Origin of the sequence: Alicyclobacillus sp. TC, assembly GCF_016804365.1 — a bacterium.
GTDB lineage: Bacteria > Bacillota > Bacilli > Alicyclobacillales > Alicyclobacillaceae > Alicyclobacillus_I > Alicyclobacillus_I tolerans.
On sequence record NZ_CP044434.1, the window covers coordinates 1 to 115,343 of the forward strand.

Sequence of the window (115,343 nt, forward strand, 5' to 3'; positions counted from 1 at the left end):
ATGAGCACAGTATTGAAAACCGATTATTTTGACGATTTATGGTCTCAAGTTTTAACTGTCATTCAGGAAAGAACAACGACTCCAACATTTGAAACTTGGTTTTCAGGCACCCGAATTGCAGCTTATCGGGAATCAGACAATACAATTGTTATTCAAGCTTCTACTTTATTTACTAGAAATTGGTTAGAAAAACACTTCTATACGGTAATTCAAAATACAATAACTGCGTTAACAGATAAAGAATTCAATTTACAATTTATTCACGATCCGCTAACTGATCCTCGTGATCGAGAGAAAGATACCTCAAATTTCGCTGACCACAAAGATAAAAGTCAGTCAGTTATTGAAATTCAAACGACAATTCAGAATGGCGAGAGTCAACAATCTGAAGAAGTCTTTGAAACTACAAACTTTAATCCTCGTTATACTTTCGAAAATTTTGTGATAGGTGCTAGTAATCGTTTTGCACATGCAGCAAGCTTAGCTGTAGCAGAAAAACCAGCCAAAAACTATAATCCTCTATTTATTTATGGAGGAGTTGGACTAGGAAAAACGCACTTGATGCATGCCATTGGGCAACTTTCCAAAAAGCTAAGGCCTTATTCTAAAGTTTTATATTTATCTTCTGAACGTTTTACAAATGAATTTATTACCGCAATTCGAGAGAATAGTACCGGTAATTTTCGAAATCGATATCGCTCTATTGACGTTTTGTTAATTGATGACATTCAATTTTTAGCTAAAAAAGAACAAACACAAGAAGAATTTTTCCATACATTCAATACTTTACATGAAGAAGCTAAGCAAATTGTAATTTCCAGCGATCGTCCACCCAGGGAGATACCTACATTAGAAGATAGATTGAGATCGCGCTTTGAATGGGGACTGATTACAGATATTCAACCACCGGATTTAGAAACACGTATTGCTATCCTGCAGAGAAAAGCTAAATCAGAAGGAATCAGTATCCCTGAAGATGTTACATATTACATCGCCAATCAGGTAAATTCTAATATTCGAGAATTAGAAGGAGCTCTCATTCGAATCGTTGCTTATTCTTCATTGGTGAATTCAGATATTTCTCTCGGCCTGGCAGAAGAAGCATTGCAAGAACTCATTCAAAGAGGAAACAAGCAAACCATTAATGTATCCCATATCCAAAAAGTTGTAGGTGATCACTTCAGCTTAAAGCTAGAAGACTTAAAGGCAAAAAAACGAACAAGAAATATAGCTTTTCCAAGACAGATAGCCATGTATTTAACCAGAGAATTAACCGACCTATCTTTACCAAGAATAGGAGAAGCATTTGGTGGGCGAGATCATACAACCGTTCTGCACGCTTGTGAAAGAGTCACAGAAGAAATGACAAAAAATGATGAGATACGAGCGATTGTTGAGAGACTATCTGAGGCAATTCGTACTTTGTGATGATTTGTGATGAAATGTGGACAACTTTTAGTTTTTCTCACAAGAAAAAATAAGTTATGCACATATTATCCACAAGGAAAAACGCTAGTGATTACAGCGAATCTTTAAGTTATCCACAAAAAAACAGGCGTTATTACTATTACTTGTACTAGTAAAAAGATCTATATACTATCTATCTACTACTAGTTTGGTCATAGAAAATCAGATGTAAATTTTTGAAAGGAGTTTCATCTCCCATGCATTGTATCGTAAATAAAAATGCTCTTCTCAATCTCATAATTAATGTTTCAAGAGCTGTAGCTACAAGAACGACCAAACAAATTCTCTCAGGAATACTAATCAATCTTTCATCCAATACACTTATTGCAACAGCATATGATTTAGAACTCGGTATTCAAGATGAATTATCTGTTCAAACAGAAGATCCAACGTTTCTGCGAATATCAGAGCCTGGTAGTATAGTTTTACCAGCAAGATATTTTTTGGATGTCATTCGAAAATTACCAGATGAAAAGGTTCAAATACAGACTAATTCCAACTACATCACAAAAATTGTTTCAGGACATTCTGAGTTTCATCTACATGGTATTGATGCTTCAGAATTTCCTAAATTACCTTCTTTTTTATCCTCCAACGCATTTAAGGTATCATCCAAAAAATTACGTTCATTAATAGAATCAACAGTTTTTGCAACTTCCTCATCCGAAGTACGACCTATCTTAACTGGCCTGCATGTTGAATTAAATCGAGACTTTTTAAGTTTTACAGCGACAGATGGACTCCGATTAGCTACAAAAAAATATCCTTTCGAAGAAGTAAAGAATCATACAATTTCAGCAGTTCTTCCTGGAAAATCTTTAAATGAATTAGCCAAAATACTTCCTGATAGTGATGAAGAAGTTGTCTTGCAATTATCGGAGGGTCACTCTCTATTCATATTCGGTTCTATGCATGTTTATACCCGCTTATTGAGCGGAGCCTATCCAGACACAAGCAGATTGATTCCAAGTCAGTGGAAAACAGAATTGCTGATTAACAGATCTGAACTTTTATCTGCAGTTGATCGAGCAGTTCTTATCTTAAGAGACAAAGAAAATAACAAAGTAAAAATGGAAATTCAAAACAATGAAATGTCAATGTCTTCTAATTCACCTGAGATTGGAAATGTTCAAGAACAACTGTGGATTAATGAAAAATTAGGTGAAGATGTACAAATAACTTTTAATGGACGTTACGTTTTGGACGCTTTAAGAAATTTAGAATCTGAAACAGTAACCATTCGCTTAAATGGATCTAATCAACCGTTTGTGATATTGGAAAATCAGGAGAATGGGTCATTACAATTAATTTCTCCTGTTTTAACGAGGTAATTATACATATGGAAAAAATTATATTTTATAATGAATATATAACTTTGGGTCAATTACTAAAGAAATTAAATTATGTTTCTTCTGGAGGAGATGTAAAAATCTTTTTAGAAGAAAACCGAGTTCTTGTAAACGGAATGATAGAAACCAGAAGAGGTAAAAAATTAGTTTCTAATGATGTCTTAACGATTCAAAATAAGTCGTATTTACTTAAGGCTGATAAAGAATGATTGTTAAATGGGTTGATCTCGAAAATTATCGCAATTATAGACATGTATTCTTTGAATTATCTCCTACACTCAATGTTTTCGTTGGAGAAAATGGACAAGGAAAAACTAACGCGTTAGAAAGCATTTTTTATTTAGGTATTGGTAAATCTCATAGAACTGTGAGAGATTATGAACTTATCCAATTTGGAGAAACGAGATCGACACTTAAAACATTAGTTGAACATGAAATCAGGAATTATCAATTAGAAATTCAAATTGAAGAGAATGTAGGGAAAAAAGCTTGGATTAATCATGCTCCATATAAAAAAATGTCCGACTATATCGGACATTTGCAAGTTGTCTTATTTTCTCCTGAAGATTTACAACTTCTTAAAGGCAGTCCTGCCTTAAGAAGGAGATTTTTAGATATAGAGATAGGACAAAGCCAGCCTACCTATCTCTATCATTTAGCACTGTATAATAAAACTTTGCAGCAACGAAATCGATTTTTAAAATCTCACAACATTGATGAATCATTGTTAGATGTTCTTGATGAACAATTATCTATACATGGATCTTATATTTTATTAAAGAGAATCGATTTTTTTAAAGATTTGAACCATATTGCTTCATCCTTATATGAAAAAATAGCTTATCAAAAAGAAAAACTTAATATAAAATATGATTCTTCGCTACGTATAGATGATGCTTATTTATACTCCTTTACCATTTATGAATTTCAAGAAGCTCTATATACAGGTTTACAAAAACAAAGAAAACAAGATATCCATCAGTGCATAACCACTATAGGACCACATAGAGATGACTTGTTATTTTATTTAAATGAGAAAGATGCTAAAAAATATGGCAGTCAAGGACAACAAAGAACGATAGCTCTCTCTCTCAGGCTTGCCGAAATTGAGTTATTGTATAAATTATCTAGGGAATATCCTGTTCTTTTACTGGACGATGTACTATCAGAGTTAGATGATGATCGACAAAAAAATCTGCTTCTTTCAATGACAGAAAAAGTTCAAACTATCCTTACGACAACAAGTTGGTCATCTTTAGCTGACTATTTTCGCATGGCGCCAAAACTCTACAAAGTTGATTCTGGTATACTTACTTCGGAAGGATAGTGAATATCATGTATTTGCACATTGGCGGTGATGTAGCCATTCACGTAGACCAATTGGTAGGTATCTTTGATTGGCGCATTGGAGAGAGTGCAAATACAGAAAGCTTTTTTAAAAATGCCTATGCCGATTATTCTCTTGAGATGATTGATGCGGAAGATATTAAATCTGTAGTAGTGACTTTTCAAAAAATCTATTTATCTCCCGTATCTGTAATGACTCTAAAAAAACGAATGTTTATTCTAGAGGATCATCTACAAGATGTTTCATTACCAGATGAGTTTATACAAAATGACTCATGCGATTGTATTTGATTCGATGATCTCGGAGGGAATGTCATTGTCCGAAACAAACGCGACTGCGAAAGTATATGATGAAACGCAAATTCAGGTTCTTGAAGGATTGGAAGCTGTTCGAAAACGTCCTGGTATGTATATCGGATCAACCAGTTCAAGAGGTCTTCATCATCTGGTTTGGGAAATTGTAGATAATGCTGTGGATGAAGCGCTTGCTGGTCGCTGTGACCGTATTCTTGTCCAGATTCATCCTGATAATTCTGTGACTGTTGTGGATAATGGCGCCGGTTTTCCAGTTGGAATTCATCCAAAAACCGGAAGACCAGCTGTAGAAACAGCATTAACCGTTCTTCATGCAGGCGGTAAGTTTGGTGGAAGTGGTTATAAGGTATCAGGAGGTTTACATGGTGTTGGTGCATCTGTCGTCAATGCCCTTTCCACATGGCTGAGAGTGGAAGTTCATAGGGATGGAAAAATTTACGAACAGGAATATGAAAGAGGTACACCTCTCTACGATCTACGAGTAATTGGTAGCACAGATCATACAGGAACCAGTGTTTCTTTTAGACCAGATCCTGAAATTTTTACAGAAACAATAGTTTTTGATTCTGAAATTTTACAGAATCGACTTAGAGAACTTGCTTTTTTAAATGCTGGATTGGAAATCATTTTTCAAGATGAACGTGATGGCGGGAAAAAATTAAATTTCCATTATTCTGGCGGTGTTGCGGAATTTGTAGAATTTCTAAATAAATCTAAAGATGTGCTTCATGAAGATCCCGTTTTTGTGAGTGGGAAAAAAGATGATGTAACGGTTGAAATCGCTCTGCAATATAACGACGGTTATTCAGCAACGCTTTTTTCATTTGCTAATAATATTAATACTCATGAAGGTGGTACACACGAATCTGGATTTAAAAGTGCATTAACAAGAGTGATTAACGATTTTGCTCGCAAGTTAAACGCGATAAAAGAATCGGACAATAACTTGACAGGTGACGATGTCAGGGAAGGTTTAACTGCTATTGTTAGTGTTAAAGTGCCCGAACCGCAATTTGAAGGACAAACCAAAACAAAGCTTGGCAATTCAGAAGTTCGTGGAATTGTGGAAAGCTTATTTGGTGAAAAATTACAAACATTTTTAGATGAACATCCTTCTGTTGCAAAAAAAATTGTTGAAAAAGCAGTGATGGCTGCGCGGGCAAGAGAAGCTGCGCGTAAAGCAAGAGAGTTAACCAGGCGTAAAAATGCTTTGGAAGTCAGTTCATTGCCTGGAAAATTAGCTGATTGTTCTTCAAAAGACGCATCTATTTGCGAACTCTATATTGTCGAGGGTGATTCAGCAGGCGGATCGGCAAAATCGGGTAGAGATAGAACTTTTCAAGCTATACTTCCAATTCGCGGAAAAATTATCAATGTAGAAAAATCGCGCTTGGATAAGGTACTCTCCAATGAAGAAGTTCGATCTATTATCACAGCGAGTGGAACGGGCATTGGAGAAGATTTTGATATTACAAAAGCTAGATATCATAAAATTGTGATTATGACAGATGCCGATCACGATGGAAGCCACATCCGCATTCTTTTACTTACATTGTTGTATCGATTCATGAGACCACTTATTGATGCGGGTTATGTATATATTGCACAACCACCGCTTTATAAAATTACAAAAGGAAAAAATATTCAATACGCATACTCAGATCAACAACTTGAGCAAATTCTACAAGAAATAGGTCGACAGAATATCAATATTCAGCGCTATAAAGGTCTGGGTGAAATGAATCCGACACAGCTTTGGGAAACCACGATGGATCCGAGTACGCGCACACTATTAAGGGTAACTACAGAAGATGCGATGGCTGCTGAACAAACGTTCAGTATTTTAATGGGCGACAAAGTTGAACCACGCCGTGAATTTATAGAAGAACATGCGCGTTATGTTCGAAATTTGGATATTTAATCTTTCATCATGGAAGAAGAGAGATCTTAGGGGGATTTAGTTGTCTCAAGATTACATGGGCAAAGTTATACCCATTGATTTAGGTGATGAAGTACGTCAATCCTTTATGGATTACGCTATGAGCGTTATTATCAGTCGTGCGATTCCGGATGTCAGGGATGGATTAAAACCTGTACATCGTCGAATTTTATATGCGATGTACGAATCTGGAATGACACATGAAAAACCATATAAAAAATCAGCACGCATTGTGGGTGATGTACTTGGACGTTATCATCCGCACGGCGATGCTTCTGTTTATGATGCTCTCGTTAGACTGGCCCAAGAATTTTCAACACGCTATCTATTAGTGGATGGACATGGAAACTTTGGTTCTGTAGATGGAGATTCTGCGGCTGCCATGCGTTATACAGAGTCTCGCATGTCAGCTATTGCGATGGAATTATTAAGAGATATACAGAAAGAGACTGTTAATTTTGGTCCTAACTACGACGAAAATGAACAGGAGCCACTTGTATTACCTGCCCGTTTTCCAAATTTATTGGCAAACGGATCGTCTGGAATTGCAGTAGGAATGGCTACAAATATCCCTCCACACAATTTACGCGAAGTCATCAATGGTGTTGTTGCCATGATTGATCATCCAGATGTCACAGTATCGGAATTGATGAATTATATTAAGGGACCCGATTTTCCTACTGGTGGCATTATTCTGGGTAGAGATGGCATTCGCCGTGCTTATGAAACTGGTCGTGGCAGTATAACGGTCAGAGCAAAAACAGAATTTGAAGAAATGTCGGGTGGGAAAACTAGAATTGTAGTTACGGAAATTCCATATCAACAAAATAAAGCCAGATTAGTGGAGAAAATTGCAGAATTAGCAAGAGACAAAAAAATAGATGGTATTACTGATCTTCGAGACGAATCTGACCGAAACGGCATGAGAATGGTTATAGAATTGCGCCGGGACGTAAGGCCTCAAGTTGTATTAAATAATCTTTTTAAATTTACTGGTTTGCAAACAAATTTCGGCATCATCAATTTGGCGTTGGTTAATGGTGAGCCTAAAGTACTTAATTTGCGCCAAATGCTTTATCATTACTTGGAACATCAAAAAGAAGTAGTCACACGAAGAACGCAGTATGATTTAAGAAAAGCTGAAGCAAGGGCCCATATTCTTGAAGGGTTAAGAATCGCACTTGATCATTTAGATGCGGTTATAGCCTTAATACGCGCTTCTCAAACAGTTGATGAAGCAAGAGAGGGATTAATTCAACGATTTGGATTATCGCAAGAACAAGCCCAGGCAATATTGGATATGCGTCTTCAGCGTTTGACTGGTTTAGAAAGAGAAAAAATTGAAGCTGAGTATGCAGAATTGCAAAAATTAATCAGTGAGTTACGGGCTATTCTAGCCGATGAATCGAGATTAATGGGCGTCATTCGAGAAGAAATTATACAAATTCGCGATAAATTTGGTGATGAAAGACGTACAGAGATTGTAGCTGCAGAGGGAGATATCAATGAAGAGGATCTCATTCCTGTGCAAGACGTTGCGATTACCATAACGCATGCTGGTTATGTCAAGCGTATTCCATTGTCAACTTACCAAAGCCAGCGTCGTGGTGGCCGTGGTATGACCATGATGGGAACTCGAGAAGAAGATTTTGTTGAGCATTTGCACATCTGCTCTTCCCATAGCCCGGTTCTCTTTTTTACGAATCGTGGAAGAGTATACAATCTTAAGGCATATGAAATTCCTGAATTTAGTCGCCAGGCTAAAGGTGTGCCCATCATTAATTTGCTGAACATCGAACAGGGTGAAAAAATTACTGCAGTTATTCCGCTTGGAACCATAGCTGAAGAAGATATGGAACAACTAACCTTGTTCTTTGCTACAAGAATGGGCATTGTCAAGAAATCTGCTCTAAGTGAATACGCCAATATTCGAAAAACAGGCTTAATTGCACTTCATTTAAAAGAAGATGATGAGGTTATTTCGGTAAAATTAACAAACGGTAGTAAGGATATTATTATGGCGACACGCTGCGGGCTCTCCATCCGCTTTCCTGAATCCGATGTAAGAACTATGGGTAGAAATGCAACAGGTGTCAAAGGAATTGCTCTTAATCCGAATGATGAACTTATAGCTATGGATGTTATTGAGGAAGATCATGAAGTGCTGGTGGTTACCAGCCGAGGCTATGGTAAAAAAACACCCGCTGACGACTATCGTACTCAATCTCGTGGCGGAAAAGGCATTAAAACGTTAAACTGTACAAAGAAGAATGGTGTAGTTATTGCATTAAGAATGGTAACTTCACAAGATGATTTAATGATTATTACCAATGCAGGAGTAGCTATACGCATTCACGTTGCGGATATTTCTACACAAAGCCGAAATACTCAGGGTGTTAAATTGATTAATGTGCCAGATGGTGAGGAAGTTGCAACAGTAGCTCGTGTCATAACGACAGACGATACCGAAACAGAAGAAGATTCGATCTAAAAATCATATCTACGAGGAGTGGTCTAAATGTCTCCTTTAGAAATTTTTGCAATACATCAAGCTGCAGGATTTTTGGCGCTTGGGGTAATTGTGGGATTATCGTATCTTGTGTTTCATGCTATATTACCGCGTAAATAAAGTGTGCTAGTGTAGAATCTTTACTGAAACAATGCAGAAAATCCTGATGAAACAATGAATCCCTGTCTGATCACAGTAAGTGAACAGGCGGGGATTTCTTATGAATCGTAACAAAGAATAAAATCATAAAAATTTTTTTGAAAAAGGGGTTGCAAAAAAGTTTGGAGGGAGGTAAGATAGTCGCTGTCGCTGCAAGAGGGGACGCGAAAGAGAGCCTTGGCAGCGAGAGAACCTTGAAAACTAAACACGCACAAGAATCACCAAACGCCAGAGAAGAAGTGCCCGAGCTCGAGGGAGCGAGGGAGAAGGAATTAGACATTGAGAGTTTGATCCTGGCTCAGGACGAACGCTGGCGGCGTGCCTAATACATGCAAGTCGAGCGGGTATCGAAAGATACCAGCGGCGGACGGGTGAGGAACACGTGGGGAATCTGCCTAACAGACCGGAATAACGCCTGGAAACGGGTGCTAAGGCCGGATAGGCGCATGAGGCGCATGCCTGATGCGGGAAAGGATGCTACGGCATCGCTGAGAGAGGACCCCGCGGCGCATTAGCTAGTTGGTAGGGTAAAGGCCTACCAAGGCGACGATGCGTAGCCGACCTGAGAGGGTGACCGGCCACACTGGGACTGAGACACGGCCCAGACTCCTACGGGAGGCAGCAGTAGGGAATCTTCCGCAATGGGCGCAAGCCTGACGGAGCAACGCCGCGTGAGCGAGGAAGGCCTTCGGGTTGTAAAGCTCAGTCAAGGGGGAAGAGCGGCAAGGAGAGGGAATGCTCTTTGCGAGACGGTACCCCGAGAGGAAGCCCCGGCAAACTACGTGCCAGCAGCCGCGGTAATACGTAGGGGGCAAGCGTTGTCCGGAATCACTGGGCGTAAAGGGTGCGTAGGCGGTTCTGCAAGTCTGGGGTGAAAGGCCAGGGCTCAACCTTGGGAATGCCTTGGAAACTGTAGGACTTGAGTACTGGAGAGGCAAGGGGAATTCCACGTGTAGCGGTGAAATGCGTAGAGATGTGGAGGAATACCAGTGGCGAAGGCGCCTTGCTGGACAGTGACTGACGCTGAGGCACGAAAGCGTGGGGAGCAAACAGGATTAGATACCCTGGTAGTCCACGCCGTAAACGATGAGTGCTAGGTGTTGGGGGGTACCACCCTCAGTGCCGAAGGAAACCCAATAAGCACTCCGCCTGGGGAGTACGGTCGCAAGACTGAAACTCAAAGGAATTGACGGGGGCCCGCACAAGCAGTGGAGCATGTGGTTTAATTCGAAGCAACGCGAAGAACCTTACCAGGGCTTGACATCCCTCTGACGATACCAGAGATGGTAGGTCCCTTCGGGGCAGAGGAGACAGGTGGTGCATGGTTGTCGTCAGCTCGTGTCGTGAGATGTTGGGTTAAGTCCCGCAACGAGCGCAACCCTTGACCTGTGTTACCAGCACGTAGAGGTGGGGACTCACAGGTGACTGCCGGCGCAAGTCGGAGGAAGGCGGGGATGACGTCAAATCATCATGCCCCTGATGTCCTGGGCGACACACGTGCTACAATGGGCGGCACAACGGGAAGCGAGAGAGCGATCTGGAGCGAACCCCTGAAAACCGCTCGTAGTTCGGATTGCAGGCTGCAACTCGCCTGCATGAAGCCGGAATTGCTAGTAATCGCGGATCAGCATGCCGCGGTGAATCCGTTCCCGGGCCTTGTACACACCGCCCGTCACACCACGAGAGTTGGCAACACCCGAAGTCGGTGGGGTAACCCGAAAGGGGGCCAGCCGCCGAAGGTGGGGTCGATGATTGGGGTGAAGTCGTAACAAGGTAGCCGTATCGGAAGGTGCGGCTGGATCACCTCCTTTCTAGGAAGAGAGAGGGGTTTGGTGGAGAGGCGTGCGTGTTTAGTTTTGAGGGTTCTCGGGAGAGAACTTAGCGAAAGCTACTTATGCCTTGAGAGAGGGATAAGCTCGAAGGACCTTGAGAACTGAATCAGCAAGAGGGAAGAAAGGTGAAGGTAGAAAGGGCGCACGGAGGATGCCTAGGTGCCAGGAGCCGAAGAAGGACGGGGCGAACACCGAAATGCCTTGGGGAGCTGTACGCGAGCGAAGATCCAGGGATGTCCGAATGGGGGAACCCACCGGTCGTGATGGGCCGGTACCGCTATCTGAATGTATAGGATAGACGGAGGGAACCTGGGGAACTGAAACATCTCAGTACCTGGAGGAGAAGAAAACAAGAGTGATTCCGCAAGTAGTGGCGAGCGAACGCGGAAGAGCCTAAACCATGATGGTGGAGAAGGGGACCCCCGTTGCCATCATGGGGTAGAGGGGATGCGCAGCCAGGCAGGGTCTTGCCTGGGCCGAAGGAGACAAGGGAGCCAAACGACATGGGAAGGTCGGCCAGAGCGGGTGAGAGCCCCGTAGGCGAAGCTTGTCGAGGGAGGTAGCGCAGGCCCCAAGTACCGCGGGACACGAGGAACCCCGTGGGAATCAGGGAGGACCACCTCCTAAGGCTAAATACTCCCTGGCAACCGATAGCGGAGAGTACCGTGAGGGAAAGGTGAAAAGAACCGCGGGAGCGGAGTGAAAGAGAACCTGAAACCGTGTGCTTACAAGCAGTCGGAGTCCGAAAGGATGACGGCGTGCCTTTTGTAGAATGAACCGGCGAGTGATGGTGATGAGCGAGGTTAAGGCAGGGAAGCCGGAGCCGAAGCGAAAGCGAGTCTGAAGAGGGCGAGAAGTTGATTGCCATCGACCCGAAACCGGGTGAGCTACCCCTGGTCAGGGTGAAGTGCGGGTAACACCGCATGGAGGCCCGAACCCACCGGCGTTGAAAAGCCGGGGATGAACTGGGGGTAGGGGAGAAATTCCAATCGAACCCGGAGATAGCTGGTTCTCCCCGAAATAGCTTTAGGGCTAGCGTCACGGATGAGGGACGGAGGTAGAGCACCGATGGGGTGCGGGGCCCGACCAGGGTTACCAAGCTCCGTCGAACTCCGAATGCCGTTTCATTGAACCGTGGCAGTCAGACTGCGAGTGCTAAGATCCGTAGTCAAGAGGGAAACAGCCCAGACCAACAGCTAAGGTCCCCAAGGGTGGTTAAGTGGGAAACGATGTGGCGGTGCATAGACAACCAGGATGTTGGCTTAGAAGCAGCCATCATTGAAAGAGTGCGTAATAGCTCACTGGTCGAGTGACGCTGCGCGGAAAATGTAACGGGGCTAAACCACACACCGAAGCTATGGCTGTGGGAAGACCACAGGGTAGGGGAGCGTTCCATAAGCGGAGAAGCCTTCTTGAGAGGGAAGGTGGAGGTTATGGAAGTGAGAATGCCGGTATGAGTAGCGAAAAGAGGGGTGAGAATCCCCTCCGCCGAAAGCCCAAGGTTTCCTGGGGAAGGATCGTCCACCCAGGGTTAGTCGGGACCTAAGGCGAGGCCGAGAGGCGTAGTCGAAGGAGAACGGGTTGAGAATCCCGTACCAGATGGATTTGCATGACTGAAGGGGTGACGCAGGAGGCTAGAGCGAGCGGCCGGATGGAAGAGGCCGTCCAATCCGCAAGGGGGTCGCGCAGGGAAAACCGCGCGGCGAGAACTCTGAGCGGTGATGGGGAGGGAAGAAGAGTACCGAAGCGCTCGAGGTCACACTGCCAAGAAAAGCCTCTAGGGAGAATGCATCTGCCCGTACCGGAAACCGACACAGGTGGGCGCGTGGAGAACACGGAGGCGCGCGGGAGCACTCTCGTTAAGGAACTCGGCAAAATGGCCCCGTAACTTCGGGAGAAGGGGCGCTCTGAAGAAGAGCCGCAGTGAAAAGGCCCAAGCGACTGTTTAGCAAAAACACAGGTCTCTGCGAAGCCGAAAGGCGAAGTATAGGGGCTGACGCCTGCCCGGTGCTGGAAGGTTAAGAGGAGGGGTGAGGGCGAGAGCCCGAAGCTCTGAATTGAAGCCCCAGTAAACGGCGGCCGTAACTATAACGGTCCTAAGGTAGCGAAATTCCTTGTCAGGTAAGTTCTGACCCGCACGAAAGGCGTAACGACTTGGGCGCTGTCTCAACGAGAGACCCGGTGAAATTGTAATACCTGTGAAGATGCAGGTTACCCGCGGCTAGACGGAAAGACCCCGTGGAGCTTGACTGTAGCTTGATATGGGAGACGGGCATGTCATGTACAGGATAGGTGGGAGACACAGAAGCATGGGCGCCAGCCTGTGTGGAGTCGATGTTGGGATACCACCCTTGAGATGCTAGTCTTCTAACCTGGCACCCTGAATCGGGTGTGGGGACAGTGTCAGGCGGACAGTTTGACTGGGGCGGTCGCCTCCTAAAAGGTAACGGAGGCGCCCAAAGGTTCCCTCAGCGCGGATGGAAACCGCGCGGGGCGTGTAAAGGCACAAGGGAGCTTGACTGCGAGACGGACAGGTCGAGCAGGGACGAAAGTCGGGCTTAGTGACCCGGTGGCACTGCGTGGAAGGGCCATCGCTCAACGGATAAAAGCTACCCCGGGGATAACAGGCTGATCTCCCCCAAGAGTCCACATCGACGGGGAGGTTTGGCACCTCGATGTCGGCTCATCGCATCCTGGGGCTGAAGTCGGTCCCAAGGGTTGGGCTGTTCGCCCATGAAAGCGGTACGCGAGCTGGGTTCAGAACGTCGTGAGACAGTTCGGTCCCTATCTGCCGTGGGCGGAGGATACGTGAGAGGGTTCGTCCTTAGTACGAGAGGACCGGGATGAACCGACCGCTGGTGGACCAGTTGTCCTGCCAAGGGCACAGCTGGGTAGCCAAGTCGGGGAGGGATAAGCGCTGAAAGCATCTAAGCGCGAAGCCTGCCTCAAGATAACGTATCCCATTCCGTCAAGGAAGGAAGACCCCTTATAGACGATAAGGTAGATCGGTCCGGCGTGGAAGCGTCGTGAGGCGTGGAGCGGACGGATACGAATCGGTCGAGGCCTTCACCAAGGAAAATCCCTCTTGCTGAGACAGTTGGAAAGGAAAGAAGAGTCTGGTGACCATAGCGGAGGGGATACACGCGTACCCATCCCGAACACGACCGTGAAGACCTCCAGCGCCGAGCATACTTGGGGTGAAGACCCCTGGGAACCTAGGTCGTTGCCAGGCAACAGGAGTACAGGTGGCTGTTAAGTGTGGAGTTTCCCTCCTTGGGGACTCTGCCTTACAGCCACTTTTTTGTTTTATAAAAATGATTACAATAGAAATTATTAGATAACTAAATACCTAAGATTACGATGATTTTGTCTATAAGGCGATTTTGTGGCAAATGATATAGAAGTCTACTCATTTGCCTTTCCTTTTACTTTGTTGAATTGACACCTAAAATTCTTCACTGTTATAATCCACGCAATATTTATCCGATACGGCGCGGGAGGATAGAAATTCGGCGCATTTTAACTGATTCCAAGGGGGACTTAGGTTGTCTAACCAATGGGAAAATAAATTTATTAAAGAGGGATTGACGTTTGATGATGTATTGTTGATTCCTGCTTATTCAGAAGTACTTCCTAAAGATGTGGATGTAAAGACGAAAATTACGACTGACATCACGCTAAATGTCCCCATTGTAAGTGCCGCCATGGATACAGTTACTGATGGTTCATTGGCTATTGCTATGGCAAGAGAAGGCGGCATTGGCATTATACACAAAAATATGACGATAGATCAGCAAGCAGAAGAAGTGGATAAGGTAAAACGTTCTGAAAGTGGGGTAATCACTGATCCAATATACTTGACACCGGATCACCCTATTCAAGATGCAGAATCTTTGATGGCGAAATATCGGATATCCGGTGTGCCCATTGTTGAAGGAGAAAATCGTAAATTAGTTGGAATTATTACAAACCGTGATTTACGTTTTGAGAAAAATTATAATCGTCCGATTCGTGAAGTGATGACAAGCGGGAATTTAGTGACTGCGCCTGTTGGAACGACGTTATCTGATGCAAAAGAAATACTGCGTCAACATAAAGTCGAAAAATTGCCTCTGGTAGATGCGAATGGAATTTTACGAGGGCTAATTACGATTAAGGATATTGAAAAGGCTCGACAATACCCACAGGCTGCAAAAGATGGTCAAGGAAGATTGCTGGTTGGAGCCGCAGTGACAGTGTCAGCAGATTTGTATCGTCGAGCAGAAGCACTTGTTGCTTCGCAAGTGGATGTACTGGTTGTTGATACAGCACACGGCCATTCAAAAGGAGTTATAGAAGCCGTTAAAAATTTGCGCAAACAGTTTAGTCACGTACAGATTGTAGCTGGTAATGTAGCTACAGCTGAAGCAACAGAGGCTTTAATTGATGCGGGTGTCAATGCAGTAAAAGTGGGCATTGGACCGGGTTCTATTTGTACAACCCGAGTGGTGGCTGGCATTGGTGTCCCACAGATTACAGCTATCTATGATTGTGCTAGTGTAGGAAGGCGCAGAGGAGTGCCTATTATAGCTGATGGTGGGATTAAATATTCGGGTGATATTGTCAAAGCATTAGCTGCTGGCGCTCACACGGTCATGATTGGATCTTTGCTTGCTGGAACTGAGGAGAGCCCTGGTGAGATTGAGATATATCAAGGAAGACGTTTTAAAGTTTATCGGGGTATGGGTTCGATTGGTGCTATGAAAGCTGGCAGTGGAGACCGTTATTTTCAAGGAGAGGCAAAAAAATTAGTTCCAGAAGGCATAGAAGGTCGTGTTGCCTATCGTGGACCTTTGTCAGAAATCCTCTATCAATTAGTGGGTGGTTTAAGAGCAGGTATGGGTTACTGTGGGGCATCCACAATAGAAGATTTGCAAAATTATGCCCAATTTTTACGAATTACGTCAGCTGGATTGCGAGAAAGTCATCCGCATGATGTGCATATTACCAAAGAAGCACCAAATTATAGTATCTAAGAATCATTGCTAGATGGCTGGTCCTGAATACAGGCGGAATTGCCGTTGTGATATACTTATACACAGCAGAAGATTAGCTTGTGTATATTGTTGTGGATAACTTTTTGCTAACAGTATTAATGGCAGAAGATACATGGGGAGGAACTACAAGTGGCAACCAATGTGGGAACCGAACGAGTTAAACGTGGTATGGCAGAAATGCAAAAAGGCGGCGTCATTATGGACGTCATTAACGCGGAACAAGCAAAAATTGCAGAAGCAGCTGGTGCTTGCGCAGTTATGGCACTGGAACGGGTGCCTTCCGATATTCGAGCGGCTGGCGGAGTTGCCCGTATGGCCGATCCGACCATAATTGAAGAAGTAATGAAGGCTGTCTCTATTCCAGTCATGGCCAAATGCCGGATCGGCCATATTGTTGAAGCTAGAATTTTAGAGTCTCTCGGTGTGGATTATATTGATGAGAGTGAAGTTTTGACACCTGCAGACGATAAATACCATGTGGATAAAAGAAAGTTTACCGTGCCATTTGTCTGCGGCGCACGTGATTTGGGTGAGGCATTGCGGAGAATCGCTGAAGGAGCTTCTATGATTCGGACGAAAGGCGAACCGGGAACAGGCAATATTATTGAAGCGGTTAAGCATCAGAGAATGATGCAAGCGAAAATTCGTGAAGTGCAAAATATGTCCACTGATGAGTTGTACGCAGAAGCCAAAAACTTGGGCGCTCCTTTTGAACTGCTTCTTGAAGTACACAATACTGGTAAATTACCTGTAGTAAATTTTGCAGCTGGTGGAGTTGCTACTCCTGCTGATGCTGCCTTGATGATGGAATTAGGTTCAGATGGTGTTTTTGTGGGTTCAGGTATTTTTAAATCGGAGAATCCTGAAAAGTTTGCTCGTGCAGTTGTTCAGGCCACAACGCATTATCAAGATTATGAATTGATTGGTGAACTTTCCAAAGGTTTGGGCTCGCCAATGAAAGGAATTGACCTGAATACATTGCGAGATGAAGAGCGGATGGCTGTACGCGGCTGGTAAAGATCGAAACAATAGAGTGCAGCCCGTGCTTATTGTACGGGCTGTCGTTTTCAAGAAGGCAGGTGAACCATGATGAAAATTGGTGTCGTGGCCGTACAAGGGGCATTTCGGGAACATCAACGAATGCTCAATCAATTAGGAGTTGACACTATTGAAATTAAGCGCAGTCAACATCTAGAGAATCTGAATGGTATTGTATTGCCTGGTGGCGAGAGCACATCAATTGGAAAATTGATGAGGGAATATGGATTAATAGAACCCATTCGTGAAATGGTTCAGCAAGGTACTCCAATTTTTGGTACATGTGCGGGTATGATTGTTATGGCGAAAACAATCAGTAGTGGTGAGCAACCGCATTTGGCTGTTATGGATGTTACGGTCAGCCGAAACTCTTTTGGTCGACAAAAAGATTCTTTTGAAGCAGATTTGGATATGGATGTCATCGGATCGACACCTTTTCCAGCGGTTTTCATTCGTGCGCCACATATTGAAAGTGTAGGCGAAAATGTTCGCGTGCTTTCCAGGTATCAGGGACGTATAGTCGCGGTTCAGGAAAAACATTGTTTGGCTATTTCATTTCATCCAGAATTGACAGATGATAGCCGTATTCATCAATATTTTCTCGAGAAAATCGTACAACCTTCTCTACAAACTGTCCGCTAAGCTTTTACACTTTTTAAAAATATATAAACGAAGCAGGACAAAGTTTAAGACAGTTTATGCATTCTAAAACCTGACAAAAGATGGTGACCGAAACAATGCTCGATATCAAAGCTATTCGACAGGATCCAGAATTTTTTCGCCGGGGTATTGCACGCAAAAAAGCAGATCCAGAATTGATTCATCAATTGCTAACAATGGACGAGTCATGGCGTGCAGCATTGGCCGAAGTGGAACGTTTAAAAAATGATCGCAATCGAGCGAGTGAAGAGATTGCCAAAAAGAAAAAGTCAGGTGAAGATGCGTCCGAATCGATCCGTCTTATGAAAGATGTATCGGATCGGATTAAACTTTTAGATGAGACTGTGCGGGAACGCGAAGCGGCAGTCAAAGATTTGCTTTTGTCCATCCCTAATGTGGCGCATGAGTCTGTTCCGGATGGAGATTCGGAGGAAGACAATGTCACTCTTCGTCATTGGGGTGAAAAACCGCAATTTAGTTTTGAGCCTAAGCATCATTATGAGATTGCTTCACAATTGGATATTGTTGATTTTGAGAGGGCTGTAAAGATTACCGGCAGTCGTTTTATTTTATACAAAGGGCTAGGTGCACGTCTTGAAAGAGCATTAGCCAATTTTATGCTGGATTTTCAAACGGAGAAGAATGGCTATCAAGAAATGTTTCCTGCTTTTATTGCCAATGCGGATAGTTTAGTTGGCACAGGAAATTTACCTAAATTTGGAGAAGAAATGTTTCGTTTGGAAGGACTTCCGTATTACTTAATACCTACTGCTGAAGTTCCTTTAACAAATTATTATCGTGATGAAATTCTCAGCATTGAACAATTGCCAGTTAAATTTGCTGGATACAGTTCCTGTTTTCGAAGTGAAGCTGGTAGTGCTGGCAAAGATACCAGAGGCTTGATTCGCCTGCATCAATTCCAAAAAGTCGAGTTGGTTAAATTGGTGTTGCCAGAAAATTCGTATGCTGAGCTTGATAGCTTAATTGAGGATTGCGCAGATATTCTTGAAGCGTTAGAGCTTCCTTATCGAGTTGTAGAAATATGTACGGGCGATCTCGGTTCAAAAGAAACAAAAAAAATTGATCTAGAAGTGTGGTTTCCTGCTCAACAGACCTACCGGGAAATCAGTTCTTGTTCTAATTTTGAAGACTATCAGGCAAGACGTGCCAACTTGCGTTTTCGGCGAACTGAAACATCAAAACCGGAATTTGTGCATACATTGAATGGGTCGGGTCTTGCCATAGGGAGAACCTTGGCTGCTCTGTTAGAAAATGGCCAACAATCGGATGGCAGTGTACGCCTGCCTAAAGCGTTGGTTCCCTATATGGGCGGTATCGAGATCGTTAACTAAAGAAAATATAAAGAATCGAAGATAAAGTTTAACTTTGATGTTGAAATAAATGAGGGCATTGCGGGGGAGTCAGGAGGCTGTTTGTGAAAGTTTCTCATTTGGAATTGCGTCTTTCAAGCTCAGATCTCAATCAAATGCTTGCAGAGATTGCACCAGATGTAAAAGTTAAAATTTTGGATATAGGAGATAGTGGTATTCACGGGCAGGTTAAACTGCTCGTGTGGAATATTGATTTTATAGCAAAACCGTCTGCAGATTGGGCGAGTGATGCTGTAAACTTAGATATTTCTGCTCACAAATTGGTGAATATCCCATCCTCTATTGTTGAGCGTCAGCTCCGTGAAGCATTGAAAGATGGTCCGCCAGGAATCGAGGTTCTAAGGCAAAGTTTACGTGTTCATGTGCCTTCTTTGATACAGCCGCTTGGTGTGGAATTAAGAGTTAAGGACATCCATTGTCAACCTGGATATTTAGTCTTGGCTGTTGAACAACTTCAATTACCTCTCCCGCAAAATTTGTTCCAAAGCCATTTGTTGACTGCCGATCCGAAATCCAACTTAAAAACGAATATAGTGGATAAAGCATAGGAGATTGTATGAGATATGGGTGAACAAAGAGAAAGTGATTCAAGTGATAGAGAGAAACTAGTAAACGTGTGCGATATGATTTTTTGCCAGAATGGACTATAATGTTTGTATGCACCCGTAGCTCAGGTGGATAGAGCGGTGGTTTCCTAAACCACGTCTTGCGGGGGTTCGAGTCCCTCCGGGTGCGCCAGAGAAACCCTTATGTAGTGCGGATTCTCGAGGATTCGAGGATCACGCACTTTTGTTTATTAGAGGCTCGTGCCCATATCTTGCCCATATGGGTGTTCAAATGTGGGAACCGAGACGGACAAAATGGTATCAAACTTTTCGGCCGCCTCATCTTGCATTGACTCTAAGACGTGGCTGTAAATGTCCAGGGTTACGCTAATGCTTTCGTGACCGAGACGTTCCGAAACCACCTTCACGTTGACTCCCTGTTTCAGCAAAAGCGTGGCGTGTGTGTGCCGAAGGTCGTGAATCCTGATCCTTGGCAAACTGCTCTTTGCCAGCAGACGAAGGAACGTGGAACGGACATTGTGAGCCAACACGGCATTGCCGGTACACGTCGTGACAATTAAGTCTTGATCGTTCCAAAGGTCACCGGCCTGTTGCCGCTCAGCTTCTTGAACAGACCGGTGCTGATAAAGATCCCGCAACGTGGAGGGGGCCAATTTGATCGTCCGGTTACCCTTCTTTGTCTTAGGCTGTTGGAAAACGTATCCCCGCAGCCCGTGTGTGTATGACCTTTGAACGTGGATTTTCCCCGATACCCAGTCGACGTCCCTCCACTTCAGACCGAGTACCTCACCGAGCCGCATACCAGTTCCGAGTGCGAGGGCAAAGAAGATATAGTAGCGGCTGTTACGGGCCGCCTCCAGGAATGAAGCCACTTCGGATTCGCTCCAAGTCTGCATTTCAAGTTGTGGGGGCCTGGGAGGATTGACCGCCGATGCTGGGTTCACTGAAATTTTGCCTTTAATGCATGCTTGTTTCAAAATATGCTTGATCAAGACATGGATGTGCTTGACTGAGCGTAACGACAAGCCACACTTTTCACAATCGCCTGGCATTGCGAGACGAGTGTAAAGGTCTTGTAAGTGGTGCGGCCTCAATTTACGCAGTTCGATGTGGCCCAGCTCAGGAATGATATACTTGTTCACCAGCCAAGAGTACTTACGCAGTGTGCCTTCACGCACCTGGTACTCTTTTTCTTGGAGGAAAGTGCGGCAAAATTCCCTCAGAAACTCCTTTGATGGTTTGACGTAAGTCCCCTGCCGTTTCTCGAGGAGCTTTTTGGCCCGAAACTCTTGTGCTTCAGATAATGTGCAGAAAGCCTTCTCTTCATAAACAGGCTTTCCCCCTGCATCACGACCACAAAATACACGGGCGTAATATTTGTCCCCCCTTTTCCGGATACCCGGTTTATTGCCGACCCGACTCTTTTTCACTTTGCTGTTCATAACTATCACCTCCATTTTTCAGGAGCAGAACCTGTTTCCAACTGCTGCCTGTGCCCACATGATAGATCCAAGAAATCAAATCTGTCCAAATTTACGAGTGACCTCGTAAAACTTGACGTGACGAATTAAGACTCGATACTGTTGCGTTGCAAAGTAATAAACACTGAGGAGGGGATGCTAAATGCAGCAAGAGTATGCAAAAGCACTTACAGTTCCAGAGGTGGCTAAAATTCTTGGAATCGGCCTGAACAAGGCGTACCAGATGGCGAATCTCCCGGATTTTCCCTGCATGAGGCACGGCAATCGTATTATTATCCCGCCTAAACGGTTTTTTGAATGGTTGGATGAACAGGCGGCGGCACACCGGACGATTGCGGGATGACAAATTTTTCGGCGGTGCAATGCGCATCGTCGACTACATAGTGTAATTCAACGAAAGAGCATGCAACGGTATAATGGAGACAGAGTATTTGCAAACACACAGCGTGTTTTGACGCTACAAGTCGCAAACGTTCAAAGTTGATGACCACGATGGTTTATGGGACAGTTTTCGTTAAAGGCACTCGCTTGAATACTTTCGATCGAGGTGACATATCCGATGGTCGAGAAGAGGCCCGTGATCATACCGAAGGGCAAGTGCAGCGGAGCATTTACCATCAAAGGCATTAGCCCTCCTCCGGCGACGAACGGGATTGAAGTATTCTACGGGAAGAAGACCGCTGCAAAAAATGATGGCGCTGACGAGCATGAAATACTGCTCGTTGAGGTTCCCGAACTATGGTCCATACGTGTCCATCTGTCCAACAATCGTACATACCTATACGACGTGACTCCTCTGGCCAAGGCTGGAGGTCCCTGGCGCACCCTGCGGGCTGCCCCTGACTACTTTTTCAGCAGGATAGATACTCAACCACATCGGATCATCTGGCGGGTGTCAGAGGATGAGCAGGAGTGTCCGCAGGTGTCGGTAGAGGTCATCTTGCGTGAAGGTCGGATAGAAGTTGATGAGGGGTGAAAGCATGTGGAAGTGGCTTCGGCGACGAAAAGAGGATCGACGTTTGACCGGTGCTGACGAACACGCAGCCAAGTCCGTGCTACCACCAGCTCGCAAAGTTGTGGTTGGTGGCCAGATCTTCTTTGTGCGAGACTTACCTTTGAGTTGGAAGTACGCTCGGCTAAACGCAAAGCTGGCCAAAGAAGGCCGGCATGAGCGCTGGACCGAAGTGGTGCCTGGCGAGTGGTACTGCATAGGAACGGCGCACCTGGATGAGCCCTATCCCGCCGCTCGATCTTGATGATGACAAAGTGGTGCCGCTGCAGATCTATTTGGACGATATAGACGAGCGTTGATGGCTTTTTCGTTGATACGACTGTGGTAGAATAGGTATGTCCCAAAACTCAGGATGAGCTGTAGCGTATCCCGAAAGGCCCCCTGCCACCACATGGGCAGGAGGCTTTTTCGTTCCGTTACGTTCCTTTGGTTACGAGGTTTTGTTCCTTCGGTTACGAAGTTTTCAGGAATCGTCATGAGTGGCCGAGGTGTCTACGTCAATTTGAACTACGTGGATTTGTTGATTGAACTACGTGGTTTTGTTCCTTGGACTACGAGGCCTTTGCAACCAGTGCAGTAAAGGCTGTTTTGCCTGGGCCTGATTGTAGCGCTTTCCGCAAACATAGACTTGTTTTATCCCACCAACCCTTGGCACTATGTCTCCATCTTGATCATAGGAGGTGGTCATCATGGAGATGCAGAACCAAACTACAATTGGTCCGGAGGAGTTAATCAAGTGTCAACGCTGTCGGACTGACAAACCACGGAGCGCCTATCGTCAAGTTGCTAACCCGACGATTTGTCTGGAGTGCTATGCGGCAAAGCGGCGGGAGGCACGACAGGCCCAGGTCACGGAGACAGAGGGCTTGGCCAAACAGCGTGTTGGTGTGTATCTGTCACCTTTGGCTTATGCCACATTAAGGGCGATGTCGTTGAAGTACAAGAGTGACAGCGATGTGATCGATCAATTGCTGTTAAAGGCCTACGGCACCATGACTCCAGATGAAAAAGCGGTAGTAGCGTATGTGCAGAAGCCGATGTAAGAGGCCCTGGTAGGCCTCACAACCCTCATCATCCAGCGATGAGGGTTCTCTACATGCCCCTTCAGGACGCCGCCCCTTGCGGGGCGTAGGATCATCCAGTCCACCTAGCTCCTGACCTTGTGAAGTGGTGAACCGACGGTGTACGTGTCGAGTATTTGGTCACGATTATGCCCGATGGCTTGTGACGTGGCTCTCCTCGCATCTCGGATGTTATCGTACTTCTCTACGTTCTCCCCCAGTGTATTCTGCGTGTAGTGATGTCGGACCCCGTGGGCCGTCAGATTTGCTCGCTTTTCCCCTTTTCCTCGATCTTTGTCCTGAAAGGCATCTCGGTATCGGTACAGCCAGTTTTGGATGCTCTTGGATACGCTCTTCATGGTTTCTCTCTTGCGATGGTCTACTACAATATAGCCGTTTCGTACTCCATTGGCTGATGCCACCTTGAGCCAGCCTTCAAGAACCTGACGGGCTTCTGGAGTAAGGGGGATATCTCTCGGACGACCATGCTTTTCTTGGCCCCTCCTGACATGGAAAACCCCATCACGAAGAGCCTCCTTGACTTGTTCGACAGTTGTTCTGACGAAGCCGCCGATGCGAAAACCGAGGTGTTGGTCGACCTTGAGAAACTGTTCAACTTTCCACCAGTTCGCCTTTTGCACTGCCAGATTGAGGGCTCGTTCGAGTTCTGTTGGGGACCATGCCCGTTCCACGGCTTCGGTCTGTCGATTTTCCATGTGTTCTCCTTTTTCCGCCAGGTACTGCCGGATGTCATCAATTTCCGGAACGTGGCGATGTCCCGGAAGTTGGCGATCAAGGTATCGGATGGCATCTATCTCCTTATACATCGAGCTCGTTGAAAGGCCTCGTTCAACCATTCCATCGGCATAACTGAATACGTGTTTCGCATCAAAGTTTTTCAGGCTCTGCAACCGATAGTCGTCCGCCAGGTGGGCGCAGAAACGCCGGAGGCACGCTTCGTAACTCTCTCGTGTATTATGCCCGCCTTGGTTAGCGTGCCGAAACACACGGTCGAGTTGGTTGGTGAGGGACTTGAAGATCCCCTCGTTTTGCACCATTTCCACTTGCCCTGGATTTTTGATCTCACCCATTTGTATCACCTCCTGTTCTCCACGAAATGTAAATTCGAAAGGCCGGTCTTTCCATCACTTTTCTAGACCTTTTCCTCCCTTTTTCCCGGCCTTTTTTCTATTGGTAACGTTTTTCACCTTTTCATACCCTTTTCCCATAAGGGATATCCCGATTTTGTTCCTTTTTGTTCCCCTACGTTTCCTCCTGCGATAGCTCGCTTCAATCGCTGCATGGTCGACCTAGAGCGTCGACCATTTGCTCTCTCGCTTGCCATAGCAGGAGGAAACGTAGGGGTGTGAAAAGGGTTTGAACCGGTTTCAAAAGGGGTTGAAAACAAGTAAAGCAAAAGGTTAGAAAAAGGTGGTACAAGGGTTGAGCAGATTGCCTATACGGACTGTCATCCGTGTTGTGCAGCCATGCCCATGGCCGCTGCAACTAGGCTTGTCGGGCTTCTCGCTCGGTTTGGGTGAGCGATCTGGCGCACCAGGCGCTTGGTCCATGACCAGCCCTCCGTTATGGAGCTTTTGCGGCTTTGGGCACCGCCGGGGCTACAAGACCCGTTCGCATTTCTTGCAAGAGGCGTTTATTACCGAGGTGTTCCATCTCTATAAAACGAGGGTTCAATCTCATTTCCGGCCTGTAGACGTGATTCACTCATATGGGTGTGCGATTCACCTTTTCATCTCTCCCTTCATCTCTCCTTTGTTCAACGGTTGCGATCTTATAAACGGTTGCTCTTCTAATGCAAGGCCACCTTCAAACATTTTTTCGGTATCGAGTGACACTTGCAATTTTCGATCAAGGCTTAGTAGGTTTTCCGTCAAGAAGTGGGGCGCCGCTTATCACACAAAATCCGCCCCGGTGGTTGGAACACCGAGACGGATATCATGCCCCCCAGTCAGGCGACGACTGGAGTGATTGCTGAAGTCACTATGCGCAAAGTTATCGTGACTTTGCAAGTGTTAAAAGCACCTCCCTGGAAATCAAACCGATTTCTCAAGTCGCCCGGCTGAGAAGTCGGTTTTTTGTTTGACGAAAGGAGGGTGACGTATGGCCAAGACGGTCGACAACCATCAAAAGCTACGAATAGTAGCGAATCGAACAGCGCTTTGTGTTCGTTCCTCACAATCACTAAGCACACCAGGTCAAAATCCGTCGCTAGCTGAACAGTTGCGGCAGGAGATGGATGGAGCCAAACGTGCTGTGGATCACATCAAAAAACACCACGAGGGCACACAAGGCTGGATCGCATTTTTTCAAAAACTGAACTTCAACGGCAGTCAATCTTGGAGTAACCAGATTTTTGTGCGTCTGACACCAGCGTACGAGCGGGTAATATCGTGTGCTGTGTACGAGCTCACTGAGACCGAACAAAATCTCATGGAAGAACTTTCAGAGGAAGAAAAGGTGCAATACTTGGCTGATTTACGGACTATCAAAGCCGAAAAACGCCTTGAGAAACTACGCAAGGATGGCGGCAGCAAGCTCCTGATTCGACCGGTAAAACGCAGCAGACAGTACACCTATCAGCTCAATGAAATAACGGAGGAACTGCTTCTTCAATGGGGGATGAGGGACCTTTACTTCGTCCAAAACCCGAGTTTTGTCGTAGGACGACGGACGGAGAACACCGTGAAAGAGGTACGCTCGTTGTATGTGGATCTTGACATCTTGGAACTCACCAGCATGACCGTAGCGCAAGCCTGGACAAAGGTGCGAGAGTGCTTTGGTGATATGGTTCCAACGCCTAACGTAGTGGCCTTTACCGGTGGCGGTATCCACCTGGTGTGGTGGATCAATCCCGTTAGTCACTACAAGGTGGATCTTTGGAAGAAAATTGAGGCTCGGCTTATCGAGATTTTCCAGCCGTATGGCGTCGATACTGGAGTCAGCGATGTTGTGCGTGTTCTGCGGCCAGACGGAAGCTTTAACAGCAAACGTGGGAAGACTACAGAAGTTCTGTATCTTCGGGCAGAGAGATACGATCTCCGCCAATTTGGCGAGCGGGTGATGCCCGACTGGATTCCATTTGAGGAATGGCTGTCAAAACACGAGAATCAGTCCAAGCTGTCGGAGGAGCAGGAAAAGCCGGCTCGGGCGCCGTCCAACGTCGTTCCTTTTACACAGCGTTCGTCGAAAGCTAGTAAAAGGAGAAAAGCTTCAACGGTAAAGAACGAATCCCAGCCTGGTCATGCTGAGGAACCCAACAAAAATGTTGTTGTATCATTTGTTCCACAGGCAAAAAAACGGCTACAAGACCTCGAAACCCTGCGGGAAATGGGTGCCTTCGACGGAGATCGCCGTCGTAGGGCAGTTTTCCTGTACCGAGTCACTGCGCTGTGTGCCTATGAGTCCGAAAAGGCGCTTGAGATGACCCGTTCTTTTAACGAGCGTTTGAAGTCACCGCTAGACGATTACGTCGTCGAATGTGAGACCCGCTATGCAGAGATAAAGCGGTACTGGTACTCTACGGAGAAAATCGTGGACTGGCTGGAAATTACGCCACAGGAACAGTCCGGCTTGCAAGTTCTTCGTCTTGATTGTGTATCCAAGAGCACTCGTAAACAGAGCAGCATGACTCGTGAGGAGTATGTGGCCACTGCCCAAGAACGCCGCCGACGTATCGTGGAGCTAAAGGCACAAGGACTAAACAATTGCCAAATAGCTGTGAAATTAGGATGCACAGAAGGGGAGGTGCGCCGACTCCTGAAAACACAAGTGGCAGCGTCAGAAAAGGCGGGTACGAGCGGTACGGCAGGGGGTCGTAGGGTTGTTTCTATATGTGACGACGTGACTGTGCGGGGGGCTGCACGTGTGTGCGGTGCAAGCGTGTGCGACAGACATTGAGAGAGGCTGCCAGCTGGTGGTCAAGCTCTCCTCTGCCGGATGAATATGTGGCACCGCCACTCAACGAGGACGCTTATGCTGTTGCACACGGGACTGTTCCTTGTGACTCGGCAACGGTGTTCCTCGTTAGTAGACAGCTGCCACCTGGTGCATCTGTTGTATGTAAGAGGTACGTCGCAACAATGCTGTCGGATATTCCACACCAGCATTGGACGATGGAACAGATCAGAGACTTGTACCTGTCGGTGCTTGCTTATGTTACTCGGCACGCTGATTCTGATGAAGAGGCCACAGCAAGCTAGGCAGCTTGAGATTCGTATTGGGGGCATCCACTTCTTTATTCAACGTCTGGGATCGTCTGAATTGATGCCCTCTAGCACCACTCCCTCAGTTTTGAAGATATGTGGTGAGACCTCTAGAAAAAGAGTGGGCGGAGGAACGCCACCAAGGCTAGCCAGGAATCGAAAACGAGTCCGGTGTCCAACCGATCTTCATCGATGTTCTGAACAGGTTCTGGTGAGGCCTCACTGGAGCAGGAGTTTCTTGGATCAACGACGAATAAAAATGGGGGAGGCTTGTGCTGTTAATTAGGGAGTTGAACGATGAATGAATGTACTAGATACCATTTCAACGGAAAAATACAACCAAGCGATCACGGATACGTGGTCTGTTTGTTCTTTATTTGCTGGCTGCGGGGGCTTAGACCTTGGCTTTTGTGGTGGGTTTCAATATAAAGGCATCGAATTTGAAAAACTAGGATACTCCATCAGAGCTGCCTATGAAATAGATCCTCTAGCTGTGGATACATATAAAAGGAATATAGGGGACCATATTTTTGAACAGGACCTCACTCAACTCAATCCTTCGGATGTACCAAAGCACGATGTGCTAATTGGTGGTTTTCCCTGCCAAGACTTCAGTTCATGCGGCCCTAAGAAGGGTCTTTCGTCTCCACGTGGACAACTGTATAAAGTTTTTTTCGGCGTGATGAAGGAACATAAACCCAAGGTTGTTGTAGCTGAAAACGTTCCAAATATCACGAGGATGCAAGGCGGAGAGGTAATTCGGACCATTCTTGCCGATCTCGAGTCAGTTGGTTACCGCTTTCAGACATGGGTTCTATTCGCTCCGGACTATGGTGTACCGCAAAACCGTACGAGGGTTTTTCTAGTGGGGGTTCGTGAGGATTTGCCAGGCGCTCCTATTCAGCCTGCACCTACACACTTGCTTGGTTATAGAACAATAGACTGGGCGATCTCTGATTTAGAAGACATTGATGATGAATCCATTGCAAATCAAAGTCAATATTTTAAGGCTAGTCGTGCAAAGAGGGGGAACGGGCAGGGGGACGAGGTTAGCCGTGCGGGTGAACCCAGTTACACCGTTCGTGCAAACGCCAAATCTCGTGTTCAGTTTCACTACAAACTCCCACGGAGATTGACTATACGGGAGTGCGCACGTTTACAAACTTTCCCGGACGACTTTATCTTTCCGCATTCTGCAACAACGAACATTATGCAGATCGGAAATGCTGTCCCACCCATGCTTTCACATCATGTGGCTCGATCCGTGGCGGAATATCTGAAGACGTTATAGGGGGAAGCGAGAAATGTCGCAAGTGCAAAGTACGGAACATGTGGATATAACCCCGAATCCTCGTGTGCTTCGCACCCTGGGAGAAATTCCTTTTGAACCTTGGCAATGTTTTGCGGAATTGATCGACAACAGCATTGATTCCTTCCAGTCCGCCACCACTGCATCAGTACCGTTGTCCAAGAAACAGATCATTATATCGTGGACCTCTACAGCTGCCGCTGCCGGTGAAAGAAAGATTGAAATTCGTGACACCGGGCCTGGTATGACACTCGATTCTATAAGAAATGCCGTGCAAGCAGGCTACTCGTCGAAAACCTCAACGGATAGCTTGGGTATGTTCGGGATGGGGTTCAACATAGCCACTGCAAGACTTGGTGAACAAACCGTTGTGCTTTCAACACGCACGGGTGACCCGAATTGGGTCGGTGTTTTAATTGATTTTGAGGAAATGATTCGTAATCAAAACTACGAGGTTCCCGTAGTTCGCTTTGATAAAGCCAACTCTTCCGACCATGGCACTCGTATCATAATATCAAAACTGAAACCGGGGATATTTGACCGGATTCGGGGTACGGAATCCCAAATTCGAAACACACTGGCTGACGTGTACTCTCCAATCTTAAGATCAATGGACGATCTTGAGATTCTCGTTCAAATGAAAAAGTGCAAGGCGGTCCCATATTGTGTCTGGTCGGAATCTCGATATGTTGTTCGTGGTGGAGAGACAATTCACGCTATACAGAAAGTCGATGAAAATGTCGGTATAGCGTTGTTCGACGTGAATAAAAACAGATATTTGTCGATAGAAGAGGAAGACGAAGCGTATGAATTTCAGTCTGAGAACGGCGTTTTTCCCGATGGCATCATTGAGCGGGAAAAAAGGATCGTTGGTTGGATTGGTATTCAGAGGTTTGGCGACGCTTCGATGTTCGGAATCGATTTTGTAAGAAACGGAAGAAAAATTCTTCGAAAAGACAAGTCGCTCTTTAGCTATTGGATTAGTGAAACTGGTACGTCAAACCTCGAATATCCCAAGGAACTAGGGTCCACGTGGGGTGGTCGAATTGTTGGTGAAATTCACGTTGACCACTTGGTTCCCACGTACCAGAAGAACGACTTTGACCGTACCGACGCATCTTGGTACGAGATGGTAAACATTCTCAGAGGCGACGGGCCCATCTTGAAGGAACAGCGACAGGTTCTTAATTATCAGGGCCAGAACAATTCCCCTATAGGAAAGTTGGTCCGTGGTTTCCAACGTCAAGATCCCGGAACCAAGTGGTTGGCTATAAAGGGCGAAATAGCTCGGGAGTGGGCGAAAAAGTTCTTTCTCGGTGATCTCGACTATATGGAGGATACAAAATGGTTTGAAGCTGCTCAACGGGCAGATATGGACAAGGCAGACCGTGGTGCCGGGAGAAGCGGGAGAGTAAACCCTGGATCGTCCCCTTCCGACGACCCAGACGACTATGGACCTGATAGCGGAAACACAGGGGGTTCGTCACAACGGGAGGATCAAGGGAATTCAACTAATGGGGAAGGGCGTTCGAACGAGGGTCAAAATACTGGTGAGCCGGGGACTGGACAGGCTTCCAATGGTACAGCGGAGGATCAAGGACCAGATTTAATCGAAGACCTGTTGTCGAGATCCGTTAGGGATGATTCATTGTGTCGGGAGTATCGATACCGAAACTGTCCATCACCTTTGGCTGTTGAGGTACGAAGGTTGACCAGCGGCGTAATTGGCACAGGACCTGACGGGGTTCCGTTGTTGTGGGATAAGGCCAATTTTAGATCGTTGAAATTTTTCTACAATCCATTTCACCCGTTTTTTATGACTAGAAGAACACAGCCATACGAGATGCTGTTACTACATTTGGCCGATGTGTTTATTACCCGTGATCGACTGGATCGAGAGCTGACAGCGGTCTACATCGAACTGCTCGAGGAGATGTTTCCAGACGAACGAATTGATCTTGGGACTATTCAGGAAAGGTCCCAGGCTTTCTTCGATCGTATGCGTGGGGCTGCGATTGATTTGCTTTCCAGTCGTGAATCAGAAATTTTGGACACACTACACGAGCATCCAGGAGACTTGGAAGTCATAGTCCAAAATTTGATTGTTTCTAATCCGGAACTCCAAATGAAGGTACTACACCGGGAACCTGGTGGTATCAAAGCGCTTGCCGTTGCACCGGAACGGTTTTTGGTTACACTAATTTCAAGGTATCCAGAAGAGTTCTTTGATGGAAACTTCTTTAGAGTAAACTATTCTCTGATAAATTTTCCTTCTTCACAGGCAACGGAGCGAATAAGAGAAGAGGCAAAAGAACGAGTGATATCGTACATCAAAGACGCTCAGTGGGTTTTGAGTCCATCGGACATCACCCAACGGGGTGGCTCGAAAAAAGAAGAATTGCTCCGCTGTAGCCATAGCCTGGAATTGTTAGAAGAGATGATGGTGGAATAATGGACGATTCGTTTCTGACAGAAGCCGTTATGCAGGGGACCAACTGGAGGGCGATGGAAAGGGTAGTCGCTAGAACTATGTCGCACTGTGGTTGGTCTGATGTACGTATTATTGGTCGGCGTGGAGATGGAGGCGGAGACGTTCTCGGCAAGCGCACCGTCAACGGCAAAGAAAAAGTGTTTGTCGTTCAAGTAAAGGCGGTAACTGGTTCAAATTATGTCGGTCCATCAGCTGTTCAAGAGGCGCTTGACGCATTGGCGTTGTATGGCGGAGACATTGCGGTCGTGGCGACCAACGGGGACTTTACGACTTCCGCTCGGACACGAATCAAAGAGCTTCAAAAGTACGGATTTGACTGCCGTTTATGGAACGGAGCGTTTCTGAGGGAAATCCTCGCCAAGTGGCCTGTTGAACATTGGGAACAAAGGAAGCCTAGACCGTACCAAGAAGTGGTCATAAGTGATTCCCTTGAAAAGTTCCGCTCCGGAGGACGATCGGTCCAATTCGTCATCGCTACAGGTCTCGGCAAGAGTACGATTGCCGCTGAGATTGTTCATAGACTTCGGGAAGATGGACTACGGAGCGTTTTGGTGGTCTGTCATTCTCAAGATTTGAGTTTACAACTTGAACAAAGCTTTTGGCCACAAATAGGAAAAGATGTGCCGACCCATGTTTTTTTTGATGGGTTACCTCCCAAGCGTTTCGATGGGATCAACTTTGGAACATATCAAACACTTCTAGGCTATCTTCCAGGCCTCAACCCAACCGATTTCGATATTGTGGTCGTGGATGAGGCGCATCACGCACTCGCCGACGGCTTTTTGCTTTGCCTCAAGCACCTAAGACCCCGCCTATTGATAGGTATGACCGCAACGCCTTGGAGAGGTGATGGTCTGAATCTGAATACAGTGTTCGGTGAACCAGTAGCGCAAATATCGCTTGTCGATGGTATGAAGATGGGCTTTTTAGCGAAAGTCTTATATCGGGTTTTCTGTGACACAATTGACTGGAAAGACGTGTTTTCCCAGGAACGTACAAAGGGACTCACATTGAGAGACCTCAATAGAAGGCTATTTGTCCCGCAAAGGGATGAAGCGATGATTAGCGAGACGCTCGAGGTGGCGTCAACCAGGGTTGGTCCACGAATCATTTTTTTCTGCTCTAGCATCGAACATTGCGCTAGGGTCTCGGAATTGGTGAATTTAAGCGGGATACTAAAGTGCCGGCCCTTGTCTGGGGTAAGTCGTCTTGAACGATACAAGTCTTTGATGGAATTCAGCGCTGGCAGAATACAAGCTGTTACCGCTGTTGATGTTCTTAATGAAGGAATTGACGTTCCTGACGTAAATATCATTGTGTTCATGAGGGTGACACATTCTCGTAGAATCTTCATCCAACAATTGGGGCGGGGGTTACGAGTCTCCGATCGGAAGAAAGAGGTCGTGGTGCTAGACTTTGTATCAGACTTGCGTCGACTTGCGGACATTATGGAGTTGGATAAAGAAGCCCGTTCTTCCACAAAGGGTCATCCTTCAGCAGTGCATTATTTTCCGGACGGTATCGTAAGGTTTGAGAACGCCGGAACACTCGCATTCGTTGAACAATGGCTCGACGATGTTACCAAAGCAGCTACAGAGGACGAGAAAAGCGCCCTCAAATTTCCGTTAGAGGTGCTTGACGTTGAGAATCCCTGATCCAGTAAGAAATGAACTCATTGAGAGAGTGTTCCGAATTGCCGATGATGAAGGGTATATGTTAAATAACAGAGTGGAAAACACCCGGTTTATGGATCGACTCGTCGCTGATCCGGAAGTAGGTGGAGTGCTGTTGCGGTTCATGGAGGAGGAAAAGGTTCGAACATACATAAAGGACGGCATTCTAAATCAGTACACCAAGTCCAAGAGAACTGTTACCAAGGAAGGTTTGCGAGCCGCAATCTGTGATTTCTACAACGAAGACTGTGCTCTTATAGGGCAGAAAAACGATGTTTACGTCTTTCGCATGACGCAAACTGGCAAGACGCTTGTGGTGGCGACGGGCACTTTCGTTAAGTGGGAAACGGCTCTTCGTAAAGTGCTACTGCACATCGGCGCCACGCCATTACTGCAAGGTCTCGAAATGAAAAAAATGCTTGTGATATTAACCGGCGGCGTACCACTTCCGGCTGGTGATGAGGAGATCCTTCAGCGTTCCCTGTTGCAAATAGGCGTTGACGTTTTGGTCTTATGAACTCATACAACTCGATATTGGAAAGATACCTATGACAGACAATGTTTCAAAGCAGCGACGAAGCGAAATCATGAAGGCTGTCCGGTCACGCAATACCTCGCCCGAAATTCGAGTGCGGCGGGAACTATGGAAAAGAGGGATCCGATTTCGTGTGAACGTAAAGGATCTACCAGGGAAACCGGACATTGCAGTCAAAAAGCTGAAAGTGGCTATTTTTATCGATTCGTGTTTCTGGCATGGCTGCGTTGAACATGGCCGGATTCCGAAGAGCAACGTAGCGTTTTGGACGACAAAGATTGATAGAAACAAGGAGCGGGATAGAAGGGTAACCGAGCAGTACATTGCCAACGGCTGGTGCGTGGTACGAATCTGGGAGCACGACTTGAATGAACACTTCGAAGATGTCATTGACCATCTGGTTACTACGATTCAAAAAGCAAAACGGAACTCAGGGTAATGGTGTTACCCTCTTGGGGTCGTTGGAAGGTTAATTGTTCGAATACAGGTACTCATCCTGATAGAGCGCAATACCACGCTTTTCACACTCGATTTCCAAATACGCAATCAAATTACTGGCTTGAACCTCATCGTCTTGCAGGAAGGCTTTGTCAGCCTGCCGAAGGATATACTTAAGATCCGCCGGAACATTCGACCTCTGCAATCGGTAAATGCGGTCATCGATTGACATCATGTTCCTCCCCTTTTTCTACACATGATCCACAATATCAGAAATCTGGAACAAGACAATAGCTTCAAATACGCAGACTGCCAATCGGGGGCTTTGTCCACTCAGTTCAGGTCTCAGACTACCAAGTGTGAACAGCACGAACGATCGCACAATTCTTGATGAATTCTTCTCTATATATTGTAGAATTTCAGGAGATCGTTCAGATCCACTCCATAAAATTCTTTGTATGTTTTTTGACGGGCGTTAAACAGCTTTTCGATTAAAGATTTCCTTTCGGCCTTATGTGCGTGATGGATTGCCCTATGACACAAAGGACACAAGCAATATATGTTTACAAAGTGGTCAATGGATGTTTCAAAGTATCTTTCCATCGGGATCAGATGGTGTTTTTCTAGGTACGGAATTCCATTTTCCCTCAAAAAGGTTTCGTGATTCTCATTGCCCTCGCATCTGTATTGGCAAATCCTTTCCGCAATTGCGCCCTGTTTTGGATCCCTCTGCGGATGCAATGAACCTACCTTCACGTATGTTCGTTCTAGACGATCGGGTGGACGTTCGTTGATATATATGTCCGTAGTGGCCACAGGCTCCAAGGCCTCTTGATATGCGGATTCATCGTCTGAACCCAGAAGAGTCCCCACCCAGTCGTTATACATGCATATAATTCTGGATATATCATTCTCAATCGATCCGAGGCTGTCAATTTTATGGTACTCTTTCCCAACTAGGTTTGCGACCTCGTATTTGGCAGGGCGTGACGTTGTTGGGAAAGTACGTAGGTCTACCGGCTGTGGGCGCAGAGACAGTGGCGATTGGCTAAAATCATCCCAAAGCGGCGAAAAAAATCGGTGTTGTTGAGCGCTCCTCATTTTTATTTGTTTATACGATAGTCCTTCCGTTCCCATCTGGATCGATAGAGCAAATCCGCTGCCATCCACTTTGAACAGGAGTGCGACATACACGCCAGTTGTCGCTGCTGAGTCAATTCTACGGTCATGAATTCCGATCCACGGGACATCGGCCCAACGTGCTTGACCGACCCTACCCTTGATCGTGTAGAGGTTTTGGTCGATAAGTATTGTTCTAATATCATTTACGAGGTCGACTTCCACAAGCCTCTTGAGAACAAGCCTGTCTTCATCTGAAAGGTTTCTTACTGGCAGAAACCTATGCATTATACTATGAATGGTATCTTGAACGCTCATGGGCATTCTCATCTCCACATTGAAGTCATGGTACAATTATACAAAATGACTGCCTGGGAAGGGGTTCTCTTGTGAAAACAGATTTCATTGAGGAACAGTTACCTTTGTGGGATGCATTGGTCAGAAGCATTTTTCCTGTTGGTGTACCTGAGCGTTCTGAATGGACGGATGGAGCCTCAATTTTACAGATTTTGAATGCGATCGGTGAAAGTAAGGCAATGAATCACACTTTTATGCCAAACAGCGGTGGACTCGATTTGATAAAAGCACTTCCATCCCACGAACAGAGTTGCATAGAGCTTCGCATGGATGGTTTACCATACATCGTAAAGCCACAACGTCTCATTTTCCACTCGTTTCCCGATTCTGAGCCGCAGTGGTCTTATTTTCGTCTAGAGACTGGTACACTGCAACCGACAGGCGTTTACGACCAATTGGCAAGCTCATACGAAGAGCTGGGTGAAATTGATCCAGGTGAATACATCGATCGGGACTACATTGACTCCGGATACTACAATGGAGAGTCCTTGCCGTCAAACGCTCGCACAGTTGTCCGAATTTTGTCTGGTGCCTTTGTGATCTTCTCAAAAGCCTCCATTTACAACATGAATGTAGGGACCTATGATGCACGACATGAGAGAATGGGGGATGAAGGCTTTAGACGGTATATAGAGAATGTGATTTCACATTTGCGTGGCTGATATGAACCAGAAATGGTACGCCCATATGTTGCCCATATCTTGCCCATATGCCGCCCGTGACCGCCTGTGAACAGCAGTGAAATGAGACCCCAAAACCTTGATTTATTAAGGTTTTTGGGGTCCGATAACGTTATCCAAAACCGCCCGTGACGCCTCCAGCCGAATTCCTAAACCGCGTCTTGCGGGGGTTCGAGTCCCTCCGGGTGCGCCAGAAAAGCCTTTCGTATCAAAGGTTAGCGGCCATTAGAGACATGTGCTCAGATGGCCGCAAAGTCGTTTTTCTAACAAACTTCAACTATTGAACTTCTGTTCATCATGCGGCATTGCGGAAGTTATTAAATTAGCACAGCGGTCTTGAAAACCACCCAGTTCGCAAGGGCTCCGTGGGTTCGAATCCCATCCTTTCCGCCATATCTAGCAAGGGAAAATCGGCACCTTTCGGGTGTCGTTTTTTTTTTCACGGTGCCGATTGCTAATCCCTTGCTAATCTTGGTGAGGGCAAGTGGATGATATCAATCTGAAGCGGACCCAAAAAGTTCTTGCTCGAAGTCTTGGGCGACTTTTTTCTGCATTCCTTGCATCACGTGACTGTAGGGACTCGATGAATATTTCCTGCGTTCCATGGGACAATCTCCTGATTACTCAAGTCTCCTATATTTAGAGAAGTTGTCCATCCTGATTAGGGGGCTTGTGAGTAACATCAGATTTTGTCCAATTATATAACGGCGCTGAAGAGTTAAAATCTGCTCTTTACATTCCAAGGTATATCGTTTCCGTTACAAAAGCGAATAAGTTTGTGGTTGATTTATGTTTTTAAATTAATATATAGTAATATATATAGATTATAATCTTTTGTTGAAGGGTATGGAGTGGAGGAACAAACTTTGTCTGTATCAATAGCTCTGAATATCGCCGTGGTGCTCGTCATTATCAATATTTCTCTGGGTTTGTTGATCGTAGTAACAAGGCGCTTAACTTATCTGGGTCATGCTATTGGAGTAGTTACGTCTCTTGGGCTTGTGATGAGCGCTGTCAAGGCGATGTTCGAGCCGCCACAATACGTGACATTCGTAGACGGTGCTTTTGCATTTACAAGTTTAAGCTTTCGAATGAACGCACTTACTGGATTTTTTTTATTGCTCATTGGCATCGTGGGCTTATTCGCTTCAGTATATGGTATTGGTTACGTGAAAGAATACGCGGGACGAAAAGACGTATCACTTTTAGTTGCGGGGGCTCTTGTATTTCTTGCCACCATGGCTTCTGTAGTGCTGGCGGGGAACGTGTTTACTTTTCTTGTTTCGTGGGAATGCATGTCCATCGTATCGTTTCTCTTAGTGATATATGAACATGAACAAGAAGAAGTTAGGAATGCAGGATTCATTTATGTTGTCATGACGCACATTGGAACTGTATTTTTAACTATTTCCTTTCTAATCATTGCTCGTTACTCGGACAGTCTTTCCTTCAATCTTATGAATACTAATCATATGCCAAATGTCATAAAGACGATTGTTTTTTTGTTTGCATTGATTGGATTGGGTACAAAAGCTGGCCTCGTTCCTTTCCATATATGGCTGCCACGGGCACATCCTGTTGCACCAAGTCATGTCTCGGCACTTATGTCTGGTGTGATGATCAAAATAGCCATGTATGGGTTTCTACTCATTGTTTTTGAGTTCTTGAAAGGCGGGCCTATCTGGTGGGGAATACTTGTTTCATGCATCGGGGCAATAACAGCACTTCTGGGGGTTCTGCACGCACTCGTACAACGCGACCAAAAACGAATGTTAGCATATAGCAGTATAGAGAATATGGGACTAATTTTTTTGGGACTAGGTTTAAGCTTGATTTTCATGTCTTTGCATGATCCGATACTTGCTGCATTTTCTCTATTGGCTTCTTTGGTACATGCGTTCAATCACGCATTGTTTAAAAGTCTTCTATTTTTCGGAGCAGGTGCAGTACTCTCGAAAACCCATACGAAAAACATGGATCGTCTCGGAGGTATTATTCGAAAGATGCCATGGACAGCCTGTTTTACCTTGATGGGTGCACTGTCCATTTCAGCGATGCCACCATTTAATGGATTCATTGGAGAGTGGATGTTATTTCAATCGGCATTTGCATTAGCCATGTCAGTCCATTCTCCTTGGATGGGTATATATGCTGTGCTGTTGGTTGGTTCATTAACAATGACGGGTGCATTGGTAGCCATGGCATTCGTCCGTTCGTTTGGGAGTACTTTTTTGGCATTACCCAGAAGTGAGTACGTAGAATCGGCGAATGAAGTGGGCATGCTTATGCGAATCGGTATGGCTGGATTAGCTGGGCTCTGTTTGTTTATCGGTATATTTCCAGCCAAATGGGTGTCTATGTTAGGCAACTCTATAAGAGAGATTACCGGAATGTCCTTAAAAATGAATCCATTCCAGTTTGGTATGAACGACATCGCACGTGCAGATGGTCGCCTCTTACTGATTCCGGTTCTCATGACTTCGATATTGGCGCTCATTTTTCTGTGGGGGATTCTTCGCCTGGTTGGGCGACGAACTTCGGCCGTACGAATGGAAACTTGGGCCTGTGGCGGAACATTAACACCGCTTATGACCTACACAGCGAGCGGCTACAGTAAACCAGTGCGGGTTACGTTTCAGCAAATATTCCGACCCTCTCGAACATTACAACGTACAGAAGGAAGCGAATATTTCCCATCTAAATTCGTGTATTTCAGTAAAGTGACCTCGTTTGCCGAAACCTATTTATATCATCCCATCATTCAAACGGTATTAAGTATGGCTCGGCTCGTTCGAGCGATTCAAAATGGACAAGTTCAAAGTTATTTGGCGTATTTGTTTGTCACCCTGATTGTGCTTTTGATATTGGTGAAGTGAGGTGAAACTAGGCATGATACATGTGCTTCTAGAAATCTTACAAGTCATTTTTATTATAGGGGTTTCACCGCTTATTCAGGGGATTGTCAAAAGGACAAAAGCTATCCTTCAGGGACGTCAGGGGCCGTCGGTTTGGCAACCTTATTATGATTTACACAAGTATCTGAACAAAGACGAAGTCTTATCTATCCATGTATCCTGGTTATTTTTAATCACACCTTATGTTGTGTTTGTAACGATGATTGCTGTTGTGGCGATGATCCCGGTGTTTATTACTCATACACTTTTATCTTTTACGGGACAGTTAATGCTTGTGGTTTATTTGTTTGGCTTGTCTCGATTTTTTACAGCACTTGCGGGAATTGATACTGGAAGTTCATTTGGAGCCATGGGCTCGAGCCGAGATATGTTTGTATCTGCATTGGCAGAACCCGTTCTTTTTATAACGTTACTTGCTATCGCCTTGCCAATGAAAACCACTAATCTTACGTTGATAACTAGCCGAGCAGTCACAGGTCATTCACCACTTTTATCACCGACATTTTATTTGGCCTTTTTGGCGTTTTTGATTTTAGTGATTACAGAAACCGGTAGAATTCCAATCGATAACCCAGATACACATTTGGAATTAACCATGATTCACGAAGGAATGATTCTCGAATATTCTGGGAAACGTTTGGGGTTGATGATGTGGAGTGCATGGATAAAGCAAGCAATCATGTTTACTTTGTTGTTAGATTTTTGTTTTCCTTGGGGGATTTCGTTGGTAGTCCATGGATCCATGCTTATAGCAAGTTTCATCATGGTTTTCTTGAAGCTCACTGTTATTGCAATTGTTATTGCGTTTGTAGAGATGTCATACGCAAAAATACGATTCTTTCGTATTCCAAGACTGTTATCAGCAGCATTTGCCCTATCTATAATTTCAATTTTAACTAATTTTTTACTCTAAGGAGAATGTATATTGATGCTTTTACAAGTATTTACGATTGTGTTAATAATGAGTACCCTGGCTTTGCTCTGGATAAAACCAATCGGAACTGCCATCAAGATTTTGTCAGTTCAATCCCTAATTCTTGGTCTTATGGCCATACTTATCGCAGTGCGAACAGATACTCCAGATTTATATATTATGGGGGGATTAACCATCCTTATGAAGTCCATCGGTATTCCATGGATTCTCTGGTATACCCTTAAAAAAATCGGAATGAAGCGGGAAACTGAAAAGCTAATCGGGCGTGAACTTTCCATACTTTGCGGGGGACTCATATTGGCCATCAGTTACATCGTGACAGGGAAATTGCATCTGTCTTCCATCAGCTTAGGTCAACAGTATTTACCCATTTCAATTGCGATGTTACTTATGGGTCTATTGATAATGATGACGCATCAAAAAGCCATTATGCAGGGAATAGGACTGGTTGTAATGGAGAACGGTTTGTTTCTAGTCGCGCTTGTCACCACATACGGGATGCCGTTTCTCGTAGATATTGGAGTCTTCCTGGATGTGTTCGTTGCTGTGATTCTCATAAGCATGCTGACTTACCGGATCGATAAAACGTTCCAAAGTACACACACAGAAAATTTGCGCAGACTTCGGGGGTGAGGAAATGGTAACCATTTTATCTTTGGTCGTACCTACAGTAACAGGGGTTCTCTCCATCTTCATCCGTCGAGCTTGGTTGAGTGAAACGATTCATTTGATTGGCAGTATTGCTACATCATTTATAGGGCTCCTATTAGTGGGCACAGTAATCATTCAAGGACCCATCACGAACTCAAATCAATTTTTTCACATTGATGCGCTCAGTGCCGTTATTTTAGCCATCATTTCGATTGTGAATTTAACCACTTCCATACATTCTATCGGCTACATAAGGCATGAACAAAAGGAAGGTCTTTTGAATGTTAGACAGACCAGGCAGTATTACATGTTGTATCACTTCTTTATTGCAACAATGGTATTTGTAGCCGTTGTCAATAATATGGGGCTTCTCTGGGTCAGTATAGAAGCAACCACAATAGTTTCGGCGTTTTTAGTGGCCATTTATCAAAAAGGAGAAGCGCTAGAGGCAACATGGAAGTATCTGATGATTTGTAGTGCGGGCATCGCTTTTGCGCTATTGGGAGTCATTATTCTCTATGCGTCGTCCATTGCTAAACTTGGAGCAAGTAATCAAGTCTTGAATTGGACAGTTTTGTCTAATTCTCATTTTGTGTTACAGCCCAATCTCGTTGCCCTGTCATTTGTTTTTATCATGGTTGGCTTCGGAACGAAAGTTGGATTGGCACCAATGCATTTTTGGCTTCCTGATGCGCATAGCCAAGCCCCTTCCCCTGTCAGTGCTCTGTTATCAGGCGTTTTACTCAATTGCGCCATGTTAGGATTAATTCGGTTTGGTATTGTTGCTGAGAATACTATCCATGGGCAATTGATTCAACATCTTTTCATTGGATTTGGTTTATTCTCTGTCGGGATTGCTTTTCCGTTCATTCTTGTGCAGAAAGATTTCAAGCGAATGCTGGCATTTTCCACGATTGAGCACATGGGGATTATTGCGGTTGCGCTAGGTATGGGTGGTCCATTAGGGTACTCTGCTGCACTGCTACAAATGTTCAATCATTCAATGGGGAAATCGATGCTTTTTTTGACTGCGGGTAATGTCAATCAGAAATATAAGTCTAAGCAAATGCCTCGAATTTTTGGAGTACTTCAAAGCATGCCTTTTACAGGGTTTGTTTTTTTAATAGGCACGCTGGCAATTACGGGTGTACCTCCATTCAATATATTTACCAGTGAATTTTCTATCTTCGTTGCGGGATTTAGAGAGGGGCATGCATGGATAACAAGTGTTCTCATTCTTTTTATTGCTTTCATTTTTGCAGCCATGATGTTCCATATGATTAAGATGATTTTTGGAGAAAACGTTCGAGAGCGGATGTCAACGGGTGAGGTCAGTCGATGGAATACCATTCCACTCGTTTTACCTTTGTTTTTTGTCGTTTTATTTGGCCTATACATGCCCACTTCATTTACACAACTGATTCACCAAGCATCGTTAATTCTTGTAGGAGGAGTTCACGCATGAAAATATCTAGGATAATCGTGGCTCCACATGAGCTGATTCATGCATGTCGTACAGTTATCGCAAATCATGGCCGTTTTATCACGATGGTTGCCTCTGATGAGTGTGGTAGGGGGATCGATCGATTTGTTGTACGTTATATCTTTGCACATGACGGGAAATCCATGCTCAATGTGGTGGAAAGCGTGTTAACGGAAAGTAACTCTTCTCATCCTACGTTATCTTCTATGATTCCGGCTGCATCATGGGCGGAAAGAGAAGCTCATGATCTTTTTGGGATTTTTCCTGAAGGACATCCCGATTTACGTCCTTTGGTTTTACATGATGATTGGCCGAAAGGTGTATATCCATTACGAAAGGACTATGCCTTAAGAGAAAAGCAAGAACGGGATTCCTTCAGTTCGTGGTCTTATCCAAAGGTAGAAGGCGAAGGTGTGTTCGAAGTTCCTGTTGGGCCGATTCATGCAGGGGTAATTGAGCCAGGGCATTTCAGATTTCAAGTCATGGGAGATTCGGTGCTTCATCTAGAAGCGAAGCTGTTCTACACCCATCGTGGAATTGAAAAGCGTAGTGAGGGAATGTCTGTTGTTAAGGGATTGTATCTCGCTGAACGCATTTGCGGTGTGTGCAGTGTTTCTCACGCATTGTCCTACGTTCAGGCAATTGAACAAATTTCAGAAACGAGGGTTCCTGAAAGAGCCATTTTCTTGCGTGTTCTGTTTGCTGAATTGGAACGCTTATACAATCACGTTGGAGACATTGGCAACATGTGTGCGGGAATTGGATACGCATACGCAGTTAATCACGGTGCTCATTTAAAAGAACAACTGATGCAGTTGAATGACTTTATCGTTGGACATCGTTTTTTGAGAGGTTCTATTGCGTTAGGCGGCGTTACAGAAGATATCACAGAAGAGAAGCTGAGATATATTGAAACCACATTAGAACGTGTTAAGAAAGAATTCAATGAAATAGTGGAGCAGATATTGTCTCACGACATAGTGGTCAATCGTTTTTCGAATACAGGTATTTTATCTGAACGAATTGCTAGGGAACTTTCCACGGTTGGACCAACAGCTCGTGCATCTAATTACGACATCGATGTTCGCCGTGATCTGCCATATGCAGCTTATGATCAACTTGTCTTTGAGGTGCCTACATTCATGGAAGGTGATGTCATGGCCCGGTTCAAGCAAAGATTTCTTGAAGCCAGACAGTCCTTTCAAATCATTGAGCAAGTGATAAACCGTACGCCTAAAGGGGATATTCGTGTTCCTATTGGAGACTTAATACCATACTCCTTCGGCATTGGTATGACAGAATCGCCACGTGGAGAGAATGTGCATTTTGTCATGGTAGGCGAGAATAACACCATTTATCGCTACAGAGTCCGTTCTGCACCGTACGCCAATTGGCCTGCTGTACCCATTTGTGTACCTGGAAACATCATTCCGGATTTTCCGCTCATCAATAAGAGCTTTGAGCTGTGTTATGCATGTTGTGATCGGTAGTTGCCATTTGCTCTTAAGATTGTATAGGAGATGATACGGTTGATTGCAGTCTTAAAGCGGCTATGGAAACATGGGATTGGAACCATACCAAAAGATGAACTTTTGCACGTGAACGGAAGAGGAAAATTATTATTGGATGACACAAAGTGTACGGCTTGTGGTGATTGCGTTCTGGAATGTCCAAGTGAAGCATTGTCTTTACGTCGTGTTCAAAACGAGTTTGATTTCTCTATAACCTATAGCTCGTGTATTTCTTGTCGTGTATGTACAGAGGTTTGCCCAACCAATGCATTTTCGTACGCGAATGAACCTATGCCAAGTGTTCAACTACGAGATGAACTCGTCGTCCATTATACAATTAACAGAGATGAATCAGAACCGAAAGGGGAAATCGTAAGTGACCGAGATCGAAGAGAAGTTATCCTCAAGAATTAAACAATGTTTTGCTCGTTCTCTACACATTCGACATGTTGACTCCGGGTCATGTAATGGTTGTGATTTTGAGATAACAGCATTGATGAATCCGGTGTATGATATTCAGCGATTTGGCATTGATTTTGTCGCTTCCCCTCGCCATGCGGATATGCTTCTTGTTACTGGCGGTGTGACTCGAAATTTAGAAGCAGCGTTGCGAAAAACATATGAGGCTACGGCACATCCCAAAATGCTGGTAGCTATTGGGGGATGTGCATGTGGTGGAGGAATGTTTGGAGACACGTATGCACATTTAGGTGGTGTTGATAAAATATTACCTGTGTCTGTTTATGTTCCAGGGTGTCCACCACGTCCCCAAGCGATTTTAGAAGGAATATTGCACGCTATCGAGCGGGCGCATGAATTGGAATCTTCACGAAAGGGGAATGGTGCATATGCTGCAAGAACTTCAAACGTTTAAGGCAGAATTTTTTAAGGCACTGTCCAATCCATTTCGTATTCGAATTTTAGAGTTGTTACGAGATGGGGATAAGTATGTACATGAATTACAGGAGCATATGGGTGTTGATAACGCTGTCGTCTCACAACAATTGGCAGTTTTGCGCAGTAAAAACATAGTTATCGGTGTAAAAGAAGGAACAAAAGTTATGTATTCGGTGCGCGATCCGCTTGTTTTCCAATTACTCGACATCGCGAAAGAAATCTTCCAGAACAACTTAACCAACACGATACAGATGTTGCAAGAAATAGACAATCAGGAGTGATTTTTGTTGATTTAAACTACACTATGATTCTGCGTATGGATCGGAATCTTGATGATGAGACACATCTCACGTGTGAGATGGTAAGCCTTTGACTGGATAGTACCTTTTATGTCGGCGTCTGTGTTTTGGTTCTATGTTCGAAGTGGATAGATAACCTTGTTCAAAGGAGGGTCAGGTTTATGCAATATTCTTCTCACAACATAGTGGTAAAAGGGAGATTGGTAGATGAACAGACGCGTTGTGTGCATTATTCAGGACCAACTGACGTCATTGCAATTAAATTCCCGTGTTGCCAAACTTATTTTCCTTGCCATGCTTGTCATGAAGAATTGGCCGATCACGCTGCGCAAATATGGCATGCGCATCAGTTTCATGAAAAGGCTGTTCTTTGCGGCGTTTGTCATCAAGAATTAACCATTCAAGAATATTTAAACAGCCACTTCCAATGTCCATCTTGTGGAGCCTCTTTTAATCCTGGCTGTCAACTTCATTACTCGCTCTATTTTGAACAGGAATAGATTGTTGGAGTTAAAGTCTAAATTCATTTAATCGCTCGGATTGATTCAATAAAAATTCTTTAAAAACCAGCGTTGATTTTGTGTGGAAATCAGATTTTTGTGTAATGATAAAGAAATTTCTTTGAATGGGCGAAGAAGATATGTGTATTTCACGTAATGATTTCCATTCAAGTTCTCTGCGCACAACCCACTTTGAGAGCACCGTAAGTCCGAGACCCGCCGCTACGGATTCTTTAATAACTTGAGTACTGCCATATTCGACTAAGGTTGAAGGAGATATGCTGTAAGTTTGAAAGACAAAGTCTGTAATTTCTCTTGTTCCTGAACCATTTTCGCGAACAATCCAGGTCTCTTTACTGAGCTTATCTAATACAGAGTTTTTATATTGATGAATGGGGTGATCGTTCGCAGCTACAATGACTACCGTATCTTCTGCAAAAGTTTCTACTTCTACAAAGCGATGATCAATGAGCCTACCCTCAATAATACCTATATCCAAGTTTCCTTTGGAAACATGTTCAACAATTTTATGTGTATTGGCAATTTGAATGGTCGAATGAATTTTAGGATAGAGATCGCGAAACTCGGCCACAAGATAAGGCAAAACGTATTCCCCGAATGTAAAACTTGCCCCTATGTTCAGTGAACCGCTGGCTTCATTCTTCATGTCGTGAATAAGATGATTCATTTGTTTGTATAAATTCAAGATTTCTTTGGCATGATGATAGGCTATTTCTCCTGCCTTATTTAAGCGGATAAATTTATTGGTTCGATCCAATAATTTGATATCTAGGCGTTGTTCAAGAGATTGAATATGTTGGCTGATGGCAGGTTGACTGATATGAAGTTTATCTGCCGCTCGTGTGAAATTCTGTTCTTCAGCTACCGTGATAAAAGCTAACAATTGTTGATCCATGATCGAGCCTCCTGAACATACCGTATATATAATCATTTACTTATCATAACGATTCTAATAAAAAATTGTACTTATTGAAAGTAACGAATTATCATATGACGTAGTGAAGCTTGGAGGTGGACATGGTGAGTCTGATTAGACAGTTTGCTCCTAATTGGTTTACTACAGTCATGGGAATAGGGATTGTGGCAGGTTTGACGTATACTTCTCCATTTCCAATTCCTTATCAACATCAGATAGGTATGATTCTGTTTGGGATGCTGAATGTTGTTTTTTTGTTGGCTTTTCTATTTTGGATTGTACGTTGGATACTTCATACAGATGAAGCAATCAATGATTTTCGACATCCAGAACGAGCGTTATTTTACGGAGCTTTGGCAATGGGCATGAATGTGGTTGGCAATGATTATCTGCTCATAGGCACTCATCTGATTCATAGTTCTATAGCAATTGAGATAAGCAAAGTCATTTGGGTATCAGGAACTTTAGTCTCCATCTTTACAGTCATTGTCGTGCCTTATCTACTGTTTGTTGAGCATTCGGTGGAACAGCACCAGACACTTGCAACTTGGCTGATTCCTGTTGTACCTCCCATCGTAGCAGCTGCCACGGGTACGAACCTGATTCCATATTGGGGAGATATTAACACTCAATTTGCCATTACCGCAATCATTATTGCGATGTTTGGGATGACATTCTTTTTGTTTATGATGGTCAGTGCTCTCGTCTATGCAAGATTGGTGTATCATCAACGCTTAAGTGGAATAGCAGCACCTAGTTTATGGGTGGAGATTGGACCTATTGGCATGTCGATGGGGACTCTTAGTACCTTACCTCTTAAAACCCATGCTATTTTCGTTCCCTACACCAATATTCTTCATGGCATAGGTCTGATATTTTCGATGGCTATGTGGGGAGTTGGCGTATGGTGGATCATCATTTCTGCCATGCATTCTATCTTCCATATGAGTCATCGTGGCGATGGATTGACGTTTCATTTGGGCTGGTGGAGTTATGTATTCCCAATTGGTAGTTTTACAAGTGGCACGTACGCATTAGGTCACCTAGTTCACGATTCGTTTTTTACTTTCGCAGGCCTTATTCAACTTGCTATTCTGTGGGGATGTTTTGTTATCGTTTTTGTCCGTACAGCTTCTGGAGTTTGGAAGGGTACCTTACTTCAGTGGAAAATTTCACAGCCAAAGCCTCAAGTAGATACCCAAAACCAAAAAACTGCCTAGCTGTCATCCCTGTAAATATATGTTGAAAAGACAAAATGCCCATCCCAATTTTGTTGTTTGGAATGGGCAAGTTTTCTTTCAATCATAAAGTAACGTATGTTATTTTCAATGAGTACGAGTTGTGCGGGTGATGAAAGTGAAAAGAATAGCCAGTAAGCCAAGAATGAGCGTAATACTTACCCAACTTGTAGGTTGGCTGATGACCATTGGCCCTAAGATAACGGGAACAATAGCGACACCGATATTAGAAGCCAAGCTGTATCCAGCTGTGTTCAAACCAGCGCTTCCTGCGTTTTCCGCTCGTTTTGCAGCTTCTTCTAGTGTAAGTGTATACCATCCATTTCCAAAGGCACCGGCCAAAAAGAAAACGACTGAAAGAAGTCCGCTGTTGTTTTGAACATGGCCTGTCAAAACAAGAGTTATCCATAGTATGCTCAGCCAAGTGAATACAGCCAGTATCACCATCAGTGGTTTGAGACGAGATGTGGTTTCTCCAAGTACTCCAAAAAGTGCCGCACCTACTGCCGAGCCAATAAAGGTTAAGCCTGAGAGCAGTCCCCCCAGTATTTCCGCATGGGCTACATGTAAATGAGCAAGCGCTGCGGAGGTAATACCTCCAATCATGACACTGGTAGACGAAACAACAAAGCCAATAATCCACCAATTTGAATAGGTCAGGCGTACTCTAATGGAAGATGCTCCAGTCTCGGGACGAGGAACGGATCGGACGGCAAAGAACAGCCAGATACCTATCAACGCATTTAGTGCAAATCCAAGCCATAGAGCAGTAGAGAGTCCTAGGTTGGACGATAATAATGCGCTGATACCCATGCCAAGAAAGAGAGCGCCAATGGTTAGACCAGTTCCTGCTTTGAGGCGTCGGACCCCGCTTAAGCGCAATATGGATCCAATCGGAGCGATGAGAAAAGGGTAAGCAAGTGCTGCAACGATTTGAGCCATTAAAAAAGTGTGTAGTTATGAGCAAAAGCGCGCAATAAGAGTCCTAGACTAGAAAGAAGAATGGCTAAAGTCAAAACAGGAGCAGGCCCACTTTTGGCTGTCCATACACCCGCCGGAATGGAGCCAACCACCATAGCGTATCCATACATGGAAATAAAAAGTAAAACTGCGGAAATGGAAACATGGAGTTCGCTGGCAAGACCGGGTACAAGTGGGGCCAGCATAAACCAGGCAAAGCCAAGTACAAATGCAAATAGAACGTATGGAATAAGAACTTTTTGTCCTGAATTCATCTTTTTTCACCGCCTTTCTACTCGGTTGAGAAATTCCTTCATTTTTTTCTCATAAGATAGTAGGTCTTCATTCATTGGAGAGTGAGAGCAACCTGAAAATATATGGAATTCCGAATTCGGAGTCATAGCCGCATAAGTACCTGTGGAGGCAGGAGACGCTTCATCCCATTCTCCGCAAGTAAAAAGGGTCGGCATGGACAATGTGGACAGAATATCCGTACGATCAAAGCCTTTTAAAGTTCCAGTTGCATAAAATTCTGTCGGTCCCCACATAGTTTCGTATACTTCCAGACCAAATGCCGCGCTGGCTTCTGCAGCTTCTTCTTTTGTTCGATCCGTTTGCCGGACATGCCGTTTCTCATAAAATTTGGTAGCGTTTCGATATTCTTCTGTATCGTAATTTCCAGTACGTTCCCCTTCACGAAGTGCTTCCTGAATATGCGGGGGCAAAAGGCTGCGGTAATGTTCAGCATCTTCCAGCCATCTAGCCGCTGAAAGACATGGACCTGAGAAAATACAACTAAGAATACCTTCGGGCTGTTCCTTGAGATATTCTGCTAAGAGCATGGTTCCCCAGGAATGGCCAAGAATGTGCAACTCTTGCAGATGGAGTTCCTTGCGTAGAATCTTTAGTTCATCAACAAACCGTTCAATTCTCCACAAGTTTTTTTGCTGAGGGCGGTCTGATTGTCCACAACCTAACTGATCGTAGACCACGACCAGTCGTTCTTCTGATATTCGTTCGGCAAATGGACGAAATCCAAGATGAGAGCTGCCAGGACCGCCATGCAAAATCAATAAGGGAACCGTATTTTCTGGTCCCCACATTCGATACCAAACTCTTCCGCCTTCTACTTGTACCCATCCGCTATTATCCATAGTAGACTCCTTTCCGTACGCAACTCTACAATCTGTTTGTTCGACGAGTATTCATGGACAAATCAGTCTTCACGAATCGGTGGTTTTGAGAGAAGTTTAGCATGTTTCTCTGACGCATGGTGATTAAAGTCACTGTAAAGAGTATCATTAGTGTCCAGAACATTTGCGTATGCATAAAAAACAGTGAAGGCCAGTCTCGGGTTAAAGTATTTAATAAAAAGGTAGTGGGCAATGAGAGAAGAACGGCACTTGACCAGCCGCCTATCGCTGCTATTTTATATTTTTTCTGGGAGACTACCAGAATTAGAGCAGGCAGGGCAAAAATAAGATGCATTTCTTCAATGAGTGGCGAGAAAAGCAACGGCGTCAGGCTGGAAAGTGCAAAATGGCTAGAATGGCTGACAGGTAACTGGCGAGCAAAATGGACAATCAAAACGGCACTCGTTAGGACAAACAAATAGTAAAATGGGTACAGACTTTGTAGATTTCCGCTCAGCCAATGGTGCTTAGCGAGATCGGCCAATACGCCCAAGATAGATTGGTTGTATGGGGCGGGACCGTTTTTCATGCTATTTTGACCAAAGGTAACAAATTCACCAACATAGTGTAGAAGCGTGGACCATCCTACGTAAAAAGAACTCCAGATGGTCAATAGAAGTGAGAATAACAATGTATAAGCGCCTAGTCTCCATTGTTTTTGTAGCAAAAAGTATAATAATACAGCGGCTGGTGTCACTTTCCAGACAATAGCCAGTGCTAGAAATAGAGCCGCAATCCAAGTTTTTTTTCGATAGTAATGAAAATAGAAGGCAAGCGCTAGACAGGTTAACAATATACTGTTGACATTGCCAGCAGCAATATCAATTTGGACAGGTGTCAATAAGAAACTAGCGGCAATCCAAAAGAACAGATTGGGCCAGCGAAGATGCGGAAGCATCATTTTGAGCGTTAGATATACGGCAAGACAGTAAGAAAGAATGGAAATGACGATCCAGATACGGGCTGACCAAATCCAAGGAAGATGCCCCATGAATGCCCAAAATACAGCAAATTGTGGTGGATAGACGTATTGATTGTGGATGTTATACGGAAATCCATGCTGAATAGCAAATTGTTGTTCAGAAGCGATTTGGTAAAGTTTTGGCCATTGGTGAGCCGGATGATGCAAAATAGCCTGAAAAGCTGTGTAAAAAAAGGCATAGTCGTAATGTACCAGTCGGCTAACTGACATACCCTTCCATTCAAGCCAAGTGGAAAGGATGAGCAGGACAAAAATAAATGTATAGAATCCGGTCTTTAGGAAAGACCTCGTCGCTGGTGGACGATAAGATAGTTGGTATTGTATAAGATTATGCAGTTTCAATAGAATTTTCATCCTTCCCTAACATTCCCCGGCAACTAGATCTGTTTTTTTCACAGGAGCTTGAACCAGTATAAAGAATGATCAGGGACTGACGGTTAAAAAGTTTTCACTGATTCTTGATGAACTTGTGAAGGATTCACTCCCCATCTACGAGATAGGGCTATTCGCTTAATGGCATGTTCTCCAATGATTGTGTTGAGGGTAAGTTTTTTACAGTGAATTGATGGCGTAGAATATAGCCGATAAGAGTGGTCAGGAGCAAAAGCAAACCTGTCACCCAGAAGACGCTATGTACGCTGTAGGCCCCTGCCAGAGCTCCTCCAACCAGCGGCCCTAACATGGTACCCACTTGATTCGCTGTCTGGTTCAGACTAAAAGCGCGACCACGAAAATCTACGGCTGTTGATTTGACAACCAATCCATTGAGCGCCGGATAGACAGCGCAGAAAAAAGCTCCATATATAAAACGAACCACAGAAAAACCCCAGATATTATGAAATGGAATCTGTGCCAAGTTTCCTAATGCACCACCTAGTAATCCAATCCAAAGGATTTTCAAAAAACCTGTCTTTTCTGACCATCTTCCCCATCTGGGGGCAAAAACAACACTGGCGATACCGGTCAATGAGAAGACAATTCCAGCTAGTAAAGAGGCGTTTTTGACGGAACCGCCAATTTGCACAATGTAAAGCGGCAGAACAGGCTCAATGGTCATAATAGAAAAGGATGTAAGAACAGTCAGAAGCATAACCAGAACCAACGGTCGATTACGCATAGCGAGACCAACCGATTGGAAAGTGGATTGTTTATCTTTGGCGGGAGTAAAGCTGGTCTCATGAACCCAAAAAATGACAAGCAGTGTAGATAGCAGAACCATGATACCAGCGCTTGCAAAAGCAATGCGATTGTTAAAAATCCGAGCTATGGCGCCGCCCAATAATGGACCAAGAATGCCTCCTGTTGAAGAAGCAGTAGAAATCATGGCCAACGAATAACCTACTTTGTGCTCAGGAGTACTCGTTCCCACCAGAGCGATTGCTCCGGGAATATATCCGGACAGAAGCCCCATTAGCACGCGTAAGACGAGCAATTCATAGGGATTCTGAACAAATGACATCAGAACATAGAGAACGGCCAATGAAATGCCAGCACGAACAATCATGGGCTTTCTTCCATAGCGATCGGCCAAAGTACCCCAAAATGGAGCAGAAAGTGCTCCGGCAAAAAAAGCAGCGCTATAGAGCATGCCAGACCACAGTTCAGTATGGTGATGGACTCCAATTTGCAGCAAGAAAAGTGGAAGAAACGGAATGACCATGGAGTAACTGGCTGAAGTGACCAAGCAACCAATCCAAAGCAATAGAAGGTTGCGTTGCCAACTTTCCATATATCTCAATTTTTGCATGAACAGCGCCTCTTTTATGTAAGGAATGTCTGGATTGAGGGTTTGTGCTTATCTTACCCTTTCGGCATTCGAAAGAAAAGATGATTTACATTGACTGCGCTTTCATTGAAAGTTATCATCTTTTTAAAGATGAAACATTATTTCATATATGAAACTAATATGAGAGCTTTATTCAATGGGGAGGCTTAACGAATGGATTTTCAACTTCCTGAGGATTTAATCTTAATGAGGGAGACCGTAAGAGATTTTGTTCGTCATGAAGTAGAACCGTATGCAATGCAGATTGAAGAAGAGGACAAGGTACCGGACAGCATATTGGAAAAAACCAAGCGAATGGGGCTCTTTGGACTGAGTATTCCCGAAGAATACGGCGGGATGGGCCTGAGTATGCTTGGGAAATGTGCGGTATTTGAAGAATTGGGTGCCACCATCAACGGTTTTACCACAATTATTGGCGCTCATAACGGCATCGGTTCAGTGGGCATTGTTGAATTTAGCAACGAGCAACAAAAGCAGCGTTATTTGCCTCGCATGGCGAGTGGGGAGTGGCTTGGAGCGTTTGCGTTGACTGAACCCCAAGCTGGTTCCAATGCAGCAGCGATTCGAACACGAGCTGTCAAAAAAGGTGATCGTTATGTGATCAATGGCCAGAAAATATACATCACCAATGCTCCTTATGCGCAGGTATTTACCGTTATGGCTGTTACCGATCCGGAAAAAGGCGCCAAAGGTATTACCTCTTTCATTGTGGAACGAAGTTTTCCCGGGTTTCAGGTAGGTAGTGTAGAAAAGAAAATGGGTTTGCATGGTTCTCATACAGCACAAATCTATTTTGAAGATATGGAAGTTCCTGAAGAAAATGTTTTGGGACATGAAGGAGAAGGGTATATTAACGCACTTAAAATTTTGGCCAACGGACGTGCTGGATTGGCAGCTCGCTGTCTTGGTTCATGCCAGTACCTGTTAGATAGAAGTGTGGCCTACGCTCATGAGCGCCATCAGTTTGGGAAACCAATTTTTGAACAGCAAATTATTCAGCATTATTTAGCTGACATGGCTACACAAATTGAAACACTTAGATGGATGACCTATCGAGTAGCTTGGATGGCTGATCAAGGACAAAATGTAGTTAAAGAAGCTGCGATGTTAAAGTTGTATGGATCAGAAGTGTACAATCGGGTGGCCGATTTGGCGGTTCAAATTCACGGTGGAATTGGTTATATTGCGGAATATCCGATTGAACGTTTTTATCGTGACGCTCGTATTACGCGCATTTACGAAGGGACGTCAGAAATTCAGAAAAATATTATTGCTAGTGAACTACATAAAGCATATCAAAAACAGAACGATTGAGAGGAGAATCGTTGAGTGGAAAATGTTTGGCTAGTAGGTTATGTGCGTACACCCATAGGAAGACAAGGTGGAGCGCTGAGCCGTGTTCGTCCAGATGATCTCGCTGCTCATGTCATCGCAGGCGTATTGCAAAAAAGTGGTGTTTCACCTGAAGAGGTGGAAGAAGTTTTCTTTGGCTGCGCCAATCAGGCGGGGGAAGATAATCGAAATGTTGCTCGTATGGCCGGATTGTTAGCTGGGTTACCAGAAACGGTACCTGGCGTAACAGTCAATCGGCTGTGTGCTTCTGGACTTGAGGCGTTTATTCAGGCAGCACGAGCCATTCAATTGGGAGACTTGGATGTAGCGATTGCGGGTGGTGTCGAGTCGATGACGCGAGCGCCTCTGGTTCTGCCTAAACCAGATATGGAATTTGTACGTGGCAATCAAACGCTTTGGGATACAACTTTAGGGTGGCGTATGGCCAATCCTCGTTTCCCTTATCCAACCGAGAGTATGGGTGAGACTGCAGAGAATGTAGCCGAAAAATATGGCATCTCTCGTGAGGAACAGGATCAGTTTGCTTTGGAGAGTCAATCCAAAGCGAAAAAAGCGCAAGATCATGGTGTTTTTGCAGAAGAAATTTTACCAGTTACGGTAAGACAGGGTAAAGAAACTTGGGTTGTGGATACAGATGAACATCCAAGGCCGCAGACGACGCTAGAAAGTTTAAGTAAACTTAAACCCGCTTTTCGTGAGGGAGGAACAGTTACCGCTGGCAATGCATCAGGGATTAACGATGGAGCGGCAGCGCTTTTACTTGTATCTGAGCGGCGTGGCAGGGAATTGGGATTGCGCCCGATAGTGCGCTATGTAGCAGCTGCTTCTGCTGGCGTAAGTCCAAGATATATGGGGATAGGTCCAGTGCCGGCAACAGAAAAGGCGCTCAAAAAGGCTGGATTGAAAGTTGAGGATTTAGACAAAATTGAACTCAATGAGGCGTTTGCAGCTCAGTCATTAGCTTGCATCCAACAATTAAATTTACCACCGGAGCGTGTCAATGTGCATGGTGGTGCAATTGCACTTGGCCATCCACTAGGTTGTTCAGGGGCGCGTCTGGTAGGTACGTTGGCTATGGAGTTGTCAAGAACGGGAGGGCGATATGGCTTAGCAACATTGTGTGTAGGTGTTGGTCAGGGACTGGCTGCCATTGTGGAGAGACCGGAATAGTGATGGATAGAGAGGAAATGAAATCGGTTGAGAATACTGAAAACTCAGCAACGACGGATGTAGCCTATGAGGTGCCATCTGTTGCACTTGCCATGTCTATCTTAAAATTGCTTAGCCGATATAAGACACAATCTTGTACACTGACAGAAATCTCTAAACGTACCCATGCAAGTAAAACAACTTGTTTGCGCGTTTTGCGAACTCTGGCGCGGGGAGATTTTATCCGTTACGACAAGGTATCGCGCTGCTATAGTCTTGGAGCTTATTTAATTCCGCTAGGCAATCGCGCGTCGCAAATGGTCAGTGGCGTTTCAGAAGTCATGTTGGAATTGCCACGTTTGGCAGAAAAAGTTGGCGAGACAGTGATGCTTCTTGAACGTCTTCCAGAAGATGCTGTCATTGTCTTGGCCAAAGCTGCACCGTCTAGCGAGGTGGCTCGCGCAGATGTGTCGATAGGCCAATTATTTGCTGGGCTTGGTGGAGCATTTGGTCGCTGTTTTCTAGCCTATGATGCACCGTCAGCCTGGCGTAAACATTGGATGAAAATGACTGCTACTGGCGATCGCGTTGCAAAAATGTGGTCCTCGCAGGAGACTTTTTATGAGGCTCTGGAAACAACCAGACGTGTAGGTGCCGCAGTTTCTCATGGTGAAATGGCTGCAGGTTTTTCATCCGTGGCGGTGCCTCTGTTCGCTTCGGATGGCAGTGTAGCGCTTGTGCTTGCTGTACTTCTCTTAACGAGTCAATATCAAGAAGAACGAGGCAAAGCCATGATTCGAATTTTGCAACAGACGGCGGAACGATGGCGAGGCTTGTTTTAAGTAAGATAGAGTGAAGCAACTTTAACGGATCTCTCGTTGATCGACTGTCCATACTGAAAGATTTGGTAGGGCAAAGATATTTCATGTTGAGAGATAAGCTCCTTGATAAGGAGAGATGAAACTTGGAAAAACGAACTGAATTGCTGCGCGTGCATCCTGCTGCGCGTGCGGTTGTTCTCATTGTTCATGGCATGGGAGAGTATGCGGAACGTTACGGTTGGCTCGTTGACCAGTTATATCATGCACAATATACCGTTTGGGTGGGCGATTTGCCGGGACATGGGGGATTTGGCATTCTTGGTCACTTAGAAGATTTCAGAGAATATTTACTTGTCTTGGAAAACGATTTACTGCGCTTGCAGACACAATTTCCTAAATTGCCTATTATCCTTTTCGGTCACAGCATGGGTGGTTTGATCGTTCTTCGCTATTTGCAAGAATTACAGAAACCAACTGCCTTAAGTGCTGTCACGCTCAGTTCTCCTGCTCTGGATGTGGCCATTCCGATTTCCAAATCGACTTTACGCCTAGCTGGAGTGCTCAGTTCTACCATGCCCCGCCTGCGTTTATCGACACGTATTCAAGCTAAGGATGTCACTCGCAATTTAGAAATTCAGCATGCTTACACCAACGAACAGAGAGTGTTGAAAAAAGCAAGCGTTCGTTTTCTCCATGAGTTTTTTAAGGCAATGGATACCTGTAGAAGGAAAGATATAAAGCTAGAGATTCCAGTTCTCTGGATGCAGGCAGGCGCCGATCGCGTTGTTTCTGTTATAGCCAGCCGCGCTGGCTTTGAGCGGTTGCAGGCGGCTGACAAGACTTATCGCGAGTACTCTGACTGTTACCATGAATTGTTTAATGAACCGAATCGTATGGAAATTTTTCACGACTGGCTTCGTTGGCTGGAAGAGCATATACCAGGAGATCAAATCCATAGAGAGACTTATCCTTCGCCGTTACCTTCCTAATGCGTTTCTAGTGATTGGACAATGTGTGCCAACAGTTTTGGGAGCGTCTCAAAAGTATAGACTGCGTCAACAGATTCATCGGGACGATGAGCGCCAACACCGCTTGTACCTATCATAAATGTAGCAGTCTGTAAGGTCGTCCCTGGTGAAGCGTAGGATTGGGCTGGAAAATTCTTTGCAAACGTTTCATCCTCCCAGTCTGGGGACTGACTGAGAAAACTAAGATCGGAAATATAAGGAAAGTAAGTGCGGCAAAAGTAAGGGATTTTTGTTTCTCTAGAAAACTGTTCTACAATCGGCCAGAATCGATTTTGCATCAAGGAAGGCGTATTGACTCTGGGAATCAGTCCGTTGGCAAAATAGACAACGATGAGCGGTCCCTTAAAATTTCCACGTTGAATCAAAAAATCTACCATCAATCGACAACGCTCCCGCAATTCTACACTGAGAGTCAACGATTCACTGTAACGTAGGGCATCTGAGCGAACTTCTTCAGAGGCGTGATTCCAAATGTTTTCATAAGTATAGACGGGTATTTTTTCTGGGAGTACTTGACTGGCTTGCAAGGAATGTAAATGTAGTATAGTGTTATTCATTTCTTCCTCGATTAGCTCAGAGATTCGTTTGAGTTGTTCGGAGGGCGAACGAGTCATATGAAAAAGATTGTAATAAGCGCTAGCTGAGATGGCTGTTTGTACGTCGTAGAATGGTTTGTCGTCTCGCTGGTAAAGGGAAACAGGTAATGGGCAACGTTCGTTTTCTGTAGCATCTACTAAGTCTGAACAATAAACCAATTTTTGAGTAATCCTGGATAAGAGATAATTCGGATCAATTCCATGTTCTGGTTCAGCGGCATGGCTTGGCAGACCGCGTACATACACAGCAGGGAGCAATTTGCCAATACTTCCTGCATAAATGGGATACGGGTCTCCAACTTTGGGTTGTTCAGTATAATCTGTATTTAAGACCCATTGTAAATGAATGTTGTGATTGGTTGTATAGTCCTCTAACCAACGACTTAAAGTTTTGGCTCCTCGTGATCCGACTTCTTCGTCAGGTGTAGCTGCAAAAAACAAGTGCATATCTATGGATGCTTCCACCATTTTTTCAAAAACAGTACAAGCTGCTGCTACACCTGATTTCATGTCCAAAATTCCTCGCCCAAACAAGAATCTTCCACTCGAGGCACGTTTGGCTGCCGCTTCTCCAAGTGCACCTGATTTTGCAATTTCTGTTAATTCCAACGGACGATGAGCAAGGGATTCGAAAGGACCGTAGTCACTTGTGCCAACTGTATCGGTGTGACCAAAAAGTAGCAACCCCTGTTTACCCGTACCGCTATAGTGGGCAATCAGTGTAGGACGGAAAAGCGGATCGTCCATACTGGGAATTAGAAATAGTTTTACCTTGCCTTTTTGTACTGCAGGCAGCCGTTTCAACCGATGATATAAAAATTCAATAATTGCTGTTTCGCCAGAGCTTCCGTTCACGGAGGGAATGGCGGTCAAATCGAGAGTTAATTTTCTGGTCAATGTAGATAATTCGGTCATCCCTTTTCACATCTCCTATGAGAATGAACTCCATTGTTAATATGTGTTTTCATTGTAACAGGATTAAATTGTTGTATATGAAGTGTTGTTAAGGAAAGGCTGAAGTTTGGTTGAGAGTTAGAAAAATGATAAACTTTATTTTGGTAAGTGAGTGGCTGGATATCAGGAGGGATGAAATATGAAAACACGCAAATTAGGCAATCAGGGCCTCGAAGTGTCTGAGCTTGGTCTTGGCTGTATGGGTATGTCGGATTTTTACAGTGGTAGAGATGAGGCTGAGTCCATTCGCACCTTGGAATTGTCTCTTGAGTTGGGTATCAATTTTTGGGATACAGCAGACATGTATGGTGTAGGCCAAAATGAGGAACTATTGGCAAAAGTATTAAAAACTCGACGTCAAGAGGTTGTATTAGCTACTAAATTTGGCAATGTAAGAAGCAAGGAGGGTGCTTTTCTTGGTGTTAACGGGCGTCCTGAGTATGTGAAGGAAGCGTGTGACGCTAGTCTCCGAAGGCTTGGAGTAGAGACCATCGATCTCTATTATCAACATCGAGTAGATCCTGATACGCCGATTGAAGAGACGGTAGGTGCCATGGCGGATTTAGTCAAGGCAGGGAAAGTTCGTTTTCTCGGGTTGTCTGAGGCGTCTGCCGCAACGTTACGTCGTGCTCAAGCCGTGCATCCCATTTCGGCATTGCAGACAGAGTATTCTCTTTGGAGTCGAGATGTTGAAGATGAGATACTTCCCGTTTGTCGCGAGTTAGGGATTGGTTTTGTAGCCTACAGCCCGCTTGGTCGGGGATTCTTGACAGGGCGATTCAAAACGTTCGAAGATTTGCCGAAAGATGATTACCGTCGAAATTCACCACGATTTCAGGGAGAAAACTTCCAAAAAAATTTGGATTTGGTTCACAAAATAGAATTACTTGCTCAACAAAAAGGTTGCACGCCCTCTCAACTGGCGTTAGCTTGGCTGTTGTCACGCGGAGACGATATTGTTCCTATTCCGGGAACGAAGCGTCAGGAGTATCTGCGTGAAAATGTGGCTGCAATAAACATCCAGCTTACTCCAGCGGAATTAGAAGAGATTGAACGCATTGCGCCACAAGGAGTTGCAGCCGGTGAACGTTATCCAAGCGCAACAATGAAGAGTGTGAATCGATGAAATCATCGGATGCAAATCGGATATCTTCAGAAGCTAAAGTGTATATTGATAGACTTGGCATGGTGCCTCATCCAGAGGGCGGATTTTACAAAGAAATATACCAACCTGAGCTCTGGATTGAGGCTGGGCATTGGTCAATACCCGTTCAGGGGCGTAGAAGATCGGCGACTAGTATCTATTTTTTGTTGCCATCTGGTGATGTTTCTCGATTCCATCGATTAAACGCGGATGAAATGTGGTACTTTCATGCAGGCAGTCCTGTTTGTATTGTAACTATTGATTCAGATGGAAAACGTATTGACCATCACCTTGGGCTCGATATTCAGGCAGGCCAATTCCCACAGATATTGGTGCCAAGGGGAACAATTTTTGGTGCCTATGTTATGGACGAAAATCCAAATGCTTTTGCTCTGGTGGGATGTATGGTTACACCTGGTTTTGATTTTCAGGATTTTCAATTGTTGGGTCACATTGAATTGTTGAAAAATTTTCCTTACCACCGCGATATTATTGAAAAACTCGGTGGTTAAATCATGAGGCCGATCTCGATGCTTTACGACGAGTTCGGCCTCATAGCTTTGCTTATTGTATTTTTCTTGACTCGTGCTCACGCAGGACTTCTTGTATCAGAGTGGCACCTTGTGATAATGCGGCCCCTCCTCCAAATGCTGCACATACTGCAATGGTTTCTACTAATTGATCAGGGGTTGCGCCGGTTTTCAAGGCGGCATCAGCGTGATACATAATGCAATATTCGTCTTGAATTTGCATAGCTAACCCTAGAGCTATGAGATGTTTGATAGGTTCTGGGATAGTTCCGGCGGTAAAACAAGCGCTTGTAAAGGCCATATATTGTTTCCCAATATTAGGAAGTTGTTTGCGGAACCAACCGACTCCCGATTTAAAATCTTCAATCGAAGCTTGTACGTAACCATTTGATTCTAATTGTTCGCTATTATACAAAGCTGATACCTCCTGAGTTTTCCAGATAATTGATACTCTTCCCGTAGTGATGATGTTTTACACATCTGATTAATTAGCCCAAATATAAAGAGATACAAAATGATGATGCAAATGAAAGATGAACAGCCATAGATTTTATTTTACAAAGCATTATCGACGGTCGGTAGGTTTATCTATATAATGCGATTAGAATCTCGATGAAAGCGAGGTGACAGGTGTTGGATGCCGAATTAAGAGAATTTCTCGTTGGTATGGAACAGCGAATAGAATATCGGTTTGATGAGATAGATAGACGACTCGATAAAGTAGAAGCTCGGTTGGAGAATGTAGAAGCTCGGTTGGAGAATTTGGAATCCAGAATGGATACTGCGGAAACCAGGATAGACCATCAGGGAAATCGTATTGACGAGTTGATAGACATTTGCTTAGCGTTGCGTCATGGACAAGAGATAATGAGTGCTCAAATACATTCTTTGAATGAACGCTTTGATAAAGTAGAGAGGTCTATGGATTTTTTTGCTGGTCGAATTGGAATTATGGAGAAAGACATATATATTCTAAAGCATGCTAATTAAACTAAAATCATGGTTTGAATTTGTCTAAAATTTACTTAATTATCTCAAGTGATTTTGGATTTTAACAAAGCAATCAGCTTATATGAGATAGTCCACCCCCTCATCGATAATGGATTCAAACCCATGTAAAATAGTAAAACCCCGGCATAAAAGGGGAAGTTTGTCAGTAATACTAATTTTCCTCTACTTTTGAGATGAATTGCTGAATAGCTGAGAAATAGGATTCTGCATCATCCCACATTGCCAAATGGCTACCATTTTCACAAATATGTGATTGTGCATTTGGCATGCGCCGGGCCATTTCTATTAAATCATTCGGATTCATAGTATCGTAACGAGCACCTATTACTAGACATGGTGTGTGGATATGAGCGAGATCTTCCCAACGGTTCCAATCCTTAAAATTTCCGGTAATTACAAATTCATTAGGACCCTGCATGGTATTGTAAACTTGGTTGTTCATGAGAGCAAATCCATGCTGAACATCACTGGGCCAGGGATCCAGGCGGCATAGGTGTTTACGGTAAAGGGATTTGAATAATAAATCCTGGTATTCCGGGGCATCATATTCACCCTTATTTTCGTAGTATTCAAGATTTTTTTGTACTTCTATGGGCAATTGTTTGCGTAGTATATGGATATAATCCATATACGATTGAATGCTGGCTACCATGTTGGATATGATGAGTCCCTTGAGGTGATGGCCGTGATGCAAAGCATATTCAATAGCCAAAAATCCACCCCAAGACTGACCGCATAAGTAAAAATGATCTAGACCGAGAGCTGTTCTTACCTCTTCGACTTCTTCGCAAAATCTCTCTACATTCCAAAGTGAGATATCATCCGGTTGATCGGAACAATAAGAACCGAGTTGGTCATAAAAATAAATTTCTATGCCTGCAGGCGGGAGGTAATTTTCAAAAATTTTCATATATGTATGTGTTGAACCGGGTCCTCCATGTAGTAAAAGCATTTTGATGGGACTCTCTCCAACTCTGCGTGTCCATACATGATATCCGTTAGAAAGTTGGATAATTTTAGATGATGCGTATCGTGACATGTTCTTGCTCCTTTCATGTGTAAACAAAATTCATTTTTGGATTGAGAATCAAGAAGCACGTATATAGTGTTTGTACTCTTATTTTAAGCTAAGGAGAGATTAAATGTTTAAAATTTTATAAAAATTATTACAAAAAGTGATATATGTAAGTATATATAACAAATTTGTATGGATGAACGAAGGAAATCAGAACTAAAAGAAATAAATAGCTTAAAATTGTTAGTTTATCTAACAAATACAGATGACAGGTTGATATCATTTCCCCTAAACTAAAGATAAACATTGAATAAATAGCCATTTTTATATGCGAACGTTTGAAAAAGGGTGTTCATGATGATGGAGACAAAAGTATTTCAGACGGTGGTTCTCTCGCATACGGATGAGGCGCAAAATCAGCTCCTGCTACGCATGTTGCAGGAGCGTGTGGCCAAATCAGAAATTCGAATTGTAGATGTGAAACGCTTAAAAAAAGAACTAGTTATTACCTATCGTGTGTTACAACCATAACTCGATATCGGCAATTTTCATGGCAAGTTAGGAAGAAATTGTATTGGTAGTTTTTCTACACCAAAAAAGAAATTATGTTGGATAGGGGTTAGTCCATGTCCAGGTATTAAGCGAATACTTTCCATTGTCTTGTTAAATTTAGGAAGAACAATGCTGGCTAACTGACGTACAAGAAAGGAAGCTAAACAAGCATGAATGCCACTTCCGAATGAAAGGTGAGGATTGGGTTGGCGTTTCGGCTGAAACTTCTCACCTTGTTCAAAAACTTCGTCGTCACGATTGGCGGAACCTATCCAGACAACGACTCTGGCTCCACGAAGAATGCTAAGTCTATTGATTTGTACATCATGGATGGCGTAACGTGTAGTAGCCAACATGGGAGGATAATAACGCAATAATTCTTCAATCATGGTTCCTAGAATTTGTGGTTCTTGGCGCAGCATTTCTTGCAAATAGGGCTCTTCAACCCAGCGACGCATGACGTTTCCCAAAAACAGGGTCGCGCTTTGTAGACCGGCAGTCAACATAAGCAAACAGAATTCTGTCGCTTCATTGATGTTCAATGCTTCGCTTTGAGTGTCATGAGTAACGAGCATTGTCAACAAATCATCTTGAGGTTTGTCAAGTCGATCCTTAAGTTGAGATTGGAAATAATCTAAAGTATCTTTGCGTGCTTGATTCTGGATCATGCGAATTTCATTAATTTTTGCAGCGTCTATATTCCAATGAGGATTTGCGTGTAATTGTTTTGCCCAACGTCTGATATTTGGCCAGTCTGATTCAGGAATACCCAGTAATCGAGCGATCACCATGAAAGGTAAAGGTTCGGCGATATCGTGAATAAATTCCATTTCTCCACGTGGTATAGTATGAAGAAGCAAGGTGTCTACACTGGACTCTAATTGAGATAAGCGTGTTTCTAAAAATTGAGGATTCAAGATTTTTTCGATACGAAATCGTAACTGTGTATGCGTTGGCGGATCTTTTGAAATTAAACTAACCATCAAGGGTACTTGTTGATCGGGACGAAGAGAAGAAAAATTTTCGTTGTCTGTCAATATTCTTTTGACATCCTGATAACGGAAAATATCCCAAGCTTCTCTGGCGTTGTCATATCGAACGGCGTTGATTTCCCTCATTCGTTGAAAAAAAGGAAATGGGTTGATACGAGCTTCTTGACTTGATAGTCCGTTCACTGGTTGTAATCCTAACGGTCTTTGCAAAATATCTGTAGACATCTTGTATCGTCTCCCTTGATTTAGATATGGGGCGTGTGATGTGAATTCTGAGGAATCATTGGCCCCAAGTTCCACTTTAGTTTGCGAACCATTTCTAAGTTCATACAAATCGTTCTCAAATAATTGCGTCCCAAAAGACGTGTAGCACCATGCATATTGCTCTAGAAGAAGGGACATGATAAGTGGCGTAAGGGACGGTGATGAGTGATGATAAAAGATATCACTTCCAACAGCTCGAAAACTTCGAGTTGGGGGTGTGGTAGCTAAAAAATCACTAGTGCAGGACCTTACAACATGATGTAGCGGCCCCTCTGTCCATAGACAGACGGGGTCGCTACTCCTGTTTCGTCCTTTTATGCGCATGTCTTGGCTCTACGTTAGCGTGGTAAGAATGAAATCCTTAGGATACACTGGAAACATATTTTTCAGTTGTCCATGTGGTATACATCCAATGGAACTGGCTAAATGAAAATGGAACAGCGGATTGATCCGCTATTGAGAGGGGATGCCAAAAATGATTCGACTTGACAAAACTCCAGTTGAAAAATGGGTGACCAACACTCAGCTGACACAATTCATGTCGATTGGTGAACTGGCACACAAACAGTTGTGGGATATGAATGTACATAAGGGCAGCAAAGGTTGGTTGCATTGGCCAGCAGAAGATCATCATCGATTGATGCAACAAATGGAAGCTATCGCCCAACGCTTTCGGGCCATATCCGATGTTACAGTGGTCATCGGTATTGGTGGTAGCTATTTAGGAGCGCGGGCCGCTTTATCCATGATGCAATCCAATTTTGCAAGTGAAGCTGATCAAATGCGTGTACTTTTTGCAGGAAACCAGCTCAGTGAATCGTATATTGGAGATTTGCTTTCTATATTAGATGAGCATGAGGTTACCGTGGTTGTTATTTCTAAGTCAGGAGGAACATTGGAACCGTCCGCCGCTTTTCATACTTTGCGAGATTATCTGGAGAAAAGATATGGTAAAGGAGCAGCTGAGCGCATATGCGCCGTAACAGATCCGGAGAGCGGCACATTACGTCAGTTTGCGGGCGATCGCGGTTATGTGACATTGCCGATTCCAAGGGATATTGGTGGACGTTACTCCGTACTTACGGCAGTGGGTTTATTACCCATGATGATTGCAGGTCTGCCAGTAAATGAAGTCATGGCAGGGGCAGCAGAAGCGTATGATGAGCTTCGCCAGCAGACGATTCTTGAGAATCCTGCTTATGTATATGCTATGATCCGGCATTTCCTGTATCTCCAGGGCTTTGCCGCAGAAGCGCTTGTGACTTATGAACCGCAGGCAGCACATTTTGCTGGCTGGTGGCAGCAACTATTCGGTGAAAGTCAAGGCAAAGATGGGATAGGACTTTTCCCAACGATGCTGCAATATACGACGGATTTACACTCTATGGGCCAATATGTCCAGGATGCGCGAAAAATGTTGTTGGAGACCGTATTAGATGTTCATTTTACAGATACGGCGCATTCTATTACACTTCCAGGAGAACTAGATGAAAAGAGTAACTATATGTCTGGTAAGTCATTTTCTGAACTACAACAGGTAGCTGTAGCTTCTGTTATTAAAGCACATACAGATGCAGGTGTTCCGAATCTGTTGTTGCATGCGGAGGGTAATCGACCAAGATTGTTTGGAGAGTTGGTATATTTCTTTGAAATAGCCTGCTCATTTGGTGGATATTTACTTGGCATCAATGGTTTTGATCAGCCAGGAGTTGAAGCTTATAAGCAAGAAATGCGTCGTCGTTTAGTATAATAATGTTCCGTAAACATTATTTTGGGAGAATGGGGTAGCTGAATGAGCGAGCAAGTTGTCCTCGGAGTGGATGTTGGGGGAACCAATGTAAAGGCGGCTATAGTATCGGTATCAGGCGAAGTGATGACAGCCGTCAGCTATCCGACTGATGCGGAAGATGGACCTGAACGTTTTGTACAACGTTTATACGAGCAGTTTATCAAGTTGTTGCAAAAATCGGGATGCCAACTAACAGATGTTTTGTCAGTCGGCGTGGGGTTGGCTGGATTTCTTGATGTGGAGCATGGATATATAGAAGAAGCCGTCAATTTACATTGGCGGAATGTAGCTATTGTTCAGTTGCTTTCTGAATCACTTCATCTGCCTATTTACCTTGACAATGATGCCAATATAGCTGCATTGGGCGAAGCGTGGCAAGGGGCAGGGCAAAACGCAAAGAGCGTTTTGTGTGTAACTCTAGGTACGGGTGTCGGCGGCGGTATCGTATTAGATGGACAAATTTATCGAGGTGTCTCTACTATGGCTGGAGAAATTGGCCATATTACCGTAAAGCCGGGCGGACCTTTGTGTAACTGCGGGCGCCATGGTTGTTTAGAGACGCTTGCCTCCGCTACAGCTCTGGTGAACATGGGAGTGGCGCATGGGCTACATTCACCTTCAGGTGGCACGGCGAACGCTGAAGAAATCTTTGCTTTGGCAAAGGCAGGTCATCGTGATGCTCAGCAAGTCATTCAAGAACTGGTGAATTGGCTCGGCGTAGGGCTTGGAATCGCAGCCAATTTGCTCAATCCTGATAAAATTGTGATTGCAGGAGGTTTGGTGAATGCAGGAGATGCGCTTATGGATCCTCTGCGGGCATCTTTTGCGGCGAACGCGTTGCAACGTGTCTATCGTTCTTGCGAGTTACTACCCGCCACACTCGGTTCACGCGCTGGAATGCTAGGGGCAGCGCGTCTAGCCATTCAGGGAGCGGCTTTAGAGAATTCGGTTTTGTAAGGAAAACTAAAAGGTCTGAGATTAGAATCGAGATCGAAAAAATGACTATAGAAGTGCAAAAGGAAGGCAGCCTATCCACTCTGGGATAAGCTGCCTTTCCTGTGGCAAAAGCCCATTAAAAATAACTTTGTACACGATGATAGACTTCTTCAGGTGATAGACCGTCAGCAGAAATAATGGGGATGTTCTGGGTGACGCTTTGCATACCCATCAGGTTCTTGTCGCAACCGTTGACCACCATGACTGCAGCATCTTGGGCTTTGCTGTCACTGGTTTTTGCGTCAATGACCTGACAGCCTTGCGCACTGAGGTACTGTTTCACGGGAGTCAATCCTTGTTCCACAGCCACTTTTTTCATGTGCACCCTCCTCATCGACCACATTCTTTCCAAAAGTCACGTCTTCATCGTGACAACCCCAGTTTGCCTTACTTAAAGAGGATTATGCGCTCTTTTTTAGGTACTATCTCTGGCGGCCCTTCTTGTTGTAGAATAATCAGGACTCGGCTAATGACGGGGGGCGCTTATATGAAACACGAACATTGGGAGTTTGATTCTGAATGTCCACGTTGTGGAAAAATAAACCACGTGTCGGCTCCAGTAGGTGAACATGTGGTGCGCGTTCATTGTCAGCATTGTACGCACGGTTATGAGTATACGCATATTGTGCGAGAGCACACTGTGGTAGAAGATGAAGAGGAAGAAGCATAAATGTAGCATCAAGTTATTCAAAATGAACTGGATTGCAAATTGGGAATAGGATGAACGGGCGGTTGTTTAGGCAAACCGCCCGCATTCGTTTTCATGTAGCTTCACGCTTTACGAGAGGTCACCTGGTACACGGCAAACTTTAAATAGTTGCCCTCCGGTAGGGCAGCTAAATATGGATGATCCGGTCCTGCACCACGAAACTCTATTTGCCGGAGGATTTTATGAGCATCTGTAGCAGCCTCAAGTACCACTTGTTGGAAAATATCGGAGGATACATGGTAAGAGCAACTGCAAGTCAAGAGAAATCCACCTTCTCTCAACAGTCGCATGCCACGCAAATTGATTTCCTTATAACCGCGAAGCGCCCCGTTCACTGCTTGCCTGGATTTTGCAAAAGCGGGGGGATCGAGCAAAACTACGTCAAATTCTTGGCCATCCTGTTCTAGTTTGCGCAGAAAGTCAAACGCATTGGCCTCCACAAGTTCTGCGCGCTCTGCCCAGCCATTGAGAGTAAGATTTCTTCTGGCGGCTTCAAGAGCATGATGGGAGATGTCAACTGCCGTCACATGGCTGGCACCATATGCCAGTGCATGAACGGTAAAAGCTCCGGTATGACAAAAACAATCAAGCATACGCGCACCTTGTGGCGCGAAATCAGACGGTTGAACGTAGGGGCGGATAGCCCGGCGATTCTCGCGTTGATCGAAGAAATGACCCGTCTTCTGACCGCCAAGTACGTCAACTTCCAATCTCAGTCCATTTTCTAAGATTTCAACAGGTCCCTCCAAATGGCCATAAGCCATTTGATTTTCCAACGAGAGCCCCTCTAATCGCCTTACACTCGCATCATTGCGCCAAACAATTGCGCGGGGTTGACAAACATTTTGTAGAGCAGACAAAATCAAATCTCGCCTCAAATCCATTCCGGCTGTCAGTAACTGTACAGTAAGAACGTCCTTATAAACGTCTACAATTAAACCTGGAAGGCCGTCTGCCTCTCCATAAACTAAACGATACCCTTCGCTGTCATCGCGAAGCAATTGTTGGCGAAGCTGTTTGGCTCTCAGCAAACGTTTTATGAAATACTCTTCGTCAATGACTTCTTGAGGATTGTAACTCAGTACTCTGGCGAAGATTTGTGATTGGGGATTGACATAAGCAGCGGCTAAAAAAACACCCTGATGATTGTATACATGAGCATATTTACCAGGATATGGTTCGCCTTCCCATTTTTCAACTTCCGAACGAAATATCCATGGATTTCCTGCCTCCAATCGCTTTCGCCGATCTCTACGCAGAAATAGTTTTAATCCGACATTCAATCTTTTCACGCTCCGTATGAAGAATATGTTTCATGCTCTCATGTTTGGCCCGCAAACGCAAACCATTCGCCAAACTCCTCCAGCATGGATAACGATTGCTCGAGGATACTATGGACAAAGAATGTGTTTTTCTGTGGGGACTGTACAGGACTTCTAAACGAGGAGGAATTCATTTGAGCACTGAGGAGCATCATACGACTTTGTCCGATCTCGGTTTTCATTTTCGCGCAGAGGATTTGCCAATTATCAACAGCTATACAGGGGATTGGTCAGTTGTTCCGGAAGGACATCCGGCTAACAACTATTGGGCCGTAGATATCACAGGCAAAGGACATCCGATTCCTGGACATGGCAGTCCTCAGCAGGTGTTGGAAGAAGCCGTGGAACGAGGGTGGCCCATAGCCTATGTCGCACCTTACGGTCATTATGTTGAGGGTAAGGATGACGGTATTCAACTGCACGATTGGATTGTGGAGGGTAGGCAAAAGCAACGGCAGAAAAGATAAATTTGTCATCAAGAGTGTTTGATATGTAATAATTAGTATCTATTAACATCATTCTCTAGTCCACGAACTCCGCAAATCATTGTACAATATCCTCAAGAATGGGGACGGGTGTAGTCTTATTTATGCATCGGTCGAACCAAACCAAGGGAGCTTAGCAATGGTTTCGATGCTTCAGTTGCAAGTTACAGATCCGGGCACCTATTGGACGGAGCGCGAGCGCCGTCTTCTCGAGGTGCTCCTTTTACGTGTTTGTGCGCATGTCAATTATCGTGTACTGGGCGTACCTCTGCGTATTCGCCCCGCCAAAATAGATGCTATCCATCTCTTGTTGAACTATGAGCTATGGTTTGAGAGAATGTTATTGGATGAAGAAATTATACGATTTGAGGAAGAGCTTGCGCGCGATCTCGATCAGACATTGGAGATGTGTGAAATTCAACATATTTCTGTATTGCTCAAGGCTCAAACCGGATCGTCCACAGCCTGAGGCGGAGAACGTAAGTCAAGGCTAGGAGGAAAATCAATGAAGCTACATATTTCTATATTTGAGATGCCTGATGGTATGATTTTGGCCACTTGCGCAGAGATTCCTATGTGTCGAGTGTTACGTCAGAATAAAGGGCACGCTATTACTGATTGTAAACGGTTGATTCAGCAATTTTTGCGTGAACGTGAGGCGGAAGGCAGACCTTTTGTGCCGGAAATGCGTGAGATTGAAATTTCCTGATAAAAGCGGGCTCGCCTTTCCGGGCATTCGCCCCGACCCTCCGTAGAACTTCGACATACAGTAAAGCATCCCAAGGAAAAGGAGATGCTACTGATATGTATGGAGTATTCGGAGGTTATACTCGTTGGGCTGTTGTGTTTTTGATTATCTTTGTTCTTTTCTTCCTGTTTGTTCCTGCTGCAGCGGGTGCGGCTGCTTATTAAAAAAGTTTAAATCGTCGAATTTGTCTTATGATTCAACAATGGGGCTTCGGTAATTCATATTGAGACGGATGTAGCCTCGCTGAGATTGAGATTGACGACATGAAAAAGTCTCCATTTCCACAATTTAAAGTGGAATTGGAGGCTTTTTCAAATTTTAAGCTTGTGGCCGTTTCTGGTTATCGTCAATATTTCGTGTTAGAGTGTAAATTAGAAGCGTATGGGCGGGTGGTGCAAATGAATCGAAGTCAAGAAGTACTCCAACAGCTTAAAGACGCAGGATATAAATTTACAGGTAAAAGACAGATGGTCATTGACTATTTTGTCAATCATGAAGACAAATTTCTTACCGCGAAAGACGTATATGAAAATGTACGAGAGACGTATCCAAACGTGAGCTACGACACTATTTATCGAACGCTGACTTTACTTCGGGAACTTGGTGTGCTGGAGGAGATGGAGTTTAGCGAAGACGCGATGCGTTATCGGTTGACCTGTGATAAACACCATCACCATCACCTGGTTTGTTTGGAATGTGGAAGTATCACACCTCTCGAAGATTGCCCAATGAGTTGGCTCCCTGAGCTTCCCAATGGATTTCGGGTAGTGAACCATCGATTTGAAGTGTATGGCATATGCGCAGCCTGCCAAGCCAAGAAGAGTGAATAAATTGCAGCTTTTGTGGCCTCTGGTCCAGTTGAATGGACAGAGGCTTTTTAGTGTCGTTTGCAAATTCCTTGCCTTATAGGAATAGGTGTTTTCGTTAATTCGTAACCATTCCTATTTACAAATCGAAATGGTCTTGATATACTCCAATTCGGAATGATTTCAATTACGATTTAGGGGTATCCTAGTAAGATAAGGAGAGACATGGAGATGAAAATTCAAAGCATAATGAAAAGCAAGCGGCATGGGTTCTTTATATCATCCGTGCTGTTGGGTAGCGTTCTGGTGCTGAGCGGTTGTGGTACGCAGTCACCCTCGATATCGAGTTCTTCTGCTCATGGCTCAGCAACCAGTCCAACTCAACAAACTATTACAGCAGTTGGAGCAGAAAATGAGTATGCCAACGTTATCTCTGAGATTGGTGGCCGTTATGTCTCTGTTACGGCTATCATGAGTAATCCCAATACCGATCCGCATACGTTTGAAGCCAGTCCACAAGTGGCTGCTGAAATTGCGAACGCGCAATTGATTGTACAGAACGGACTGGGATACGACAGTTTTATGAATAAATTAGAATCAGCTTCTCCAAACGCCAACCGCAAAGTGATAGAGGTGCAAAATTTGCTGGGTTTGCCGAATCAAACGTCAAACCCCCATCTTTGGTATAATCCGTCCACCATGCCGCGCGTAGCCGCAGCTATTGCTGCTGATTTAGAACAGCTGATGCCTGCGCACAAGAAATACTTTGAAGATAATGTGAAAAAATTTGACGCTTCATTGCAACCTTGGTATAACGCAATAAAGCAACTTAAAATAAAATACGCCGGATCGCCCGTAGCTGTGACAGAGCCTGTTGCTGACTATATGTTGCAGGCCGCAGGAATGGACATCCGTACCCCCTGGTCCCTACAGGCTGCCATCATGAATGGTACGGATCCAGCGCCGCAAGATGTTCAGACAGAACAAAACCTGTTGAAATATCACCAAGTGAAAGTGTTTCTCTACAATCAACAGGTGGTCGATCCGCTCACTCAATCATTATTAACTCTTGCTGAGCAGCATCATGTGCCAGTTGTTGGTGTCTATGAAACGATGCCGCCAGGGTACTCATATGCCTCCTGGATGCTGAAGGAAGTCAAAGATTTGCAAAAAGCGCTTGTCTATCATCAATCTACACAAACTCTGTCTTGATGAGGAGGATACCTATGTATCTCCGTTCGGTAGCGAATACTGCACCAGATCCAGTTTTGACGGTCAAGCAGGTGAGTGTACGGTTTGGTTCTCGCAGGGTACTGGATAACATCTCCCTGGAACTTCAGGCAGGAGATTTTGTTGGACTGATTGGTCCAAACGGAGCCGGGAAAACCACTTTGCTCAAAGTGATTCTTGGACTTCAGCCACCTGATGCCGGCAAGGTTGAAATGGAGGGCAAGGTCATTCATCGTGGCAATTCAAGAGTGGGATATGTGCCGCAGAAAATTTCACTCGATCCCGATACCCCCATGTCGGCGCGAGATTTGGTGGCTCTTGGTCTTGATGGACACCGCTGGGGCATACCGCTGCCCAGTCGCAAACGGTGGGCTGCTGTGGACGAAGCACTCGCAGCGGTTGATGCTTTGCGTTATGCAAACGCACCTGTTGGAAAGTTATCTGGCGGTGAACAACAGCGTCTGCTGATTGCCCAAGCCCTGTTGACTCAACCCAAATTATTGTTGCTAGACGAGCCGCTCTCCAATCTGGATATTCGCAGCGCTCATGAAGTTGTTCGATTGGTGTCGCGAATTTCCAGAGAACAGAATTTGGCTATCCTGTTAGTAGCTCACGATATGAATCCGTTGCTAGGAGCGATGGATAAAATTGTATATTTGGCAGAGGGCAGAGCGGCTATGGGTTCCGTGGATGAGGTTGTTCAAAGTCATGTGCTCAGTCAACTGTATGGATATGATGTTGAAGTTATTCGTGTTCAAGGCAGAATTTTAGTGGTTGGGGGAGAAGCCCCATTGCCAGTTAATCAATCAATTTCAGTATGGGACGAGGCGCTTACTCATGTTGAATAGCCTCTGGCATACCCTGTTTGCACCTGGTTTCTTTTCCAGTTCGGCTGTTTGGCGGGCACTTTCTATGAGTGCTGCAGTTGCAGTTGTTTCAGGTATGGTAGGTGTTTTTGCAGTCGTTCGCGGTCAATCGTTCGCCGGTCATGCGCTAGGAGATTTTGGAACAACAGGTGCTTCAGGTGCTTTTCTGGCAGGGCTGAATGCCGTTTGGGGTTTTCTGGGTGTTGGTTTGATTGCCGGTGCCATCATGGATACTCTGGGAAAACGTGCTAAAGAACGTGATATTGCAACAGGTGTCGTTCTTTCATTGATTTTGGGGATTGGCGCGCTTTTTCTCTATTTTGATACTACCTATCGAAATACAACCGGTGCACCCATGACCATTCTTTTCGGTTCCGTATTCTTGGTCGATCCGTCGCTTTTGCCTTTTGTACTTTGCTTTGATGGATTAGCAGTGTTGCTATTATTTATCATTTATCGCCCCTTGCTTTTTAGTTCATTGAATGTGGATTTGGCACGTGCAAAAGGTGTGCCGGCGCGTCTCATCAGTATTCTCTTCATGTCAGCTTTAGCCATGGCTGTCGAACAATCTGCCATTGTAGTTGGAGCTTTGCTCAGCACGGCGTTACTCATTGGCCCAGCAGCTATAGCCATTCGCTTTACCCATCGTCCTGGAAAAGCAATGCTAGTTGCCAGTATGATAGGTATTTTTTCAAGTTGGATGGGAATTTTGTTGGCTTATGACAGCTATAATTGGCCGCCTGTCAACCGAGGTTGGCCGGTCAGCTTTTTTATTGCCAGTATTATTCTCTTGCTTTATATCCTTTCTCATCTGCGTTTGCGTATGGGAACACGTCGCGGGAAGAAAGTCCTACAAGAGGGGTGAAGGTTATGTGGTCCGTGTGGCATTTTCTTTTCGCTCCGGGTGTTTTTCGCGATCCGTTTATGCTTAGCACTTGGGAAGGGGCAAGTATAGTAGCGGTATTGGCAGGGATGATTGGTTTTTTTGTCATTCTGCGCGGTACGGCTTTTGCATCGCACGCATTGCCGAAAGGAGGATTTGCGGGAGCTGCCGCCGCTGCCCTGCTTGGAATCAATACGCTTTGGGGATTGACGGTATTTAGTGTATCTGGTGCTTTAGCTATAGGTTGGTTGGGACGGCGTGGACGCCATGATGTGGTCATTGCCTTAATACTCGTTTTTTTGCTTGGCTCAGGGGCCTTGTTTTTAAATCTTAGTGATATGTACGCTCCAGAAATCTATTCTCTCCTATTTGGTGAGATACTGGGTATCACTCCGGCTGAAGTACGCGATACAGCTATCATTGGATTGGTGTCCATCATTATCCTTCTCTTGGTTTATCGTCCCTTGCTCTATGTATCTGTATTACCAGAGTCTGCTCAAGCACGTGGTTTATCTGTTCGTAGGATGGAGATGGTTTTTCTTTTTCTCGTAGGGTTGACCTCAGCGGTCACGGTTCCTATTGTGGGGGCTTTATTGACTTTTTCTCTCATGGTGGCTCCAGCTGCAGCAGCTAGCTATTTGGCGAAGCGGCCAGGCATGGCCATGATTTTATCGGTCGTCATTTCATTGGCATCCGTATGGTTATCGATTTTGTTATCCTTTGATACAGGCTGGCCAGTAGGTTTTTTTGTGGCCTCACTTTCTGCTTTTGCCTATTTTCTGGCTCGATTTGCTACAGCTCGCCGCCGGGCCATCTTTCCCAAAGCACACCGTCAGCCTGCTGAGATGTGAAGGGATGTGGATATAAAACAGCAGATGACTTGCATCTATAGAAAACACAGCGTCCGGAACCATCAGCAAAGAGAGTGCCGGGCGCTGTGTGGATAGTTGCCCATGCTTTTTCTTCCGACACTCTCATTGTATGTTCTTTTCAGATCGGATGTGAATGATTAGTTACGGATAAAAGATGGATCTTCAAAAGGTGTGGCAATCCAGCCTGACTCTTCTACAAAAAGGCGCACAGCGACAACTTTCTTTTCCTCAGTCAATGTAAAGAAGTGGGGATTGCCTTCAGGCACAGAGATAACGTCACCCGCCTTTAGAAACACATCAAAATAACCGACCTCACCTTTTCCTTTGATAATAAAAACTCCACTGCCGGAGACAATGGCTCGCACCTCATCTTCTGCGTGAGTATGGACTTGTTCAAACTTTTGTAAGAGGGAAGGTAAATCTGGTGTGCTTTCGGAGAGTGAGATAACATCCCACCAACGATATCCGCGCGTGTTTGCCAGATGCTGAATATCTTCTGCGAAAGCCTCTAGTATAGCGGCTTTATCGCCATCGTCCAATTGAAATTGGTTGCGTAATTCTGCGGGAAGTTTTTCTGTGTTCCAGTGTGTATAGAAAACACCGTTGCTTTCAAGAAACGATTGTACTTCTCGTTCTTTCTGAATGGTTTCACCTGAGTTTCTGACATGTATGGTTGCCATAATGGGGTATTGGCCTCCTTAGGAATCTTGGGAATCTAAGTTTTCGCTTTATGATAAAGGTGTGTTTGGCGAATGTCCAGAAGAAGTGAACCCTTACTTTGAATTTATCAGATTCTATTGACAACAGTAAAAAATGAGGTAAAATGCTCTCAACTGAAAGAAAGCGTTTTCTGATGGATGGATTGTTTTTGCAAGAAGTGTGGTTTCGAAACCATATCCATAACAGGAGATGTCTTATTTGCGATGTGAACTCGAAACCATGAAATTAATGGTAATTATTTTTGTGAACAAGTATGAAGGGGGATTTGTATGAAAAAAAAATTACGTTGGTTGAGTGTTGGATCTGCGTCGTTAGGTCTTCTCGGCTTGGTAACAGGTTGTGGATCGGCATCAAATGGTTCTGGCGGACAGGGTGGAGGAAATGCTCACTCGCCTATTCAATTGACAGTTATGAGCTGGAATGTGGCTGCCAATACGTTGCAGGAAGATGCCAAGTTGTATGAACAATCCCATCCCAATGTGCAAATTCACGTGATAGTCGAAGACAGTCCTACCAATACCTATACTAAATTGAACACGGAATTAGCCTCTGGTTCTGGTGTGCCGGATATTATGAGTATCGAGTCCAGTATGGCGCCAAGTTTTCTGAACAAGTTTCCACAGTCTTTTTTAAACATTACCAATCAGATTAAGAATATTGAAGGCGATTTTCCAGAAGCCAAATGGGCGGCTCTTACCTATAACGGACAAATATACGGAATTCCCTGGGATATTGGGCCGAGTATGGTTTTTTACCGTCGCGATTTGTTTAAAGAAGCGGGTATTCATGTGAAAGATATAAAGACTTGGAACGACTATATCCAAGCAGGCTTGAAACTCAAGCAACACTTTGGAGACAAAGTTAAGTTGACCGCTTGGGGAAGCGGATCGACCGGGCTTTTTAAAATGATGATGAATGAACAGGGCAAATTTATTTTTAACAAGCAAGGACAAATTACTGTCAACGACGCTGCCGGTGTCAGAGCATTAACCACGATGAAAAAAATGTACCAGGATGGTCTCTTGGATGTGGTACCTTACGCGAATGCTTGGAACGATACCATACAGTTATTTGTCAACAACCAGATAGCTACAGCACCAGCCGCCATTTGGTATGTGGGCACAATTGAGCAGTCGGCTCCCAATCAGGCTGGTAAATGGGGAGTTTTCCCCACTCCGGCGTTTAGTGCCAATGGGAATCACGCAGCCAATCTTGGTGGATCGAATTTGCTCATTTCCAAAAACACTCCTCATCCCAGAACCGCACTCTCGTTTGCTGAATTTTGTATGACGAATCGACAGGCTCTGAATGTTTCGATGAAATATGGTATTTTCCCGTCTTATGAGCCCTATTATCAAAATAATCCACTGATCTCTCAGTCGCTGTCATTCTTTGGTGGACAAAAAGTTTTCCAAATGGCTGCTAACGAAGTCCCCAATATTTCTCCTGCTTACCATACGGCAAATTTTGAAGCAGCCCACAGTATTCTACTGAACGTTTTCCAACAGGCTGTGCTACAAAATGAACCAGCGGCGCAAGCGTTGAATAACGCCGCGCAACAGATAGCCAACCAGACGGGGGCGAAAATAGCTTCTGGCTCTTGATGAGTTGAGAAATCTTTTTATCATCAACAGGCGCGATGCCAAGCGTTGTTTGCAGTCCATGAGCTTTCAACGCTTGGTCAGCGTCTTCAAGAAGGCAATCTAAAGGAGAGGATGATATGGCGATTGATACCTCACATTCCACAAGACTCCGTATGGAAAAGGAGTTTAAGCAGAAGCGTTGGTTGGCGGCCCCCTATCTGTTTCTTCTACCGTTTCTCATAGTGTTTACCATTTTTTTAGTGGGTCCCATTCTCTATGCCGCATGGGTCAGTCTTTCCAGTTGGCAGGGTGGCGCATTGGTTTTCCGCGGTTTATTCCAGTATCAGAAGCTTTTTTCCGATACAGAGTTCTGGCACGCTTTGTTGAACGTCGTTGTGATTCTTGTCATTCAAGTACCTGTTATGCTGATTTTGGCTGCTATTTTTGCCTCGCTTTTAAATTCCCGGAGGCTTAAATTCCGAGCCTTTTTTCAGCTTGGTTTTTTTGTTCCCATTCTCATTGACATGGTAGCTTACTCACTCATTTTTTCTTTTTTGCTCGAAAAGCATGGCATTATCAATCATATTTTAGGAATCTTTGGTGTGGCGCCCATCGATTGGCTCCTTCATCCAGTTGCTGCTAAAGTAGCCATCATGATAGCCCTCACTTGGCATTGGACAGGGTACAATGTAGTCATTTTGCTGGGCGGTATGCAGAGTATACCGCATGAAGTGTATGAGGCCTCGCGTGTAGACGGAGCTGGCTCAATTCGTCAATGGTGGTCCATCACCATTCCCATGCTTTTACCCATTCTCGTATTTGAATCTGTTCTCTCCACCATTGGAACACTGCAATTGTTTGTAGAACCGTTTATTTTGACTTCTGGCGGCCCAGATAATGCTACCATGACGCCTGTTCTGTACCTCTACCAAGTTGCTTTTCAACAATTTCATTTTGGATATGCGTCCGCAGTGGCGTTTGTTTTAGCGATTTTGATTGGTATTTTGTCACTCCTTCAATTTCGCGTCGCAAGAGGAGGGGATGCTTGGTGATTCGGCGAATGTTTGCGGATTTATTTTTGCATGCAGTCGTAATCCTCGGATTTATTGCTTCTGTCTATCCTATCTATTGGATGTTTATCTCATCTACACATTCAACGGAGCAAATCCTTAGCGGAGATCACAATCTATGGATAGGTTCAGCGCTGGCGGCGAATTTTCAGGCACTTATCCACAACACCGATGTCAATATCTTTCAAGCGATTGGCAACAGTCTCTTTATTGCGGTTTTCTCTACAGCCATTGCTGTGGTTCTCTCTGCAATGGCCGGTTATGCGTTTGCCATCTACCGATTTCGAGCCTCTCGAACATTGTTTATTGTCATTATGATTTCCTTGATGATCCCGTCGCAAGTGACGCTTGTGCCGCTCTTCATTTTGATGAGCCATTTGCATCTCATCAATACTTGGTGGGCTATCATTCTTCCGGCGTTGGTCAATGTATTCGGCGTATTTCTAATGCGCCAGGCATTTGCAGGTTTCCCGGGCGAGTTATTAGATGCTGCACGTATAGATGGACTGAGTGAAGGCCGTATTTTCTGGCAAATCGTTATGCCACTGATGAGACCCACCCTTTCTGCTTTAGCCATTATCGCCTTTTTAGCATCCTGGACAAATCTGCTTTGGCCCCTGGTTGTCCTGAATACTTCATCTGCTTACACCATTCCTGTGGCACTGAGTACGCTAGAAAACTCAATGACCATTCCTAATTATGGCGAGGTTATGCTAGCTGCCAGTCTGGCCACTGTACCCATGCTTGTCTTGTTTTTGTTTTTACGACGCAATTTTGTATCGGGAATTATGGCTGGTTTCAATCGATAAGAACTTTGTGCGCCCAGGTGCGGCGCCAAGGAATATATGGAGGAATGCACATCATGTTGTACAGTTCACTTCGTCCGCGCCTAGGTAAAAGAAGCGTTTACGCGCTCCAAGACGACTGGAAATTTACAGAAATCACGTCCAATCATCCACATTCGTATAGATCTGATCCATCAGAAGCTCGTCAACAAATAGACGTTTATTCACGAACTTTAGATGCAAAACATTGGCAAACCGTCCGTCTTCCTCATTCCCCCAACTTAGTGCCTAGCAATGGAATTCCTGAAAATGACACTCGCGGAGTATATCTGTATCAAAAATGTTTCAGGTTTACTGCGCAACTTGACCAGCGTGTTTTTCTCGTTTTTGAGGGAGCTATGACGGTGGCTGATGTTCAAGTCAACCAGACGTATATAGGCCGGCATTTAGGCGGCTATACAGCTTTCTCGTGGGACATTACAGACGCACTTTCTCCTTCCGGTATGCAGGAGATTCTCGTCCGTCTCGACAGTCGACCGCAACCAGATATCCCTCCAGAAGGTGGACTTATCGATTATCGCATCTTTGGAGGACTTTATCGCAATGTTTATTTGTTGGTGACTTCTGACGATCACGTTGAACATCTTCAATGGACAACGCTTGGTTGGCAGAATGGGAACGCTCTTGTTGAGGTAGAAGCGAAAATTCATCTATCGCCAGTTTCCCGATTAACAAATGAGCGATTACAGTTGGAGTTAAACATTAGCAATCAGGATGGAAGTCTTCTGCAACAGGAAATTCACCCCGTTGCCGTCAACGGATCGGACGAAGCAAACGAAATCGTATCGATGAAATGGGAAATAATCGTTCAACAGGCGCAACCTTGGTCGCCCCATCAACCGCATCTTTACAACGTTGGCTTTCGGCTTTTGAATAGAGCAGGAAGTGTGCTTGATGATGGTGAGATGCGCGTTGGTTTTCGTACCCTTGCCTTAGAAAACGGGCAGTTGCTATTGAATGGTCAACCGATAAAACTGATTGGTTTTAACCGCCATCAGTCGTTTCCTTACATAGGTTATGCTGCTCCGAAGCGCTTGCAGCGTCAAGACGTGTGGATTTTGAAGCACGAACTCGGCGCCAACTACGTTCGCACTTCCCATTATCCACAGGATCCCGCATTTTTTGACGCTTGTGACGAATTGGGACTGCTTGTTTTCACAGAGATCCCCGGTTGGCAACATGTAGGAGATGAACATTGGCAGGCTATAGCCAAACAGCATTTAGTTGAGATGATTGAACGCCATCGTCACCATCCCTGCATTTTCATGTGGGGAGTACGCATTAATGAATCTGCAGATAGTGACGAATTTTATATAGAAACAAATAAAATAGCGCGAGCACTTGACCCAAGTCGATGGACGGGCGGTGTTCGAAATTTCCGTAAAAGCCATTTTATAGAAGATATCTTTACGTTTAATGATTTTTCCATGGGGGTATTGCCAAGTGTTCAAAAACCGCAATTGATCACAGAGTATCTCGGACATATGTACCCGACCAAACTCATGGATAATGAAACGCGGTTGATTCAGCATGCCCTTCATCATGCCAAAATTTTAAACGAAGTGTACCAGCGTGAAGATCTTGTTGGAGCTTCTGCTTGGTGCGCTTTTGATTATCCGACGTCGCCATTTTTCGGAGGGGGACAGCAAATCTGCCATCATGGTGTGATGGATCAATTTCGTTTCCCCAAGTTTGCCGCAGCAGTTTATCGAAGTCAAAAGCCTCCTGAAGAAGAAATTGTTCTGGAGCCAGCTACTTATCTCACCTTTGAATCGGCTGATCATTCGCAGTTAATCCAAGCGCTGGATACCTTCGATGACATGGAAACAGTACTTCAATCTGCAGCTTATACCGCCAAAATTTATGTATTCAGCAACTGTAATTCTTTAGAGGTTGAGTTTAATGGTCAGACGATGGGAAGGTTGATGCCGCAAGAGAAGGAATTTCCTTCTTTACAGTATCCACCTTTTGTCATTCCCTTGCAAGCCTATCGACTGTATGGAACCTTGCGGCTTCGTGGCTATCTTGACCAAAAAGTCGTAGTCGAGCGCACTCTGCACACACCTTTACCCGCCAGTCGGTTACGATTGCATGCGGATCATACGGTTCTCCATGCAGATGGCGTGGATATGACGCGAATTTGGGTAGAAGCTGTGGATAAGAATGGGATGCGTTCTCCTTATCTACAAAGGGTAGTCTCTTTTTCCTTGGAGGCTGTGGATAGCCACCCAGCGCAAGGTAGTTCAGAAGGAGGACAACTCTTGGGCGATAATCCAGGTGTGCTTGAGGCAGGGCGTGCAGCGCTCTATTTTCGTGCAGGTTGTTATCCAGGGCGCTTCCGAGTGCATGTTCAATCACCCGGTCTGCAGGGTGATTCGCTCGACTTATCCACTGAATCGCAACCCTTTCTACCGCGCCTGTAGATAGGGGGTGAATGGGGAAGACAACAAAAGTTATCCACAGCTTTTTGGGGATAAACCCGCAAAAGTTGTGGATAACCCTGTGAACAAACTGGGGGTAAAATTGAAAAACGCCAGATAAACAGCAATTTTAGAGTGCTGAAGCAGCTGTGGACAATGCTTTCTCGACAGGCTTCTCAAGAGCTTCCCGAGCCTCAAGAATTCGATCTTGTAGACGTTGCTTTTCCTCAAGTACTCTATCATCTGACCACTGTAATCGTTTGGCCATGAAATCCACAACAGAATGTTGATAACTGAGAACCAAGTTCATATTGAAATAGAGGCTACCTGTGCGGCGGATAAAAAAGTCTTCCGCACGGCAGACCATTTCTTCTTCCAATCCGTATTGTAGTGCCGCATAAATGTCTTTGGGGATTGCAAGACCAGCATCTAACGGCTCATTGCGCAGCCAGTTGAAAACCCGTTCGACATTTTTCCCATAGCGTTCTACTAATTGGCGCGCTTCTTGGCTACTTAACCCCAACAGCTCGCCTTCTCTCGTCATCGTATGGACAAAGTCGTTCCATTCGCTGGATTGATCAAATTCACCACCTGAGAGGCGCAAATGTTCGGTTTGGCAGCCAGGATATGTTTGTCCTGTTACTTGGCCAATTCGCTGAACCACAATATCTACGACTTTTTCAGCCATTTTTCGATAACCGGTCAATTTACCGCCAGCAATCGTAATTAGTCCGCTTGATGATTGAAAAATCTCATCTTTACGGGAAATTTCAGACGGATTTTTTCCGTCTTCATGAATTAATGGCCGGATGCCAGCCCAACTGGATTCCACATCTTCAGGCAACAGACGCACAGAAGGAAACATAGTATTGACCGCTTCCAACAAATAATCGCGATCGGCCAGAGTCATTCTGGGATACATTACATCGCCCGTATAGTTGGTGTCGGTGGTGCCAATATAGGTTTTGCCCGATCTCGGTATGGCAAAAATCATTCGTCCGTCTGGAACGTCAAAATAGACGGGGTTGGAAAGAGGGAAGCGGCTTGCATCAACAACAATGTGGACACCCTTAGTCCAGTGCAGGGTTTTGCCCTGCTTGGAATGATCCCAATCACGAATTTCGTCAACCCAAGGCCCTGTGGCGTTGATGATGACACGAGCACGGATGTCGAAGGAGTGATGAGGTTGAAGTTCGTCCTGGACGTGTATGCCCAACAGTTGCCCGTTCTCTTTGATGAGTTGCAGAGCTTTACAGTAGTTGATGGCAACACCGCCCAGCTGTACGGCTTTTTTTAAAACTTCAAGCGTCAAGCGAGCGTCATCCGTTCGATATTCAACATAATAACCAGCACCCTTGAGACCGTCGGGATTAAGCAAGGGTTCTTTGGCCAATGCTTCCTCTCGGCTTAACATCTGCCGGCGCTCCGTACGCTTGACACCTGCCAGGTAGTCATAAAGTCGAATTCCAAAAGAGGCTGCTAGCTTGCCATAGGTGCCTCCTTCCATAAGGGGAAGCAACATCCACTCTGGACGCGTCACATGCGGAGCATTCTCGTAAACAACGGCCCGTTCCCTACCGACTTCAGCTACCAGACCGATTTCCAGTTGTTTGAGATAACGCAATCCACCATGAATCAGTTTGGTGGAGCGATTGGATGTTCCAGCAGCGAAATCTTGCATTTCAATCAGTGCTGCTTTCAGTCCTCTGCTGACGGCGTCAAGGAGAATGCCTGCCCCGGTAATGCCGCCACCGATAATAAGAACGTCCCATTCATTCGCCTGCATTTTATGCAGTAGTTGGGGGCGGAGTTCTGTTTCCCAAATAGCCATGAATATCCCTCTCTTTCTGGGCATTTTTGTTATCTATGAAAAAGCAAAAACACGCCTAACCCTGCGCATCGTAACGCAGTGTGGCGTGTCTCCGAATCTCCATTCGCCCTATCAACTTATAATTAAATTATAACGCAAGGAATTTAAGGCAACAAGTGTACTTCTTCTGTCCACAAATCTTGGTTGCTGTGTCATACTACAAATGGAGTCGACCGTTTGTTTGTGAAAACAAGCTTGAAAACGGGATACCAAGAGCCTCCGCCAGTAAGAGGAGTTGGCTCAAGCACAGAGAGGATGGTTCACATGCCGTTGCACCCAGCCTTCGAAAAAATGTTGCAGCAAATGAAAGAACTTGGCGCTCCGCCCATTTCTTCACTGACTCCTGAGCAATTTCGCAAGAACAGTGCGCAGTCGTTTGCATTGCTGCGTAAACCAGGCTTGCCTGTAGCACATGTAGAGGACAGAATTATAGCTGTTTATGGCAATCGTCAAACACCGATTCGCATTTACACTCCAGAAGGAGAAGGGCCTTTTCCGGCACTCATTTATATTCATGGTGGTGGCTGGGTTTTTGGTGAGCTTGATCAATTTGATAATCTTTGTCGCATGTTTACGCATACTGCAGGTTGTGTCACTATTTCTGTGGATTATGGTCTCGCTCCTGAGTACAAATTTCCTCATCCAGTAGAAGAATGTTACGCGGTGAGTCAATGGGTATTTGAACATGCTGATGAGTTTAAGATACGTAAGGATAAAATTGCTATTGGCGGGGATAGCGCAGGAGGTAATCTGTCTGCAGTTGTTTGTCAAGTTGCGCGCGATCGCGGGGGTTCTATGCCCAGTCTGCAGGTCCTTCTCTATCCATCCGTAGATTTACTTGGTGAAACCGAGTCCAAACGACTCAATAGTACTGGATATCTGCTCGATATCGATTCCATGATGTATTTCCGCAAACAATATCTGAATTCTATGGAGGATGCTTCTCATCCCATGGCTTCGCCTCTCTTGGCTGAAGATCTGCGCCATCTGCCACCAGCGATTGTCATTACAGCAGAGTACGATCCTCTTCGCGATGAAGGAGAGGCTTATGCGTCTGCTTTAGAAAAAGCAGGTGTGCCTGCTAAAGTGAAGCGTTTTGAAGGAATGATTCACGGCTTTTTGACACTCGATCATCTGGTTCCTGAAGTCCGTGCGCAAATGCAAGAAGTAGCAGAAATGCTCAAAACAGAATTTACAGATTAATTTTTCGCAAGTCCCTTAATGGGGCGTTGATGATGGGTCCAGCCAGAGTTTTTTATTGGAAGTCGTGACGGCCAAAGCACCGTGCTCAAGCGCTGTGACGACTTCCGCCTGGCTGCGGATAAAACCTCCGGCTAATACAGGTCGACCCGTGCGTTGCCTCACTTCCTCTAATAAATGGGGCACAATTCCGGGAAGAACTTCGATATAATCAGGTTGAGAGTTGGCCAGGATGCGATAAGAAGTCTCCAAGGAGTGCGAGTCAATCAGAAAAATACGCTGAATGGCCGTGACGTTGTGTTTTCTGGCAATCAAAACGGTCTGGGCATGTGTGCTAATGAGGCCGTCAGGTCGGATATTCTGGCAAAGAAACTGTGCGGCTGCTTCATCATGCTTGAGGCCTTGAACGAGATCGGCATGAAGCCAAAGTTGTTTTGCGTGTTTGTGAGCAAGGGTAACCAATGATTGTAACTGTGATAAGTGCACGTTCATTAAAATAATGACCGGGCAGGGATGGACGAGCAATTGTTCGTAATCCTTGATACTGCGCGCGGCGAGAATGACTTTTGGCATCATCAAGTGTATTCACATCCCTTTTTAGACAAGTCACTGTTATTATCCCGAATTTTTTCGAAAAGTCTATCGGATTTATGTATGAATTTTCGTACAATATAGAGGGGTATATTTTTTCGAGAGCGGATGGGCAGACATCAGGGAGGAATGAGTTTGGCATTCGTAGTAGCAACGTACCGTGTTGAAGCGGCACGGGATAGTTTAGAAAAAATAGCGGAAGGTATAGCCATTGGACTTACTGTAGGTAGTTGGACAGATTTGCCAGCTACCCAACAAGCGGAAGTGGCGAGTCGTTGTGGAAGCGTTGAAGAAATTCGTGTTTTGGAGGAAACATCTCAAGGGACTTTGGCGGAAATCAAGATTGGTTATCCGGAAGAAAATCTGACGGACAGCTTGGCATCATTGTTGGTTACTGTATTTGGAAAATTGTCGATGGATGGGAATGTGCGCCTGCAAGCGCTTGAAATTCCTGACAGTTATCGTCGGCGTTTTCCTGGACCTCAATTTGGTGCGGCAGGTATACGTCAATTGATTGGAGTCGAGCGGCGTCCGCTCATCATGAGTATTTTCAAGTCGTGTAATGGCCAGTCGTTATCAGAATTGGCCCATGCGTTTCGGGAACAGGCTTTGGGATGCGTAGATTACGTGAAAGATGATGAAATTTTCTTTGATGAATCGCTGGCGCCTTCTATAGAACGTGTGCGACGTTACGGGGAAATCGCCAGAGAAGTAGCGGAGATGACTGGACAGCGTACGCGCTATGCGGTTAACTTGACGGGGACATTACCAGAGCTATTCGAGAAGGCAGAACGTCTTGTAGAGGCCGGAGCGGATGCGCTTTTGCTCAATGTATTTGCTTATGGACTAGACGTGTTGGCTGCTCTTGCGCGTAATCCGAATATCAAGATTCCCATTTTTGCTCATCCTGCCGTTTCAGGTGCAATATACAGTTCTCCTCGCACAGGTATTGCGGCTCCTGTTTTGCTTGGCGACTTGTTGCGCCTGGCAGGAGCAGATGTGGTTTTGTATCCTTCTGCCTATGGCAGTGTCACACTGGATGCTGAGACCTGCCGTACTCTAGTAGAGCGTTTGCGCCAACCTTCTGACATTCATCGTTCCGTGTTGCCTGGGCCAGCCGCTGGTTTGCATCCTGGCATGGTGGCACAACTGTATCGTGATTTGCAAAATGAGTGCATCATGGCTGCTGGCGGGGGAATACAAGGGCACCCAGATGGCATTGCAGCAGGAGGGCGGGCATTTCGTCAGGCTATTGACGCTATGGAAGCGGGCGAACAACTGGAAGATGCAGCATTGCGTCACAGAGAATTGGCACGAGCGTTGCAACGATGGGGAGTGAAGGCATGATTTCTGAGATCTCGATTCTTTGCGATTTTGACGGTACACTTTCTCTGCGTGATATGGTGGCCACTATCGCGTTGGAGTTTGCCCCGCATACATCGCGTCCTTTGATAGAGGCTGTGCAAGCGAGAGAGATCTCTGTTCGGGAAGGTGTCAGCGAGATGTTTCGCAACATCCCGGCTTCCAAATATTCCGAAGTGGTTAAATTCTCCAGAGAGAGAACAGTCTTGCGTCCTGGTGCGTTTGCCATGGTGGATTACGCCATGCAGCAAGGTTGGAATTTCTCTGTTGTAAGCGGCGGGTTTGACTTTTTTGTACGTCCGGCGCTTTTGCCCGTGGCTTCTTTTATTCGCATTTATTGCAATCGATTGCGCGAGAAAAAAGGCATGCTAGAAGTCGTCTGGCCTTATGGTTGCGATGAATCGTGTGATGGTGGTTGTGGATTATGCAAGGTCTCATTACTGCGCCAGCATCAAAAAGAAGGCCGGAAAATCCTGTTGATTGGTGATGGCGTGACAGATGTGAAAGCGGCAAGATTGGCGGACTACGTTTTTGCCCGAAGTGTTCTGGCGGAGATTTTGAGAGAAGAAGGTGTGCCTTTTACCCCTTATGAGACGTTTCACGATATCATTCGTGCGTTAAGTGACAATGCTTCGGAGGTACATCAATATGTATCCATTCAATCAAGCTGTTGAATCTCTTTTGGAGATCGCTCACCGTTGCGCTCAAAAAGGTTGGCTCCCGGCAACCAGTGGCAATTTATCAGTCCGTTTGAACGGTCACCCGCTTTCTATGGCCATTACTCGTAGCGGATGTGACAAGGCGTGTTTAAAAACTGAGGATATTATTGTTGTGGATGAGAGAATGCAAGTTATGTCCGGTTATGCTGGCAAACCGTCTGCAGAAACGTCTGTACACGTTGGGCTCTATGAAAAATTCCCGGATATTGCTTGTATTCTGCATGTCCATACTATTTTTAATAATTTGCTGAGTGAAAGGTATTTTTCAATTTCCGAAGGTACAGGACATATTTCTTTCGCCCAGCATGAGCTCTTGAAGGCGCTTGGTCATTGGGAGGAAAAAGCCTCCATCAACATTCCTATCGTTCCAAATTATGCAAATCTTGAGCGGTTGGGACAAGCAGTCACAGAAGCTGCGTATCGCGATGTACCTGGGGTACTGGTGCACCGCCACGGAATATATGCTTATGGAGAATCTCCCGAGGCGGCGCTTCGTCATTTAGAAGCATTTGAGTTTTTGTTTGAATATCATTGGCGCCTCAATCAAGCAGCATCGTCATAAGAGCCAGATTTAAGCGAGTTGAATTCGATAGGTACGCAACCAATCATCCACTTCCATGAGATAGTGAAACATTTGTGGAATAGCCATAATCTGACCAAACCAGGGTCGATGTGGCATAGCCTGACGGCTTGCGGATACCCATTCGTCAACTGCCGTCATGGATAGCAGTGGGCGAAGAGGTGAGTCAGGTTCTGCTATACGTTCCAGAAAACGTGATCGAACCAATTCCACATAATCCGGGTGGGGAGTAGATGGATATGGGCTTTTTTTGCGGTGCAAAGCATCTTCTGGCAGATAGCCTTCCATGGCCTTACGCAGAATGCCTTTCACTTCGTCACCAGCCGTTTTTAGTTTCCAAGGAATGTTAAACACATACTCGACCAGACGGTGATCGCAGAAAGGTACGCGGACTTCAAGTCCACAGCCCATACTCATACGATCTTTGCGGTCAAGCAAGGTTGGCAGGAAACGGGTGATGGAGAGATAGGAGATTTCCCGAATCCGCGCCTCTTCAGAACTTTCACCAGGCAAGCGTGGGACTTCCGACAATGCTTCCTCATATCGACGTTGAACGTAAGCTTCGGGATTGAGCCAGGCTCGGGTCTCGTCGCTTAGCATGCCAACCCGGCGTGATAGTTGCAATGCCCAAGGGAATGTGTGGGCTTGCAGACTTTCAGCACGATGAAACCAGGGATAACCGCCAAACACTTCGTCTGCAGATTCGCCTGAAAGGGCTACGGTAAATTGCTCTTTTATTCGCTTGCAAAACAAGAAGAGGGAAGTATCAATGTCGGCCATCCCAGGAACATCGCGAGCTGGCAGAGTTTGATGGAGATTGGCAGCGAGATCGGGCGTATCAAAAACTTCTGGGTGATGGACGGTCCCAAGAAATTGCGATACTTTCAAAGCCCATGGAGCATCAAGACTTTTTTGAAATTCGTTAGCTTGGAAGTGTTTCTCCATCTCTGCAAACTCAATAGAGAAAGTGTGTAAAGGTTCTTTGCCATGCTTCTGAAAATATTGTGCGGCAATCGCTGTAACGACAGAAGAGTCGAGTCCGCCGGAAAGAAAAGTAGCTACAGGCACATCGGAGACGAGCTGCCGTTCTACCGTATCTACCAGTAAATCGTGAACGCGCCTGGCTGTGGTCTCTTCGTCTTCTTCATGCGTCCAACTGTTCAATTTCCAATACGCCTGTATATGCCATTCATTGTTGCGGATACGTGCCACGTGACCGGGACGCAACTCTTGAACGTTCTCAAAAATGCCATGTCCAGGTGTACGCGCTGGGCCGACAGCCAGAATTTCAGCTAGGCCTTCGGCGCCTATACGACGCGGGAATTCAGGGTGGGCCAGAATCGCTTTAAGCTCAGAACCAAACAGGACACCTTGGCCAAGTTGAGCAAAGAACAGCGGTTTGACTCCTAGCCGATCGCGACCTAAAAGCAATTCCTGGGATTGATTATCCCAAACGGCAAAGGCAAAAATGCCATTGAATTTCTCAGTGGCTGCTAATCCCCATTCTGCTATAGCGTGTAGAACCACTTCGGTATCCGAATACGACTCGAACGTATGGCCCTTAGCCAGTAACTCGTCGCGCAGTTCTGCAGTGTTATAGAGTTCGCCATTATAAACCAGCACCATTGTGCGTTCTCCAAAACGGCGTAGCATCGGTTGCGTTCCGCCTGCCGGATCGACCACAATCAGGCGACGGTGCGCCAATCCGCAGTGTGTGCTAAACCAGTCACCTCTGGTATCTGGTCCGCGCGAGGTAAGCGTTTCGCCCATGCCCACGACCCATTCGCGGTGCAACGAAACATCGCGAGTCCAATCTACCCATCCTGCTATTCCACACACATTTGTCCGCCTCCTATTTTGTTGTCTCAACAGTGGACGCTGCTCTATCACTCGTTCATCCACATACGTCTCAGCCTATGCGCCTAGGACAAAAAATGATACTGCATCAAAGTTTGTATCAAGGTGTTTGCTCAGTCATTTGTTGTAGTTCGGTCATCCATATTTGCAACCACTCATTCGCCTGAGCTAAACGGCGGGCGCTGCTGCGCTGTTCAATTCGCTGATAGATACGGCCATCAGCGAGTGGTGCAAACAATTCATGACTGGGTCCACCAAGATTGTCGTTGGTGTTGACTTCAAAAAGCCACAGGCTTCCGTCATATCCGAGTCCCCAATCTATGCCTACTTCCTCGAAGCTATAGACGCTATCAAGGAGAGTACAAATTTGTCTGCTGAAAGTTCTCAAGTTTTGTAAAATTTTCTGTTCTATCGGCGGATTTTCAAAGAGGGATTGCAGAAGTTGTGGGACTTCGTGCACTTCGCCCCCGCTTGCAGCAATGTTGGATACTATACTTTCGTGTCCGCCTACTCGTGCAGCCATGGCGGCATACATCCAAGTGCCACTTTTGTGTCTCTGCATCAGTACGCGAATATCAAACATGCGATTATTCCAAGTTACAACAGGAGCAGCCTGCTGTATAATGGATGCCAATGGAAGCCGCTTACGCACTGTCCACCAGGATCCAAACGCTGTGGCACGCCAGACGGTGGGTTGACCTAGGGTGCGGATACAGTAGAGTTGATTGGGAAAATGGTCAACTCGTGTAATAGATTGTCCGCCCCAGGTGTTTACAGGCTTGATGTAAAAAGACTCGTAACGTTGACAAAAGTAAAAAAAATGTTCTTTTGTAAACTGTTTGCTTTCTGGCAGCATGGGAACCATGGGTGGGTACTGTTTGAGGAGGTTATACATACTCCATTTATCTAAAAATTTTCGTGTTTCATCAAAACGGATATCATCTGTTTGCTCAAGAGGGGTGTCCATACCGATCGCCTCGCCTGCAACAAAATGGTCTGTTGCAGTGTATGCGACATACGAACCGCTAGCGCATCGGTGATTTGAAAAAGAATGAGAAATAGGATGCACTTGAAAATGGGGGGTTAAGCCATGCTGGTCAATGTAACAGAACTTTTAGTTCGACATGCCATGAGTGAAATGGAATGGCGGCGGCGTCTGCCTTGTGATTGCGAGCAGTGCCGTGATGATGTTATGGCTTTAGCGCTTAACCAATTGTCACCACGTTATGTTTCGACCGATCGCGGTGAAGCCTATGTCAAAGCACAGTACATGAATTCACAGTTGCAAATGGATATTGTTCGAGAATTGGCGGTTTCACTTCAACGTGTAGCCAATAATCCTCGCCATACGGGGTCATGAAAATAAATCCAGATAAGGAATGTGTGGAACGTTCTCCTGAAGCCTGGATGCGTCTCGCACTTTCTTTGGCTGAGGAAGCGGCTAGTCTTGGCGAGGTCCCGATTGGCGCCCTACTGGTATATAATGGACAACTGGTTGCTGCTGCGTACAATTTGCGAGAGACTTGGCGGGATCCAACTGCACATGCGGAAATGTTGGCTTTGCGTCAAGCTTCCTTGCGACTCGGTGGTTGGCGACTTTCAGCATCTACTCTTTATGTCACCCTGGAGCCTTGTGCGATGTGTGCGGGTGCTATTTTGCAGGCTCGAGTTGGACAGGTCTACTATGGTGCACAAGATACAAAAGCTGGCGCATTAGAGTCTGTTTGCCAGTTGTACCAAGTGAAAGGCTGGAACCATTACCCTCAAGTTACAGGTGGCATTCTTGCTGAAGAATGTGGTATATTACTGAAAGACTTCTTTGCACAAGTCCGTTCTCGTCAGAAGACGCGGAGAGATGTCTGAGTGGTCGAAAGAGCTCGCCTCGAAAGCGAGTAGGCCTGCAAGGGTCTCGTGGGTTCGAATCCCACTCTCTCCGCCATAAACTTCAACAAGCAAGAATACGCGCTTTCTCACCAAAGGCTGAACTGGGTCCCGCGCGGCGGAAACTTTCGAACCGTGTCAGGTCCTGACGGAAGCAGCACTAAGAAAGACCTTTCGGGTGACGCGGGGTCACCTGGTTTGGCTTTTGGTGAGAGTGCGCGTTTTGCCATCCACTCCAAAAAATCCCCATATTCAAACAGATTTAATTTTGAAAAATAGAAAAAACACGTTTTCTTTCAGTTTCTTCTTCGTATTCTTTCCTGCGTAAATCCATCAACTTTTGGATGGTCAAAAAACCTTCAATCTGGTGATCTTCTTTGTTGATGACTTTTACCCAATCACAGTGAGATATAAGCATTTGTTGCATAGCCACCTTGGCTGTATCGTTATTACGTACGTACGGCGCATCGTTTATGATTTCAAGTACCTTTTGCTGAGGGGTTATTGATGCGCGATACAATATTTCACAGGCAAGCACTATTCCAACTGGATGTCCGTCATCATCTAATACGGTGAACCAAGTTTTCGTATCGTAATGGCTAAGGAGATTCATTGTAATTGTCGTGAGATACGCATCTCCATGAATGGTATTATTTGGTATATAACAAATTTCCTTACAATCGTGCATCTCAAGCGGATCAGTTTTATATTCCCGGGTCAAATGCAGTCCACGACGCACGATTTTTTCCGTCAAGATGGAACGCGGAAGAATCCACGAGGAAAAGCCTGTGGAAATGCTTGAAGTTACCAGAAGCGGTAACAAGGCTCCTAAGTTATGGGTCAATTCCAGCGGGAAAATGATACTAGTGAAAGGTGTGCGTGTGACACCAGAAAAAGTGGCAGACATACCAAGCAAAACCCATACTCCTGGATGTTGAGCATGAAAAACATAGCCTGCAACCCCGCCTAAGCTTCCTCCAATGATGAGGATAGGAGCTAGGATTCCGCCAGAAGTTCCAGAGCCAAGAGAAATGACCCAAATTATTGTCTTTACAATCAGAAGTCCAATGAGTGTATAAAGAGTTAATTTCATATTCAGCATTGCTGAAATACTGTCATAACCTACGCCTAAGGAGCGAGGTGAAATCCACCCACCTAGTCCTATAAATACCGCACCAATCGCAGGCCACCACATCCAGTGTATAGGGAGTTTGCGAAAAAAATCTTCTACACCATAGATAGCTCGCGTTAAGAGAATAGCCAATAAACTTCCCATTAGACCAATGACAAATGACACGGCTAGTAAATTCCAACTCGTATGATGGAGAATAGGCATGGCAAAGAGAGGACCTGGTCCTAGGATAAGCATACGTATAGCGTCAGCAACAGAACTTGCAATTGCAATGGGAACCAAGCTGCGAGGTTTAAATTCAAATACCAAGAGCTCAATGGCAAAGAGAACAGATGACACGGGAGCAGCAAATGTAGCAGACATGCCCCCAGCAGCTCCAGCTACCAAAAGAATGCGTCTCTCTACGGGAGATAATTTGAACAATTGACTAAACAAAGAACCGAAGGAACCTCCAGTCATGATAATAGGTCCTTCTGCTCCGAAAGGTCCGCCTGTTCCGATGGAGATCGCTGCAGAAATAGGTTTCCAAAAGGCAACTCTCGGAGATATTTTACTTTCGTTGATAATCATGGCTTCGATAGCTTCAGGAATTCCGTGTCCACGAATTTTTTCTGAACCATAACGGGCGATGATTCCAATGACAAGTGCGCCAAGTATGGGAGGAACGATTATCCAAGCATGTAATGAGTTATGAGTAGGAGTAGCATAAGCGAAGGAGAATCGATGAAAAAAAGATAAATTTGTAAAAAAGTAAATCATTTTCAGTAAAACAACAGCAATCCATGCACATATGGCACCAATGATGAGAGCGGCGATAGATAAACGGATGATTTGTGTATTGGTAGTAAAATCACCTGTTTGCTTCGTTTTAAAAAACATTTGTTGTTTCTCCCTTCAAGTCATTCGAGATTCATGGGGAGCTTCCACAAAACTTAAGACCGTATATTTTATATCGCTATACGATATAAAATGCAAGATTGAATGACGGAGTTGGTTATATGAATAGGGAGCCTACAAAAGAGGATTATCAAGAACTAGCAGAATTTCGTTATCGTTTGAGAAAATTTTTACATTTTAGTGAAACGGCTGCTCTGCAAGTTGGTATTACACCAAGCCAACATCAATTACTGCTCGCCATTGCAGGTTATCCGCATCGAAATTGGATGACTCCAACAGAAATTGCTGAGAGGCTTTTAGTTCGTCATCATAGTGCGTTAGGACTGATACAGAGATGTGAAAAAATAGGTTTGGTCAGACGGTTTTCGCATCCAACAGACAAGCGAAGTATAGGCATTGAGTTAACGAAAAAGGGACAAGACATTCTTTGTCAATTAACGCTGTTACATCAAGCTGAATTGAAGAAACTCGGTATTACACATCGTTATTTAGATTTAGATGAATTCGGGGATTCTTGAGTAGCCCATGACGGTTTGGGTATAACTTGCGATTTAAGTTTTTCTGGAGATTGAAACTTTCTTCTTGGGAAGGTACAGGACAAATACCGCCACATTCCATATGCCAACTGACATATTCTTCACTATGTCAAAAATGAAAGGGTGAAGTCAGCATGTATGGAGTATTTGGTGGATACACCCGCTGGGCTGTCGTATTTCTAATTATTTTTGTTCTCTTCTTCCTGCTCGTACCTGTATATACCACAACCTGCACAACAACACCTGTATATTGAGAATGAAAATGGGATCGGCAAAACAGTCTCTCTGGGCAGGGATGTTGTCGATCCATTTTCCATGAGTCTGTTAGGTATTCGTTTTTACTTTATTCATACGGAGGTGAGAAAGCATGTGCAATCGCAGTGATTGTGCAAACAATATAGGTAAATGGGTACGTTTTCAGACGCCATGGGGCTCTCATCGTGGCATTATAACAGCAGTGAATCAGAATGCTGTTTTAGTGAGAGTACCTAGGCAATATGCTCCAATTGGATTGGCAAATTGCACCCAGCCGACGGAGGGTGACGATGCCAAGAAACTCGATATCGCACTCGCTCAATGGGGATATGGAGCTGGTTATGGGCCTGGATATGGCTACGGCCCTGGTTGGGGACGTCCAGGTTATGGAGTATGGTATGGCGGCTGGTGGTGGTGGTGGCTCGCCTTCGCCTGGATTTTCCTATTGGCGTTTTTATGGTAGACGAGTCAGAAAAACACAGAATGAATATATTTGAAAATTCTACAGCTAGCAAAAGGGCGAAGGCGCCCTTTTTTTATGCCTATCCATCAAGGGAACTGTCGGAATCTGTCGCAATTCAACTATTTTTGTCCTATGGGAGGATTTCATAGGAATCGTGGCAAAATACGCTGTGTGCAAGAATTCCTACAAGATGGATGGGGGCTTATTGGTGAGCCGAACTGAGGTAAAGCAACAGGCGTCAGTTCCACAGGTTTGTCCGTCTCTAGAGTTGCTCAACGCTGCTGTCATTTTTCTTTCTACCTCTGAGGAAGTACGCTTTTACAACGTTGCAGCCTGCAAATTGTTCGATCACGCTGAACTCTTGGCTCCTCCAGTTCCACTCAGGGAATGTTTGACTTCCCAATCGGATGAATATCAGATGTTAGCGCATTGCGTTCGAGAGCAGCGCATATTGCGCGATACCATAGTCACTTGGGAGCGAAATGGTCAACTTCTCTATCTACTGCTTGATAGTTTCCCTTTCCTGTCGGAAAGTGGAGATTACCTAGGATTATTTATAACCATGAAAGATTTGGGTGATTTTGGCGTACTCGATCAACATTTACAAAGGGCGGAGAAACTAGCCACAATAGGAAAAGTAGCTGCTGGTATTGCCCATGAGATACGCAATCCATTGACTACTGTAAAAGGATTTTTGCAAATTCTTGAAAGCCGGCAAGAGGCAAGTGGGCGGGAAGATGAGCATAGTCTTACCGAAATGATGCTCTCTGAAATTCAAAAGGTTGATGAACTGGTTCAAGAGTTGTTGCTCTTGGCACGTCCACATCATTTGGATATGGAATTTTTCTGCATGAGCGATTTGATAGAAGAACTGCGTGGTCATGTGGTTTCAGAGGCCGACAGAATGGGGATTGAATCTCATTTCGAAATAGAAGATAAACTGTTTCTGCAAGCGGATCGACAAATGATTTTGCGTCTGCTTCACCATCTCATAAAAAATGCTTTGGAAGCTATGGATGCTGGCGGAAAATTGACAGTATTGGTTAAAAATCAATCGCCATGGTGTGAAATGTATATTTCAGATACAGGGCCGGGCATTCCTTATTACCAGATCGACAAAATTTTTGATGCTTTTTATACCACGAAAGAGAAAGGGACAGGACTCGGTTTGCCTATTTGTCAACGTATAGTGGCCGATCACGGTGGAGATATTCGCGTCTCCTCCAAAGGTTTCGGATCCACGTTCTGCGTACGTTTACCACTCGCCAAAGAGGAAATCATACCATCTGCCTAATTGTTCTGTTTCTCCTGCTGTGATACCTTTATCACGAAGGAGGGGAGGTTGTGGATTATCAAACGCTTTATCGTGCCTGGCGGCCTCAGCAGTTTGCTGATATGGTTGGGCAGTCGCATGTCCGCACCACTCTCCGCAACGCTCTGCTGCAAGACAAGGTGGCGCATGCGTATTTGTTCTGCGGTCCGCGTGGCACTGGCAAGACAAGTACAGCAAAGATTCTAGCCAAGGCGGTTAACTGTCTTCATTCAATAGAAGGTGAGCCTTGTAATGCTTGTCAAGCCTGCTTGTCGATTGCAGAGGGAGTAGCAGTCGATGTTGAAGAGATTGATGCAGCCTCCAATCGCGGTGTTGATGAAATCCGCTCCTTACGAGACAAAGTGCACTATGCACCTGCATATTTGAAGCGCAAGGTCTACATTGTCGATGAGGTGCACATGTTGACCATGGAAGCGTTCAACGCTTTGCTTAAAACGTTGGAAGAACCACCTTCCTATGTATTGTTTATCCTGGCTACAACCGAACCTCATAAGATACCAGCCACAATTGTCTCTCGTTGCCAAAGGTTTGATTTCCGGCGGATTGAACCGGCTGATATGGTAGGCCGCTTGCGAGCTGCAGTAGATGCCGAGCGATGGCAGGCAGCAGATGAGGCGCTCTGGCAAATCGCCGAAGCGGCAGATGGTGGTATGAGAGATGCGCTAGGTCTCCTGGAGCAAGCTGCAGCTTATGGTGAAGGCCAGATTACCTTGGATGTACTGTCATTTGTCATGGGCGGTTTACGGCCACAGGACAAGCTGAGCTTGCTTGAATCGCTGGTGCAGGGAGATTTGCTTGCAGTTTTGCAAAAACTGTCTAATTTCTATCAAACGGGTAAAGATGCAGGGCGGATAGCTGCTGAGATGCTGGCCATGTTTCGAGATGTGCTGGTTGTGCGGCTGTCTCCAGCGGATCGTCCACTTTTGCATTCTTTCAAAGACTATAAAGAAATAGCGAGGCGGCTTTCTAGCGAATGGTTGCTTTTGGCTATGTCCAAGATGAATGATACAATGATGGCCTTACGTCATGCGGAACAACCACGTTTAATGTTGGAAACAGCTTTGCTCTCGCTGAGTCAAGTCTCGTCTCCTGGCGATTCCACAACAATGGCAGTGATGGAGGCACAGCCAACGGTGTCGCGGTTACCCGCGGCAACGCGTGTTGCGGATGCGGGTATTGAAAAACGACAAATGACACCGCTTGTCCGTTCACCAGATGAAAAATCTTCGGCAAGCGAATCATCTGCTCAGAAAGAATTGGCAACACCTTCTCCCTCTGGGCAGAATCGCCAACTTCGCGCACCAGCCGCCATGCAAGGGCGAAAACGTGAAGTGCTACTCTCTCTATTTGAGAGACAAGACGGTACTGCCTTGCAGGCCATTTGTGACCGATGGCAAGACATTCTTCAAAGTGTTCGGCAACAGCGAATTCAAGCACACGCATGGCTCATGAATGGACAACCTGTGCTGGCCACCGAGAAAGAAATGGTGATTGCTTTTGGCAGTAAAATTCACCGCGACGCCGTTATGAAACCTGATGAGCGAAATGCTATTGAATGGGCAGTGGAACACACAATCGGCGAAGCCAGAAGTTTGTTGGCGATTCTACAAAGCGACTGGGAAGAGTTTCTTGCTGAACAGGATGGCAACGCGGTGGCGCCAGAAAGTTGGCTGGAAGTGGTGGAATCGCTGTTTGGCAAAGATAAGATTGAGTATGTCACAGATGAACTTTAAGAGAGGGATTACACATGAAAAATATGAATCAATTGATGAAACAAGCTAAAAAGATGCAGGAAGACTTATTGAAGGCTCAGGAAGCTTTGGCAGAACGAAAAATAACTGGGACTGCCGGCGGGGGAGCCGTTTCTGTAGTGATGAATGGCCACAAGCATGTGGAGTCGGTTATGATTTCACCCGAAGTGGTTACACCAGATGATGTGGAGATGCTCCAAGATTTGATTCTGGTTGCTTTGCAAGATGCGGAACAAAAGGTGAATGAGCTGACGGAATCAGAAATGGGCAAGTATACTCGTGGCATGAACTTGCCAGGGTTGTTCTAATGTGGGGTTATCCAGAACCCATTGAACGGCTGATGGAACAATTTATGAGGCTTCCCGGAATTGGGCCCAAAACAGCCGCTCGATTGGCTTTTCATTGTATGAGCATGTCCAAAGAAACTGTTGCAGAATTTTCCAAAGCTTTGCTGGATATCAAAGAACGCTTGGTAGAATGCCAAATCTGCTGTAATATTACGGAATTTTCCCCTTGTCCTGTCTGTCGTGATGAGCGACGAGACCGGAGCGTACTTTGTGTAGTCCAAGATGCCAAAGATGTGGTAGCTATGGAACGTACGCATGAATTTCATGGACTTTATCATGTTTTGCAAGGGGCCATCTCACCCATGGATGGTATCGGTCCCAATGATTTACGGATTCGTGAATTGTTGACGCGATTGGCTGGTACTGACGATTCGGTCGAAGAAGTGATTCTGGCTACCAATCCAACCGTGGAAGGTGAAGCCACAGCCATGTATCTTTCTAAATTATTGCGTCCTTTTGAACTCAAAGTTACACGAATTGCACGTGGTTTGCCGGTTGGCGGCGATTTGGAATATGCGGATGAAGTGACTCTGGCTAAAGCTCTGGAGGGTCGCCGCAGCCTGTAAATTTTCTTATATACGGTTGTAAAACTATCATTTTTTCTACAAGAGTCATAAAACGCCTCCTGCCTGTCTATATTCTAGTATTCAGGTCACGGGAGGTTTTCTTTATGCGTACCCCGACTGCCGCAAAGCCGAAACGTCTCTCTGCGCGATCGCGGTTTAATCCCAAGCGGGATGGAGCAGACGCTTTTGGAGGTGCCGCTGATCCACTTTTTCAAGAAATCGTTCGTTCGCATCGAGCCTGGTTGGAAGCTCAGAGCCAATTTAATGAAGTGAGCGATCCGGAACTTATCGATCATATGGTCTTTCGGTTAGATGCCGCTGAACAGCATTTTCGTTATTTGTTGCACCAGGCGAGACAGCGCCAGTTAGTCGTAGAAGGTGTGTGTTTTGAATGGTTTGAACTGGATGATGGAGTGTAAAGAGGTGATATGATGTCTATACATTGGTTGCTCTACGGCGGAGGTATTCTCCTGGCTCTCATCATTCTCGCTCAATTTTTTCGTAAACCGCTGGATGGGCTGCTGACCCTTCTCAAGATTGCTGTTTTTGGTTGTGTATCTATTTTTGTAATCAATTGGCTAGGAAGCTATGTGCATTTTCATCTCCCATTTAATCCAGCTACTGCTTTGACAGCAGGCATTCTCGGTTTTCCTGGTCTTGCAGCGCTCATTACCTTAAAACTTTGGATTTTTCCGGGTTGAAAATTTAGAACGCCATACAGATTCATTCATCGAGCAGAAGCGTGTTCTGGGTACATTCGGCGGGCTATGATGGCCAATCGCCGACCGATACCTGGTAACGCTTCTAATTCTTTCTCTCGCACGATTCCCAATTTTAGAAGTAGGTAAATATAGACCCAACCTCCGGCTCCCACTGCCAGCAGTAGTTCAACGGCGCTGGTAATGCGTACAGAGCGAATCATCAAATCATGTAAAAACCAATGGGTGACAGCGCGTGTTATCCATAGAACGGCTGCTGTAGGCAATGTGGGCAATAAAAATCGAATACTGTAGCGAAATAAAGAAAATTTTACTTGTCCGTACTTTTTCACAGCCAGTACATTGAGTGTGGAAGAGAATATGTAGCCAATGGTGGTGGCAATGGCGGCACCCATAACACTGTGAAAGGTAGGTATGAGTAATATGTTGAACATAATTTTTACAAATACGCCTAAAAACATATTGCGTACCGGACGATAGAAGTTTCCGAGTCCTTGAAGGATATAGGTAGAAATTAATTCAAGACTTGAGAAAATAGCCATAAAAGAAACGGCTGAAATAATGGGTGCTCCGTCGAAATCACCAGAAAGCGTAGCAGATAAAGGTCTAGCTAATACAAGCAGGACAGCCGCTGCTGGAAAGGTCATGAGAAACATGCCGCGTACAGTTGAACTGACGGTACGCTGTAAGGCGCTCTGATCTTTTTTGGCCTTCGCACTAGAGACAGCTGGCAGAATCGAAACGCCTATGGCATAAGCGAATGTAAGTGGCAATTGAATCAAATAGAGTGCTTGTCGAGTCAAAATGCCGTATTGAGCTGCGGCTTCACGAAAACTATCGTGTGCAGCTATAAGAAGATTTTGTACTGTAAAACTATCCGCAAGATTAGAAATAGGCACCACTAATCCACCCAGAGAGATGGGCAATGCTACTTTATACAAGGTACGCAACGCTTGCCAGTCCGATTGATTGGAAAAAGAAGCGAGTGGTTTGTATTCTCTGCGAATAGGTCGGACAGCCAACGCCAGTAGTAAGGCGCCAGCCGCAGCTCCCACGGTTGCGCCAAAGGTGGCAGACGCACTGCCGAAAACATAGGATTCGTGGCGCACGCGCATGAGATAGTAAGTAGCAGTTACCATCCAAAGAACGCGAAAGATTTGTTCCACCGTTTGTGAGTAAGCGGGCATCTCCAATTGCTGGAATCCTTGCAAATAACCACGGTAGCCACTCATGAAAGGAATAAATAAAAGTGCAAAGGCAAGCGCGCGAAACGAAGGCACCATGTATCGCGCCGCTTCTCCCGAATCCTGCACAGCGGTTAGTCCTGACAGTGCAGGAGCGAGAAACCACATTAACAGAAAGGCAATGATGCCTAAAGGGATAATCGTGCGCATGGCGACTCTGTAATATTGTTCCGCTTCACCATAGCGTTTGATGGCCAAACGTTCAGAAATCAGTTTGCTCATGGCTAGCGGGAAGCCGGCCAAAGCCAACTGTTGGAAAATGGTGAACATGGCGTAGGCATTGTTGTACAAGCCTAAACCCACATTGCCAAGCAGATAGGTGAGTGGAATGATATAGATGATGCCAAGAAATTTGGCAATCCCAACACAGATGACGTATATGGACGCGCCACGCGCGACATTTGTTGCTTTCGTTGGATCCACCTCCGCATTCCACTCCGCATTATAACAGAGAGTTCCGCAGCCTAGAATGCTCTATTTTGAACCTCCTGAGAAGCTCTGTCATAACGTATAGAGAACGGAGTGGCAGCCGCTTGCGCCAGCCGCCAATTTTTTGCCCCCTTCTACGTATAGGATTTCGCGTTAAGAGACAAACTAGAAATAGAAAATACATCTGCTATCTTGCTGGAAAGGCGGTGCAGACATGCGAAACCATTGGCCGTCCGAAACAGAATGCATTATTTGCGGGATGACTAGGAGTGCTGGCATTCGTATATGCGGTGAATTCATCTGTATAGATTGCGAACAGGCCATTGTACATACGGAAGTGGGCGATCCTCGCTATTCACTCTATGTAGAGTGCATGAAGAGAATATGGCTTTCAGCCCTCTCTTGAAAACTCCGATATCCAGTTGAGGTGTTGCCCGTCATTCGTTATGATGAGCGTACAATGTTGGAGTAAAGGGCGGGATCGACATCATCACCTTGGACGAGACACCCATTTTGCGTCAATTGTTGGGTGCAGCGCAGGCTGAACGCTTGTCCATGCATGTGCCCGGCCACCACAGTGGGCGAGACATGCCTGCCTTGTTAGGACAATGGTTGCAATCTGCGTTGCGTATTGATTTGACGGAGCTTCCCGGTCTCGACAATTTGCATGATGCAACGGGGAGTATTTTAGCCTCTCAGAAACTGGCTGCCAGCCATTACGGTTCGCAAGGTTGCTACTATTCTGTCAACGGTTCAACAGCTTGTGTCATGGCGGCTATCTTTGCCTCTGTCGATGAACGACATCGCGACGTCGTTGTCGCTGGGCCATTCCATTGGAGTGTTTGGCGCGGAGCGCAATTGGCACGAGCCAAGCTGTGGCGACTGGCTCCCGTTTGGGATGAAAATCGCCTGGAAATGCTAGTTCCACCTCCTGAAGCAATCGCCAACTGGTTAGCTGATCAGGCACAATCTCACTCATGGGCAGCGATTGTGGTCACCTCGCCAACGTATACGGGACGAGTGGCAGATATAGACGCTTATGCTCGTTTGGCGCACGAATACAACTGCCCGTTGATTGTTGATGAAGCGCACGGCGCTCATTTAGGGCTTGTCACTGATCTACCTCCACACAGTGTGCAACAAGGAGCGGATATTGTTATTCACAGTGCCCACAAGACGCTTCCAGCGCTCACACAAACCGCCTGGGTCCATCATCAGGGTTCTCTATTGTCGGCAGAGCGTCTGAAGTCAGCGCTTTCTTTTTTGCAAACCACCAGTCCCTCATATCTGCTTTTAGCTTCTCTGGACGTCGCGCAAGCTTGGTTGCGTTGTGAAGCTGCAGGAGATGTCTTGCAGCTACAGCAACATTTATCCATGCTTGATAGATGGCGCAATGTTTCAGATGCCGATCCGCTCCGTATCTGGATTCCAACCGGATCGACCAAACGAGCCCAGTTATTGACGGAGGCCTTGGAAAAGGAAAATATTTTTGCGGAATATGTCAATGTAGCAGGCGGCTTGCTCATTCCGCCCTATCATCTCAGTCAACGCGACACAGTTCGCTTAGAGGCATTACTTGTACGTTGGCAGCTTGAATCAGGGGACCTGGACCCTAAACTCTTGGCGATTCTCCAGGCAGTTGCTGAGTGTACGCCGCAAAAGTGTCTGGATACAGCCGATCATTTTCCGCCTCAGGAGACCTGCGTTGTTTGGCAAAGTGGTCATAGCGCAGTGGGCAGAATATCAGCTGCTTGTGTCATTCCTTATCCGCCCGGTATGCCAATTCTTCTGCCTGGCGACGAGATACGTCGTGAACATGTGGAATTGGTTGCCTATTTAGAAGCTTCTGGTGCCATCCCGGTGGGCTGTAAACCAGGATGTCAATTTCCGGTGCTGTCTTGAGATCAGATGAGTGGGGGCAATGTTCTATGTTTGTTACTTTTGAAGGATTGGATGGAGCCGGAAAAAGTACGCAAATTAATCGACTTGTGCAAAAGTTAAAAGAACAGGGCATGAAAGTTTTGGTTACTCGGGAACCGGGTGGAACTTTGGGTGGACAACAAATTCGTGAGTGGCTGCTCAACCCTGATGCAGATTGGACACCTATTGCAGAAGCCTATTTATATGCGGCTTCGCGTGCGCAATTGGTGGAAACTGTGATTCGTCCCGCGCTCCAGAAGGGTGAGATTGTCATTTGTGATCGTTATGTAGATGCTTCTATTGCTTATCAAGGAGCTGGACTTGGTTTAGGAGAACGTCGGGTGGCTGTGTTAAACGAGTTGGCTGTGCAGGATGTACGGCCTGATTTAACTTTTCTCTTTGATTTACCTGTGACGGATTCCCGACACCGGATTGTCCAAGGAAGAGAAGGACAGCAATTGGATAGGATAGAAAAGCGTACAACTGAATATTTTGAGCGTGTACGCCGCTCCTTTTTGGCGATTGCTGCTGCTGAACCGCATCGAGTGGTGATATTGGATGCCAGGCAAAATCGCGAGACGCTGGAGCAGGAAATCTGGTTGACCATCGAGAAATATCTCACATAGGAAAGGTGGGTCAAGCAACAATGAAAATGATGATTGCGATTGTCCAGGATAAGGATAGTCCAAGGCTCGCCCACAATTTGGTTAAAGCTGGAGTGCGTGCCACTAAGCTGGCTTCCACAGGTGGTTTTTTGCATGCAGGCAATACTACATTTATTATTGGTGCGGAAAATGAAAAAGTGGAAGACGTTAAAGAAATTATTCGAAATAGTTGCCGTTCTCGAGAACAGGTTGTTACTCCTATGTCTCCCATGGGAAGTCAGTTGGAATCGTACATTCCTTACCCAGTTTCCGTGCAAGTGGGCGGCGCTACGTTGTTTATTCTAGATATTGAGGAATTTGCACAATTTTAATTTGCCGAGATAGGAATTGCCAAGCTTATCTACGATTTTGATAGAGGAGGGCCAGCGATGGTAGAAGACTCGCTGAGTCCATTTTTTCTTTTTTGGACCCAAAAATATCCTGCACTTGCTGGGTTAGAGCGAGCCTGGATGCAGCAACAACTTCCCCATGCTTTGCTTCTGACGGGTCCACGAGAAACTACTGAACAGTTTGCCAGCCAGTTTGCCAAGTTTTTGCTTTGTCAGGATGAATCGCGCCCTTGTGGCAGCTGTTCTTCTTGCCGCCAATTTGCTGCTCATATCCATCCTGACGTTTTTACTTTTGACAACTCGGAAATTCCGATAAAGACAGCTCGTTTGGAAGAGTTACAGGTATGGATGAGCCGACGTGCGCATTATGGGCAAAAAAAAATTTATATTCTTCCTGGATTGGACAAGTTGTCTTTAGTGGCCGCCAATCGTCTTTTGAAATGTTTGGAAGAGCCAGAGTCGGAAATACTGGCCATACTCTTGGCAGAATCTTTGGGTGGGGTGTTGCCTACTCTGCGTTCACGTAGTTTTGCTTATGAAATGCAGTCAGGTCGTTCTTTTCCTTGGGAGGATGCGGTGGTTCACCAATCCCTGCTTGCTTTGGAAGGAGAAGAATCTTCGATTGCAGGTAGTTTCGAGCAGGTGCTACAATGGATTGAAGCGTGGATGGCAACACCAGAATCACCGCTTTTATTAGCCCAACAGTGGCTGAAAATATTTTCGAGTGTTCAATTGGCCAATGGTCTACAGCTCTTGTTAGCTGTATTTCGAGATATGATACACATTTCTTTAGGAGACAGCCAAAATTTGCGTTTCCCTGTTTTGCTTGAGCGGCACTCACTGGAGCGCTGGCCCGTGCAGATTTGGACTCAAGCGGCTGATGTGGTGCAGGAAACACTTCGCAGGCACGCTGCGCATGTGATGCCGCAGTTGAATGTGGAGAGAATGTGCATTTGTTTGCGAGGGGTGAGGATTGGTGTATAGCATTGTTGGCGTCCGCTTTAAGGCCGCCGGTAAAATTTATTATTTCGATCCCGGTGAAGCTGTCATTGAGCAGGGCGCCAGTGTCATTGTGGAAACTGCTCGCGGTGTAGAATTCGGTCAAGTGGTTGTAGGTCGCAGGGAAGTAGGAGAAGAAGACGTAGTGCTTCCCCTGAAACCAGTCTTAAGAGTCGCCACAGAAGAAGATTGTCAGATGGTTTCTTATAATATGGAAAAAGCGCGCGAAGCCATGCGGATTTTTCGTGAAAAAGTCGACCACCACGGTCTGGAGATGAAGTTGGTTGATGCGGAATATACTTTCGATCGCAATAAATTGATTTTTTATTTTACAGCCGAAGGCCGTGTTGATTTTCGTCAGTTAGTGAAAGACTTGGCAAGTGTTTTTAAAGTTCGTATCGAGTTGCGTCAAATTGGTGTTCGAGATGAGGCTAAGATGCTTGGCGGCATTGGACCCTGCGGACGCTTGCTCTGTTGCAGCACTTGGATGGGCGAGTTTGATCCGGTCTCCATTCGTATGGCCAAAGACCAAAGTCTCTCCCTCAACCCATCAAAAATTTCCGGCTTGTGCGGACGTTTAATGTGTTGCCTTAAATTTGAGAACGATTCGTATCAGGATGAAAGCATTATTGTCTAGCCGCTCGTTTGCTGATACAAGTCAGCCAAGCGTTGAAAAAGTTAGCCGCTTTTACCGATAGGAGAAGGTTATGGATAAAGCGTCTCTGTTTGTTCAGGTTGCCAATATGGAAGAGCGCTTGGGAGAACTGTACATGGAGTTAGGTTCTCTTAAGGAGAAAATCCTGCAATTAATAGAGGAAAATCAGCGCTTGCAGCAAGAGAACAGTCGCTTACTGCAACAGTTGCAAGAGGACGAACCCATGGGGGATTCGCAATCGCATCATAACTTGTTGCGTATTTATGAAGAGGGATTCCACGTCTGTCATGTCAACTACGGAAGCTTGCGCACAGATGGAGAATGCTTATTCTGCCTGTCCTTTCTTGGGAAACACTAGACGGTTCTATTTTGGACCGTCTTTTGATACGATTTTGCAATTCTAAGGCGTATTTTCTCCAGTTAGAATGATTCCATTTTTGGCTTGATGGTTGCAGGAGGTGGCATGCTCTTTTGGTCAAGATGAAAAGTTTCGGCGATACAGGGCCGAAACTTTATCTATGTAGCACGCCCATTGGCAATCTGGATGATGTGACGCCGCGCCTTCTTGAAACACTGGCAAGTGCAGAACTGCTGGCTGCTGAAGATACTCGGCAGACTCGTAAACTGCTATCACGCTATCAAATCCATGCGAAGCGACTGATTTCTTTTCACGAGCATAATTCGAATCATCGTCTTCCCATATTAGTCTCTGCTTGGGAAAACGGTGATTCAGTTGCGCTTGTCACAGATGCTGGAACTCCCTGTGTGTCCGATCCCGGTCAGTCCGCTGTGAGGGCGGCTATTCAGATGGGAGTACCCGTTATTCCGATACCAGGTGCCAGTGCGGTCTTATCGGCGTTGGTGGTCAGTGGTTTGACTTCGGAGCGTTTTGCTTTTCATGGTTTTTTGTCACGTGACAAAAAAAATGCTCGTAGAGAGTTGGCAGCTTATCAGCATTATCAGGGTTCTTTGGTGATTTATGAGGCCCCGCATCGACTGCAAACGACTTTGCAGTTGGTGAAAGAAATGTTTCCCAATTGCCCCATGGCTGTTTGCAAGGAATTGACGAAACAGCATGAAACGGTTTGGCGGGGATCGGTGGAAGAAATAGAGTCTGAGATCAGTAGTGAGGAAATACGTGGAGAGTTTGTTCTTGTACTGGATTTGGCAGAATATGCTCTCTCTTCTACGGTAATGGATACGGAAAAGGAATCGTTGGATAAGCAGATGGCTGAGGAATCGCCTTTGGAGTATGCCCTGGATGAGGTTAACGTTGCTATGGCAGAAGGGCAATCTATGCGTGATGCTGTCCGTGAAGTGGCTAAGCGGTTGGCGGTGTCACGTAGTCAACTGTATCAGCTTGCATTGAAGCAACTTTCGCAGGGAGACTCGTGATAAAAAGCTGCTCTTACTCTTTGTTTGTTCAAAAAGAGTAAAAGCAGCTTGTCTAAGCGAATTGTAAGAGTTAGCTGTAAGTCCTTAAGCCTGCATTTCAGAAATGCATGATGGGCAGATATTTTTACCTTTGAAATGAACAATTTCATCTGCCTGTCCGCAGAATATGCAAGCTGGTTCGTATTTCTTCAGAATAATTCGGTCGCCATCTACATAAATTTCGAGAGCGTCCTTTTCGCCAATACCTAGTGTACGGCGAAGTTCAATGGGAATTACTACGCGTCCTAGTTCATCCACCTTACGAACAATACCTGTCGATTTCACCAGTATCATCCCCTGACTTAAGATTTAGTTTTGCTAACGGATCCTGTTTTTTATTTATTCTCTGGATAAAAAGGAAGAGAATGAATATGACGAATTCAAAATCTCTACACTTTCGCCAGAATTGTCTCTACTATACCTGATATCAAAATTTTTGCAAGACCTTACAGTTGTTGCAAAAGATTTTGTCGAATCTTGTCAGATCTCTGTTCACATATTAGACAAAATGTGACACGGATCACAACTCGATCCAAAAAATAGATATTCTACTGGGTTCAACAAGTTCCTTCTACTTGATAAAAAAATTTTTGTAGAGCCAACAAACTGTTGCAATTAGTTTAGGCTAACTATATAATTTCTTCGTCAAAACATGATTATTTTACTCAACTTTCAGAACGGATCGGCCAAAGAGATTGCGAGAAGGTGGCGTGGCACTTTTGGCGGATATGAAGAAATGAGGTTTGGGGATTGCCAAATGCAGATCGTGCGGATGTGATGATGCCGGCGGGCCGTTTGCGCAAACTGATGCTGCTTGTCAGCATACTTGGACCAGGACTGATGGTCATGTTGGCAGATACGGATGCAGGCAGTGTGATTACCGCCGCTCAGTCAGGAGCTATGTGGGATATCGTATGGTATTGCCACAAATCGTGTTGATGCCGATTCTTTATTTTGTGCAGGAGATTACTGTACGTTTAGGTATTTTGACGGGTAAGGGACATGGAACGCTGATTCGTGAAAAGTTCGGGAAAAATTGGGCCCTTCTATCTGTCATTACCCTGTTTATCACTTCGGTCGGCGCTTTGGTCACAGAGTTTTCGGGTGTTGCGGGTGTGAGTGCCATGTTTGGCATACCCAAGCTTTGGAGCGTCAGTGCTGCTACGATATTATTAATTGTCCTTGGCGTCTCTGGCAGTTATCGTCGTGTTGAACGAGTTGGTATTGCCATGGGTCTCTTTCAGTTGTTTTTTGTAGTAGCTATGTTTTGGGTGCATCCGAGTATTTCCGCATTGACTCATCAGATGATGCAGATTCCATTATCTAATCGTAATTATTTGTTTTTATTGGCTGCCAATGTAGGTGCTGTGATTATGCCGTGGATGATTTTTTATCAGCAAGGTGCAGTCATTGACAAAGGTTTGCGTTTGGAAAATATGCCCACCGCTAAACGAGACACCTTGATTGGGGCGATTGTGACCCAATTGATTATGCTGGCTGTAGTTGTGGTTTTGGCGGTAGCTCATCCACATCAAGCTTTAAATACGATTGGACAGATTGCTACTGCTGTGGCGCCGTTTATGGGGAGCAAGCTTCCCGTTGGATGTTGGGCTTGGGGATGCTTGGGGCGAGTATGATTGCTGCTTTGGTGGTCTCGATTGCCGGCGCTTGGGGAGTCAGCGAAGCATTTGGAATTCAGCACAGTCTCAATGCTCGCTGGCGTGATGCTCGTTGGTTTTACTCAATATATACTCTTGCCCACGTGCTTGGCGCTGTATGGGTTTTACTCAGTGTGGACTTGGTTCAATTGAATATTGATATTGAAGTGATGAACGCTATTTTGCTGCCGATTGTTTTAGGATTTCTTTTGCTGCTGGAAGCTAAAGCATTGCCGGATGAATGGCGAATGAAAGGCACTTATAAATACATGGTATGGGCCATTTGTTTGCTGGTGATGGTGTTTGGACTGTATACGTTAGTATCTCTCTAAACAGTTGGCCTCTTTTGACAGGTGGAACTTGTTTTTTCCATATGTCGCGTGCGATTTCTGAATCCAGTGTTTTAATCGCTGAACTCGTCTAGATGGATTCGGAGAATATCTTCTTTTGGGATTTTGTGCGTTTTCTGCTCGGCTTGTAGATGCAGAGAAGAGGGCGTAGCGTGTGTCAGCCATCCGCTCAGAGGTTTGCGCTTGCCGTTTTGGAAAACTTCTAGTTGTATAAGGGCTGGAAGATGAAGGGAAAGCAATTGTTCCATAGCCCAATTCAAAGATTCCAGTTGCTGTTCATCCAGCAAGGGTTGTGGCAGACGCTCCTTTCGGCGGCGAAATTCGGCACTTGCTGCGCGATGTTCGGGAAGCAGGAGACGCATGGATTCGAAAATATTTCCTTCATTTATCTTCACGCAAAATGACCTCCTATTTTGACAGCCCGTGTGTGTTTTTGGCCCGCAGGCAACAAACTGCTGGTGCGGATAATGCTCGTTTCGCCAAAGGTGGCATGTAAATGGTCCACAGTACGCCAAAGTTGCTGGCGGCGCGGCACATTTTCAAAGAGATCGAGCTGTGTACCGCTTTCCTCAGTCAGCAAATCGAGTGAGACACTCACAGCTCGCACGCCACTTCCGTCCCAATGCGTATCGAGCAGGGAGAGTAAAATCGGGTAAAGTTGTTCACTGCGATTGGTTGGGCGCGGCAGGGTTTTGGCACGGAAAAATCCACCTGTCATGCCCTCGTAGGTCAGCCCAAGCCCTATGCGCCGCCCGCACTGCTGTGTGTAACGGGTACGAGAGCAGACTTCGTCCAATAGTTCTAAAATTACTACCGCTACTTCTTCTCTCTGATAAAAATCGCGAGGTAGCGTAGTGCGGTTGCTGTAACCCCGATGCGGCGTCTGTAACGCATTGTCGTTCAAAGTGCTGCCATCCTGGCCTTGGGCCCATCGCTGGATAACCTCTCCCCATACACCAAACCGCGTCCGCAAACGTCCCAGTGGTAAGCGTGCCACATCGCCAATTGTTTGGCATCCAAACTCTTCTATTAATATTTGCGCGCGCCGTTTCAGTCCCCACATCTCTGTTACAGGTAGTGCGTGCAATTCGTGTATCAATTGATCTTGCGTCCACCAGATCACGCCGCCCCGTCTGTGTTTGGCCGCCTTATTGGCCATTTTGGCTGCCCATTTGTTAGGAGCGAGACCCACCCGGCAACGAATACGAAATTGATCCCAGATACGGGTGCGCAATTCGCTGGCGGTTTGTAACGGATCGGCAAAAAAATGGCTTGGATAAGGAAAGGCAAAGAAGCATTCGTCAATCGAGAAAGATTCTGCCTTAGGGAACATTTGACGAATGGTCTCTTGAATACGCAGAGAAGTTTCCAAATAAAGACGCATGCGTGGTCGCACGCAGATGAGTTTTGGGCATGCGCGGACAGCTTCCCCCAGTCGCATGGCGGTGGAAACGCCCATTGCTTTGGCTGTTGGCGAGGCGGCCAAAACAATACCGCTTCGTCGCTCTGGATCACCTGTAACGGCGAGTGGGGGGTCGCTCTCATCGCATTCTAAATGCCGGCTGGCTGTGAAGGCTGGAGTGGTGGCCACCTCCACTGACGCGTAGAAACTTTGCATATCCACTAGACCTACAATCCATTCAGTGCTGCTCATGGACAGGACCCAGTTGCATCCGTGCTTCCAGCTCTGCTGTCAGCATGGGGCGCATATAAATGGCTTCGTGTGTGTATCCTTTTTCTTTATATTTGACTACCCACTCCAAGTCTTCTTCCATCACGTCTACAATCTCTGTTTGGCTCTCCTTCAAAAGGCGAAGTAAGCGTGCCCGTTGTTGATGGATATGTCGCTCTGCCAAATCGAGCAGAAGGAGGCCGCGAATGGCTAAAGTTGGTCTCATGATTGATCACCCTTAACGAACATATGTTCGTATTTATCAGTATATGCATTTCTGCGCTGAAATCAAGCGAAAAGTTTTGTGAAATTTTGAGGGGGATTGAATGAAATGCTGAATTGACGAAGTGGATAGGGTTTTGTAGAATTTCTCCAAGAGCTTTATTGTCAAACGAATCTCGAATAAGAGCCTATGAAAAAAGGGTACCTGGCGCACAGTCCGCAGCGAGTCGGGAGGGTGCGAGCCGATGGCGAGGTGGCCAGGGAGTATGATTTTGGAGGCCGCAGGCTGAGCGTAGGGGCGAGGTTTGCGCGGAAGTCCCCGTTACCGGACAGAGTGGACAGAAAAGCATGTCCGCTTGCCAGAGGTGCGTCATACGGTAATGAGAATGATGATTGCAGTTTCAACCAACATCATTTTTCAGCCCGAGCGCATGAATTTGGGTGGTACCGCGGCTATACAGCTCGCCCCAAACAGGGGCGGGCTTTTTGGTGTTACACCGATTGGTATGGACTGGCATGGATAGAGAAGGGAGTTTTAACATGACGAATCCAAAAACATTTTACGTTACCACACCTATTTATTACCCGAGCAATCGCTTGCATATTGGGCACGCCTATACCACGGTAGCTGCTGATGCCATTGCCCGCTATAAGCGGTTGCGTGGCTACGATGTCATGTTTCTTACAGGGACGGACGAACACGGCCAGAAAATCCAGCAAAGCGCGGAGGCTGCTGGTCAGAAGCCACTCGAGTTTCTCGATGGCATTATTGCCTGGATTCAAAATTTGTGGAAAGAGTTGGACATTTCCTACAACGATTTTATCCGCACCACAGAGTCCCGTCATACCGAAGTGGTGCAGGCCCTGTTTGAACGGTTGGTTGCGCAGGGGGACATCTATTTATCCGATTATGAAGGGTGGTATTGCACACCCTGTGAATCTTTCTGGAGTGAACGCGAATTGGTGGACGGCAAGTGTCCTGATTGTGGCCGTCCTGTGCATTACACCAAAGAGGAAAGCTACTTTTTCCGGATGAGTCGATATGTTGACCGACTTCTCCAGTTTTATGAGGAAAATCCAGAATTCATACAACCAGAATCGCGCAAAAACGAGATGATTAACAACTTTATCAAACCTGGCTTGCAAGATTTATGTGTTTCTCGAACTTCTTTTGATTGGGGCGTACATGTGCCAAGCAACCCGAAACACGTTGTCTACGTCTGGCTCGATGCGCTTACCAACTACATTACGGCTATTGGTTATGGATCGTCTGATCCGCAAAAGGAGGAGCAGTTTGCACGCTACTGGCCTGCAGACGTCCATCTGGTGGGCAAGGAGATTGTCCGTTTCCACACCATCTACTGGCCAATCTTTTTAATGGCGCTTGGTTTGCCGTTGCCGAAGAAGGTCTACGCTCATGGCTGGCTGCTGATGAAAGACGGGAAAATGAGCAAATCCAAAGGTAATGTGGTCGATCCGCTTCTGCTCATTGAGCGCTATGGGCGAGACGCGATTCGCTATTTCTTGTTGCGTGAAATTCCGTTCGGACAGGATGGCGTTTTCACACCGGAAGCGTTGATTGAACGGCTCAATTTTGATTTGGCGAACGATCTGGGCAATCTTGTTCATCGCAGTGTGGCTATGTTGCATCGTTATCGGCAAGGTGTGGTGCCGCGCCCGGGGCAGCGGGAAGCGGTCGATCTCGCTTTGGCTCATTTAGTGGCTGAGACAGTCGACGCAGTAGAGGCGTACATGGAACGGTTGGAATTCTCTGTGGCGCTGGAGGCACTGTGGAAGTTGGTACGTCAGGGCAACAAATATATTGACGAGACTGCTCCTTGGGCGCTTGCCAAGAATGATCAACAGGAGCGGCTGGATACGGTGCTCTATCATATGGTAGAAACGATTCGCGTCCTTTCGATACTTGTACAGCCGTTCATGACAGATTTTCCTCGTGCTGTGGTTGCGCAGTTTGGTTTCCCGGTAGACGCTTTTAGCTGGGCCTCGTTGCGCGAGTTTGGCCAGCACAGTGCGGGTCTCAACGTGATCGAGCAAAAACCGCATTTTCCTAGACTTGATGTAGCTGAAGAGATTGCAGCACTGGATGCCTTAATGGGTGCGCGGACAACTGCGTCCCCATCTGCTGCAGTTCCTGGCGCGGCAACCGTTTCGTCTGACGCCAGCCAGCAGCCAATAGAGGAGAAGATGCCACTGATTGGTGTGGATACGTTTGGGCAAGTGGAGTTGCGTGTAGGTCAGATTGTGGCTGCTGAAAAAATCGCCAAGGCGGATAAATTGCTCAAGCTTCAGGTCGACCTTGGTAGTGAGACGCGGCAAATTGTCTCTGGAATAGCGCTACATTATCGTCCGGAAGAGCTGTTGGGAACGCGGGTTGTTGTGGTGACCAATCTTAAACCTGTCAAGCTGCGAGGCGTAGAATCCAATGGCATGATTTTGGCGGCTTCGTCGGGAGACACCTTAAAGCTGGTTACTGTGCCTGAAGGTCTGCCGAATGGGAGTGTTGTGAAATAATGCTGTTTGACACCCATTGCCATTTGATGGATGACCGTTTTCGGGAAGATTTGCCGCACGTTATAGAGCGTGCTCGCGCTGTAGGTGTCACAGAAATAGTTGTACCTGGAGTGGATGTGGAAAGTTCGCGAAAGGCCCTTGAAATTGCTGAGGCGTACTCAGGGGTGTATGCTGCGGTAGGCATTCATCCAGAGGCGGTAGGGCGCGTTTCTGATGATGATTACGCGGCGATTGAAACTATGGCTGCACATCCGCGTGTAGTGGCAATTGGCGAGATTGGACTGGACTACTATTGGGACGCTGCGCCTCGCGACGTTCAGCGGGCAGCGTTTGTTCGCCAGATTGAGATGGCCCGCCGTCTCCAATTGCCAGTCATTGTGCACAACCGCGAATCCACAGGAGATGTTCTGCAGTGTCTGCAAGAGGCTCATGTGGAAGAAGTGGGCGGTATCATGCATTGTTTCAACGGCAGTGAAGAGACGGCCAAAATTTGTCTAGCTATGGGCATGTACTTGTCGTTTGGCGGACCCATCACGTTTAAGAATGCGCGCAATGTACAGGCTGTAGCCTCGACGGTACCGAGGGACAGGCTGCTGGTGGAGACGGACGCGCCCTACCTGACTCCCCATCCGCATCGTGGAACGCGCAACGAGCCTGCGTATGTTCAACTGGTTGCACAGCGTTTGGCGCAAGCGCAGGGAATAAGCTACGAGCAGATATGTGACTATACGCGAGCCAATGCTCTGCGCCTGTTTATGAAAATTGGAGAGGGAGAGGGGCAGAGGCATGGCTGATCAGTCGTTGCCGCGCATCCCTGAATTGATTGTGGTAGAGGGTGTGCATGATTGGCAACGTGTTCGGGAGGCGGTGGAAGCAGACGTTTGGGTGCTTGGCGGCGAGCGTTTCAGTCGCGCAACCTACCATGCTTTACGGCGGGCGGTGCAAGTTCGGGGGGTCATTCTTTTGACCGATCCCGATGGGCCTGGTCAACGCATTCGCCAGCGCATTGATCGGGCTGTGCCAGGATGTCTGCATGCTCATCTGCCGAAGCGTTTGGCGGTGGGCGGCCAGAAACTAGGCATTGAACACGCGCAACCAGAAGATATTCGTCAAGTATTGCTGGCTGTGCGTCGACCTCGCGTGCAAGATCAAGAGGCAACTGCCAACCAGCCTTTTACCATTGCTGATTTGCAGGAAAACGGGCTCACGGCTTGTCCTGAAGCCATGGAACGGCGTCAATGGTTGGGCGACTGGCTTGGCATTGGCGGTGGCAATAGCAAGTCGTTTGTGTACAAATTAAACGCTCTGGGTGTTACGCGTGAAGAATGGCGCATAGCTTTGGAGCGGCTCTACGACCACGAAAAGGAGACGCATCAGGCATGAAACCAGATATCACGCGACCATCTGTCCTGCGGGAATTGCTTGGCCGCCATGGATTTACACTCAAAAAACAGTTAGGACAAAACTTTCTCATAGACAGTCACGCTCTAGACAGCATCGTTGATGCGGCAGACATCCATGCTGATACGAGCGTCATTGAAATTGGTCCGGGTGCTGGGGTTTTGACGACCCGTTTGGCAGAGCGAGCAGCACGGGTCTTGGCGGTTGAAAAAGATGACTCCCTTCGACCTGTGCTGGAGGAGGTGCTGTCTGGAACAGACAATGTGACTTTGCTTTTTGCCGACGCTCTGGAAGTTTCCCTGGAGGATTGGGTAGGGCAGCATTGGGGCGAAGTGAAACGGTTGGTAGTAGCCGCCAATTTGCCGTATTACATCACTACACCGCTGCTCTTTCATATACTTGAAAGTAATCTTCCCGTTAGTGATATGGTGATTTTGGTGCAAAAAGAAGTAGCCGATCGCTTGCTCGCCAAGCCTGGTGGCAAAGACTATGGCGTACTCACAGTGATGGCTCAATGGCGGGCGGAAGTACAGCGTGTGGTGAATGTGTCGGCCAACTGTTTTCTGCCTCCTCCTACGGTGGAGTCGAGTGTCGTGCGTCTAGCGGTTCGTTCACAACCTCCCTATCCGTTACAGCGTGAAGCAGCCTTGCGAAAGGTTGTGCGTGCAGCTTTTGGCATGCGCCGCAAAACATTGGATAATGCCTTGGCAGGTGGATTGAGTCTTTCTAAATCGGCAGTAACCCATCT

Annotated in this window: 110 protein-coding genes, 2 tRNA genes, 3 rRNA genes, 1 other RNA gene and 1 pseudogene (1 of these 117 running past the window's edge); 90 read left to right on the forward strand and 27 right to left on the reverse strand. The window is 45.6% G+C overall.

Annotation, left to right across the window (positions count from 1 at the left end):
• The 16 genes from dnaA to FY534_RS00080 all read left to right on the forward strand — a co-directional run bounded on the left by dnaA (position 1) and on the right by FY534_RS00080 (position 19,780).
• Positions 1-1,428 carry a chromosomal replication initiator protein DnaA gene (gene dnaA, locus FY534_RS00005; protein WP_203114888.1) on the forward strand — a complete coding sequence of 476 codons (1,428 nt, stop codon included), beginning with the start codon at positions 1-3 and terminating at the stop codon, positions 1,426-1,428.
• A 236-nt stretch (positions 1,429-1,664) separates the two neighbouring features.
• The gene (dnaN, locus tag FY534_RS00010; protein ID WP_203114889.1) at positions 1,665-2,798 is read left to right on the forward strand and encodes a DNA polymerase III subunit beta; all 1,134 of its coding nucleotides are present in this window, start codon (positions 1,665-1,667) and stop codon (positions 2,796-2,798) included.
• An 8-nt stretch (positions 2,799-2,806) separates the two neighbouring features.
• Positions 2,807-3,025, forward strand: coding sequence for a S4 domain-containing protein YaaA (yaaA, locus tag FY534_RS00015; RefSeq protein ID WP_072874406.1), 219 nt, complete (start codon positions 2,807-2,809; stop codon positions 3,023-3,025).
• Positions 3,022-4,143 carry a DNA replication/repair protein RecF gene (gene recF, locus FY534_RS00020; RefSeq protein ID WP_203114890.1) on the forward strand — a complete coding sequence of 374 codons (1,122 nt, stop codon included), beginning with the start codon at positions 3,022-3,024 and terminating at the stop codon, positions 4,141-4,143. The genes yaaA and recF overlap by 4 nt, the downstream gene beginning before the upstream one ends.
• An 8-nt stretch (positions 4,144-4,151) precedes the next feature.
• Entirely contained in the window at positions 4,152-4,454 is a 303-nt protein-coding gene (remB, locus tag FY534_RS00025; protein ID WP_203114891.1) for an extracellular matrix regulator RemB, read from the forward strand.
• A 19-nt stretch (positions 4,455-4,473) separates the two neighbouring features.
• Entirely contained in the window at positions 4,474-6,399 is a 1,926-nt protein-coding gene (gyrB, locus tag FY534_RS00030; protein ID WP_072874421.1) for a DNA topoisomerase (ATP-hydrolyzing) subunit B, read from the forward strand.
• 55 nt (positions 6,400-6,454) lie between these two features.
• Positions 6,455-8,908: a DNA gyrase subunit A gene (gyrA, locus tag FY534_RS00035; protein ID WP_203115491.1), complete on the forward strand. Its 2,454-nt coding sequence runs from the start codon at positions 6,455-6,457 to the stop codon at positions 8,906-8,908.
• Between the two features lie 452 nt (positions 8,909-9,360).
• Positions 9,361-10,896, forward strand: a 16S ribosomal RNA gene (locus FY534_RS00040).
• A 145-nt stretch (positions 10,897-11,041) separates the two neighbouring features.
• A 23S ribosomal RNA gene (locus tag FY534_RS00045) occupies positions 11,042-13,990 on the forward strand.
• A gap of 42 nt (positions 13,991-14,032) precedes the next feature.
• Positions 14,033-14,149: ribosomal RNA gene (gene rrf, locus FY534_RS00050) — 5S ribosomal RNA — on the forward strand.
• Together the 16S, 23S and 5S rRNA genes form the textbook arrangement of a ribosomal RNA operon.
• Positions 14,150-14,462: 313 nt before the next feature.
• On the forward strand, positions 14,463-15,932 hold the full coding sequence (gene guaB / locus FY534_RS00055) for an IMP dehydrogenase (RefSeq protein WP_203114892.1): 1,470 nt from the start codon (positions 14,463-14,465) through the stop codon (positions 15,930-15,932).
• Between the two features lie 162 nt (positions 15,933-16,094).
• Positions 16,095-16,970 (forward strand): pyridoxal 5'-phosphate synthase lyase subunit PdxS, encoded by an 876-nt coding sequence (gene pdxS, locus FY534_RS00060; RefSeq protein WP_255567419.1) that lies wholly within the window; start codon positions 16,095-16,097, stop codon positions 16,968-16,970.
• A gap of 72 nt (positions 16,971-17,042) precedes the next feature.
• Positions 17,043-17,633, forward strand: coding sequence for a pyridoxal 5'-phosphate synthase glutaminase subunit PdxT (gene pdxT / locus FY534_RS00065; RefSeq protein WP_304503220.1), 591 nt, complete (start codon positions 17,043-17,045; stop codon positions 17,631-17,633).
• Between the two features lie 95 nt (positions 17,634-17,728).
• Positions 17,729-19,003, forward strand: coding sequence for a serine--tRNA ligase (gene serS / locus FY534_RS00070; RefSeq protein ID WP_072873716.1), 1,275 nt, complete (start codon positions 17,729-17,731; stop codon positions 19,001-19,003).
• Positions 19,004-19,086: 83 nt separating this feature from the next.
• Complete coding sequence (locus FY534_RS00075; protein ID WP_072873715.1) at positions 19,087-19,590, forward strand: hypothetical protein; 504 nt, start codon at positions 19,087-19,089, stop codon at positions 19,588-19,590.
• 111 nt (positions 19,591-19,701) lie between these two features.
• A tRNA-Arg gene (locus FY534_RS00080) sits at positions 19,702-19,780 on the forward strand.
• 58 nt (positions 19,781-19,838) lie between these two features.
• Here the strand turns inward: FY534_RS00080 and FY534_RS00085 are convergent.
• Positions 19,839-21,050: a tyrosine-type recombinase/integrase gene (locus FY534_RS00085; RefSeq protein WP_203114894.1), complete on the reverse strand. Its 1,212-nt coding sequence runs from the start codon at positions 21,048-21,050 to the stop codon at positions 19,839-19,841.
• 181 nt (positions 21,051-21,231) lie between these two features.
• On the opposite strand from FY534_RS00085, the gene FY534_RS00090 reads away from it, so the two are divergent.
• The 3 genes from FY534_RS00090 to FY534_RS00100 all read left to right on the forward strand — a co-directional run bounded on the left by FY534_RS00090 (position 21,232) and on the right by FY534_RS00100 (position 23,144).
• Entirely contained in the window at positions 21,232-21,432 is a 201-nt protein-coding gene (locus tag FY534_RS00090) for a helix-turn-helix domain-containing protein (protein ID WP_203114895.1), read from the forward strand.
• Between the two features lie 216 nt (positions 21,433-21,648).
• Positions 21,649-22,065: a hypothetical protein gene (locus tag FY534_RS00095; RefSeq protein WP_203114896.1), complete on the forward strand. Its 417-nt coding sequence runs from the start codon at positions 21,649-21,651 to the stop codon at positions 22,063-22,065.
• A gap of 725 nt (positions 22,066-22,790) precedes the next feature.
• Positions 22,791-23,144, forward strand: coding sequence for a hypothetical protein (locus FY534_RS00100; RefSeq protein WP_203114897.1), 354 nt, complete (start codon positions 22,791-22,793; stop codon positions 23,142-23,144).
• Between the two features lie 104 nt (positions 23,145-23,248).
• Here FY534_RS00100 and FY534_RS00105 read toward each other — a convergent pair whose 3' ends face one another.
• Positions 23,249-24,253 (reverse strand): tyrosine-type recombinase/integrase, encoded by a 1,005-nt coding sequence (locus FY534_RS00105; protein WP_203114898.1) that lies wholly within the window; start codon positions 24,251-24,253, stop codon positions 23,249-23,251.
• Positions 24,254-25,283: 1,030 nt separating this feature from the next.
• Here FY534_RS00105 and FY534_RS00110 point away from each other — a divergent pair.
• The 6 genes from FY534_RS00110 (at position 25,284) to FY534_RS00135 (ending at position 33,832) form a co-directional block, all read left to right on the forward strand.
• Entirely contained in the window at positions 25,284-27,080 is a 1,797-nt protein-coding gene (locus tag FY534_RS00110) for a hypothetical protein (RefSeq protein ID WP_203114899.1), read from the forward strand.
• Positions 27,081-27,686: 606 nt separating this feature from the next.
• A complete protein-coding gene (locus tag FY534_RS00115; protein ID WP_203114900.1) occupies positions 27,687-28,676 on the forward strand; it encodes a DNA cytosine methyltransferase in 990 nt (329 codons plus the stop codon).
• Between the two features lie 13 nt (positions 28,677-28,689).
• Positions 28,690-31,146: an ATP-binding protein gene (locus tag FY534_RS00120; protein WP_203114901.1), complete on the forward strand. Its 2,457-nt coding sequence runs from the start codon at positions 28,690-28,692 to the stop codon at positions 31,144-31,146.
• On the forward strand, positions 31,146-32,840 hold the full coding sequence (locus FY534_RS00125) for a DEAD/DEAH box helicase family protein (protein ID WP_203114902.1): 1,695 nt from the start codon (positions 31,146-31,148) through the stop codon (positions 32,838-32,840). The genes FY534_RS00120 and FY534_RS00125 overlap by 1 nt, the downstream gene beginning before the upstream one ends.
• Complete coding sequence (locus tag FY534_RS00130) at positions 32,827-33,375, forward strand: hypothetical protein (protein ID WP_238413593.1); 549 nt, start codon at positions 32,827-32,829, stop codon at positions 33,373-33,375. Before FY534_RS00125 ends, FY534_RS00130 begins: the two co-directional genes overlap by 14 nt.
• A 31-nt stretch (positions 33,376-33,406) precedes the next feature.
• Positions 33,407-33,832 carry a very short patch repair endonuclease gene (locus tag FY534_RS00135; RefSeq protein ID WP_203114904.1) on the forward strand — a complete coding sequence of 142 codons (426 nt, stop codon included), beginning with the start codon at positions 33,407-33,409 and terminating at the stop codon, positions 33,830-33,832.
• Positions 33,833-33,862: 30 nt separating this feature from the next.
• Here the strand turns inward: FY534_RS00135 and FY534_RS00140 are convergent, their stop codons facing one another.
• Both FY534_RS00140 and FY534_RS00145 read right to left on the reverse strand, forming a co-directional pair.
• Positions 33,863-34,063, reverse strand: a complete 201-nt coding sequence (locus FY534_RS00140; protein WP_203114905.1) for a hypothetical protein — start codon at positions 34,061-34,063, stop codon at positions 33,863-33,865.
• A gap of 170 nt (positions 34,064-34,233) precedes the next feature.
• Entirely contained in the window at positions 34,234-35,268 is a 1,035-nt protein-coding gene (locus tag FY534_RS00145; protein ID WP_203114906.1) for an MrcB family domain-containing protein, read from the reverse strand.
• Between the two features lie 71 nt (positions 35,269-35,339).
• Between FY534_RS00145 and FY534_RS00150 the strand changes: the two genes are divergently transcribed.
• The 10 genes from FY534_RS00150 to FY534_RS00195 all read left to right on the forward strand — a co-directional run bounded on the left by FY534_RS00150 (position 35,340) and on the right by FY534_RS00195 (position 45,177).
• Entirely contained in the window at positions 35,340-35,969 is a 630-nt protein-coding gene (locus tag FY534_RS00150) for a serine/threonine protein kinase (RefSeq protein WP_238413594.1), read from the forward strand.
• Positions 35,970-36,853: 884 nt separating this feature from the next.
• The gene (locus FY534_RS00155) at positions 36,854-38,863 is read left to right on the forward strand and encodes a proton-conducting transporter transmembrane domain-containing protein (RefSeq protein WP_203114907.1); all 2,010 of its coding nucleotides are present in this window, start codon (positions 36,854-36,856) and stop codon (positions 38,861-38,863) included.
• A 13-nt stretch (positions 38,864-38,876) separates the two neighbouring features.
• Positions 38,877-39,815, forward strand: a complete 939-nt coding sequence (locus FY534_RS00160; RefSeq protein ID WP_203114908.1) for a respiratory chain complex I subunit 1 family protein — start codon at positions 38,877-38,879, stop codon at positions 39,813-39,815.
• A 15-nt stretch (positions 39,816-39,830) separates the two neighbouring features.
• Positions 39,831-40,469 carry a hypothetical protein gene (locus tag FY534_RS00165; RefSeq protein ID WP_072873738.1) on the forward strand — a complete coding sequence of 213 codons (639 nt, stop codon included), beginning with the start codon at positions 39,831-39,833 and terminating at the stop codon, positions 40,467-40,469.
• Between the two features lie 4 nt (positions 40,470-40,473).
• Positions 40,474-41,952 (forward strand): hydrogenase 4 subunit F, encoded by a 1,479-nt coding sequence (locus tag FY534_RS00170; protein WP_203114909.1) that lies wholly within the window; start codon positions 40,474-40,476, stop codon positions 41,950-41,952.
• The gene (locus FY534_RS00175) at positions 41,949-43,460 is read left to right on the forward strand and encodes a hydrogenase large subunit (protein WP_203114910.1); all 1,512 of its coding nucleotides are present in this window, start codon (positions 41,949-41,951) and stop codon (positions 43,458-43,460) included. Before FY534_RS00170 ends, FY534_RS00175 begins: the two co-directional genes overlap by 4 nt.
• A gap of 30 nt (positions 43,461-43,490) precedes the next feature.
• Entirely contained in the window at positions 43,491-43,895 is a 405-nt protein-coding gene (locus FY534_RS14930; RefSeq protein WP_083574127.1) for a 4Fe-4S binding protein, read from the forward strand.
• Positions 43,858-44,355, forward strand: coding sequence for an NADH-quinone oxidoreductase subunit B family protein (locus FY534_RS00185; protein ID WP_072873710.1), 498 nt, complete (start codon positions 43,858-43,860; stop codon positions 44,353-44,355). The genes FY534_RS14930 and FY534_RS00185 overlap by 38 nt, the downstream gene beginning before the upstream one ends.
• Positions 44,330-44,659, forward strand: a complete 330-nt coding sequence (locus tag FY534_RS00190; RefSeq protein ID WP_072873709.1) for an ArsR/SmtB family transcription factor — start codon at positions 44,330-44,332, stop codon at positions 44,657-44,659. The genes FY534_RS00185 and FY534_RS00190 overlap by 26 nt, the downstream gene beginning before the upstream one ends.
• A 179-nt stretch (positions 44,660-44,838) precedes the next feature.
• Positions 44,839-45,177, forward strand: a complete 339-nt coding sequence (locus tag FY534_RS00195) for a CHY zinc finger protein (RefSeq protein WP_072873708.1) — start codon at positions 44,839-44,841, stop codon at positions 45,175-45,177.
• Positions 45,178-45,187: 10 nt separating this feature from the next.
• On the opposite strand, the gene FY534_RS00200 is transcribed toward FY534_RS00195, so the two are convergent.
• Entirely contained in the window at positions 45,188-46,093 is a 906-nt protein-coding gene (locus tag FY534_RS00200; protein ID WP_072873707.1) for a LysR family transcriptional regulator, read from the reverse strand.
• Between the two features lie 125 nt (positions 46,094-46,218).
• On the opposite strand from FY534_RS00200, the gene FY534_RS00205 reads away from it, so the two are divergent.
• Complete coding sequence (locus FY534_RS00205) at positions 46,219-47,334, forward strand: TDT family transporter (RefSeq protein ID WP_203114911.1); 1,116 nt, start codon at positions 46,219-46,221, stop codon at positions 47,332-47,334.
• A 105-nt stretch (positions 47,335-47,439) separates the two neighbouring features.
• Here the strand turns inward: FY534_RS00205 and FY534_RS00210 are convergent, their stop codons facing one another.
• The 5 genes from FY534_RS00210 to FY534_RS00230 all read right to left on the reverse strand — a co-directional run bounded on the left by FY534_RS00210 (position 47,440) and on the right by FY534_RS00230 (position 52,216).
• Positions 47,440-48,294: an MFS transporter gene (locus tag FY534_RS00210; RefSeq protein WP_203114912.1), complete on the reverse strand. Its 855-nt coding sequence runs from the start codon at positions 48,292-48,294 to the stop codon at positions 47,440-47,442.
• Positions 48,294-48,587: an MFS transporter gene (locus FY534_RS00215; RefSeq protein ID WP_203114913.1), complete on the reverse strand. Its 294-nt coding sequence runs from the start codon at positions 48,585-48,587 to the stop codon at positions 48,294-48,296. The genes FY534_RS00210 and FY534_RS00215 overlap by 1 nt, the downstream gene beginning before the upstream one ends.
• A 6-nt stretch (positions 48,588-48,593) precedes the next feature.
• The gene (locus tag FY534_RS00220; protein WP_203114914.1) at positions 48,594-49,466 is read right to left on the reverse strand and encodes a proline iminopeptidase-family hydrolase; all 873 of its coding nucleotides are present in this window, start codon (positions 49,464-49,466) and stop codon (positions 48,594-48,596) included.
• 25 nt (positions 49,467-49,491) lie between these two features.
• Complete coding sequence (locus FY534_RS00225; protein WP_203114915.1) at positions 49,492-50,697, reverse strand: glycosyltransferase family 87 protein; 1,206 nt, start codon at positions 50,695-50,697, stop codon at positions 49,492-49,494.
• A gap of 292 nt (positions 50,698-50,989) precedes the next feature.
• Positions 50,990-52,216 carry an MFS transporter gene (locus FY534_RS00230; protein WP_072873736.1) on the reverse strand — a complete coding sequence of 409 codons (1,227 nt, stop codon included), beginning with the start codon at positions 52,214-52,216 and terminating at the stop codon, positions 50,990-50,992.
• 210 nt (positions 52,217-52,426) lie between these two features.
• Between FY534_RS00230 and FY534_RS00235 the strand changes: the two genes are divergently transcribed.
• From FY534_RS00235 to FY534_RS00250, 4 genes are all read left to right on the forward strand, one after another.
• Positions 52,427-53,587: an acyl-CoA dehydrogenase family protein gene (locus FY534_RS00235; RefSeq protein ID WP_203114916.1), complete on the forward strand. Its 1,161-nt coding sequence runs from the start codon at positions 52,427-52,429 to the stop codon at positions 53,585-53,587.
• A gap of 15 nt (positions 53,588-53,602) precedes the next feature.
• Positions 53,603-54,796: a thiolase family protein gene (locus FY534_RS00240; protein ID WP_072873701.1), complete on the forward strand. Its 1,194-nt coding sequence runs from the start codon at positions 53,603-53,605 to the stop codon at positions 54,794-54,796.
• Between the two features lie 2 nt (positions 54,797-54,798).
• Positions 54,799-55,617, forward strand: coding sequence for an IclR family transcriptional regulator (locus FY534_RS00245; RefSeq protein ID WP_129583536.1), 819 nt, complete (start codon positions 54,799-54,801; stop codon positions 55,615-55,617).
• 122 nt (positions 55,618-55,739) lie between these two features.
• On the forward strand, positions 55,740-56,585 hold the full coding sequence (locus FY534_RS00250) for an alpha/beta hydrolase (RefSeq protein WP_203114917.1): 846 nt from the start codon (positions 55,740-55,742) through the stop codon (positions 56,583-56,585).
• Here FY534_RS00250 and FY534_RS00255 read toward each other — a convergent pair.
• Positions 56,582-58,135 (reverse strand): M20/M25/M40 family metallo-hydrolase, encoded by a 1,554-nt coding sequence (locus FY534_RS00255; RefSeq protein ID WP_203114918.1) that lies wholly within the window; start codon positions 58,133-58,135, stop codon positions 56,582-56,584. The two genes, FY534_RS00250 and FY534_RS00255, sit on opposite strands and share 4 nt — an antisense overlap.
• Positions 58,136-58,313: 178 nt before the next feature.
• On the opposite strand from FY534_RS00255, the gene FY534_RS00260 reads away from it, so the two are divergent.
• Both FY534_RS00260 and FY534_RS00265 read left to right on the forward strand, forming a co-directional pair.
• Positions 58,314-59,300, forward strand: a complete 987-nt coding sequence (locus tag FY534_RS00260) for an aldo/keto reductase (protein ID WP_072873699.1) — start codon at positions 58,314-58,316, stop codon at positions 59,298-59,300.
• Positions 59,297-59,830 (forward strand): cupin domain-containing protein, encoded by a 534-nt coding sequence (locus FY534_RS00265; RefSeq protein ID WP_203114919.1) that lies wholly within the window; start codon positions 59,297-59,299, stop codon positions 59,828-59,830. Before FY534_RS00260 ends, FY534_RS00265 begins: the two co-directional genes overlap by 4 nt.
• A 52-nt stretch (positions 59,831-59,882) precedes the next feature.
• On the opposite strand, the gene FY534_RS00270 is transcribed toward FY534_RS00265, so the two are convergent.
• Complete coding sequence (locus FY534_RS00270) at positions 59,883-60,263, reverse strand: carboxymuconolactone decarboxylase family protein (protein WP_072873697.1); 381 nt, start codon at positions 60,261-60,263, stop codon at positions 59,883-59,885.
• 215 nt (positions 60,264-60,478) lie between these two features.
• On the opposite strand from FY534_RS00270, the gene FY534_RS00275 reads away from it, so the two are divergent.
• Positions 60,479-60,838 carry a hypothetical protein gene (locus tag FY534_RS00275; protein WP_129583535.1) on the forward strand — a complete coding sequence of 120 codons (360 nt, stop codon included), beginning with the start codon at positions 60,479-60,481 and terminating at the stop codon, positions 60,836-60,838.
• Between the two features lie 172 nt (positions 60,839-61,010).
• Here FY534_RS00275 and FY534_RS00280 read toward each other — a convergent pair whose 3' ends face one another.
• Positions 61,011-61,898, reverse strand: coding sequence for a proline iminopeptidase-family hydrolase (locus tag FY534_RS00280; RefSeq protein ID WP_072873695.1), 888 nt, complete (start codon positions 61,896-61,898; stop codon positions 61,011-61,013).
• 333 nt (positions 61,899-62,231) lie between these two features.
• On the opposite strand from FY534_RS00280, the gene FY534_RS00285 reads away from it, so the two are divergent.
• Positions 62,232-62,405 carry a hypothetical protein gene (locus FY534_RS00285; protein ID WP_165611956.1) on the forward strand — a complete coding sequence of 58 codons (174 nt, stop codon included), beginning with the start codon at positions 62,232-62,234 and terminating at the stop codon, positions 62,403-62,405.
• Positions 62,406-62,422: 17 nt separating this feature from the next.
• On the opposite strand, the gene FY534_RS00290 is transcribed toward FY534_RS00285, so the two are convergent.
• Positions 62,423-63,643, reverse strand: a complete 1,221-nt coding sequence (locus FY534_RS00290) for a cytochrome P450 (RefSeq protein ID WP_203114920.1) — start codon at positions 63,641-63,643, stop codon at positions 62,423-62,425.
• A 514-nt stretch (positions 63,644-64,157) separates the two neighbouring features.
• On the opposite strand from FY534_RS00290, the gene FY534_RS00295 reads away from it, so the two are divergent.
• Positions 64,158-65,432, forward strand: coding sequence for a glucose-6-phosphate isomerase (locus FY534_RS00295; RefSeq protein ID WP_072873693.1), 1,275 nt, complete (start codon positions 64,158-64,160; stop codon positions 65,430-65,432).
• 42 nt (positions 65,433-65,474) lie between these two features.
• Positions 65,475-66,428: an ROK family protein gene (locus FY534_RS00300; protein WP_072873692.1), complete on the forward strand. Its 954-nt coding sequence runs from the start codon at positions 65,475-65,477 to the stop codon at positions 66,426-66,428.
• 115 nt (positions 66,429-66,543) lie between these two features.
• Here the strand turns inward: FY534_RS00300 and FY534_RS00305 are convergent, their stop codons facing one another.
• Entirely contained in the window at positions 66,544-66,786 is a 243-nt protein-coding gene (locus FY534_RS00305; protein ID WP_072873691.1) for a YkuS family protein, read from the reverse strand.
• Positions 66,787-66,954: 168 nt separating this feature from the next.
• Here FY534_RS00305 and FY534_RS00310 point away from each other — a divergent pair, with 168 nt between their 5' ends.
• A complete protein-coding gene (locus FY534_RS00310; protein WP_072873690.1) occupies positions 66,955-67,137 on the forward strand; it encodes a hypothetical protein in 183 nt (60 codons plus the stop codon).
• 101 nt (positions 67,138-67,238) lie between these two features.
• Here the strand turns inward: FY534_RS00310 and FY534_RS00315 are convergent, their stop codons facing one another.
• Entirely contained in the window at positions 67,239-68,459 is a 1,221-nt protein-coding gene (locus FY534_RS00315) for a class I SAM-dependent rRNA methyltransferase (RefSeq protein ID WP_072873689.1), read from the reverse strand.
• Positions 68,460-68,632: 173 nt separating this feature from the next.
• On the opposite strand from FY534_RS00315, the gene FY534_RS00320 reads away from it, so the two are divergent.
• The 8 genes from FY534_RS00320 (at position 68,633) to FY534_RS00355 (ending at position 74,367) form a co-directional block, all read left to right on the forward strand.
• The gene (locus tag FY534_RS00320; RefSeq protein ID WP_072873688.1) at positions 68,633-68,965 is read left to right on the forward strand and encodes a hypothetical protein; all 333 of its coding nucleotides are present in this window, start codon (positions 68,633-68,635) and stop codon (positions 68,963-68,965) included.
• A gap of 157 nt (positions 68,966-69,122) precedes the next feature.
• Positions 69,123-69,452 (forward strand): hypothetical protein, encoded by a 330-nt coding sequence (locus FY534_RS00325; RefSeq protein WP_072873687.1) that lies wholly within the window; start codon positions 69,123-69,125, stop codon positions 69,450-69,452.
• Positions 69,453-69,488: 36 nt separating this feature from the next.
• The gene (locus tag FY534_RS00330; protein ID WP_072873686.1) at positions 69,489-69,692 is read left to right on the forward strand and encodes a hypothetical protein; all 204 of its coding nucleotides are present in this window, start codon (positions 69,489-69,491) and stop codon (positions 69,690-69,692) included.
• A gap of 302 nt (positions 69,693-69,994) precedes the next feature.
• Positions 69,995-70,561, forward strand: a complete 567-nt coding sequence (locus tag FY534_RS00335; protein WP_238413595.1) for a Fur family transcriptional regulator — start codon at positions 69,995-69,997, stop codon at positions 70,559-70,561.
• 207 nt (positions 70,562-70,768) lie between these two features.
• On the forward strand, positions 70,769-71,749 hold the full coding sequence (locus FY534_RS00340) for a metal ABC transporter solute-binding protein, Zn/Mn family (RefSeq protein ID WP_238413596.1): 981 nt from the start codon (positions 70,769-70,771) through the stop codon (positions 71,747-71,749).
• Between the two features lie 14 nt (positions 71,750-71,763).
• Positions 71,764-72,615, forward strand: a complete 852-nt coding sequence (locus tag FY534_RS00345; protein ID WP_072873685.1) for a metal ABC transporter ATP-binding protein — start codon at positions 71,764-71,766, stop codon at positions 72,613-72,615.
• Complete coding sequence (locus FY534_RS00350) at positions 72,605-73,498, forward strand: metal ABC transporter permease (protein ID WP_072873684.1); 894 nt, start codon at positions 72,605-72,607, stop codon at positions 73,496-73,498. The genes FY534_RS00345 and FY534_RS00350 overlap by 11 nt, the downstream gene beginning before the upstream one ends.
• A gap of 5 nt (positions 73,499-73,503) precedes the next feature.
• A complete protein-coding gene (locus FY534_RS00355; protein ID WP_238413597.1) occupies positions 73,504-74,367 on the forward strand; it encodes a metal ABC transporter permease in 864 nt (287 codons plus the stop codon).
• A 158-nt stretch (positions 74,368-74,525) separates the two neighbouring features.
• Here FY534_RS00355 and FY534_RS00360 read toward each other — a convergent pair whose 3' ends face one another.
• A complete protein-coding gene (locus FY534_RS00360; protein ID WP_072873683.1) occupies positions 74,526-75,068 on the reverse strand; it encodes a cupin domain-containing protein in 543 nt (180 codons plus the stop codon).
• A 309-nt stretch (positions 75,069-75,377) separates the two neighbouring features.
• On the opposite strand from FY534_RS00360, the gene FY534_RS00365 reads away from it, so the two are divergent.
• From FY534_RS00365 to FY534_RS00380, 4 genes are all read left to right on the forward strand, one after another.
• A complete protein-coding gene (locus FY534_RS00365) occupies positions 75,378-76,712 on the forward strand; it encodes an ABC transporter substrate-binding protein (RefSeq protein ID WP_203114921.1) in 1,335 nt (444 codons plus the stop codon).
• A 116-nt stretch (positions 76,713-76,828) separates the two neighbouring features.
• A complete protein-coding gene (locus FY534_RS00370) occupies positions 76,829-77,743 on the forward strand; it encodes a carbohydrate ABC transporter permease (RefSeq protein ID WP_238413598.1) in 915 nt (304 codons plus the stop codon).
• Positions 77,740-78,570 (forward strand): carbohydrate ABC transporter permease, encoded by an 831-nt coding sequence (locus FY534_RS00375; protein ID WP_207549716.1) that lies wholly within the window; start codon positions 77,740-77,742, stop codon positions 78,568-78,570. The genes FY534_RS00370 and FY534_RS00375 overlap by 4 nt, the downstream gene beginning before the upstream one ends.
• A 53-nt stretch (positions 78,571-78,623) precedes the next feature.
• Positions 78,624-81,029 (forward strand): glycoside hydrolase family 2, encoded by a 2,406-nt coding sequence (locus tag FY534_RS00380; RefSeq protein WP_072873681.1) that lies wholly within the window; start codon positions 78,624-78,626, stop codon positions 81,027-81,029.
• Positions 81,030-81,156: 127 nt separating this feature from the next.
• Here the strand turns inward: FY534_RS00380 and FY534_RS00385 are convergent, their stop codons facing one another.
• Positions 81,157-82,857: a glycerol-3-phosphate dehydrogenase/oxidase gene (locus FY534_RS00385; RefSeq protein WP_203114922.1), complete on the reverse strand. Its 1,701-nt coding sequence runs from the start codon at positions 82,855-82,857 to the stop codon at positions 81,157-81,159.
• A 303-nt stretch (positions 82,858-83,160) separates the two neighbouring features.
• Between FY534_RS00385 and FY534_RS00390 the strand changes: the two genes are divergently transcribed.
• The gene (locus FY534_RS00390) at positions 83,161-84,099 is read left to right on the forward strand and encodes an alpha/beta hydrolase (protein ID WP_072873728.1); all 939 of its coding nucleotides are present in this window, start codon (positions 83,161-83,163) and stop codon (positions 84,097-84,099) included.
• 15 nt (positions 84,100-84,114) lie between these two features.
• On the opposite strand, the gene FY534_RS00395 is transcribed toward FY534_RS00390, so the two are convergent.
• Positions 84,115-84,672: a glycerol-3-phosphate responsive antiterminator gene (locus FY534_RS00395; protein ID WP_072873679.1), complete on the reverse strand. Its 558-nt coding sequence runs from the start codon at positions 84,670-84,672 to the stop codon at positions 84,115-84,117.
• A gap of 144 nt (positions 84,673-84,816) precedes the next feature.
• Between FY534_RS00395 and FY534_RS00400 the strand changes: the two genes are divergently transcribed.
• The 3 genes from FY534_RS00400 to mtnB are packed head-to-tail and all read left to right on the forward strand — an operon-like array spanning position 84,817 to position 87,330.
• Positions 84,817-86,034 carry a 2,3-diketo-5-methylthiopentyl-1-phosphate enolase gene (locus FY534_RS00400; protein WP_072873678.1) on the forward strand — a complete coding sequence of 406 codons (1,218 nt, stop codon included), beginning with the start codon at positions 84,817-84,819 and terminating at the stop codon, positions 86,032-86,034.
• Complete coding sequence (locus FY534_RS00405; protein ID WP_072873677.1) at positions 86,031-86,723, forward strand: MtnX-like HAD-IB family phosphatase; 693 nt, start codon at positions 86,031-86,033, stop codon at positions 86,721-86,723. The genes FY534_RS00400 and FY534_RS00405 overlap by 4 nt, the downstream gene beginning before the upstream one ends.
• Positions 86,698-87,330 (forward strand): methylthioribulose 1-phosphate dehydratase, encoded by a 633-nt coding sequence (gene mtnB, locus FY534_RS00410; RefSeq protein WP_072873675.1) that lies wholly within the window; start codon positions 86,698-86,700, stop codon positions 87,328-87,330. Before FY534_RS00405 ends, mtnB begins: the two co-directional genes overlap by 26 nt.
• 9 nt (positions 87,331-87,339) lie before the next feature.
• Here the strand turns inward: mtnB and asnB are convergent, their stop codons facing one another.
• Both asnB and FY534_RS00420 read right to left on the reverse strand, forming a co-directional pair.
• The gene (asnB, locus tag FY534_RS00415) at positions 87,340-89,187 is read right to left on the reverse strand and encodes an asparagine synthase (glutamine-hydrolyzing) (RefSeq protein WP_072873674.1); all 1,848 of its coding nucleotides are present in this window, start codon (positions 89,185-89,187) and stop codon (positions 87,340-87,342) included.
• 118 nt (positions 89,188-89,305) lie between these two features.
• Entirely contained in the window at positions 89,306-90,172 is an 867-nt protein-coding gene (locus FY534_RS00420; RefSeq protein ID WP_072873672.1) for a YheC/YheD family protein, read from the reverse strand.
• 123 nt (positions 90,173-90,295) lie between these two features.
• On the opposite strand from FY534_RS00420, the gene FY534_RS00425 reads away from it, so the two are divergent.
• The 4 genes from FY534_RS00425 to ffs all read left to right on the forward strand — a co-directional run bounded on the left by FY534_RS00425 (position 90,296) and on the right by ffs (position 91,288).
• Positions 90,296-90,565 carry a late competence development ComFB family protein gene (locus FY534_RS00425; protein WP_072873671.1) on the forward strand — a complete coding sequence of 90 codons (270 nt, stop codon included), beginning with the start codon at positions 90,296-90,298 and terminating at the stop codon, positions 90,563-90,565.
• Positions 90,562-91,068 (forward strand): tRNA adenosine(34) deaminase TadA, encoded by a 507-nt coding sequence (gene tadA, locus FY534_RS00430; RefSeq protein ID WP_072873669.1) that lies wholly within the window; start codon positions 90,562-90,564, stop codon positions 91,066-91,068. The genes FY534_RS00425 and tadA overlap by 4 nt, the downstream gene beginning before the upstream one ends.
• A tRNA-Ser gene (locus FY534_RS00435) sits at positions 91,055-91,144 on the forward strand. The genes tadA and FY534_RS00435 overlap by 14 nt, the downstream gene beginning before the upstream one ends.
• A 44-nt stretch (positions 91,145-91,188) precedes the next feature.
• Positions 91,189-91,288: signal recognition particle sRNA small type (gene ffs, locus FY534_RS00440), an RNA gene on the forward strand.
• A gap of 60 nt (positions 91,289-91,348) precedes the next feature.
• Here ffs and FY534_RS00445 read toward each other — a convergent pair.
• Complete coding sequence (locus tag FY534_RS00445; protein WP_072873667.1) at positions 91,349-93,097, reverse strand: chloride channel protein; 1,749 nt, start codon at positions 93,095-93,097, stop codon at positions 91,349-91,351.
• Positions 93,098-93,216: 119 nt separating this feature from the next.
• Between FY534_RS00445 and FY534_RS00450 the strand changes: the two genes are divergently transcribed.
• From FY534_RS00450 to FY534_RS00485, 8 genes are all read left to right on the forward strand, one after another.
• Positions 93,217-93,633: a MarR family winged helix-turn-helix transcriptional regulator gene (locus tag FY534_RS00450; RefSeq protein ID WP_072873665.1), complete on the forward strand. Its 417-nt coding sequence runs from the start codon at positions 93,217-93,219 to the stop codon at positions 93,631-93,633.
• A gap of 385 nt (positions 93,634-94,018) precedes the next feature.
• Entirely contained in the window at positions 94,019-94,369 is a 351-nt protein-coding gene (locus tag FY534_RS00455) for a hypothetical protein (protein WP_072873664.1), read from the forward strand.
• A gap of 208 nt (positions 94,370-94,577) precedes the next feature.
• Positions 94,578-95,663, forward strand: coding sequence for a two-component system sensor histidine kinase NtrB (locus tag FY534_RS00460; protein WP_072873727.1), 1,086 nt, complete (start codon positions 94,578-94,580; stop codon positions 95,661-95,663).
• 50 nt (positions 95,664-95,713) lie between these two features.
• Entirely contained in the window at positions 95,714-97,435 is a 1,722-nt protein-coding gene (gene dnaX, locus FY534_RS00465; RefSeq protein WP_072873662.1) for a DNA polymerase III subunit gamma/tau, read from the forward strand.
• A gap of 14 nt (positions 97,436-97,449) precedes the next feature.
• Complete coding sequence (locus FY534_RS00470) at positions 97,450-97,761, forward strand: YbaB/EbfC family nucleoid-associated protein (RefSeq protein WP_072873661.1); 312 nt, start codon at positions 97,450-97,452, stop codon at positions 97,759-97,761.
• Entirely contained in the window at positions 97,761-98,366 is a 606-nt protein-coding gene (gene recR, locus FY534_RS00475) for a recombination mediator RecR (protein ID WP_072873659.1), read from the forward strand. Before FY534_RS00470 ends, recR begins: the two co-directional genes overlap by 1 nt.
• Positions 98,367-98,470: 104 nt before the next feature.
• Positions 98,471-98,785, forward strand: coding sequence for a DUF2508 family protein (locus tag FY534_RS00480; protein ID WP_072873658.1), 315 nt, complete (start codon positions 98,471-98,473; stop codon positions 98,783-98,785).
• Positions 98,786-98,797: 12 nt separating this feature from the next.
• A complete protein-coding gene (locus FY534_RS00485; RefSeq protein ID WP_165611955.1) occupies positions 98,798-99,067 on the forward strand; it encodes a pro-sigmaK processing inhibitor BofA family protein in 270 nt (89 codons plus the stop codon).
• 26 nt (positions 99,068-99,093) lie between these two features.
• Here FY534_RS00485 and FY534_RS00490 read toward each other — a convergent pair whose 3' ends face one another.
• The gene (locus FY534_RS00490; protein ID WP_072873656.1) at positions 99,094-100,752 is read right to left on the reverse strand and encodes a putative polysaccharide biosynthesis protein; all 1,659 of its coding nucleotides are present in this window, start codon (positions 100,750-100,752) and stop codon (positions 99,094-99,096) included.
• 220 nt (positions 100,753-100,972) lie between these two features.
• Between FY534_RS00490 and FY534_RS00495 the strand changes: the two genes are divergently transcribed.
• The 8 genes from FY534_RS00495 (at position 100,973) to rsmI (ending at position 106,721) form a co-directional block, all read left to right on the forward strand.
• Positions 100,973-101,164 carry a sigma factor G inhibitor Gin gene (locus FY534_RS00495; RefSeq protein ID WP_072873654.1) on the forward strand — a complete coding sequence of 64 codons (192 nt, stop codon included), beginning with the start codon at positions 100,973-100,975 and terminating at the stop codon, positions 101,162-101,164.
• Between the two features lie 107 nt (positions 101,165-101,271).
• Complete coding sequence (locus FY534_RS00500) at positions 101,272-102,660, forward strand: aminotransferase class I/II-fold pyridoxal phosphate-dependent enzyme (protein WP_165611954.1); 1,389 nt, start codon at positions 101,272-101,274, stop codon at positions 102,658-102,660.
• 26 nt (positions 102,661-102,686) lie between these two features.
• Positions 102,687-103,304, forward strand: a complete 618-nt coding sequence (gene tmk / locus FY534_RS00505; RefSeq protein WP_072873651.1) for a dTMP kinase — start codon at positions 102,687-102,689, stop codon at positions 103,302-103,304.
• A 20-nt stretch (positions 103,305-103,324) separates the two neighbouring features.
• Positions 103,325-103,654 carry a cyclic-di-AMP receptor gene (locus FY534_RS00510; RefSeq protein ID WP_072873649.1) on the forward strand — a complete coding sequence of 110 codons (330 nt, stop codon included), beginning with the start codon at positions 103,325-103,327 and terminating at the stop codon, positions 103,652-103,654.
• Between the two features lie 57 nt (positions 103,655-103,711).
• Entirely contained in the window at positions 103,712-104,656 is a 945-nt protein-coding gene (locus FY534_RS00515; protein ID WP_203114923.1) for a hypothetical protein, read from the forward strand.
• Positions 104,649-105,308: a PSP1 domain-containing protein gene (locus tag FY534_RS00520; RefSeq protein ID WP_072873645.1), complete on the forward strand. Its 660-nt coding sequence runs from the start codon at positions 104,649-104,651 to the stop codon at positions 105,306-105,308. The genes FY534_RS00515 and FY534_RS00520 overlap by 8 nt, the downstream gene beginning before the upstream one ends.
• 70 nt (positions 105,309-105,378) lie before the next feature.
• Positions 105,379-105,684, forward strand: coding sequence for an initiation-control protein YabA (locus FY534_RS00525; RefSeq protein ID WP_072873643.1), 306 nt, complete (start codon positions 105,379-105,381; stop codon positions 105,682-105,684).
• A 122-nt stretch (positions 105,685-105,806) separates the two neighbouring features.
• Positions 105,807-106,721: a 16S rRNA (cytidine(1402)-2'-O)-methyltransferase gene (gene rsmI / locus FY534_RS00530; RefSeq protein WP_072873726.1), complete on the forward strand. Its 915-nt coding sequence runs from the start codon at positions 105,807-105,809 to the stop codon at positions 106,719-106,721.
• Positions 106,722-106,805: 84 nt separating this feature from the next.
• On the opposite strand, the gene FY534_RS00535 is transcribed toward rsmI, so the two are convergent.
• Positions 106,806-107,048 carry an AbrB/MazE/SpoVT family DNA-binding domain-containing protein gene (locus tag FY534_RS00535; RefSeq protein ID WP_072873725.1) on the reverse strand — a complete coding sequence of 81 codons (243 nt, stop codon included), beginning with the start codon at positions 107,046-107,048 and terminating at the stop codon, positions 106,806-106,808.
• 462 nt (positions 107,049-107,510) lie between these two features.
• On the opposite strand from FY534_RS00535, the gene FY534_RS00540 reads away from it, so the two are divergent.
• Together FY534_RS00540 and FY534_RS14535 are read left to right on the forward strand one after the other, a co-directional pair.
• Positions 107,511-107,699 carry a hypothetical protein gene (locus tag FY534_RS00540; protein ID WP_203114924.1) on the forward strand — a complete coding sequence of 63 codons (189 nt, stop codon included), beginning with the start codon at positions 107,511-107,513 and terminating at the stop codon, positions 107,697-107,699.
• Positions 107,699-108,750, forward strand: a pseudogene (locus FY534_RS14535) (NRAMP family divalent metal transporter). The gene FY534_RS00540 and the pseudogene FY534_RS14535 overlap by 1 nt, the downstream one beginning before the upstream one ends.
• Before the next feature lie 71 nt (positions 108,751-108,821).
• Here the strand turns inward: FY534_RS14535 and FY534_RS00555 are convergent.
• Genes FY534_RS00555 through FY534_RS00565 form a run of 3 tightly spaced genes read right to left on the reverse strand, consistent with a single transcriptional unit; the run spans position 108,822 to position 110,666 of the window.
• On the reverse strand, positions 108,822-109,163 hold the full coding sequence (locus FY534_RS00555; RefSeq protein ID WP_072873641.1) for a YolD-like family protein: 342 nt from the start codon (positions 109,161-109,163) through the stop codon (positions 108,822-108,824).
• Positions 109,160-110,422: a DNA polymerase IV gene (locus FY534_RS00560; RefSeq protein ID WP_072873639.1), complete on the reverse strand. Its 1,263-nt coding sequence runs from the start codon at positions 110,420-110,422 to the stop codon at positions 109,160-109,162. Before FY534_RS00560 ends, FY534_RS00555 begins: the two co-directional genes overlap by 4 nt.
• Positions 110,409-110,666: a YhjD family protein gene (locus FY534_RS00565; RefSeq protein ID WP_072873638.1), complete on the reverse strand. Its 258-nt coding sequence runs from the start codon at positions 110,664-110,666 to the stop codon at positions 110,409-110,411. Before FY534_RS00565 ends, FY534_RS00560 begins: the two co-directional genes overlap by 14 nt.
• Positions 110,667-110,967: 301 nt before the next feature.
• Here FY534_RS00565 and FY534_RS00570 point away from each other — a divergent pair, with 301 nt between their 5' ends.
• The 5 genes in view from FY534_RS00570 to rsmA are tightly spaced (at most 16 nt apart) and all read left to right on the forward strand, a layout consistent with a single transcriptional unit that may run on beyond the window.
• A complete protein-coding gene (locus FY534_RS00570; RefSeq protein ID WP_072873637.1) occupies positions 110,968-111,186 on the forward strand; it encodes a hypothetical protein in 219 nt (72 codons plus the stop codon).
• 16 nt (positions 111,187-111,202) lie between these two features.
• Positions 111,203-113,194: a methionine--tRNA ligase gene (metG, locus tag FY534_RS00575; RefSeq protein ID WP_072873636.1), complete on the forward strand. Its 1,992-nt coding sequence runs from the start codon at positions 111,203-111,205 to the stop codon at positions 113,192-113,194.
• On the forward strand, positions 113,194-113,988 hold the full coding sequence (locus FY534_RS00580; protein ID WP_072873634.1) for a TatD family hydrolase: 795 nt from the start codon (positions 113,194-113,196) through the stop codon (positions 113,986-113,988). Before metG ends, FY534_RS00580 begins: the two co-directional genes overlap by 1 nt.
• Complete coding sequence (locus FY534_RS00585; RefSeq protein ID WP_072873632.1) at positions 113,981-114,577, forward strand: ribonuclease M5; 597 nt, start codon at positions 113,981-113,983, stop codon at positions 114,575-114,577. The genes FY534_RS00580 and FY534_RS00585 overlap by 8 nt, the downstream gene beginning before the upstream one ends.
• A protein-coding gene (rsmA, locus tag FY534_RS00590) for a 16S rRNA (adenine(1518)-N(6)/adenine(1519)-N(6))-dimethyltransferase RsmA (protein WP_072873630.1) crosses the window boundary here: on the forward strand, positions 114,574-115,343 show its 5' portion. 103 nt of this gene lie beyond the right edge of the window; the window shows 770 of its 873 coding nt (coding positions 1-770); it begins with the start codon at positions 114,574-114,576; its stop codon lies beyond the right edge, outside the window. The genes FY534_RS00585 and rsmA overlap by 4 nt, the downstream gene beginning before the upstream one ends.

What these genes read in the sequence shown, in the direction of transcription:
- FY534_RS00085 (WP_203114894.1), bottom strand. Translation starts at nt 21,050, where the DNA reads ATGAACAGCAAAGTGAAAAAGAGTCGGGTCGGCAATAAACCGGGTATC.
- FY534_RS00170 (WP_203114909.1), top strand. Translation starts at nt 40,474, where the DNA reads ATGGTAACCATTTTATCTTTGGTCGTACCTACAGTAACAGGGGTTCTC.
- FY534_RS00125 (WP_203114902.1), top strand. Translation starts at nt 31,146, where the DNA reads ATGGACGATTCGTTTCTGACAGAAGCCGTTATGCAGGGGACCAACTGG.
- FY534_RS00585 (WP_072873632.1), top strand. Translation starts at nt 113,981, where the DNA reads ATGGCTGATCAGTCGTTGCCGCGCATCCCTGAATTGATTGTGGTAGAG.
- FY534_RS00510 (WP_072873649.1), top strand. Translation starts at nt 103,325, where the DNA reads ATGAAAATGATGATTGCGATTGTCCAGGATAAGGATAGTCCAAGGCTC.
- FY534_RS00210 (WP_203114912.1), bottom strand. Translation starts at nt 48,294, where the DNA reads ATGGCTCAAATCGTTGCAGCACTTGCTTACCCTTTTCTCATCGCTCCG.
- FY534_RS00090 (WP_203114895.1), top strand. Translation starts at nt 21,232, where the DNA reads ATGCAGCAAGAGTATGCAAAAGCACTTACAGTTCCAGAGGTGGCTAAA.
- FY534_RS00310 (WP_072873690.1), top strand. Translation starts at nt 66,955, where the DNA reads ATGAAACACGAACATTGGGAGTTTGATTCTGAATGTCCACGTTGTGGA.
- FY534_RS00480 (WP_072873658.1), top strand. Translation starts at nt 98,471, where the DNA reads ATGCGTACCCCGACTGCCGCAAAGCCGAAACGTCTCTCTGCGCGATCG.
- FY534_RS00305 (WP_072873691.1), bottom strand. Translation starts at nt 66,786, where the DNA reads ATGAAAAAAGTGGCTGTGGAACAAGGATTGACTCCCGTGAAACAGTAC.
- FY534_RS00560 (WP_072873639.1), bottom strand. Translation starts at nt 110,422, where the DNA reads ATGAGCAGCACTGAATGGATTGTAGGTCTAGTGGATATGCAAAGTTTC.
- remB (WP_203114891.1), top strand. Translation starts at nt 4,152, where the DNA reads ATGTATTTGCACATTGGCGGTGATGTAGCCATTCACGTAGACCAATTG.
- tadA (WP_072873669.1), top strand. Translation starts at nt 90,562, where the DNA reads ATGAAAATAAATCCAGATAAGGAATGTGTGGAACGTTCTCCTGAAGCC.
- FY534_RS00405 (WP_072873677.1), top strand. Translation starts at nt 86,031, where the DNA reads ATGATTTCTGAGATCTCGATTCTTTGCGATTTTGACGGTACACTTTCT.
- FY534_RS00450 (WP_072873665.1), top strand. Translation starts at nt 93,217, where the DNA reads ATGAATAGGGAGCCTACAAAAGAGGATTATCAAGAACTAGCAGAATTT.
- FY534_RS00145 (WP_203114906.1), bottom strand. Translation starts at nt 35,268, where the DNA reads ATGAGCGTTCAAGATACCATTCATAGTATAATGCATAGGTTTCTGCCA.
- FY534_RS00350 (WP_072873684.1), top strand. Translation starts at nt 72,605, where the DNA reads ATGTTGAATAGCCTCTGGCATACCCTGTTTGCACCTGGTTTCTTTTCC.
- FY534_RS00095 (WP_203114896.1), top strand. Translation starts at nt 21,649, where the DNA reads ATGGTCGAGAAGAGGCCCGTGATCATACCGAAGGGCAAGTGCAGCGGA.
- gyrA (WP_203115491.1), top strand. Translation starts at nt 6,455, where the DNA reads ATGGGCAAAGTTATACCCATTGATTTAGGTGATGAAGTACGTCAATCC.
- FY534_RS00120 (WP_203114901.1), top strand. Translation starts at nt 28,690, where the DNA reads ATGTCGCAAGTGCAAAGTACGGAACATGTGGATATAACCCCGAATCCT.
- FY534_RS00360 (WP_072873683.1), bottom strand. Translation starts at nt 75,068, where the DNA reads ATGGCAACCATACATGTCAGAAACTCAGGTGAAACCATTCAGAAAGAA.
- FY534_RS00160 (WP_203114908.1), top strand. Translation starts at nt 38,877, where the DNA reads ATGATACATGTGCTTCTAGAAATCTTACAAGTCATTTTTATTATAGGG.
- FY534_RS00395 (WP_072873679.1), bottom strand. Translation starts at nt 84,672, where the DNA reads ATGATGCCAAAAGTCATTCTCGCCGCGCGCAGTATCAAGGATTACGAA.
- tmk (WP_072873651.1), top strand. Translation starts at nt 102,687, where the DNA reads ATGTTTGTTACTTTTGAAGGATTGGATGGAGCCGGAAAAAGTACGCAA.
- FY534_RS00110 (WP_203114899.1), top strand. Translation starts at nt 25,284, where the DNA reads ATGGCCAAGACGGTCGACAACCATCAAAAGCTACGAATAGTAGCGAAT.
- FY534_RS00115 (WP_203114900.1), top strand. Translation starts at nt 27,687, where the DNA reads ATGAATGTACTAGATACCATTTCAACGGAAAAATACAACCAAGCGATC.
- FY534_RS00330 (WP_072873686.1), top strand. Translation starts at nt 69,489, where the DNA reads ATGAAGCTACATATTTCTATATTTGAGATGCCTGATGGTATGATTTTG.
- FY534_RS00265 (WP_203114919.1), top strand. Translation starts at nt 59,297, where the DNA reads ATGAAATCATCGGATGCAAATCGGATATCTTCAGAAGCTAAAGTGTAT.
- pdxT (WP_304503220.1), top strand. Translation starts at nt 17,043, where the DNA reads ATGAAAATTGGTGTCGTGGCCGTACAAGGGGCATTTCGGGAACATCAA.
- FY534_RS00425 (WP_072873671.1), top strand. Translation starts at nt 90,296, where the DNA reads ATGCTGGTCAATGTAACAGAACTTTTAGTTCGACATGCCATGAGTGAA.
- FY534_RS00565 (WP_072873638.1), bottom strand. Translation starts at nt 110,666, where the DNA reads ATGAGACCAACTTTAGCCATTCGCGGCCTCCTTCTGCTCGATTTGGCA.
- FY534_RS00165 (WP_072873738.1), top strand. Translation starts at nt 39,831, where the DNA reads ATGCTTTTACAAGTATTTACGATTGTGTTAATAATGAGTACCCTGGCT.
- metG (WP_072873636.1), top strand. Translation starts at nt 111,203, where the DNA reads ATGACGAATCCAAAAACATTTTACGTTACCACACCTATTTATTACCCG.
- FY534_RS00175 (WP_203114910.1), top strand. Translation starts at nt 41,949, where the DNA reads ATGAAAATATCTAGGATAATCGTGGCTCCACATGAGCTGATTCATGCA.
- serS (WP_072873716.1), top strand. Translation starts at nt 17,729, where the DNA reads ATGCTCGATATCAAAGCTATTCGACAGGATCCAGAATTTTTTCGCCGG.
- FY534_RS00245 (WP_129583536.1), top strand. Translation starts at nt 54,799, where the DNA reads ATGGATAGAGAGGAAATGAAATCGGTTGAGAATACTGAAAACTCAGCA.
- FY534_RS00300 (WP_072873692.1), top strand. Translation starts at nt 65,475, where the DNA reads ATGAGCGAGCAAGTTGTCCTCGGAGTGGATGTTGGGGGAACCAATGTA.
- FY534_RS00390 (WP_072873728.1), top strand. Translation starts at nt 83,161, where the DNA reads ATGCCGTTGCACCCAGCCTTCGAAAAAATGTTGCAGCAAATGAAAGAA.
- FY534_RS00260 (WP_072873699.1), top strand. Translation starts at nt 58,314, where the DNA reads ATGAAAACACGCAAATTAGGCAATCAGGGCCTCGAAGTGTCTGAGCTT.
- FY534_RS00220 (WP_203114914.1), bottom strand. Translation starts at nt 49,466, where the DNA reads ATGGATAATAGCGGATGGGTACAAGTAGAAGGCGGAAGAGTTTGGTAT.
- FY534_RS00290 (WP_203114920.1), bottom strand. Translation starts at nt 63,643, where the DNA reads ATGTCTACAGATATTTTGCAAAGACCGTTAGGATTACAACCAGTGAAC.
- mtnB (WP_072873675.1), top strand. Translation starts at nt 86,698, where the DNA reads ATGTATCCATTCAATCAAGCTGTTGAATCTCTTTTGGAGATCGCTCAC.
- FY534_RS00280 (WP_072873695.1), bottom strand. Translation starts at nt 61,898, where the DNA reads ATGTCACGATACGCATCATCTAAAATTATCCAACTTTCTAACGGATAT.
- FY534_RS00135 (WP_203114904.1), top strand. Translation starts at nt 33,407, where the DNA reads ATGACAGACAATGTTTCAAAGCAGCGACGAAGCGAAATCATGAAGGCT.
- FY534_RS00195 (WP_072873708.1), top strand. Translation starts at nt 44,839, where the DNA reads ATGCAATATTCTTCTCACAACATAGTGGTAAAAGGGAGATTGGTAGAT.
- FY534_RS00400 (WP_072873678.1), top strand. Translation starts at nt 84,817, where the DNA reads ATGAGTTTGGCATTCGTAGTAGCAACGTACCGTGTTGAAGCGGCACGG.
- FY534_RS00255 (WP_203114918.1), bottom strand. Translation starts at nt 58,135, where the DNA reads ATGACCGAATTATCTACATTGACCAGAAAATTAACTCTCGATTTGACC.
- FY534_RS00325 (WP_072873687.1), top strand. Translation starts at nt 69,123, where the DNA reads ATGGTTTCGATGCTTCAGTTGCAAGTTACAGATCCGGGCACCTATTGG.
- FY534_RS00140 (WP_203114905.1), bottom strand. Translation starts at nt 34,063, where the DNA reads ATGTCAATCGATGACCGCATTTACCGATTGCAGAGGTCGAATGTTCCG.
- FY534_RS00385 (WP_203114922.1), bottom strand. Translation starts at nt 82,857, where the DNA reads ATGGCTATTTGGGAAACAGAACTCCGCCCCCAACTACTGCATAAAATG.
- rsmI (WP_072873726.1), top strand. Translation starts at nt 105,807, where the DNA reads ATGAAAAGTTTCGGCGATACAGGGCCGAAACTTTATCTATGTAGCACG.
- FY534_RS00190 (WP_072873709.1), top strand. Translation starts at nt 44,330, where the DNA reads ATGCTGCAAGAACTTCAAACGTTTAAGGCAGAATTTTTTAAGGCACTG.
- FY534_RS00495 (WP_072873654.1), top strand. Translation starts at nt 100,973, where the DNA reads ATGCGAAACCATTGGCCGTCCGAAACAGAATGCATTATTTGCGGGATG.
- FY534_RS00365 (WP_203114921.1), top strand. Translation starts at nt 75,378, where the DNA reads ATGAAAAAAAAATTACGTTGGTTGAGTGTTGGATCTGCGTCGTTAGGT.
- FY534_RS00235 (WP_203114916.1), top strand. Translation starts at nt 52,427, where the DNA reads ATGGATTTTCAACTTCCTGAGGATTTAATCTTAATGAGGGAGACCGTA.
- FY534_RS00455 (WP_072873664.1), top strand. Translation starts at nt 94,019, where the DNA reads ATGTGCAATCGCAGTGATTGTGCAAACAATATAGGTAAATGGGTACGT.
- FY534_RS00225 (WP_203114915.1), bottom strand. Translation starts at nt 50,697, where the DNA reads ATGTCAGTTAGCCGACTGGTACATTACGACTATGCCTTTTTTTACACA.
- recF (WP_203114890.1), top strand. Translation starts at nt 3,022, where the DNA reads ATGATTGTTAAATGGGTTGATCTCGAAAATTATCGCAATTATAGACAT.
- FY534_RS00370 (WP_238413598.1), top strand. Translation starts at nt 76,829, where the DNA reads ATGGCGATTGATACCTCACATTCCACAAGACTCCGTATGGAAAAGGAG.
- FY534_RS00445 (WP_072873667.1), bottom strand. Translation starts at nt 93,097, where the DNA reads ATGTTTTTTAAAACGAAGCAAACAGGTGATTTTACTACCAATACACAA.
- dnaN (WP_203114889.1), top strand. Translation starts at nt 1,665, where the DNA reads ATGCATTGTATCGTAAATAAAAATGCTCTTCTCAATCTCATAATTAAT.
- FY534_RS00200 (WP_072873707.1), bottom strand. Translation starts at nt 46,093, where the DNA reads ATGGATCAACAATTGTTAGCTTTTATCACGGTAGCTGAAGAACAGAAT.
- FY534_RS00420 (WP_072873672.1), bottom strand. Translation starts at nt 90,172, where the DNA reads ATGGACACCCCTCTTGAGCAAACAGATGATATCCGTTTTGATGAAACA.
- FY534_RS00105 (WP_203114898.1), bottom strand. Translation starts at nt 24,253, where the DNA reads ATGGGTGAGATCAAAAATCCAGGGCAAGTGGAAATGGTGCAAAACGAG.
- FY534_RS00335 (WP_238413595.1), top strand. Translation starts at nt 69,995, where the DNA reads ATGAAAAAGTCTCCATTTCCACAATTTAAAGTGGAATTGGAGGCTTTT.
- FY534_RS00485 (WP_165611955.1), top strand. Translation starts at nt 98,798, where the DNA reads ATGTCTATACATTGGTTGCTCTACGGCGGAGGTATTCTCCTGGCTCTC.
- FY534_RS00525 (WP_072873643.1), top strand. Translation starts at nt 105,379, where the DNA reads ATGGATAAAGCGTCTCTGTTTGTTCAGGTTGCCAATATGGAAGAGCGC.
- recR (WP_072873659.1), top strand. Translation starts at nt 97,761, where the DNA reads ATGTGGGGTTATCCAGAACCCATTGAACGGCTGATGGAACAATTTATG.
- FY534_RS00580 (WP_072873634.1), top strand. Translation starts at nt 113,194, where the DNA reads ATGCTGTTTGACACCCATTGCCATTTGATGGATGACCGTTTTCGGGAA.
- dnaA (WP_203114888.1), top strand. Translation starts at nt 1, where the DNA reads ATGAGCACAGTATTGAAAACCGATTATTTTGACGATTTATGGTCTCAA.
- FY534_RS00285 (WP_165611956.1), top strand. Translation starts at nt 62,232, where the DNA reads ATGATGGAGACAAAAGTATTTCAGACGGTGGTTCTCTCGCATACGGAT.
- gyrB (WP_072874421.1), top strand. Translation starts at nt 4,474, where the DNA reads ATGTCATTGTCCGAAACAAACGCGACTGCGAAAGTATATGATGAAACG.
- FY534_RS00355 (WP_238413597.1), top strand. Translation starts at nt 73,504, where the DNA reads ATGTGGTCCGTGTGGCATTTTCTTTTCGCTCCGGGTGTTTTTCGCGAT.
- FY534_RS00515 (WP_203114923.1), top strand. Translation starts at nt 103,712, where the DNA reads ATGGTAGAAGACTCGCTGAGTCCATTTTTTCTTTTTTGGACCCAAAAA.
- FY534_RS00230 (WP_072873736.1), bottom strand. Translation starts at nt 52,216, where the DNA reads ATGGAAAGTTGGCAACGCAACCTTCTATTGCTTTGGATTGGTTGCTTG.
- FY534_RS00215 (WP_203114913.1), bottom strand. Translation starts at nt 48,587, where the DNA reads ATGAATTCAGGACAAAAAGTTCTTATTCCATACGTTCTATTTGCATTT.
- yaaA (WP_072874406.1), top strand. Translation starts at nt 2,807, where the DNA reads ATGGAAAAAATTATATTTTATAATGAATATATAACTTTGGGTCAATTA.
- FY534_RS00380 (WP_072873681.1), top strand. Translation starts at nt 78,624, where the DNA reads ATGTTGTACAGTTCACTTCGTCCGCGCCTAGGTAAAAGAAGCGTTTAC.
- FY534_RS00340 (WP_238413596.1), top strand. Translation starts at nt 70,769, where the DNA reads ATGAAAATTCAAAGCATAATGAAAAGCAAGCGGCATGGGTTCTTTATA.
- FY534_RS00100 (WP_203114897.1), top strand. Translation starts at nt 22,791, where the DNA reads ATGGAGATGCAGAACCAAACTACAATTGGTCCGGAGGAGTTAATCAAG.
- FY534_RS14930 (WP_083574127.1), top strand. Translation starts at nt 43,491, where the DNA reads ATGATACGGTTGATTGCAGTCTTAAAGCGGCTATGGAAACATGGGATT.
- FY534_RS00345 (WP_072873685.1), top strand. Translation starts at nt 71,764, where the DNA reads ATGTATCTCCGTTCGGTAGCGAATACTGCACCAGATCCAGTTTTGACG.
- FY534_RS00470 (WP_072873661.1), top strand. Translation starts at nt 97,450, where the DNA reads ATGAAAAATATGAATCAATTGATGAAACAAGCTAAAAAGATGCAGGAA.
- FY534_RS00295 (WP_072873693.1), top strand. Translation starts at nt 64,158, where the DNA reads ATGATTCGACTTGACAAAACTCCAGTTGAAAAATGGGTGACCAACACT.